The 115343-nt window shown below is 64.4% G+C and carries 67 protein-coding genes (1 of these 67 only partly in view); 53 read left to right on the top strand and 14 right to left on the bottom strand.

All coding sequences use genetic code 11. The features are described 5' to 3' along the window. On the bottom strand, window positions 1-1728 hold the 5' portion of the coding sequence (locus G1C97_RS02755; RefSeq protein ID WP_169240428.1) for a sensor histidine kinase. Its footprint begins 792 nt before the window's first position; only the first 1728 of its 2520 coding nucleotides appear in the window; the start codon lies at window positions 1726-1728; the stop codon falls past the left edge of the window. A gap of 136 nt (window positions 1729-1864) precedes the next feature. On the opposite strand from G1C97_RS02755, the gene G1C97_RS02750 reads away from it, so the two are divergent. The 13 genes from G1C97_RS02750 to G1C97_RS02690 all read left to right on the top strand — a co-directional run bounded on the left by G1C97_RS02750 (window position 1865) and on the right by G1C97_RS02690 (window position 17841). Continuing rightward, complete coding sequence (locus G1C97_RS02750) at window positions 1865-3328, top strand: alpha/beta fold hydrolase (RefSeq protein WP_169240427.1); 1464 nt, start codon at window positions 1865-1867, stop codon at window positions 3326-3328. Between the two features lie 11 nt (window positions 3329-3339). Beyond that, window positions 3340-4158, top strand: coding sequence for a pyrroline-5-carboxylate reductase (gene proC / locus G1C97_RS02745; RefSeq protein WP_169240426.1), 819 nt, complete (start codon window positions 3340-3342; stop codon window positions 4156-4158). A gap of 150 nt (window positions 4159-4308) precedes the next feature. Beyond that, window positions 4309-5766: an L-serine ammonia-lyase gene (locus G1C97_RS02740; RefSeq protein WP_169240425.1), complete on the top strand. Its 1458-nt coding sequence runs from the start codon at window positions 4309-4311 to the stop codon at window positions 5764-5766. A 54-nt stretch (window positions 5767-5820) separates the two neighbouring features. Next, window positions 5821-6915: a redox-regulated ATPase YchF gene (gene ychF, locus G1C97_RS02735; protein ID WP_169240424.1), complete on the top strand. Its 1095-nt coding sequence runs from the start codon at window positions 5821-5823 to the stop codon at window positions 6913-6915. A 453-nt stretch (window positions 6916-7368) separates the two neighbouring features. Further along, window positions 7369-8037 (top strand): COG1361 family protein, encoded by a 669-nt coding sequence (locus tag G1C97_RS02730; protein ID WP_169240423.1) that lies wholly within the window; start codon window positions 7369-7371, stop codon window positions 8035-8037. 280 nt (window positions 8038-8317) lie between these two features. Continuing rightward, entirely contained in the window at window positions 8318-8794 is a 477-nt protein-coding gene (locus G1C97_RS02725) for a hypothetical protein (RefSeq protein ID WP_169240422.1), read from the top strand. 261 nt (window positions 8795-9055) lie between these two features. After that, window positions 9056-9643, top strand: coding sequence for a hypothetical protein (locus G1C97_RS02720; RefSeq protein ID WP_169240421.1), 588 nt, complete (start codon window positions 9056-9058; stop codon window positions 9641-9643). Window positions 9644-10009: 366 nt separating this feature from the next. Further along, a complete protein-coding gene (locus tag G1C97_RS02715) occupies window positions 10010-11242 on the top strand; it encodes a hypothetical protein (RefSeq protein ID WP_169240420.1) in 1233 nt (410 codons plus the stop codon). Beyond that, on the top strand, window positions 11199-11513 hold the full coding sequence (locus G1C97_RS02710; protein ID WP_169240419.1) for a hypothetical protein: 315 nt from the start codon (window positions 11199-11201) through the stop codon (window positions 11511-11513). The genes G1C97_RS02715 and G1C97_RS02710 overlap by 44 nt, the downstream gene beginning before the upstream one ends. Window positions 11514-11721: 208 nt before the next feature. Continuing rightward, window positions 11722-13134: a hypothetical protein gene (locus tag G1C97_RS02705; protein WP_169240418.1), complete on the top strand. Its 1413-nt coding sequence runs from the start codon at window positions 11722-11724 to the stop codon at window positions 13132-13134. 397 nt (window positions 13135-13531) lie between these two features. Continuing rightward, a complete protein-coding gene (locus G1C97_RS02700) occupies window positions 13532-14653 on the top strand; it encodes a hypothetical protein (RefSeq protein ID WP_169240417.1) in 1122 nt (373 codons plus the stop codon). 564 nt (window positions 14654-15217) lie between these two features. Beyond that, a complete protein-coding gene (locus tag G1C97_RS02695; protein WP_169240416.1) occupies window positions 15218-15874 on the top strand; it encodes a hypothetical protein in 657 nt (218 codons plus the stop codon). 512 nt (window positions 15875-16386) lie between these two features. Further along, on the top strand, window positions 16387-17841 hold the full coding sequence (locus G1C97_RS02690) for a hypothetical protein (protein WP_169240415.1): 1455 nt from the start codon (window positions 16387-16389) through the stop codon (window positions 17839-17841). Window positions 17842-17916: 75 nt separating this feature from the next. Here the strand turns inward: G1C97_RS02690 and G1C97_RS02685 are convergent, their stop codons facing one another. The 3 genes from G1C97_RS02685 to G1C97_RS02675 all read right to left on the bottom strand — a co-directional run bounded on the left by G1C97_RS02685 (window position 17917) and on the right by G1C97_RS02675 (window position 24440). After that, complete coding sequence (locus G1C97_RS02685; protein WP_169240414.1) at window positions 17917-18528, bottom strand: hypothetical protein; 612 nt, start codon at window positions 18526-18528, stop codon at window positions 17917-17919. Window positions 18529-18850: 322 nt separating this feature from the next. Then, window positions 18851-21427, bottom strand: coding sequence for a DEAD/DEAH box helicase family protein (locus G1C97_RS02680; RefSeq protein WP_205832497.1), 2577 nt, complete (start codon window positions 21425-21427; stop codon window positions 18851-18853). Window positions 21428-21908: 481 nt separating this feature from the next. Then, window positions 21909-24440 (bottom strand): site-specific DNA-methyltransferase, encoded by a 2532-nt coding sequence (locus G1C97_RS02675; protein WP_205832496.1) that lies wholly within the window; start codon window positions 24438-24440, stop codon window positions 21909-21911. Window positions 24441-24869: 429 nt separating this feature from the next. On the opposite strand from G1C97_RS02675, the gene G1C97_RS02670 reads away from it, so the two are divergent. The 6 genes from G1C97_RS02670 to G1C97_RS02645 all read left to right on the top strand — a co-directional run bounded on the left by G1C97_RS02670 (window position 24870) and on the right by G1C97_RS02645 (window position 34701). Further along, window positions 24870-26327, top strand: a complete 1458-nt coding sequence (locus G1C97_RS02670; protein WP_169240412.1) for a hypothetical protein — start codon at window positions 24870-24872, stop codon at window positions 26325-26327. Between the two features lie 428 nt (window positions 26328-26755). Continuing rightward, window positions 26756-27247 carry a hypothetical protein gene (locus G1C97_RS02665; protein WP_169240411.1) on the top strand — a complete coding sequence of 164 codons (492 nt, stop codon included), beginning with the start codon at window positions 26756-26758 and terminating at the stop codon, window positions 27245-27247. Between the two features lie 454 nt (window positions 27248-27701). Further along, window positions 27702-29255: a hypothetical protein gene (locus G1C97_RS02660; RefSeq protein ID WP_169240410.1), complete on the top strand. Its 1554-nt coding sequence runs from the start codon at window positions 27702-27704 to the stop codon at window positions 29253-29255. 208 nt (window positions 29256-29463) lie between these two features. Beyond that, entirely contained in the window at window positions 29464-30900 is a 1437-nt protein-coding gene (locus G1C97_RS02655) for a hypothetical protein (protein ID WP_169240409.1), read from the top strand. A 356-nt stretch (window positions 30901-31256) separates the two neighbouring features. Next, a complete protein-coding gene (locus tag G1C97_RS02650) occupies window positions 31257-32687 on the top strand; it encodes a hypothetical protein (RefSeq protein ID WP_169240408.1) in 1431 nt (476 codons plus the stop codon). A gap of 796 nt (window positions 32688-33483) precedes the next feature. Beyond that, the gene (locus G1C97_RS02645) at window positions 33484-34701 is read left to right on the top strand and encodes a hypothetical protein (protein WP_169240407.1); all 1218 of its coding nucleotides are present in this window, start codon (window positions 33484-33486) and stop codon (window positions 34699-34701) included. A gap of 231 nt (window positions 34702-34932) precedes the next feature. Here G1C97_RS02645 and G1C97_RS02640 read toward each other — a convergent pair whose 3' ends face one another. From G1C97_RS02640 to G1C97_RS02610, 7 genes are all read right to left on the bottom strand, one after another. Next, complete coding sequence (locus G1C97_RS02640; protein WP_169240406.1) at window positions 34933-36147, bottom strand: hypothetical protein; 1215 nt, start codon at window positions 36145-36147, stop codon at window positions 34933-34935. 318 nt (window positions 36148-36465) lie between these two features. Next, window positions 36466-37965 (bottom strand): hypothetical protein, encoded by a 1500-nt coding sequence (locus G1C97_RS02635; protein ID WP_169240405.1) that lies wholly within the window; start codon window positions 37963-37965, stop codon window positions 36466-36468. A gap of 1 nt (window position 37966) precedes the next feature. After that, window positions 37967-38491, bottom strand: coding sequence for a hypothetical protein (locus G1C97_RS02630; protein ID WP_169240404.1), 525 nt, complete (start codon window positions 38489-38491; stop codon window positions 37967-37969). Further along, the gene (locus G1C97_RS02625) at window positions 38484-38837 is read right to left on the bottom strand and encodes a hypothetical protein (protein ID WP_169240403.1); all 354 of its coding nucleotides are present in this window, start codon (window positions 38835-38837) and stop codon (window positions 38484-38486) included. Before G1C97_RS02625 ends, G1C97_RS02630 begins: the two co-directional genes overlap by 8 nt. Before the next feature lie 645 nt (window positions 38838-39482). Further along, the gene (locus G1C97_RS02620) at window positions 39483-39902 is read right to left on the bottom strand and encodes a hypothetical protein (protein ID WP_150380438.1); all 420 of its coding nucleotides are present in this window, start codon (window positions 39900-39902) and stop codon (window positions 39483-39485) included. Between the two features lie 522 nt (window positions 39903-40424). Next, entirely contained in the window at window positions 40425-41393 is a 969-nt protein-coding gene (locus G1C97_RS02615) for a hypothetical protein (protein WP_169240402.1), read from the bottom strand. Between the two features lie 538 nt (window positions 41394-41931). Further along, window positions 41932-44169, bottom strand: a complete 2238-nt coding sequence (locus G1C97_RS02610; protein WP_169240401.1) for a hypothetical protein — start codon at window positions 44167-44169, stop codon at window positions 41932-41934. 2433 nt (window positions 44170-46602) lie between these two features. Here G1C97_RS02610 and G1C97_RS02605 point away from each other — a divergent pair. The 5 genes from G1C97_RS02605 (at window position 46603) to G1C97_RS02585 (ending at window position 52545) form a co-directional block, all read left to right on the top strand. Beyond that, window positions 46603-47157 (top strand): hypothetical protein, encoded by a 555-nt coding sequence (locus G1C97_RS02605; RefSeq protein ID WP_169240400.1) that lies wholly within the window; start codon window positions 46603-46605, stop codon window positions 47155-47157. A gap of 489 nt (window positions 47158-47646) precedes the next feature. Continuing rightward, entirely contained in the window at window positions 47647-48114 is a 468-nt protein-coding gene (locus tag G1C97_RS02600) for a hypothetical protein (RefSeq protein ID WP_169240399.1), read from the top strand. A 408-nt stretch (window positions 48115-48522) separates the two neighbouring features. After that, on the top strand, window positions 48523-49500 hold the full coding sequence (locus G1C97_RS02595; RefSeq protein WP_169240398.1) for a DNA-methyltransferase: 978 nt from the start codon (window positions 48523-48525) through the stop codon (window positions 49498-49500). Window positions 49501-49981: 481 nt separating this feature from the next. Beyond that, window positions 49982-51622, top strand: a complete 1641-nt coding sequence (locus G1C97_RS02590; RefSeq protein ID WP_169240397.1) for a hypothetical protein — start codon at window positions 49982-49984, stop codon at window positions 51620-51622. 662 nt (window positions 51623-52284) lie between these two features. Beyond that, entirely contained in the window at window positions 52285-52545 is a 261-nt protein-coding gene (locus G1C97_RS02585; RefSeq protein WP_150380432.1) for a hypothetical protein, read from the top strand. Window positions 52546-53153: 608 nt separating this feature from the next. On the opposite strand, the gene G1C97_RS02580 is transcribed toward G1C97_RS02585, so the two are convergent. Beyond that, window positions 53154-53921, bottom strand: coding sequence for a hypothetical protein (locus tag G1C97_RS02580; RefSeq protein WP_169240396.1), 768 nt, complete (start codon window positions 53919-53921; stop codon window positions 53154-53156). Window positions 53922-54600: 679 nt separating this feature from the next. On the opposite strand from G1C97_RS02580, the gene G1C97_RS02575 reads away from it, so the two are divergent. From G1C97_RS02575 to G1C97_RS02545, 7 genes are all read left to right on the top strand, one after another. Beyond that, the gene (locus G1C97_RS02575; RefSeq protein WP_169240395.1) at window positions 54601-55368 is read left to right on the top strand and encodes a hypothetical protein; all 768 of its coding nucleotides are present in this window, start codon (window positions 54601-54603) and stop codon (window positions 55366-55368) included. Window positions 55369-56035: 667 nt separating this feature from the next. Next, window positions 56036-56209 (top strand): hypothetical protein, encoded by a 174-nt coding sequence (locus G1C97_RS02570; RefSeq protein ID WP_169240394.1) that lies wholly within the window; start codon window positions 56036-56038, stop codon window positions 56207-56209. 133 nt (window positions 56210-56342) lie between these two features. Further along, a complete protein-coding gene (locus G1C97_RS02565; protein WP_335341326.1) occupies window positions 56343-57356 on the top strand; it encodes a class C sortase in 1014 nt (337 codons plus the stop codon). A gap of 584 nt (window positions 57357-57940) precedes the next feature. Further along, complete coding sequence (locus G1C97_RS02560) at window positions 57941-59212, top strand: zinc ribbon domain-containing protein (protein WP_169240392.1); 1272 nt, start codon at window positions 57941-57943, stop codon at window positions 59210-59212. A gap of 1102 nt (window positions 59213-60314) precedes the next feature. Continuing rightward, the gene (locus tag G1C97_RS02555; RefSeq protein ID WP_169240391.1) at window positions 60315-61853 is read left to right on the top strand and encodes a hypothetical protein; all 1539 of its coding nucleotides are present in this window, start codon (window positions 60315-60317) and stop codon (window positions 61851-61853) included. A 543-nt stretch (window positions 61854-62396) separates the two neighbouring features. Continuing rightward, a complete protein-coding gene (locus G1C97_RS02550) occupies window positions 62397-64208 on the top strand; it encodes a hypothetical protein (RefSeq protein ID WP_169240390.1) in 1812 nt (603 codons plus the stop codon). A gap of 527 nt (window positions 64209-64735) precedes the next feature. Beyond that, window positions 64736-66016 carry a hypothetical protein gene (locus tag G1C97_RS02545; protein ID WP_169240389.1) on the top strand — a complete coding sequence of 427 codons (1281 nt, stop codon included), beginning with the start codon at window positions 64736-64738 and terminating at the stop codon, window positions 66014-66016. 1472 nt (window positions 66017-67488) lie between these two features. Here the strand turns inward: G1C97_RS02545 and G1C97_RS02540 are convergent. Continuing rightward, window positions 67489-68283 carry a hypothetical protein gene (locus tag G1C97_RS02540; RefSeq protein ID WP_169240388.1) on the bottom strand — a complete coding sequence of 265 codons (795 nt, stop codon included), beginning with the start codon at window positions 68281-68283 and terminating at the stop codon, window positions 67489-67491. 1114 nt (window positions 68284-69397) lie between these two features. On the opposite strand from G1C97_RS02540, the gene G1C97_RS02535 reads away from it, so the two are divergent. From G1C97_RS02535 to G1C97_RS02460, 16 genes are all read left to right on the top strand, one after another. Further along, window positions 69398-71257 carry a zinc ribbon domain-containing protein gene (locus G1C97_RS02535; RefSeq protein ID WP_169240387.1) on the top strand — a complete coding sequence of 620 codons (1860 nt, stop codon included), beginning with the start codon at window positions 69398-69400 and terminating at the stop codon, window positions 71255-71257. 1615 nt (window positions 71258-72872) lie between these two features. Next, a complete protein-coding gene (locus G1C97_RS02530) occupies window positions 72873-73280 on the top strand; it encodes a hypothetical protein (RefSeq protein WP_169240386.1) in 408 nt (135 codons plus the stop codon). Window positions 73281-75311: 2031 nt separating this feature from the next. Then, window positions 75312-77429 (top strand): primase-helicase family protein, encoded by a 2118-nt coding sequence (locus tag G1C97_RS02525; protein ID WP_169240385.1) that lies wholly within the window; start codon window positions 75312-75314, stop codon window positions 77427-77429. 241 nt (window positions 77430-77670) lie between these two features. Continuing rightward, the gene (locus G1C97_RS02520; protein WP_169240384.1) at window positions 77671-78297 is read left to right on the top strand and encodes a hypothetical protein; all 627 of its coding nucleotides are present in this window, start codon (window positions 77671-77673) and stop codon (window positions 78295-78297) included. Further along, window positions 78252-79052 carry a hypothetical protein gene (locus G1C97_RS02515; protein ID WP_169240383.1) on the top strand — a complete coding sequence of 267 codons (801 nt, stop codon included), beginning with the start codon at window positions 78252-78254 and terminating at the stop codon, window positions 79050-79052. The genes G1C97_RS02520 and G1C97_RS02515 overlap by 46 nt, the downstream gene beginning before the upstream one ends. Window positions 79053-79113: 61 nt before the next feature. Then, window positions 79114-79335, top strand: a complete 222-nt coding sequence (locus G1C97_RS02510; protein WP_169240382.1) for a hypothetical protein — start codon at window positions 79114-79116, stop codon at window positions 79333-79335. Window positions 79336-80155: 820 nt separating this feature from the next. Next, on the top strand, window positions 80156-80782 hold the full coding sequence (locus G1C97_RS02505; protein WP_169240381.1) for a hypothetical protein: 627 nt from the start codon (window positions 80156-80158) through the stop codon (window positions 80780-80782). A gap of 561 nt (window positions 80783-81343) precedes the next feature. After that, window positions 81344-81673 (top strand): hypothetical protein, encoded by a 330-nt coding sequence (locus G1C97_RS02500; RefSeq protein WP_169240380.1) that lies wholly within the window; start codon window positions 81344-81346, stop codon window positions 81671-81673. Between the two features lie 304 nt (window positions 81674-81977). After that, on the top strand, window positions 81978-83981 hold the full coding sequence (locus G1C97_RS02495) for a hypothetical protein (RefSeq protein ID WP_169240379.1): 2004 nt from the start codon (window positions 81978-81980) through the stop codon (window positions 83979-83981). A 718-nt stretch (window positions 83982-84699) separates the two neighbouring features. Continuing rightward, the gene (locus G1C97_RS02490; RefSeq protein ID WP_169240378.1) at window positions 84700-85116 is read left to right on the top strand and encodes a hypothetical protein; all 417 of its coding nucleotides are present in this window, start codon (window positions 84700-84702) and stop codon (window positions 85114-85116) included. Window positions 85117-85568: 452 nt separating this feature from the next. After that, window positions 85569-86441 carry a hypothetical protein gene (locus G1C97_RS02485; protein WP_169240377.1) on the top strand — a complete coding sequence of 291 codons (873 nt, stop codon included), beginning with the start codon at window positions 85569-85571 and terminating at the stop codon, window positions 86439-86441. A 665-nt stretch (window positions 86442-87106) separates the two neighbouring features. After that, on the top strand, window positions 87107-88567 hold the full coding sequence (locus G1C97_RS02480) for a hypothetical protein (RefSeq protein WP_169240376.1): 1461 nt from the start codon (window positions 87107-87109) through the stop codon (window positions 88565-88567). A 227-nt stretch (window positions 88568-88794) separates the two neighbouring features. Further along, window positions 88795-90990 (top strand): hypothetical protein, encoded by a 2196-nt coding sequence (locus G1C97_RS02475; protein ID WP_169240375.1) that lies wholly within the window; start codon window positions 88795-88797, stop codon window positions 90988-90990. Between the two features lie 657 nt (window positions 90991-91647). Continuing rightward, the gene (locus tag G1C97_RS02470; protein WP_169240374.1) at window positions 91648-93546 is read left to right on the top strand and encodes a SpaA isopeptide-forming pilin-related protein; all 1899 of its coding nucleotides are present in this window, start codon (window positions 91648-91650) and stop codon (window positions 93544-93546) included. Between the two features lie 584 nt (window positions 93547-94130). Next, window positions 94131-95750 (top strand): hypothetical protein, encoded by a 1620-nt coding sequence (locus G1C97_RS02465; protein ID WP_169240373.1) that lies wholly within the window; start codon window positions 94131-94133, stop codon window positions 95748-95750. A 398-nt stretch (window positions 95751-96148) separates the two neighbouring features. Next, entirely contained in the window at window positions 96149-97801 is a 1653-nt protein-coding gene (locus tag G1C97_RS02460) for a hypothetical protein (RefSeq protein WP_169240372.1), read from the top strand. Window positions 97802-98135: 334 nt separating this feature from the next. Here the strand turns inward: G1C97_RS02460 and G1C97_RS02455 are convergent, their stop codons facing one another. Then, a complete protein-coding gene (locus tag G1C97_RS02455) occupies window positions 98136-99473 on the bottom strand; it encodes a hypothetical protein (protein ID WP_150380405.1) in 1338 nt (445 codons plus the stop codon). 632 nt (window positions 99474-100105) lie between these two features. On the opposite strand from G1C97_RS02455, the gene G1C97_RS02450 reads away from it, so the two are divergent. The 6 genes from G1C97_RS02450 to G1C97_RS02425 all read left to right on the top strand — a co-directional run bounded on the left by G1C97_RS02450 (window position 100106) and on the right by G1C97_RS02425 (window position 115260). Next, on the top strand, window positions 100106-101455 hold the full coding sequence (locus tag G1C97_RS02450; RefSeq protein WP_169240371.1) for a hypothetical protein: 1350 nt from the start codon (window positions 100106-100108) through the stop codon (window positions 101453-101455). A 90-nt stretch (window positions 101456-101545) separates the two neighbouring features. After that, window positions 101546-101824 (top strand): hypothetical protein, encoded by a 279-nt coding sequence (locus G1C97_RS02445; protein ID WP_169240370.1) that lies wholly within the window; start codon window positions 101546-101548, stop codon window positions 101822-101824. A 441-nt stretch (window positions 101825-102265) separates the two neighbouring features. Then, the gene (locus tag G1C97_RS02440; protein WP_169240369.1) at window positions 102266-103456 is read left to right on the top strand and encodes a hypothetical protein; all 1191 of its coding nucleotides are present in this window, start codon (window positions 102266-102268) and stop codon (window positions 103454-103456) included. A 1078-nt stretch (window positions 103457-104534) separates the two neighbouring features. After that, a complete protein-coding gene (locus tag G1C97_RS02435; RefSeq protein ID WP_169240368.1) occupies window positions 104535-110363 on the top strand; it encodes an InlB B-repeat-containing protein in 5829 nt (1942 codons plus the stop codon). Window positions 110364-111266: 903 nt separating this feature from the next. Continuing rightward, window positions 111267-113045, top strand: a complete 1779-nt coding sequence (locus tag G1C97_RS02430; RefSeq protein ID WP_169240367.1) for a hypothetical protein — start codon at window positions 111267-111269, stop codon at window positions 113043-113045. A 403-nt stretch (window positions 113046-113448) separates the two neighbouring features. Beyond that, complete coding sequence (locus tag G1C97_RS02425; RefSeq protein ID WP_169240366.1) at window positions 113449-115260, top strand: SpaA isopeptide-forming pilin-related protein; 1812 nt, start codon at window positions 113449-113451, stop codon at window positions 115258-115260. Window positions 115261-115343 lie beyond the last annotated feature (83 nt).

Raw genomic sequence — 115343 nt, 5'->3', positions numbered from 1 at the left:
CGGTGCAAGCAGCGCGATGGTTAACGCGGTGGTGAACGTCCGATCAGGCAACATCCAATGTATGCCGTCGGCGGCCAGAAGACGCAGATCGTTATAGGTAGTCGAATTGAGCAGCAGCATCAATGCCGCGGCTGTGAGCATATCCATCAATAGATAGTGGCGTTCGGTCCATTGAGCGAGCCGGCCGATCCAATCGAATCGATGTGCTGAACCGCCCTGTTCGAAGTGTTTTGACCGAAACAATGCCGGGAGGCGCGTGACGCAGCATCGAACGACACGACGCGAGGCAACCGTCAAACGTGTCCGTACGCGTGTCCAAATAGGAAGGATGCTCGGAACGACAGTGCGGGATTCGTCGATCTTCGGAAGCGAGGCCGAAATCGGAAGATTGTCTGTGCGTGGGGGAAGTGTGCCATAGACTTCGGCGGGAGCTGGGTCATGCGCTGAGAGCAGAGGAATCGACGCCGATACTTGGAATCCTCGTTCATGCTGCGGTCCGGCCGAAACCGTGCCGCCAAGAGCTGTAATGCGCTCGCGCATACCGATAAGACCGTAACCTGGCCGATGTCCATCCAACGCTGATTTGGCTCCGATTCCATCATCCGTGACGGTTACGGAAAGCGCACTATCCGACCAATGCTCGATGATCGATACCTGAGCCCCGGTACCGGCGTATCTGCGAACGTTCGTCAGAGCCTCCTGCACTAGGCGGAACACCGCTTCGCTGGCCTGGGGCGATAATCTGTCGGGTTGTACGTGGCCTGTTATGGTGCGTGAAACGTTGGTCGTGCTGTTCAATAATGACGGGATATCGTCATATGCGATCGCATTGCCATCGGCAGTGGCGTCTGTCTGCGTGCCGAACACCGAGAATACGCGCTGCATGTCATGCTGCGCACGCACCGCCTCATGACGAATCGTGCCCATCGTGCTGCGCGCCAAATCAACATTTTGTGCGCCGGCGTATCTGCCGCCATCTGCTTGCACGATAATCGTGGACAATGTGTGGGCCACCACATCGTGCATGTCTCGTGCGATGCGGGCCCGCTCGGCGAGCGCGGCGATGCGTGCCTCTTCGACGTCTCTTGCCTCGATGGCGGCATTGCGTTGCCTCATGGCGGCAATTGTGGCACGTCGCGCACGTTGCCATAATGCCATCACCACGATGCTTATCGCGCTGGCCGCGATTGCCGCAGCCATAATCAGCGAGTCCTCAAGTATCTTCATTCCGCAATTACCGGCATCCGGTACGATACCGTTCCCGCCCGGACAGACCGGCAACGTGGCGGCAGTGGGAAGCCAAGCGGTCCAGGTTATGTCGAATCCGGCCGCCGAACCAAACAACGACCCGATATTGAACGTCACTCCCCACACCGCGCCAGCCAGTAGACTCATCGTCAACGACGTAACGACAAACCGCACAGTGTGGCGGGCGTCACCGTATACCAATACGGAATAGAGCATGACCAGCGCGAGGAAATCGCTATAGATGATCGCCGGGCCGACAAACAAATGCACTACGGTAAGACCAACGAACAGCCATGCTGCGATTTCCGGGCGAACTCTACGCAAGGTCAGGGGGAGGGCGTTCGGCAGACTCCACAGCGCAGTCGCTAACTGCGATGAAGGAAACAGGAGTCCGGGATTGGTAGCAGGATCGGTACTTGTGGCCATCAGTGGGCTGAATGATATCAACAGCACAGCCAGCAGCGCATCGAACAACACCATGCGGATCGTTTCGCTGCGAATCCACGGTTTCATGCGTGTACAACAATCCGATATTCCCATAAACCTCAAGGCTAATCCGTTTTCTGGCCGTGCGATGTCACTCTCAGGACTGATTTGTGGACTAAAGTCTTGAGCCATGACACTTCTGAGCAAATATTACGTGCCCGGTCTCGCCATCGAGGACCATTCCATCGATGTGCCGTTGGATTGGGAAGGCCATGTACCCGGACAATCATTCGACGGCGAATCCGTCAAACTGTTCTACCGTGTAGTCACTACGCCGGAGCACGTACATGACGATCTGCCGCTTCTCGTGTTTCTGCAGGGAGGTCCCGGAGGTGCCGGTCCACGTCTGAACAGTCCTACCTCCGACGGTTGGATCGAGGAGGCCACGAAGCATTTCCGTGTGATTCTGCCCGATCAACGTGGCACGGGCCGTTCTTCGCGCGTGGATACGCATACGATGGCTCGTCTGGTTGCCGCCGGCGTGGACGCGCGCGGTCAGGCCGATTTCCTGAAGAAGTTCCTCGCTGATTCGATCGTACGCGACTTCGAGCATCTCAGACTCACCGAATTCGATGGCAGGCGGTGGGTGACGATGGGGCAAAGCTATGGTGGCTTCCTCACGCTGACGTACCTGTCCCTCTTCCCGTCGGGTGTGATCGCCAGCTTCACCACCGGTGGTATTCCTCATGTTCCGGCCGATGCCGCTGAGGTGTACGAGCATACGTTCCCGCGTATGGCGCGCAAGACGGCACAGTTTTATGAGCGCTACCCGCAGGATGAGGAACGGGTGGCGGCGATCGCCGACCAGCTGCCTACCGCGGCTGAAGTGTCGCAGTTTGTCGGCACCCTCACCGATTCGGTCCTGAACTCGGTGGCGGGCAGTGATATCGAGCATCGACTGGGCATTATCGCCGGTATGAAAGCGCACGGTTTCCCGCTACTGCCGAATGGGGACCCTCTTACCATCGAACGGTTCCAATGCCTCGGCTCCGATTTTGGCATGAAACCGAGTTTTGAGCGTGTCCATTGGATTCTCGATGACGCCTTCCTGAATGGTGACGGCTCCGCTTCCCCTGATTCGCCGTTCTCCGATGAGTTCCTCACCAAGGTGATGAACGCCACTTCGTCTCGCCCGCTGTATTGGCCATTGCAGGAGTTCATCTATGCCGACGGCGAGATGAGTGAGCCGATCCGGTGGGCGGCGCAACGTGTACGCGACACCCACCCCGAATTCGGGGCTGAAGTGCGTCCGATGAACTTCACCGGCGAGGCCATGTTCCCGTGGATGTTCGAGCAGGAGGCGGCGTTGCGCCCGTTCAAGCCGGCAATGGATGTGCTCATGGAAGAGACAAGCTTCGGCCGCATATACGACGTCGAGCAGCTGGCCATGAACGAGGTGCCGTTGCAGGCCGCCGTCTACTTCGACGACATGTATGTGGATTCCGGCATGCAACTCGATACCTTGAGCCGTGTGGGTAACAGCCACTACTGGACCACGAATGAATTCGAGCATGACGGGCTGCATGGCTCACTGGTGTTCAAGCATCTTTGGGACGAGGCTCTCAATCGCGGGGACCTTGAGGAACTGTTCTGAAAGGAATTGCCATGAACAATCTCACCATTGGATTCATCGGATACGGCAACATGGCTCAGGCCATCGCACAAGGGCTGGTCGATGCCGGCGTGATGAACGGCGGACAGATGGTGGCCTGCGCCGCCCACTTCGACAAGTTGCAGAAGAACACGGCTGCATTGGGTGTACGCCCCCTGCATAATCCGCTGGAGGTCGTGACGGCTGCGGATGTCATTGTCATTGCCATTAAGCCGTACCAGATTGAGTCCGTAATCGCACCGCTTGCAGACGAACTTGCCAAGCCCGGTAAATTAGTCGTCTCCATCGCGGCCGGCTGGGATCTCAAGAAATATCAGGACCTGTTCACCACCGAAGACGGCGTATCCGTCGACTCTTTGGACATTCATATCCAATGCACTATTCCTAATACGCCGATGGCAGTGGGCAAGGGCGTGCTGGTCACCGAATCCGTGAGCACGCTGACTGATGAGGAGACGGCGACCTTTGAACGTCTGTTCGGGCCGATCAGCCTCATCGAGCGCGTGGACAGCGCACATATGAACATCGCCATGGTGGTGGCCGGCTGCGCGCCCGCGTTCACCGACATGTACATCGAGGCATTGGGCGACGCCGGTGTCAAATACGGGCTGCAACGTGCCACCGCCTATCGTCTGGCCGCAAAAATGGTTGAAGGCGTAGGTGCTCTCTACATGGCCACGGGCATGCATCCCGGTGCCATGAAGGATGCGGTCTGCTCGCCTGGCGGCACCACCATCAAGGGCGTCGCTCAGCTGGAGAAGGATGGATTCCGCGGAACCGTCATCGACGGCGTGGACGCCATCGTCGGGTGACAGCCGGCGAATCGAATACGGGCCATAAAGCTGCAGAAGTTGGTATGGCTGATTTGCGTCGGTCGGCCGGTTTCCGACAGGACCGGCAAGGTCGTCAGCATAACGTTAGCGATTAGTTAGCAATCAGTAGGAAGGGGCGGGCAACCTACCATGTTCAGCATTATCGACATGTTCAAAGTTGGAGTGGGACCAAGCTCCTCGCATACCGTCGGGCCCATGCGAGCCGCACAGGCGTTCGTGACGTCGCTGGGACAGACGGGCAGACTGTCTGCCGTACGGCGCGTGCGTATCGTACTGTATGGTTCTCTGGCGCTGACCGGCATCGGACATGGCACCGACCGCGCGGCCGTGGCCGGACTGGAGGGCAACCTGCCCGCCACGGTCGATACGAAACATGTCATGACCATCAAGCAGGAATGCGAGCGCAACGGCACTCTCACCTTAGCGGGCGGGCATGCCATTCGTTTCGACTACGAGCATGACGTGGTCTTCGAGCTTTGGCAGCGTCTGGCGGCCCATCCCAACGGCATGCGATTCCAAGCGTTCGATGCGGCAGGCAGCTTGGTTGACGAACAAGTGTGGTATTCCATCGGCGGCGGATTCATACGGCAGGGACATCCCGACGATCATATGATTGGTGTTCACGACAAACCGGCAGCGGGGGAGTCCTTCGCGGACGCCGACGAGTCGGCTGCTACGGATTTTGGTCCACAAGCCCCGTATGATTTCGGCTCATGTCGTGAACTTATGGACATCTGCAAAACACATGGTCTGAGCATTGCCGAAGTGGTGTGGGCCAACGAAACGGCATTGCGTCCGCAACAGGCGGTGCGAGACGATCTGCTGAATATCTGGAAAGTCATGCGCGAATGCGTGCATCATGGTTGCACAAGCGACGAAGCCACACTGCCGGGTGGATTGGACGTGCCCCGACGCGCGCCAAAAATGTATCGAAGATTGTCAGGCAACGGCGATGTCCTCAACCGTGCGCGCCGCCTCGACGAAGCACTGGAGGAATCGGATTCGGCATGGGTGAACCTATTTGCGCTCGCAGTCTCCGAAGAGAACGCCGGCGGCGGACGCATCGTTACCGCACCTACCAACGGTTCTGCGGGCATCATTCCGGCGGTGCTGCTGTATTACTGGCATTTCGTGCATGCCGCTGATGAGGAAGGCGTGATCCGATTCCTGTTGACGGCCGGAGCCATCGGATATCTGTTCAAGCGCAACGCTTCGATATCCGGTGCCGAAGTGGGATGCCAAGGCGAAGTGGGATCGGCCTGCTCCATGGCTGCTGCTGGCTTGGCTGCGGTATTGGGCGGAACTCCTGAGCAGGTTGAGAATGCCGCGGAAATCGGCATAGAGCATAATCTGGGCCTGACCTGCGATCCTGTGGGCGGATTGGTGCAGATTCCCTGCATTGAGCGTAATGCCATGGCTGCGAACACTGCGATCAACGCCGTACGCATGGCCATGCTCGGCGACGGTTCTCATATCGTCACGCTGGACCAGGCCATCGCAACGATGAAACAGACCGGAGAAGATATGATGGCCAAATACAAAGAGACCTCCAAAGGAGGCCTGGCCGTCAACGTTGTGGAATGCTGAATATTCTGTAGTTGAGTGTCTCATAACGTCCAGCTGACCTTTAGACTGGAAGTCATGTCTTTAACAATCGGAATCGTCGGACTGCCCAATGTCGGCAAGTCCACCATGTTTAATGCATTGACCCGCAACAATGTGCTGGCCGAGAACTATCCGTTCGCCACCATCGAGCCGAACACCGGTATTGTGCCGCTGCCGGATGATCGACTGCCCGTGTTGGCCAAGTTGGTCAACACCGAGAAGATCGTGCCGGCTACGGTGACCTTCGTGGACATCGCCGGCATCGTCAAGGGCGCATCCGAGGGTGAAGGCTTGGGCAACAAGTTCCTCGCCAACATTCGTGAGGCGGACGCCATCTGCGAGGTCGTGCGCGCATTCGAGGATGACGATATCGTGCACGTCAACGGCAAGGTCGACCCGGCCGACGATATCGACACCATCAACACCGAGCTGATTCTTGCCGATCTGCAGACCATCGAGAACGCGCTGCCGAAGCTGGAGAAGGATCTTCGCGGCAAGAAGATCGAGCCGGCATATATGGAAGCCGTCAAGCAGGCCAAGACGATTCTCGAAGCCGGCGAGACCCTGGACAAGGCTGCTCGCGAAGGCCGATTCGACAAGGATTCCGTCTACGACCTGCACCTGATGACCGCCAAGCCGTTCATCTACGTGTTCAACGTGGACGACAACGAGCTGGCCAACGACGAGCTCAAGAAGAAGCTTGCCGCATCCGTGGCTCCTGCTCCTGCCGTGTTCCTGAACGCCCAGTTCGAGGCTGATCTGACCGAGCTTGATGAGGCTGATGCCCGCGAGATGCTGGCGGACGCTGGTTTGTCCGAATCTGGTCTCGACCAGCTGGCTCGCGTGGGCTTTGACATTCTCGGCCTTCAGACCTTCCTGACCGCAGGCGTCAAGGAAGTGCGCGCGTGGCAGATCCACAAGGGTTGGACCGCTCCCCAGGCCGCCGGCGTGATCCACACCGACTTCGAGAAGGGCTTCATCAAGGCCGACATCGTCTCCTACGATGACTTTGTCGCTGCCGAAGGTTCCATGGCCAAGATCAAGGAGGAGGGCAAGCTCCGCCAGGAAGGCCGCGACTACGTTATGCAGGACGGCGATATCGTCGAGTTCAAGTTCAACGTCTCGAAGTAACTCCGGCCATCGCCCCTCAGCCCTACTCCCGCTTGGGATTCCGGCTCCTCGGCGGCCCACCTCCAATCGACTTCGCAACCGAATCATTCGGTACTAACACATTGGTAATAGGTCGATAGTACCACGGTATGGTACAGCCGTACCGGATTGGTACAGACGCTCGAACGCCCCGCGCGGCACACGCCCGCGGGGCGTTCCCATACCCGCCGAACCCTTGGAATGACTGGGATTCACGTGGTACGAAGGCGGGGCGAGGGGGCGGTCCGGCGTCCATGCCGTGGTGGCGCTCGCGGGCCGCCGTACCGCCGTGGCGCGCCTGTACCAAGCGGTACTAGGCGCGGTACGGGTCCGGGGCGGACGGGACGGGCCGCGCATGCCCGTTAGATAGTAGGCGTGTGAGGGGGAGAAGTGCGGCGACCGACGCCGACCGCCCCCGCCGGAAGGAGAAGCATCATGAGGAACACCATGGGAAGGGCCCTCGCCATAGCAGCCGTCATGGCGAGCGTCATCTGGCTCGCCGCGGGCTGCGGCGCGACCGGCGACCAGACCACCGGGTCGGAGGAGGCGCAGACCAACGTGACCGTCAAGCCCGGCAAGGGCGAGACCGACGCGGATGGCCCCGCCTCGAAGCAGACCGGCGAGCAGGAGCTGCTCTGGCTGGGCCAGGGCTCGTACGACACGAAGGGCGACGAGGACACCGCGACCATCTCCGTGAACATGCAGTGGCGCAACACCGGCGACGGGCCGGCGAAGGCCAGCAAGGTGCTTAGCGTGAAGGCCACCACGCCGAAGGGCGAGGACGCGAAGGTCGCCTGGGACTACCAGCCGTCCGAGAGGGGGGACGCGGTCTCGCTGAAGGCTGCGGACCCGACCCTCAAGCCCGGTGAGACGGGGGACATCACGTTCTTCATCACCATGCCCTTCGACGAGTTCAACGGTGCCGAAGCGCAGAAGAACCCGGTGGTCGTGACCGTCACGGACAACGGCGGCAACTCCTTCCAGTGGAAGAGGTACGCGGTCATCGTCCGTAGCAGCGCCCAGCACGACTCCGGCCCCGGATACACCGCGCCGGACCCGACCAAGCTGGGCATGGAGGTCGGCAAGCAGGAGTGGGTGAACTGACCCCAGCCCAAGCCCCCGAACAAGGGGAATACAGGACCAGCACACGAAGCAACGCGGGTGGTCCGGGATGTTCCAACGGTTATCCCGGACCACCCGCGTTCGTGTTCGTGTTCCTGCTCCGTGTTCCTCCTCTTCTAGGACCACCCGCGCCGCCCCTTCCTCCTTCCTTCTCTTCTTGGCGGTTCCGTGAGCGCGTGGGATATGTGTGTTGGTGATTGGGGCTGGGTGGTTCCACGGGGCGTTCGTCCCGACGCCGGGCCCGTGGAGGGGAGACGATGACATGGGTGGTGCGTTGAGGAAGAAGCCGAAGACGGCGGGCCAGAGGGACGCGATCGACGCGCTCGTGGACCGCATCATGCCGGAGCCCGAGCCGATACCCGAGCTGCCGGACGAGCCGTCCGACTACCGCCGGGTCGTGCTTGCGAGCACGCCGGAGCTGAAGCGGCGCTGGGGCCGGGACGAGTACAAGGCGATGGTGAACGTCCGTACCGGCAACACGGTCACGGTCCTCCACGACGGGAGCGTGTACAACGTCCGGAAGAAGGCGTGCCGCGACCACCTCGTGGCGAACCGCGACGAGCATCTCCTCGCCGAGGGCATGGCGGTGACCCTGCTCCTGCGCATCACGCGCCCCGATCTGTACGAGCACAGCGTCCTGCCCGCCCTGCCGTTCGACCTGAACGAGGCGCGCGAATCCATGAACCTGCCCAAGTGGGAGCCCGGCGACGCGAAGGACGTGAACGAAGCGAAGGCCTGACGGGCGCATGAACGCCGGTCAGGGGAACCGGCCCGAGGAGGCAACCATAAGAAGCGGCGCGGGTGGTCCGGGATAATCATCAGAACATCCCGGACCACCCGCGTTCGTGTTCCTCTTCTTCTTCTTCGTGTTCCTTCCCCTTCGTGTCCGTGCGTGTCTGGTCCGCTGTGCCGCGTGTGTCTGTCCGGCTTGTTGTGGATATGGCGTTACCGGTATTCGCCGGGCGAACCATTCCCGGCATCAGTGCTGGGAGGCAGCGACATGGTCAATGGAACCGACGCCACGCGCGCGGCGGGCCCGCGGGACGGGCGTGGAACCGACGCGAGGCTCGGGGCGTTCAACGCGCTGATGCGCAGGCGGGCGGTCGGGACGGCGGCGGAGTTGAGGCCGTTCCTCGTGGGTCTCGTGAACGCCTCGATGCGCGCGTACCTCCGCACCGGGGCGAAGCTCCCGGACGGGGCGAAGGAACGGTACCGCAGGTGCCTCGTCAAGGCGCGTGACGCGGAGAACAACCGTCAGGTGGCACGCGCGATAGGCAAGCTCACGCCCGGCGTCGTGAGCAACGAATGGTTCGTCCGGCCGAGCATGCCGGGCGGGTATGCGATGAGCGACCTCGTCACGCTCTACCGGCTCGCCGGCGGAATCCTCGACCTGAGGGAGGACCACCTCGACGCGCCCGCGTTCGTCCGCGTGCTCCTTCGCATCAGGTGCCTCGAACCCGACGAGGCCGCCCTCATCACGCTCAGCGGCGTGAACGCCATCAGCGACGACGGCACCATCCCGCCCATCCAAGCCGGACGCGACGACGGGGAGAACCCGCCCGAGGAAGCCCCAGCCGAAGCCCGGTGAAGGGCGACGGGTGACGCGGGGCCTATGAAGGCGCCTGATGGGCAACGCGGGTGGTCCGGGATAATCACTGAATAACCCGGACCACCCGCGTCGGTTCTTGTCCTTCCGATTCCTTGGTTCCGGTCCTGCGTTCCGCTGCTTGTCTTCTTGTTGCGTGTGCTTCTCCTCCTGCTGATTAGTGGTGGCTGGTCGTGCTCGTGGTGCGGGGGATATTCCCTCCGTGATGGTTGGGGCGGTTCCGGCGCGTGGTCGCCGGGCCGTCCCCTTGTTGTTCCGGTGGCGCGGGGCCCGTTCCTGCAGTATGATGGTGTTAGAACACTTGTTCGAATGGTCGTCGCCGCCGGTTCTGATGGATTGGGGGTCGGGATGGCCGGTAGGAGCCTGAAGAAGTACCACGTGAATGATGATGGCGAGGTGAAGGTGTGCACCGCGAAGAGCGAGGGCCGGTGCCGGTACAGGGTCAACGGCCCGCACTTCTATGATCGCGTGGACGGGAACGGCGTGTTCGTCAGCGGCCGGGAGATGTGCGAGGAGTACGTCGCCGGCGTCGAGGCGAAGCTCCACGAGCACGAGGCGAGGGGAGGCCTGCGTAAGGGCGGGTCCGGTGGCGCGGGGAGCGTCGCGGATGATTGGTCGAGCCCGGAGCCGGGGACGTTGCTCGTCACCGCGACCCCGGCCCGGACGCATGACTCGAACGCTTCGTTCTACGGCAAGTTCGCGGGGTTCGACGAGGCCATGCGGGGCGTGGGAGGCGCGTTGCCGGTGCGGAACACGATGGGCATGTGGGACGGCAAGCTGGAGCGCTCCCGCGTGTATGCCGTCCCCGACCCCGGCCCGGATGGAATGACTGAGCTTCGAGGCGAGCTGGACAAGGTGCGGCGCGACTACCTGCAGGACAGCGTCATGGTGATGCGCGCCGACCCGGACGGGAAGTCGAAGCTCCTCACGGTGGACGGCCTCACCGCGAAGCAGGCGCTCGACGCCACCACGTGGATGAAGGCCTGCTACGCGCTGGACATCCCCGAACCCGCGCCGGGCCGCCCGGTGCCGACTGTTCCGGGTATTGTCGGCATCCTCATGGACCCGAACAAGAGGAAGCTGGTCGCCGATTCAAGCGACCACGCGCTCGGCGGGACCTACGCTGACGGCAGGCTCATGGTCGCCGTCATCGACAAGTACCAGGGCGACTCCCCGAATCATGACAAGTACTACCTCGACCTGTTCACGCGGCACGTGCTGAAGCGGCGAGGCGCGAACAACGTCAGCGAGACGCGCGTGACCGTGGATATGGTCGAATCAGACGACGATTACGACGAGTACACGGCGCGGCAGAAGCGCGGGGACGCGGATAACATCCGGTTAGATACGCAACGAGGACTAATACGGGGCAAGCAGTCCGCCTACCCCGCTGGCCGGACCAACAGGTACGGGGACGCTTCCCTGTACTACAGCCCGGCGCAGTCGAACACCATCAACCAAGTGAAGGAGTGGATGAATGATGGAGAGCAATGGGACAAGGACCGTAAGGGTCCTCACGGAAGCGGAGAAGGAAGACTTGCCGAAGTACTACGACGTCACCGTCGAACTCGCGACCGGTGACATTAAGTGCATGCTCCATGACGGGTACGAGTACGACGAGTCAACCAGCGACCTCTGGTTCGGCGAGGAGGACCCGACCCGCGACCGGCGCTTCCACGAGGCCATGGCGATAGCCCTCCTCACGAGGCTCCAGCATCCCGAGTGCTTCGAAGCCGAACGCAACGAGACCGGTGCCCAGGCCACGCAAGACGCACCAGCCGACGACCCGTTCGACGGAGGCAGGAACCTCCTCGTCATGGTGAACGGGCCACGCATCCCCGGTGAGGAATGACCGACCGCGGAACGAAGCGTGTAAGGGCCAACGCGGGCGCCCCATGAAGGGGCCGATAAGCAACGCGGGTGGTCCGGGATTATTGACGAACATCCCGGACCACCCGCGTTCGTGTTCCGTCCCTTCTTCTTCTCGTCGGTTAGATGTCTGGTGTGATGCAGGGTGGCCGGTGATGGTTGCCTGTCGGGTCGTTGATTGGAGGATTGGTATGAGTGGTATGGGTTGCCTTGAGCCGGTGGATGCGGTGAGCATCGGCAGGACGGGTGGCGCTGATGGTGGAATGTGTCTGTTCGCTGAGGGGAGCGAGCCGCCGCGTGGCGGCTTGAAGGTCCGGTTCCGGTCGCGGGTGAATCTTGCGATGTATATGGAGCTCGTCGGGCTGGATGCCGTGCGGTTCCTGCCGGGTGACCTCGCGCGCGGCATCATCGATTCGCCGACCAGCATCGATGCCGCGAAGCACTGGTACGAGCTGGGGGACGCCATCGGGGTCGGTGCCGCGGTGTCTGGCGGGTACGTGGACATGTTCGTTGAGGGGGCTCGACGCGACCCGGACCTCATTCCGGCCGCCCTCACCGGCATCGCCGATTCGGATAGGGGCATGCGCGTCAGGGCGGCGGCCCGCGCGTTCCACCTCGACACGGACGTCCCGGTGGAGCTCATCGAGGAGGACCTGCGGGACGCGCTCCACATGACCGGTGAGCGCATGGGCGAGTGGACGTTGTGGAGCCTCATCGTCGGCGACCCGAACGACGATGACCCCCGCATGCTCATCGGCGCCCGCCCCATGCTGATCGCCGAACCATCGGTGACGCGCGAGGCCGGGGAAGCGCTCGTCGCCGCGCTCCGAGGCGGTGAGGACAGTTGGGCCACGACGCCAAGCGACGATGACGTGGCGGCGTTCAACCGGCGAGTCCAAGCCGAAGCGGTGGAGCGGCTCCACGGGCTACGCGACACGTACCCGACCACCTGGCCGGAACCATACCTCGCCGCCACGGATCCCGACCGGCAGGATGAAGCGGACGAGGCGATGCCCGCCGGTCTGGACGGGCAGACCGCGAACGCCATCAGGGACTGGCGCGCAGCCATGGGCCGTGATGACTGGAACGGGGTCATCGACGCCCACGAACGGTTCAAGTACCACCGGCACGGTAGCCTCCCATCAAGCATCGTCAACGACACGTACCACGCAAGGTGGGGCGCCGAGGCGGCCGTGACCACGCCCACGCTCCTCCCCGCGCGTAGGGTCAACATCATCTCCGGCACCACGCCGATGGCCCCGGGGCTCGCCGACTACCGCGCCTACGGCATCAGCGCCATCACCACGGGCGGGGCCACCGTCACCGGTCGCGAAGCCGCGCTCCGGTACGCCGCGAACATCCTCCGCGACCCCACGAACCTCCGGTACGCCTCGCCCGAGTACACGAACGCCGCGTTCAACACCGACGCGAACGCCCTCATCCAGGAGGCCACCGGAGACGCCGACGACCCGAAGTGGCAGGCGCTCGCCGCCATCCTCGCCGCCATCCTCCGACGCACGGAGGGGCGGCGAAGCCAGGGGTACGACCCCAACCCATACACACGCGAACCACAGCCACGAACCAGCCTGACGCAACAAGCCTGACAGGCCAGCACCACACGCGGCGAACGGTCACGGACACCCGGACGGCGGCGAACCGCCGGGACGCCCAACAGGAGGAGGAAGATCAACGGAGGGGAGGACGGAAGGAGAAGGAACTACGAACGAAGACCAACGCGGGTGGTCCGGGATATCAGAACAACCCGGACCACCCGCGCTTCTTCTTGCCTCCTTCTCCTTGTCTTCTATTCTTCTTGCCCTTCTTCTCCGTGTGCCTGTCCTCCTCGCCTTGCCTTGCCGTTCGTGCTTGGCGTTGTGGCCGCGGGCTCCGGCCCTGTGCGCCCGGGCATGTGCGGGTCCCGAGGGGTGGTATGATCCCCGGATCAACGCGGGCCCCTCGCCGTTGCATCGGGGCGCTCGCCGTGGGAACGGAGGCTGAGTGATGGCTGGCAGGTACGCGAATGGTATGGGCGGGGAGGTGCTCGCCTCGAACGACCTGAAGGCGGGGCACATCCACTTCGATGGCCGTATTGACCCCGTGCAGACCTCGCTGCGCATGGACGCGCACCGGTTCGAGGAACACATGGAGGGGCCGGAGCCGGACAGGCCAGCAGTGGGGCGTGAGACCGGAATCCGCTACGAAGGGGAAGCGGAGCGGGACGGGCGGGTCATCGACCTGCTCCGCTCGGCGGCGGACCACGCGGACGCCGGTGAGGCGGGAGGCTTCATCACCGACATGCGCAGCCTCGCGCAGCTGAACGTGGCGGGGGAGGCCACCGGCGGGTACCTGCGCATCATCGACCTCGTCTCTCTCTCATCCGGAGCCGGGGCCAGCGCCATGGACTGGATGGCACATCACCGTCGTCAGGGCGAATCGCTCGCCCGCGCCATCCTCCCCGCCACCGGGGAACAGCCCGTCCCGGAACGCCTCGCATCGCTCCTCGCCGAGGTGAGACGCATGAACGAGCGTGACGCGCAGGCGAACGACCGCTACACAGGAGCCGACGACGACATCACGCCGGACGAGGCGAACGTCGGCGACGAGGAACGGAGAAGCGCGTTCCTCCGCGCGCTCGCCGGACCCGTGGAGCTCCCCGCCGCGAAGCGCAGGATGCTCGCGGCCATCATCACCGGCAACCCGCTCCTGCGCGGCGTCATCACGGAACCCGAATCCACCGACCAGGCGGCGGGAGCTGTCCGCGTCGCCCGCCGGCTCCTCGACGAACGCCGGGGCGATACGGTCCCCGTTCATGAGACCGGTGACGAACCTCTCCTCGAATACATGTCGGTCCTCGACGTGGCGCGGGAAGCCGGGCCCGGCACAGGCATCGACGTGGACGAGCTCACGGAGCGGGTCGGACGGACCGACTACACGCTCACCGGCATGGACAACGAGCTCATCCACCCGACCCGGCTCATCGCCAGCGGCTACTACGACGAGACCACCATCAGTGACCTGCTCACGCTCCTCGCGGAGACGAACAACAGCCTCGCCAACATCAGACGGTTCCTCCACGAGACCGACCAAGTGGCCCACCCAAGCGGGAACACCATCCGGCCATAGCCGAGCAGGACCATCGGACAGGACCCACACGCCACGGCGCAACGGAGGCGCCCACGGCAAGGAACAATGCGGGGAGGGGAGAAGCGGATAGAAGCGCAGATAGAAGCGGCGCGGGTGGTCCGGGGTATCGCGACGAACAACCCGGACCACCCGCGCCGCTCCTCGTCCCATTCGTTCAGCTAGTCCCTCCGGCCCTTCCGCTCCTGTCCTCGTGGGTTCGTTCGTCTTGCGGCGATTCGCCGGTTAGATAACTGGTCGAGTGACCGATGGCCGGTCGTGATGGGCCGGCCGATACTGGGAAGGATTGGACCGATGATGGTGAAGGGGAGCCGTAGGACCGGTGGCGTGATTCTGCTGATGGTCGGGGTCGTGCTGAGCATCGCGTGCTACGCGAACGTCGCGATGAACGTGGCGGAGGCGCTGCCGGTGGCGGCGAGCGTCATGACGGCGGCGACCGGCAAGCCCGCGCCTGTACGGAGTGACGGGGCGGACTCGACCCGCGAGGACGGGGAACAGGCTTCGAGGGGAGCCGGGGAGTCGGATGCCGATTGCCTGTATGACGGGATGACCGTGAGTCAGGCCGCGCAGTGCGAGAAGCGCGTCGCCGAGCAGGTCCGCAAGCAGCACGAGGAGGAAGCCGCGAAGCAGGCCGAGGCGCAGCGCAATGCCGAGCAGGAGGCGGCGCAGCGCAAGGCCGCCGAGGAAGCGGCTCGGCAGGAGGAAGCCGCACGGCAGGCCGCGGCCCAGGCCGAGGCACAACGTCAGGCCGAAGCCCAAGCGGAGGCGCAGCGTCAAGCCGCCGCCCAAGCCGAAGCGCAGCGTAAGGCGAACGAAGCCGCCCAAGCCGCAGCCGCGCAGGCCGCCGCGATAGGCCACGCCGTGGACCGCACCTGCGCCACGACCCTGCAGCAGGGGCTCGCCGCCTGCCAAGGGGCAATAGACCTCGGCGGCCTCGTGGAGATCACCGTCGAATCGCCCCACGGGCCCGACGACCCGTACACCACCGCATGGCTCGCGCACAACAGCAAGGGCGGGGACTGGATACTCCACACGAACATCGGCGACACCGTACGAATCAACGGCAGGGACTACGTCGTCACCGGCGGCTGGGACCAGGACCAGAGGAAGGGCAAGTACGACAGGCAGCTGCCGCGGTACCTCCTGCAGACCTGCTACTACAACAGCGACTACATGCGCGAACTCATCCTCCAACCCAAGTGACCAACGACCCCTCGCCCAAGCGACAAGACGCCGACCCCCGCCAATCAGCATAACAACCGGCGCGAGTGGCACTGAATGAATGAAGGAGATGGGGAGGAACACCAGTGTCGGGGCGGAACCACCAAGGAGGAACAGTGGAGGGACGTGGCGCGGGTGGTCCGGGATAATCACGAACAACCCGGACCACCCGCGCTTCTTCTTGACTTCTCCTTGGCCCTCCTCATTCCCTGCGTGCTGTGGGCCTCCTCTCCTTCTGCCGCTTGACCTTCGGGTCCCTTCTTCACAGGCTCCGCATATTCGGGGGTTGTGGTCCGCTCGTCGGGTCGTGGATATTCGTGTCATGATCAGGGCGACCCCGCGGTTAGCGGCCGGGGGTCGCCCGTTGTTCGTTCTGGAGGGCTTGTCCCGTGGGAGGTAGTGAAGTGAGGGCGCATCTGAAGAATGGTGTCGGGCCGGAGTACGTGAGGTGCACGGCGGTGAAGCATCCGTGCAGGTACGGGGCGAACGAGCATATGCAGTTCGCTAGCGTGAAGGCGTTGGACCGGTACAACACCATCGTTGACGAGTACGGCGATGAGGCGGCGAGCCTGCGCGCCGAGGGCGAGGCCGGGCGTGACGGGTCCGGTGATTACATCGACCTCGCGAAGGTGATGCGGGGCGAGGAGCTGGACAGGATGGAGTGGATGACCCTCGTGGAGCATCTCAGCGACCCGGATTACCAGGCGAAGGTCGCGCTCGCGAAGCCGCTGACGAAGCATGATGGGTCCACGGCCGCGGGTTCCACTGGGGTGAGCGGAGCCGGGTCGGCTGGTGCCGTTGATGGACCGTCCGCTGACCCGGTCTCGTACGCCCTGTCGATTCGCACGGCCGGTGACATGGCGCGGGAGTACGAGCGGATGGTGGACGTCAGGGCGAGGGACGTGGGCCGTGGGATGGTCGCTGAGGCGGCCGAGGCGGCCGCGGAGCTTGCGGAGTTCCAGTCCCTGAACGTGCCCGCGTCCCATGACCCGCGTCTCGGCGGCGAGTATGACGCGAGAACGAACGCGTACATCGACAGGATCCGCAGGCTCACCGACCCCGAGGTCATCCGGTCGGAGGCGAAGCACCGCACGAACGACGAGCTGTCCGCCATGCAGAGCGAGTATGGGGAGACCGTCGAGGGGCTCCGCGCGACCAAGGCGCTCAACGGGCAGATGGTCGGCGACGCGCAGGTCGCCGCCCTCACCGGTGAGGCGAGCAGGTTCATGACGGGTCCGACGCCCGACGACGCGAAGCGTCTCAACGAGCACGTGCGCCGTGCGGCTCGTGCGGCGTTCCACAGTGACGCCAAGCTGCTCGGCGCGCTCGGCGAGGCCGAGGATTCGTATTGGGAATCCTACGATTACGACGAGGCGACCGGGGCCGTCGTTCCCCGTAACGGCGCCACGATGGAGGAGGCGGAGGCGGCCGCGGACGCGGTCTCCCTGCTGTGCGACGCCGAGAATGGCCCCGAGGCGACTGGCGGCGTCGAGCCGGATTGGGCGGCCGTGCATCGGGCGCTCCTCGATGCTCCGGTGGCAGCCGGCTATAACGACGATGACGACATCGGCGTGGCCATCACACTCAGCGGGTTCCTCGCCGGGTCGGACGACGCGATGGAACTGTTCGAAGGACTCTCGGATGAGGACGCCGGCCTGGTCGGTCTCGATACGGGCCAGGAGCGCGCCATCATGCTCGGCATGTACCACGTCGGCGAGGACTGGAAGGTGGATACGCCGCGCCAGGTCGTTCCCGGCGTCGATTCCGTCCGGTTCACCGATGGCCTCCGCTCCATCGCCCACGTGAACGCCGGGGCCCCGGCCCCCGAGACGTACCGCACGAAGGCCATGAACCGCGCCGCGCAGTGGAACCGGGAATCGGATGCGCGGGACCGCGCACGGTTCGAGCGTATCGACCGCATCGAAGCGGCTCGTCGCGCGGGGAAGTGACCGTATTGCGTGATATTCCAATCCGCCCGCCCGGACCGGCGCACGCCATGACCGCCGGCCCGGTCAACGGGACCATCACCAGCGGTTCCTCCTATCCGGACGCCGCCGCCGGTAGTCGCGCATGTCCTCCAGCTCCCCGAGCTTCGTGGAGATGAGGGACTGCCACTCGCGCATGATGCGGAACGCGGGCGGGCCGAGGAACCGGTGCGAATCATCGACCGGTTCCTGCAGTGCGGCGCAGAGCGCGTCAAGCTCCACCGCCATCGAATAGCGGCAGCCGTTCCACTCGTTCCAGCTGGACGTGATGCTCGCCATGAGCCACGCGCACCAGGAATCCGCGTCAGTGCGCGCCGGGCGGATGGGGACCGAGAGGTCCAGCTCGTTCCAGTCGTGACGGCTCATCAGCAGGATAAGCACGGTCTCGCCATCCGAGCCGATGCCCGCCCGGTTGGCCATCCCGTGCAGCACGGCGAGGAGGGGATTCTCCTCATCCGGCGTGACCAGCCGACACGCCTCCGTCTCATCCATGCAGAACGTCCCCTCAAGGGCAAGCATGAGCTGCGACGTGAGGTCCGCCCTCGCGGCCCCGGCCACGGTGCGAAGCAGCCCGGCCTCCCGCATCAGGATTCCCTGCATATGGGCATACGCGGGACCGCCGATCATCGACCAATACCTAACATCGGACATAGCTGCGCCTCCATTCAACGATGCAATGACAGGCGCCCCCGATGAGGGAAGCTACGTGGCCCCGATCATACAACCACCCGGACACGGACACGCGGGGAATGAGAAGGAGGAATAGACGCGGCGCGGAGGAGGGGAGGGAAGAACGGGCGCGGGTGGTCCTGATTATCAGGGACGCGGCGCGGGTGGTCCGGGATGTTCAGTGATTATCCCGGACCACCCGCGTTGGCGTTCCTCATGATTCATCCCGGACCACCCGGGCTCGCGGTTCTTCCCGCCGTTCATTCAGGACCACCCGCGCTGCTTCGTTCTTCTTCCGGGGCGGTCAGTTCGTGGTGGTGTGTTGGGCGTGACGTCGGAGGATGGCGTCCACCTCGCGGGGGTTCCAGTTGATGTCCTCCTCCCAGTGCCCGTACTCGTTCGTGGCGTTCACGGCGGCGACCCAGTCCTGGAGGGCCTTGCGCTTGCGTTGGACGTCGGCGCTGTTGCGGCCCTTCGTCTCTAGGATGAGCATGGTGCCGTTCGTGAGGCGGATGAGGAAGTCGGGGATGTAGGTGCGGGGTGAGCCGTTCTGGTCGCGGTACTCCAGCGTGAAGCCGATGTGGGCGTCGTTCTTCACCCATGCCTGCACGAGGTCGCTCTGGTCGAGGAACTCGGCGGTGCTTCCCTCCCAGCCGGAGTCGGTGACGCATTGGCTGATGTGGCTGTGGCGGGTGGGGTGGCATTCGCGCTTCGTGTACCAGGTGGCCATGTCCTTGGTGGAGCGGACGCGTTGCGCGTCGTCGATGACGGGGACCCAGTCGCTGGCGTCCTCGTAGGTGAGGGCGTCGTACACGTGCTGGACGATGTCGTTCGCGGCGAGGATGAGGAACGCCTTGTGCAGGTCCTCGTCGCCCCAGTCGGCGAGGGGCGGGTTGAAGGCGATGCTGTCGGAGTCGATGTATTCCTTGATGCAGCGTATGGCCTGGGGGAGGAAGTCGACTTCGGTCATGCTTGCGGGCGCGTGTTCCTTCATCATGCCCATGAGGTTCGTGGCGATGCGGAACACGAGGGTCTGCTCGCGGATGGTCCTGCATTCCTCCTTGAGGTCGACGAGCGTGTAGTTGCCCATGTCGGGGTGGTTCTGCAGGACGCTGGCGAGCTTCATGCGGGATGGCAGGTCGTCGGTGTCGATGAGGAGCGGGGTGATGAGCTTCGGGTCGAGGTTCACGTTGGTGCGTTCGCGGCGGTTCACGCGCACGACGTTCGGCCAGGAGATCTCGTACTCGCCTCGGTCCTGCACGACGTTGACCATGGTTCTCGGTTCGTCGGGGCCACCGTCGTCGCCGTCGCCGCCCTCGTGGGGGAGGAACTGCATGGGGATGCCCATGACGGTGACGTACTCGGGGCGGAAGAGCCCGGTGTCGGGGTCCACGTCGTAGCTGACGCGTCTCAATCCTCGGCCGATGACCTGCTCGCACAGGAGCTGGGAGGTGAACGCGCGGAGGCCCATGATGGAGGTGACGGTGTGGCAGTCCCATCCTTCGCTGAGCATGCCGACGCTGACGATGTGGCGGACGTCCTCGCCGGGCTTGCCGGGTTGGCCGACGGTGGCGACCTTCTCCCTGAGTTCCTCCTCCTGCACGCTCTTCGCGCGGCTGCCGTCCTCAAGGCTGGCGATGAGCTTCGAGTCGATGCGGACCGTGTACCGCTTGTCGGTGAGCTCGTCCGGCAGGGCGGGCGTGGTGCCGTGGTCGAACATGTACTGGACGCGGGCGCTGGTCTCCGTGCGGTTCACGACGCTGATCATGACGGGCGGCACGGGGGAGCCGTTCTCCTCCCACCGGTCGTAGGTGCGCTTCCAGTCGGCGGCGAGGAGGCTGTACGCGGCGACGACGAGGTGGGGCAGCGGCGTCGCCTCCGTTGCGTCGTCCGCGTTCAGGGAGTCGCGCACGCCGTCCTGGGCGTAGATGCGCAGGAGCCTTGACTGGCCGGTGTCGCCGTCCACGTACGTGTCGTCGCCCACGGATAGGCGGGGCGTCTTCACGAGCCCGGACTCGATGCCGTCGTTCAAGGAGAAGTCGCTGACGATCCAGCCGTACAGGGAGTCCGCTCCGGTCCTGTTGCCGGACGGGGAGAACGGGGTGGCGCTGAAGTCGAAGCATGTGTTGATGCCGCACACGCGGTGGATGCGGTCCAGTGCGCCCATCCAGGCGGTGGCCTGCTGCTGCTCGGCGATGTACTCCCGCCGCTCCTCGCCCTTCAGGTTGACCTTCACCTCCGGGTTCGTGCGCCAAGCGTGATGCGCTTCGTCGTTGATGACGAGGAGGTTCCGGTGGTTCGACATGTCGCCGATGACGGAGCGGACGTACGCCGCGTCGGAGAGGGCGCCGCGCTTGTCGACCGTCTTCTTCTTCGCTATCTGCTCCTCCGTCTCCCAGGTCATGGACTGCCAGTTGCGGACGATGACCTTGCCCTGGCGAAGCAGGTGGCGCATGGGGATGGGGACCACGTTGAACTTCATGTAGTAGTTCCCCTCGCCGCCGAGCTCCAGCACGCGCAGGCGGTCGCGCACCGTCAGGCCGGGGGCCATGACGAGGACGTCCTTCGAGAAGCGGCGGTCGCCGGGGTACGTGGCCTTGTTGCACACCATCCACGCGATGAGCATCGACATGACTATCGTCTTGCCGCCGCCCGTGCAGAGCTTCGTGCAGAGCCTGCGGAACAGGGAACCGTCCGACGGGATGTTCACGCCGACCTTCTCCGGGTCCGGCGCCTCCACCAGCCAGATGAGCGTCTCGATCGCGTCAAGCTCGCAGAAGAAGAACGGGTAGTCGCGCGCGTCCGGCGCACGCCACCATTCGATGAGCTTGCGCGTCACGGCGGTGGAGCCGGGGTAGCCGGCCTCACGCCACGCCTTCACGCGCGGGCGGATCAGGTTCACGAGGTCCAACGGGACGAGCTGGCCCTCGCCGCGCGACGAATCATCGCCCTGCGACGCGATCAGGTACGCGGCCCTGCGCCGGCCCGGCACCCGCTTGAACCCCTGCTCCACGGAGTCGTACTCCCAATGCTCCTCGGGCTCCCGGTACGCCGAGCAGATGATGAGCTGTCCGATGCTCTGCTCCACTGCCATGAATCAATCCCTCCTCGGGAAGAACCACCAGCCGCACACCATCACCGCCCCAAGCCGGAGGCCGATGACGGCCGGTCAGGAGGGGGAGGATAGTAGTGGCGCGGGTGGTCTGGGTTGTTCGCCCATCATCCCAGACCACCCGCTCGGCTTCCTCCCTGTGGTTCCGTCGCGTGGTTCCTTGTTGGGTTGCCGTGCTTCGGTGTTGGGGTGCGTGGTGGTCTGGTGTGGTGGGCGTGTTGGTCGTTGTTGCTTGCTGGGTCCCTTGGGGTTAGTCCATGGGGATGGTGAGGACGGCCGTGGATTCGATGCCTCGGTTGTCGATGATCTTGACGGCGCAGCGGGTTCCCTTCGCCGCGGTGAAGGGGAGGCTGGTCGTGCCGCTGTAGGCCTTGATGAGGGTCGGGTCGACTTCGGCGCGGAGGGTCTTGGCGAGGTCCTGCCAGCCGTTCTTGCGGTCGGGGAAGAAGACCTGTTCGGGTTCGAAGACGAGTCCGTCGTAGTCCTCGTCGAGTTCCCACATGGCGATGTCCTTCGCGGATCCGCTGGTGAGTTCGCCCTTCTTGACGTCGTAGTAGTCGAACCCGGCCACGTTGACGCGCCATTGGCCGTTGCGGCTCTTCACGGGTTCGAGCTTGATGTCGGGTTGGCCGATGATGGTGAAGCCCTGGCCGTTGCGTTGCTTCTTGCGTAGGTCGGCGGTGAGTAGGTCGGGGTTCATCTGCACGGCGACGAGTTCCGTTCTGGGCAGGTGGAGGTTCGCGATGAGGTCCGTCGCCTCGGGGTCGAACTGGAACGCGGCGATGATGATGAGGTCGGGGCGCGGCTTGAAGGTCGCGGCCTCGTCGGCGGCGAGGTCCACGACCCTGCGGTCCATGGGCTTCGTGTCGGAGCCGAAGCAGACGACGATGCTGCGTGGGGTCTCCTCGTCCGTCTCTCCTTCGGCGGCGAGGTACGTGGTGCCTTCGAGCATGTCGAGGCGGCTGAGGCGGATGCGGTTGCCGCGCTTGTCGAGGATGCCGTTCGCGCGGAGCTCCTCCATCCATTCGCCCTGCTTCGCGTCGCCGTAGTTGCCGGCCTTCTCGTCCGTGGGGCTGATGACGACGGGGGACGGCGGCGCCTCGACGGTGAACGGTCCGGCGACGCGGATACGGGTCTTGTCGATGTGCGGCCTGTCATACAGGACCTCGGATTCCGGGTCCTCTCCTCGTGCGATGGAGCGGAGTGTGACGTGGTCGGCCGTGTCGAGGACGAGACCGGAGTCGATGCCCTGCGAGGGGTGGAGCAGCTCGTAGTAGTCGAACGTGGAGGTCATGAGCCGCTTCTTCGCGACCTCGATGGCGACGCGGCTCGTGTCGATGGTTATCCATCGGCGTCCCCACTTCTCGGCGGTCCATGCCGTGGTGCCGGAACCGCAGGTCGGGTCGAGCACGAGGTCTCCGGGGTCGGTGGTCATGAGCAGGGCGCGCTCGATGACCTTCGCGGTGGTCTGCACCACGTACAGCTTGTTCGAGGCGAACCCGCTGATGGTCGTGTCCGTCCATACGTTCGTGATGGGGTAGTACGGGTAATCGTCGTAGTAGCGGATGTAGCGGATGGAATCGCCTCCGGCAAGCGCTTCAATGCGCTTCGCGGCGATGAGGCGCTTCATCCCCTCCTCGCTCGTCTTCCAATAGCCGCGACCGGGGTCATAGGTCTGGCCGTTGAACTCGACGGAATAGTTCGTCGCGTTACTCGCGCTCTGGGAACGAAGGTTATCGAGGGAGTAGACGCGGCTGCCCATAGGCCTCGACGAGTAATCGAACACGCGGTGCGTGGACTTCTCCCATTCGCTGATGGTCATTCTCGACCCATCGGCGAGCTCTATGCGGTTGTACGCCTTCGCTCCGTCGCCGCCGAACTCCTTCTCCTTGTAGAGCTGGTGGTACTTCATCTTCTCCTTGTCCGCCGCGTACCAGACAAGGTAGTTCGATACGGATGACAGGCTTGTCAGGGCGTTCGGTGAGCCGGCTCCCGTGGTGGTGACGTAGGCGATCTGGCTGACGAAGTTCTCCGGGCCGAATACCTCGTCGCACAGCTCGCGGACGTGGTGAACGTTCGCGTTGCTGATCTGCACGAACACGCTGCCGGTATCGGCGAGCAGCTCGTGGGCGAGCTTCAGGCGGTCCCGCAGGTACGTGAGGTACGAGTGGATGCCCATCTCCCATGTGTCGCGGAACGCGGTCAGTTGCACGGGGGACGAGTCGATGGAGTCGTCCTTGCCTTCCACGACGTTCGGGGCGTTCACGAGGGGCTGGAAGTTCGACTTGAATCCGATGCCGTATGGCGGGTCGATGTACACCATCTGCACCTGACCGGCCATGCCCTCCTTCTGGATGAGGGAGTTCATCACACCCAACGAGTCGCCGGCGATGAGGCGGTTCGTCCACGCGACGCCATGCTCATAGAACTCGATGGCCTGGTTACGCAGCTCCGTCTCCTCGCGGGCCGTCATGCCGAACAGCGCGGGCTGGAAGGGATAATCCTTGCTCGTGTGCTTCTGCACGCGGCTGATGATCTTCGACGGCTTCACGGATTCGTGAATGTGAATCGAGGTGGTCGGGACCTCCACCTCGTCATGCTCCGCCTTCCCGGACCACACGAGCATCGGGTCGAAGTGCGGGTCATACGCGTAACGCCCCGGCTCCGCCTGCTCCGTATCGAACTGGGCCATGCCGGCGCCCGGATTATTCACCCTCTTGAACTCGTCATGCGTATACGCATCGACCACGCGCTCCGACTCGGAACCAGAACCACGCGCCACAACGCACCTCCCCAATCAGCCAATACCAGTAGCAACCAGTCTAATGGAACCCACCGGGCAACGGACCATACGCCACCCGGCACCACCGAGGAGACAAGACAGGGGAGAAGCAACGAAGCAATGCGGATGGCCCCCCGAATGAATGAAGGAAGAAGAACGCTACGCGGGTGGTCCGGGTTATTCGTCGATCCTCTTCTCCCTGCCCCGCCTTGCCTCGCGATGGTTCCGGACCACCCGCGCCCGTCTTCTTGGGGTTGTTCTTCTTGTGGGTCTCGTGGTTCGGGGGGCGGAACCGGTGTCGCGCGCATATTCATTGGTGTGGGGCGATGGTTGCCCTGTGGTGTCTTCTTCGGCGTTCTGCCGGTTAGACGAATGATGTGTGCGTCGGTTGGCGGCGCATTGGACCAATGCGATGATTGGAGAATAGTCATGGTGAACGATTCCCGGTTCGACCCGCGTGTGGCGGATGAGGATGATTGGAATTGGGCGTACCCGGCCGTCGTGGAGCTACGCGACGGCAAGGGCCCGGATTACGAGAAGTGCTACTACTCCGGGTACCCCTACCCGTGCTGGCTGCCTGAGAACGTGCATCTCGAACTGCCCACGGATGAGGCGGCGGACGCGTTCCTTGCCGGGGCGGAGGAGTGGCGGCACCCCGTGTACGCGCACCCCGCGAAGGACGGGCGTAGCTATGAGGTATGCCATGCGGCATCCCATGTGGATTGCCCGGTGAATGAGCGTCCGCATCGGGTGTTCCGTTCGATGGATGAGTTCCAGCGCGTATGGGGATGGGCGCAGCCGGTGGCGGCCCACTTGCAGAACGGCAAGGGGCCCGCGTTCGTCATGTGTGGGGACGGGTACGCCTGCCGGTACCCCGCGGAGGCTCATCGCGTGTTCCGCACGAGGCTCGCCCTCGCGCAGTTCGATGCGCTCACGCTCCTCAACGCATGGCAGTACCTGCCCGCCGAACTCGTCGCGAAGCTGCGGAGTCAGCAGGTCATCGAACTCGACCCAAGCTCGTACGAGGAACGCAGGAACTACGAGGACGCGGCGAGCCATGGGGAGAGCGACGCCATCGCCCGAACCGTAAGCCAGCTCGACCAGGCGGCGCTCGCGGATTACGCTCCGACGATCGCGGAGCGTGTGGATGGGCTGAGGAACATCGCCGCGTCGGTCGCCTTCGGAGGGGAGACGGATGAGGAGCCGGATGAGGCGCGGCGGATCCTCGAACGATGGCTCGGTTCAGTCTCCAAGCTTGACAGTCTCCACGACCCGCATGACCAGGGGTACCCGCTCATGGCGAAGTACCATGACGAGGCGCTCCGCAGCATCGCGTACGCCCTCGCCTCGAAGCTGGGCATCAGCGTCCCCGAGCCGGAGGCCGCCGCCGTTACGGCCGAGGCGGAGGACCGGTTCCTCGCGAGCATAGCGAAGCACGTCGAGGCGGCCGACGCCCTTGGCGTCCCTGTGAGTAAGGCCCTGCGCAACGCGGACCGCGACAGCCTCAAGTACCACAACCGCGACTGGATGGACGCCGACCTCTGGCGTGCGCTCGGCGAGAAGCAGGCGCGCATGTACAACGTGCATGGCATCAGCATCCTCACGCCCGAGGGAACCATCGACACGAACCCCGCCGCCATCACCGGCAGGTTCATCGCGAACCAGTTCCAAGCGGACCCGAGCGGTTACCTGCCCGGCCTCATACGCGCAATCCCCAGGGAGGACGACGTCCCTGGGGATGATGGACTGTACGACGCGTACTCGCGAGCCATAGGCGCGGACGAACCCGAATCCTCCACGCAACGGAACGCGGCGGCACAAGAACTCGCGACCCTCCTCAGCACGCGGGCCAAGCGGTACGTGAACGCCGACACCGACGCGGAGTGACCAACCATCCCCGCCAAGGGAAGGAACCAACGCGGACGGCCCTCATGAAGGGCTGATGAGTAACGCGGGTGGTCCGGGATAATCATGAACGTTCCGGACCACCCGCGTTCGTGTTCCTGCTCGTCGTTCTCGTTCCGCTGGTCGTTGCGGCGCGTGATTACCGGGCGATTATGGCGCTAACCCAACTTGCCGTACTTCGCAAGGATTATCGTCGCTTGTTGCGTATTCGTGCATGATTGTTGCCGGATCGTTGCGATTATTGGCGTTCCGTTGTTGATTCTTGCCAATCGTCGGTGATTGGCGTGCGGGTATTAGACCTTCCACGATATTGCGCCGTCCGAGCGGGGCGCGTGACCGGACCCGCACTTATATAGCCGACTTGAGCGACGGTCCATGGTGGACCGCCCGTCAGGAGTAAGGAACCTTGAATGAGCGGGAATAATGCACGCCGCGGCGCCGGGAGCGCGGCTGACGGTGGGAAGCGTGGCGGTAAATGGAGCGGCGCGGTGCTCGCGGTGCTTCGCAACGGCGGGGAGGGGCCGGGGTATATGGATGCGCACGCGTCCATCACGACCCGGCCCGAGGACGAGCGGACCGACATCCTCGGCGTTCCGATGGACCGGTTCCTCGAACTGCCGAACAGGCGGGCGCTTCAACGCTTCCTGTCCGGTGCGAGGGAGTGGGAGCATCCGGTCCTCGTGCACTTGCAGGTGAGCAACGATTCGACGTATGGGTATGAGGTGTGCGATGCGAAGGACCCGCGTGAATGCGCGGCCTCGCCGTACCAGCCACACCGCGCGTACCCGGACAGGCAGTCGTTCGACCTTGAGCGTGACTGGTTGACCGGGGACGGTGACCTGTTCGACCATCCGGAGCCGACGCCCGATGACGAGGACCCTGATGAGGAGTGGTTCTTCTGACCCGGTGGCCGCCGGATCATAAGTGAGGGCGGCCGGTAACTCGTACCGTCCGCCCTCATCCCAATGCACTATGGCAGTAGGTTATCCGCCTAACCGGCGGGGCTTGGGCAGCTCACCGCGGCTCACTGCCCGTTGCATTACTCCCAATATCTTCGGGAGCGTTAATCCGGGGCCTCCACGTGGGCGGCCCGTACCGGTGATGCTATCAACCCGCATGGCGGCGCGCGGCGCTTACGGCGAATCAGGGCGGTGCACAGACAATTACGATTCGGTGGCGCATACGGGACTGCTGGGCGGAATCGTTGGAACGACAAGCCTGACGGTGGTCAGGTAACGATTAGCCGGTTAGATGACCGGCAGGAACAAGTTGGAAGACCTCCCCGCGGATTGACCCTCCGTGCCGGTCGAGGTCCCGTGCCGGAGCTCCGGCGCGGTGGTAGTGATTGGAACCTTCATGATTAACGCTGGACTGGATGTCATGGCCGGCGACTGGTACGGCTTCTACTCGGGCATTGGGCGTATAGGCTGGACCATCCGCTCATACGACGTGGCTCGCAGGTGGCGGTACAACCCCACGCTCACGAACCTGCCGAACTACATGTACAACTGCGCGGGCGTCACCGCCGTGTACGCGCGCGCCATCGGCTGCGGCGAACCGGGCGGCCCCATCACCATCGACTACCGTGGCATCTACACGGGCGAGGGGGACTGGGCGAGGCAGGCCGAGCTCGCGTTCGAATGGGCCGAGCGGGACAACGAGTCCTTGTACTGGATCTCCCGCCTGGTGAAGCCGGAACCCGTGAACGGAACATTGGACGACAAGTGGCCCGTGACGATACCCGTCCAGTCACGCGAACCCGCCATGCTCCCGCTCCTCTACGCCGACGAAGCCGCGGCGGACGCCGGGTGCGCCGACGAGGAGCTCCTCATCACCGGCCACGACGGCAGGCCGATGCCCATCCGCCCCGACTGCTGGGCGAACCGGCGCCTTGTCACCAAGCTCGTCACGAAGCCGCTCCTCGAAGCGAACGGTCCGACCGACGGCATCATCGACAAGATGCGCTTCATGCTCTACACGCTCGCCGCGCCCCGCCTGCTCAACCAAGGGCACGACGAGAAGCGGCCGGACCCGCTGTACCGGAGCAGCAAGTACGGATGGCGCGACCGGCTGCCGAATCCCCGCCTGGCCAACAATTACGATTACCGGAACGCGCTCGCGGAACGCACCTCCACGGACCCGGCCATGCGCGGCGTGAACGGGGCGTGGCCGTTCCACGGGTTCCGGGAAGGCGAACTCGAACGGCTCGCATGGGAGATGGCCGAGGCCGGAAGCAGGCAAGCCGCATGGGCGGTGTGGCGCGCGTACTGCAAGACGCGCATCGAGGCGCTCATCCGCGAGGCCGCAGACTACATCGACTGGCCCGACGCGCGGACCTACAGGACGCCCCACGGTCTCGCGCACGGCACGCGCAGCGACTACGGGTACGACCGGACCACCACCACGGCCCGGCTCAAGCCAAGGAAGGGGAGCCGGGACACGAGCGGCCTCGACAGGCGCCGCGGCATGATGAACGTCCTGCTCATGCTTCCCTTCAACACACCGGGCAAGCTCAGGCTCCTCACGCTCAACGGGTTCGCCAGCGTCGAGGACGGCGGCTACTCGGCCAACCCATGGTACGGCACGTACACCGCATTCATCGGAAGCCTCATCGCCAAGATCGAAGCCGAGGAGGGGACCATCATCACCGGCATCCGACCCGGCCCCGGCATGACCCGCACCGAGGAGTACCGGCTCTGGATGACCTGGCTCCTCAACCGCCGCTCCACCGACAACGAGCTGCAGGGCTCCGGAACCACGAGCCCCAGCCGCAAGGACAAGGGAGGGGCCAACGACAAGCGGCCATACCGGGAACGCCTCGCCCCGATGCTCCACGCGTACCTCACACGCCACGCGAACAACTGGACGAAGCACAACACAGACAACCAACAAGAAGAACAACACGGATAACCAACAAGAAGACAAGAAGGAGCAACGGAAGAACGAACGCGGGTGGTCCTGATTCTTCTCGTTAAATCCCGGACCACCCGCGCCACGTGTCATTCCCTTGTTCTTCGGCGGATTGCGGGCCACTGGCCGGCGGCGTCATGCGCGTGCCGGTTCCTTGGGGCCGCTTCGGTTAGATGTGCCGATGATTGGGGATGACGGAAGGGACATCATGTTCAGGAATCATGTCAGACGGTTCAACGTGGGCCGTGGATTGTATACGGACGTTAAGCTGCCGGATGACGTCATGCGTCGCATTGGCAGTGGCGGGGAGGTGCGCGTGGGCGGCATCGATCTCGGCGAGGATAACGTCGCGACGCTCACCACGAACGTCACGGACCCGGTGATGGTGAGCGCCGCGAGCTACTGGGCCATCATCAGTCACGCGGATGAGATGGTCGCGTCCCTCGATTGGACGCGTGAGCAGGCGAGGGAATGGGCGAGGAGGAGCAAGGCGCGGTGGTTGAACCTCATGACCAGCGCCCTCGCCCGAGTGATACTCGACATCCGGCTGGATGTGGTCGTCATCGGCTACAACCCGGATTGGAAGAACGGGACCGGTGGGATGAAGCAGGCGGGCATGGGCGATGACGCGAACGTCACCGGCGCGCACCCCGGCTCGAAGCGGGACAAGGTCCTCTTCCAGCAGATACCGTACCGGCCCATCATCAACCTCCTCGCCTCGAAGCTCATGAAGCACCACGTCACCGTCATCATCACCACGGAGTCCTACACCAGCAAGACGGACTACGCTGGCCTCGAACCGATGGCGGACGAGTACCACGTGAACCGTACGCCGCTGCGCGTCCTCACTAACGCCGACGAGAAGAAGCTCCGCGGCATGCTCAACCACAAGTACGCCTGGGGGACCTTCGACGAGGAACGCCTCGCCTCGAACCCGAGCATCACGCTCCTCAACCGCATCGCCGGGCTCCGCGAGATGAGCCAGTACAGCAACGGCAGGGGGACGTTCGGCAAGGAGCGGTGGCGTGCGCTCCACCAGGCGCTCGCCAAGCAAGCCCAATGGGAGACCGAGACAGGGGCGGACACGCACTGGCACTTCAGGGGCAAGCGCATGAGCGACGAGAAGGAGATCTTCGCCCTCATGAACCAGGCGCTCGCGAAGTGGAACGACGCGCTCAAGTACGACCGGGACAAGAAGCACCATTACGACGGCGGCAGGCTCGCGTACAGGAAGTGCTTCAACGACCGCCAGTACCCCGGCGACGCGAAGATACAACTACGCCAGCTCCGCGACGCGTTCCTCCGACCCGACGGCACCATCGTCAACAGCGACGCGAACGGCGCCGGGAACATCATGCGCATCGGCCTCATCATCGCCTACGCCACCACACTCCACGAATCGGACGACAGCAAGACGAACGGCATCACCATCCACGAGGTCCACGGCAGGGACAAGTACTTCGGCATCGAAGCCGTCCTCCGCCACACCATCCAACCCGACGACCACACCATCAGCCGGCTCACGAACCCCCACAAGCTCACCCGCTTCACCAAGGAAGACACCGACAAGCTCACCCGGATCCTCACACGCCACGACAACACCACCAAGCAAGACAACACGCAAGACGCACCACAACACGAATAAGCACACCAACCACACGACCCAACCGAACCCCAACGCGAGTGGTCTGGGACCAATAGCCGAACGGCAGCGAAGCCGGAACGGCGCAGCACCGGGCACACGCAGCACGAACAGCGCCGGTACCCGCAGGGGAGAAGGAAGGACGACGGACGACGGAGGAAGGAGGAAGACAAGCGGCGCGGGTGGTCCGGGATGTTCGTGATGTCCTTGCGTTAATCCCGGACCACCCGCGCTCCAGTTCCTTCGCCTTCATTCCTTGTGCTTCTGTCTCCGTCAGCCGGTCGTGGCCGGGCCGGTTAGATGCGTTGGTGAAGGTCCGCGGCAACTGCGGACGATCAATACCTGAAGGAGTAACTACTATGAACCGCTTGATTACGACGCGGCGGGGCGGGAAGCCCATGCGCGTCATCGTGGCGCTCGCCGCCGTGCTGGGCCTCGCCACCGGCCCTCTCGCCGTGTCGGCGTACGCGGATGAACCGGCGAACGCGGATGCCGTGAAGGTCGGCGTCGCCTCGACGCATGAGCTCGTCGGAGTCGGGAGCGTCAGGACGTACCGCATCATCGCGAACGTGCCGGGCTCGTACTCGAACTGGCTCACGGACAGCGAGAAGCAGGACGCCGCTCAGGAGAAGACCAGCGGCGATTCGACGCAGCAGGACGCCGCGGAGGAGCAGGCGAGGCAGGGGGGCGGTGCCGTGTTCACCATCACGGATGACGTGACCGGCGGACTCAGCATCGACGCGGATAGCGTGGAGGTCACGGCGAAGGACCCGGACGCCCCCGCGGACGAGAAGCCGACCACGCTCACCCCGCCATCCACGACGCAGAACACACAGACCGGAGCAGATGAGAGCGGGAACGACAATGGCGCGGCGGCGAGCGGCGACGCCAAGCAATCACAACCCACCGTGAACCCGGACTACACACTCCAGTTCACCGGCGAGAGGAACGCCGGGTTCATCCTGAACCTCACAAGACCGGAGGAACAAGCCGGGCGAACCATCACCGTCACGTTTAAGGCATCCGTGTACGACATCACGAAGCACCTCGGCAACGGCGCGAACGTCACCTACACGGACCCGACCCTACAGGACCCGAAGCAGGGAACCGTCATCACCACGAGGAGCGCCATCACACGTCACTACGAGGCGCAGCTCGTCATCCGCAACACGGACGAGGACGGCAAGCCCATCACCGGCGCACGGTACATGCTCATCGACCACGCCACCGGCAAGCAGATCGCGCTCGCCTGCGGCACCGACCCGCACGTGCTCCAAGTCACGGCGGCGAACAGCGTATCAACGACAGGCGATTGCGATGGCACCATCACCATGCCGAAGGACGGCGAGCCCATCACCATCGACGGACTCGCGTCGGACGGCAAGGGGGCCCGCGAGTACGAGCTCAGGGAGAAGCAGCCCGCGGAGGGGCATGACCCTATCGGCGCCAGCATCAGGTTCACCATCACGCCGAAGTACACGAACGACACGTTCAGCGGCGTCGACTACAAGCTCGATGACAACGGGCTCGACATCCGCACCATCAACACGCTCCAACGGAACCGCGGCGACGGCACCGACCTCGCGCTCGGCCTCGACGTGCAGGGCACGGTCATCGACGGGGAATCCTCGCAGCTCAGCCGGACCCTCACCATCACCAGCACCACCACCGGAAGGGACGCGAACAGCGAAGCGCAACGCAGGGCCGCCATCATCGCCATCGGCGTGCTCCTCATCATCACCGGCGCGGCGCTCATCACCATCAGGAAGCTCCTCCAACCCAAGGAGTGACCACAGCGAAGCACACGCGCGGCGGCGCGGCGCGGCAACGAAGCAAGGAACACCACAAGAAGGAGAAGCACAGGGAAGCAACGCGTGGGGCGAACGTAGGAACGAACATAGGGGACGAACGCGGGTGGTCCGGGATAATCAGAACATTCCGGACCACCCGCGTTCGTTGTTGTTCTTCTTCTTGTTCCTGTGTTCCGTTGTTCTTCTGTCGTCCTATTCGTTGTCCTCCTCGTTCGGTTATGCGGTCTTGTTGTGTTGCCTGTTCGTGCGTGTGTGGCGTGTTGCCGCGGGTTGTGCTGAGAGCCGATTCCAGCGGCTGGTTCGGCTTGTGGTGTGTGACCTATGGAGAACTAGAGAATTAGACCTTCCTCGTCATTCTTGCGCATGGGCGCGTAGCAGGTGGTGGGCGTCGGTGGCGAATTGGATTACAGCTCGCCGCGCGCTCCTCGGTTCGGCCATCAATATGGGGCGTATCGGTGCGTTGATGCGTTGGGGTGTGCGTCGGGTCGTCGTTGCCGTGTCGGGAGGGATATTCTCCAGGTGTCGAGCGGGCGGCGTGAGGTGACTCCTTCCTGCGCCGCTACCTCCATGCGGTCATCATGGGGGACCATCCAACGCTCGGCGGAAGTTGCACGGAGGGGCGGCGTCGGCATCACACGGCGTCGCCCCTCATTCATGATCGCGGTGCGGCGCGGTGACTGCTGCGCCGTGTTGGTCGTGCCGCTCGTGCTTGGTCTCGGTTAGATGCCGTGTGTCGTTCGGATATGCGGTTCGGGACCATGGGGAGGATTGGCTGATGAACGTGTTGGAGGTAGTGATGCGTCGATGGGATACCGGCGCCGGCGATGGCCGCGCGCTCATCCGTCGTGACTGGGACCACGTGGTCGAGGAGGGTTCGATGCTCGTCGCGTGGGCGCGCGAGTCGGTTGGGGAGGGATGGCCGGGCGCGTCCATGCCCATGGACCCCGACGCGGTGCTCGCCGCGGCCAACGCGTTCGAGGACTGCACCGGGGATGGTCCGGAGCTGGTCGACGTCGAGGAGGCGTTCCTCGCGTACGGCGTGATGTTCGAAGCCGCGCTCGACGTGTCCTGCAGTTCGGGCGACCATGACAGGGTGCGGGATGACTGGCGCAACATCGTGATGGATGAGCTGCAGCTCGCGGCGCGCGGCTACTCCTCGCTGCCCGGCGAGTCGCAGGAACGGCTAGCGTTCATGGAGGGCGGCGGGTTCGAGACTCGCTACTATCGTCAGCCGGGCTCGGTGCTGGCCCCCGCGGACGCCACGCCCATCATCGAGCTCGTGAACCGGGCCGCCGTCCTTCCCGACCTCGGTGATTGGGCATGGCCGGAGTGCGCGCCCGGCGTCGTCACCGCGATGCGCGACCGTATCGGCGTACTCAGTACGAGGCCAAGCGGAGCGGACCGCAGGAACGCGCGCGCCGAGATAGAGGAACGGTACGAGGCGCAGGCGGACGGGCTCGCGCTGACGCTCATGTCGATACAGTACGAGCGGCTGCCGGTGCAGGCGCGGCCACGCTGGTACCGCACGAACGCCTGCAGGCGCAACTGGTGCGAGGTCACCATCGGGCCCGCCAGCATGGCGCCGACAGCGTCACTGCTCCTGCTCGGCCAATCGCCCAGCACGCAACGCCACGAGAAGCAGAGCGACAACATCGATGAGCAAGTCGCGACGAACGCCCGGCCATGGTCACGCATCAAGTACTCGCTCATTGAGAACAACGCCGCGTACGCCGCATGGGCGAGACGATACCCGGAACCGGAATCATCACGCGCCGCACGGAACGCCGACGACGAGCTCTGCGACGCCGACACGAACGGCATCCTCTGGAAGAGCATCGCCGTCATGCGCCACGACGACCCTGACGACGAGCTCCACGGCCTGCCCATCGAACTCGCCCTTGAGGACGTGCTCGACGAACACGACCCCGAATGGATCCGCAGGCTCGCCACGCACTGCGGCATCCACCACCCCCAGGCGATCACCAACGAGTGACCATCACCGCAACACGGGAATCAAGCAAGGGGGACGCTGGCACGCGGCCCGGCGAAGCGAAGACGAGAACGAACAACGACGAAGAACGAACGAGGAAGGAAGAACGAGGAACGCGGGTGGTCCGGGACATTCATGATAATCCCGGACCACCCGCGTTCGTTCTTCTCCTGTGTTCCTCCCTTCGTGCCGGTTCGTCCGGCGACGGTGCTGTTCTCCTTGTGGCGCTGTGCGTCAGGAGGCGAGGAGCGTGAGGAGGTTCGTTCCCGACCGGTCGTCCGTGCCGGCGTACAGGTTGGTGTGTTCGGGGAGGTCGCGCATGTGCGGCGGTGCGTCGAGCTTCCTGTACTGGGGGAGCGTGGCCACGTTCCCGTCCGGTTCGATGGCGTCGCGGCCGAGGTCGCGTAGCGCCTGCACCTGGCTGGGTGTGAGGACCTGCGCGTGTTCGATGGCGTCGAGGTCCGCGTTGCTTGTGATGTCGAGCGGGCGCGCGCCTATCGCGAGTTCCATGATGGTGAGGTAGTCGTTGAGTGATGCTCCGAACCGTTCGTCCACGTGGGTCGGGTCCGGGGCGTGCCTGATGATGACGCGCATCACCTCCGCCATGTGTTCCGGGTTCGGGTCGAGTGCGCGGATTATGACGCTGCGCGCGGCGGTCGGGCATTCGCGGCGCAGGAACGCGACGTACTCCGGGTCCTGTCGTGCGCCGCCGCTCGGTATTCCGAGCCATGGGTCCACGCCCCCGCTCCTCGCGACGTGGTTCATCATGTACGCTGGGTCCGCCATTGATGAGCCGACGAGCTCGTACACGCAGCGCCCCTCCACGATGCCCTGCAGCTTCACGAGCGGGTCGTCGAGACCCACGTGGTTCTCGGGGTTCTCCGGAGGCATGTACTTCGTCCACACCGCGGCCTCCTCCGGGGTCACGGGGGAGACGGGCGGCTTGCCGACGGGGATGAACGGCGTCCTGCACGCCACGGAATCATCATCCCGCCAACGCTCGGCGCCCTCGTCCGTGATGCCGGCCTCGTCCATCGTCCACTCGGCGATGAGCATCCACGGCGCGCGCGTACCGCGCGTCGAACGGCTCGGCGTGTGCGCGGCCACGGGCGCGGGCTTCGGCTCGGCGACGTCCCCGTCATCCGTCAGGTCGACGTACCCGGCCTCGTCGTCATCGTCATCGACGTCGATGGAGCGGTACCCGTCGAAGGTCTCCTCGTCCTCGTCCTCGTCGGCGTTGGCGTCGAACCGCGCGTCGACCTCGGGGTCGTGCGCTTCGAGCCAACGGTCCGCGTCGTCATCGTCCAGCCGCTCCATCTCATCGAGGTAGCCGCAGCTGAACCCTTCGTAATCGTCACCGAGACCGGTGACGCCGCCATGCTCCTGCTCGTAATCGTCCTGCTGGTAGTACGCGTTATCGGCATCCCAGTCGACGTCCATGTTCCACATGATGTTCCAATCCTTCCCAACACCGCGGTGGTCGGCCGCGCGGGGAACCCGACCTCCGGATTCCCCATTCGCAATACATCTAACCGGCCGGAACGCGCGCGACGCATGATCCGCGAACGAACCCGCAATAATTCCGGGAATCCATCAGGGGCGTGAACCCAACACCGGCGAAGAAGGGGTCACGCGAGCACGAGCAGGACCAGCACCGAAGCAGCAACGGAAGCACATAAGAAGCAACGCGGGTGGTCCGGGATGTTCTTGTGTTTATCCCGGACCACCCGCGTTGGTTCCCTTGTGCTTCTCCTTCTTCGTTCTTCGTCAGGCGGCGTTGCTTGTCGTTGCGGCTTGTGGCGTCGCGTTGTCGTTGGTGCGTTGCGCTTCGATGAGTGCGCCGAGCCGGTGTCGTGTGACTGGTCGTGTGCGTGTGGCCGTCAGTGGGGCTGGTGTGGGTTCCGTATCGGCTTCCCCGCTTGCGCTCGGTTCCAGTGTCGGTTCAAGCGTCGGTAGTTCGAAGGGGTTGGGTTCCCTGCTGGTGGTGCTTGCGGCGGCGGTGTCTTGTGTGTTGGTTGGTGTCCCGTGGTCGTCCTTCGTGGCGCGCGTCTGTTGCGTGTCGTCGTGGTGCTGTGAGTCTGCCGCTTCCGTGGTGTGTGGTTCGTGCGTCGCCGTCGTGGTGTCCGGTTCGGCTTCCTGTGGTTCGTGTGTGTCGTCCGTGTGGATTGCGTCTTCCCCGGCGTCGGCTTCGGTGGTGTCGGCGGCTGGGGTGGGGTCGGTCTCCGTCTCGTCGTCGTTCATGGTGAATGGTGTACCGGGCTTGACGAGTTCGATGTCGTTACTTGTCGCGGGGTCGAGGTCGGCTGCGATGTCGAGCATCTGCTTGTCGTCGTCGGTGAGTCCCGCTTCGCCGGGCTTGGCTGGTTGCTTCCCGTCCTTCGCCGTTGGTGTGTTCGTTGGTTGGACGGGTATGGCCTGGCTGATGGTGCGTACGACGCCGCGTGCGTCGAGCCCGGCGAGGTTGTGCGCTTCGAGGGTCGCGCGTCGCTGCGCCTTCACGCGGTCCACGGTTCGGCTGAGCATGTCGCCGAGCATCGTGAGCCACTTGCCGTAGAGGCGGAGGACGGACTTGCCTCCGAGGACGAACTGGCTGTACTCGCTCTTCAGTATTGGTTCGCGTCCCCAGTGCTTCAGCCACCAGCCCGCCCGGTACGCGGGGTAGGCGATGACGGTGCTGATGATCTGCAGCATGTACCCGTACAGGAGTTCGCCGGTGGTGGTCGCCGCCGTCACGGCGACGCCGGCCTGCGTCTCCCCGAAGTCGCGCACGTAGAAGGAGCGGTCCTGCAGCATGTCGCCGCGGTCCCGGTCCCTGCCCATGCGCGCGCGTTCCAGCAGTGACTGCTTCGGCTTCCGTTCGCGCTTCGACCGTCGGGCGCTTCGCTTCGTGCCGGTGTTCCCAGTTGCTGTGTCGCCCGGCTTCCTGGTGAGGAACATGCCATCGTCCACCTCCGCGGCGAGTGCCTCGAACGGGTCGGCGGGCTGCTCGTACGCTTCACGTGCGGCGTTCTCCGCGTCGCGTTGCGCCTTCGCCTCGTTGGATGCGGCGGCGAGTTCCTCGGGCGTGCGCACCGTCACGTCGTGCGGCTGCGGCGCGTCATCCACGTCGAACGCGTCGAACGCGCCGGTGCGCGCGGCACGGTCAAGCGCGGCGAGCTCCGTCTCGTCGACGTCATCAGTCGTCGCGTCCAGCGCCGCGTCGTCCAGTGTCGGGAACGCGGACTCCCAATCCTCCGGGGCCGTCGTGTTCTCGTTGTCCTTCAACATGTCACTTCTCCTTCCCCGTGACGTCGGGCGCGGATGCATCATCCGCGTCATCCCCGTCATCGGTATCCTCGTCATCGGCACTTACGCCTTCGGCCTCCAGCTTCAGCGTGAGGTACCAGTCGTGGTAGCTCGTAGCGATGTCCTCCACGAGCCGGTCAAGATCGCGTGGCCACCGGTACGCCGCGCCGAGGCTCCGCGCCGCGTACTTCCAGTACACGCACTCGTCGTAGTGGCGCAGGCCAAGCAGCCGGTAGCTATGCACGAACCACCCGACCCAATCGGAATCCACGGCGATGTAGTCGCCCCACTGCTCGGCTACCACAGGCAGGGAGGCGTCCGCCTCATGGGCCTCATCCATAAGCCCGAACAGCACGCCTGCCGTCGGCGTCCCAGGGTCGAGGTCCACGAGCACGCGATGCATCGACTTGAGCGTCTCCTCCTCGATGCCCATCAGCTCATCGACGTCGATGGCGGCGCTGATCGCCTCATCGATACGGTCGTACTCATCGTTCATCGAATCACTCATCGGAACCACCATCCTCACCGACAATCAGGCCGGCTTCACGCAGGCAACGGTCAAGGGACGAACGGACGACGCCCTCAAGCGCGGCGCGCCGCTCCACGTCCGCGTCGTCATACCCATCAGTCGCGAGCAGGCCCATGGACTCCAAGAACCAGCCGGCAACCACGGGCCGCAACGCGACGAGGTCGAACACGCGCATCGCAAGCTCGCCATGACCCGAGGACGCCAGCACGCGCATCAACGCATCGACACGCCCCGCCGCACCCGGGTCGCTCGGGCAACGAACCCAACCGACCTCCCTCAGGTACGAATCAACCAACGACTCCGAAGAGCCTGAACCAACACTCATGAGGAACCCCCAATCAATCCGCGCGACGACAACCGCCGCGCCCCAATGAATCACCACGTATCTAACCGGCGTGAACCCGCACGACGAGCACGCAACACCCCAATATGGCGACCAGCCCAATCACACGAAGCACACGCACAACACGAAGCAGGAGCACAACGAACGAACAAGGCGACAGCACAAGAACGAACATGCGTGATGAGGAACGAAGAGAATCAGAACCAACGCGCGTGATGAGGACGAAGAGAAGCAACGCGGGGGAGAAGCAACATGAAGAGAAGCAACGCGGGTGGTCCGGGTTGTTCGCGTTAATCCCGGACCACCCGCGCCAATCCCCGTGCTGCCCCCATCCTCTTCGCCTCCTTCATTGTCGCGTGCGTGGGCGTGGCGTTGATGATGTGATGTGTGGTTCTTGTTGTGTTGGCGCTGGGGAATAGGGGAGGGGCCGGTGCCTGTGGTCGCCCACCTGCACCGGCCCCTCCAAGGAACCCGGTAAGAGCCTGCGCCGCAACCGGCCCGCCCCGTGGGGCGTCGCTTATGGCCGGGGCGACGCTATTGAACCATGCTTGTCCTTCCTGTGATTGAGTGTCCTGTACGTGCGCTCGCCGCTGGTGCGGCGGGCAAGTCCCAATGTGTTCGCGTGCGTCACGCGAGGGCGAACATGTCCTCGTCGCTGAACAGGTCATCCACGGTCATGCCATGGGCGTCGGACCCGTCGCCCATGTCGAGGAACGAGTCGATGCTGCCATCCGCGTGGACCGCGGGGAGTACCTCGTTCATGTCGAGCAGGTCGCTGATGGATGCGCCCCTACGCGCGCTCACCGGTGCGGCCTGGCGGGGCATGTTGCTCAGCAGCAGGTCGCTCATGCCGAGGTGCTGCCTGTTCGGGGTGATGAGTGCGTTGAAGTCCATCGCGCCATCCTCGCCGCGCAGCGCGTCCATGACGCTACGCGCACCGTGACCGAGCCGTTCACGCGCCTCGCGGAGACGGCTGCCGAACGCGTTGCCGCGCACGCTCATCGAAGCCGAGCCCATCGCATCGCTCACCATCATGCCGTTCATCATCAGTTCCAATCCCCCGACGCGCCCGTCCCGTGGTCTGGGAACGAACCGCCAGGCGTCACCGCGGGACCAACCAGTCCCGCTCGGGTGGCGACCATCACCACCCGGCCTCGCGAACAATCTAACCGGCGAATCCCGCCGACCCATCATCCGCTGCGAATCATCTAACCGGAATCCAACCGGTCGGGAATCATCTAACCGGCTCAACGCCAGTTGCCAATCATCTAACCGGCATAAGCGCCAGTCGGCGATCATCTAACAGGCGGGAAGCCGAACCGCGACTCGCACATCATCTAACCGGTCCAACGCCGGAACAGCATGGGCAAGAAGCGGACGAGTCAAGGAAGGACCATGAAGAAGCAACGCGGGTGGTCCGGAATGTTCGTTGTGATTATCCCGGACCACCCGCGCTCGTTCTTATGCTTCTCCGTCTGGTTCTTCTTGCCCCTTGACCCGCGCGCGTTCCCTCCGTGCTTCTCCGTCATGTCTGGTGTGCTTGTCTTGGTGCGTTGCTGGTCGTGTCGCTTAGTTGCTGGTCGGGTGCCATACCTTCACGAGGAGGTCCTGCATCGTGGGGTGGCGGAACCGTCGTCCGCGTCGCTTCGTGTTGGCTGGCGCGTGTATCTTGCTTGGCGGGATGACGGGTCGCGGTCGCGTGGTGGTCTTGCCGTTGAACGTGGTCCTTGCCGTGGAGCCGCGCACGGGGTCCGTTGATTCACGGGTGCGTCCGAGCGCGACGCCGAGGAGCCGGTTCGCTTCGGCGCGCTTCACCATCATGGACCGGTACGCGTCAATCACCGCAGGTAATCCCCACGCGGGTACCTCGCGCAGGTCCTTCGTGCTTGTGGCGGTGAACACGTCGAAGTCATACACGGTGGTCAGCATGAGGAGTTCGCTCATCGCTATGGCCGGCACGTACCTGGTGCGCGTCTCCACGGGCGTGAGTCCGAGCAGGTAGTACGCGCGTGGCACGGACGTCGCCGTGAGGTCCGCGATCGCCTGCTCATCAAGCGTCACTCTCATCACCGGCAGGTCGTCGCCGCGAAGCCCGGTGAGGTTCGACCACGCGTCACGATGCGCGATGTACGAGCGTGGCTGTATCGCCATGATGACCTGGCTGCTCACTGGGCGGTGATGCTCACGGTCCCAGCGCTCCACCTTAGGGGCGACGCCCGCCACGTTCCGCTCATGCACGTCACGGTTCACTCCATCCCAATCGACCCACGTGGGTTCGCAGCGCGTCGGGTCCGCGTCACCGTAGTACAGGCCGAGTCGCCACGAGCAATCCGGGAACCGGAGCAGGCCCTCGCGACGCGCCCTCCGCTCCGACAACCCGGCGCGCCTCGCCGCCGCACGCGCCTCACGCATCGGCGAATCATCCCAACGCAGGCACAGCAACGCGACACCCGCGCGCGAGCACGCCAAGCCGGGCTCACCATCCGGAACATCCAACGGTGACGACGGCCTCCAACCATGCGACTCCGCGAACTCCACGGGGTCAACCCACCGGTAATCCTCCGGCCGGAACCCCGAATCAACGAGACCCCCAACAACCGACCTCAGCATCATGAACTCCAATCACCCAAGCACCGGGCCAAGCAGAACACCGGCACCGGATTCCCTACACACCATCTAACCGACGAGCCGCCACGCGACCCGACGCGCGGCACCACGCGAAGCACGACCACGCCAGCGGCAACAAGAACAGGAACAAGCACTGACCAGCGCGACAACGAGAACGACGACGGACAACGCGCGGGTGGTCCTGAATATAGGAGGGAACCCGCGGAGGACGAACGGGAAGAAGAACGAATGAGGGGACCGGAGGAACGGACACGGCTGGTCCTGAGTGAAGAAGGAGATGACGCAACGCGGGTGGTCCGGGTTGTTCTTGTGATTAACCCGGACCACCCGCGCCGCTTCCTCACCTCCGTCTTCTCCTGTTCTTCGTCCGTGTCCGTGCCTTGTTGTGCGTTACTTGCTGTTCGTCATCGTGCGGGTTCGTTGTTCGTGTGGACCCGCGTCGTGTCGGTCAGTCGAGGAATGACTCGCCGGGTGCGGGGAGGTGTTCGCCTTCCTGCGCGGCGGCGATGTAGTCGTACCCGTGCTTCTCGTTGTTCGTGCTTGGCGCTTCGCTGCTACCGGCGGCTTGTTGTTGTGGTTGCGGGGCGGGTTGCGCGAACGGGTTCACGGGCGCGGGCTCCTGCGTGTGCACCGCGTCGAGGAACCGTGCGGATGCGGGCCGAGTCGCGGCGGCGTCGGCGCTCGCGTCGTCACGGCCGTTCATGTCGTGAGCCGGTACCGGTGTCGGTGTGCGTCGCACCAGCGGCCGGCGGAACACGGAACCCTCCGCCGGTTCCGGCTGTGACGGTGTTGGTGTCGGTGCCTGTGGTGTGCGCATCCCGCGCCGGAACACGCCGGACCCGTAGCCGTCGCCGCGCGGTGCGGTGCTCGTCGTCGCCGGTCGCGTCGTCGCCCGCTCAGGTGCCTGTACTTGCTCCGGCGCTTGCACTGGTGCTGGTTCCGGCATTGGCGCTTGCCACATGTCGTGCGCCTGCTCCATCACCGGCATCGGCGTCACTGGTGTCGGAGTCACCGGCGTCTGCATCACAGGCGTCGCCACCTGCGGCGTTGTCGCTGCGGGGGATGGCGCCTGCACCTGCGGTGCGTTGCCGTGTTGCGTGTCGTAGGCGTCGATGCGCGGGGCGGGGCGTGGCGCGCGTTGCGTCACCGGGCGTGTGTGTTGCGGCGCGGGCTGCGCATCAAGTTGCGCATCAACTGGTGCGGGTCGCGCGTCGGCTGGCGTCGGCTGCGCTTCGACGGGCATGGGTCCGAGGTCCACTGCGTCGAGACCCGCGCCGGTGCTGCTCGCGCCGGTCGTTACCGGTCGTGCGGCGCGTGTCGCCTCCTCGATGCTTGGCGTGCCGTCGCGGAGCTGCTGCATGAAGAGGATGTGCTTCGCCTTCGCCTCCGCGAGTGCGTTCGCTTCGCGTTCGCGCTTCCTCGCCCGTAGCTCGCGTTGATGCTCCGCGTGCTTCGCGCGTACCTTCCTGAGTCGTTCGTTGACGGTCTTCATCTCGCGTCTCCGCTGTTCGCCGGGTGTGATGAGTTCGCCGATGGTGATGTCCGCTCCGGATTCCATCTTCCTGTTGTTCACCGTCGCGGCGTCGAGGACGATCTGCGGCACCATCATCAGCTCGTCGTCCCCGCGCCAATCCGCCTGCCACTTCGCCACGTTGTTCAGTGCGCGTTCGAGGAGCGTGCGCGTGTGCTTCTGCGTCACGACCCAGAGGCACGCGCGGTACGTCGCGATCGCCTGCGGCGTGCAGAACCCGAGGATGGTGCGCTCGTACGCGAACGGTTCGTCCTTCGGCTTGCGTTCCAGCTCCAATGCGAACGAGCCGCCGGGTCGTGCGATGACCATGTCCGCGCAATGGTCGGTGAGGTGGATGCACGAGTCATTCATGTCCGGGTTCAGCGCGGACTCGTTGCGGAACGAACGCGAATCCAACCAGCGCAGCGACCTTGTGTCGAACACGAGGCCCCTGCCCATGAGCACCCACTTCCAGTACGACGGGTAGTCGCGCTCCGCCTCGACCTCGCCCCAAGCGGCGTACGCGGAACCCGGCTCGTCCGGCTCAGCCGTGGCGCAGTCGTGCAGGAACCGTCCGATGAACCTGTCGCGCTCCGAGGACATCACGTCCTCCGGATCCGCGTACGGGTTCTCGGCCATGGCGTTCTTCACCCGCTGACGAATCGTCGCCATCATCAACGCCCAGACTGAACGGTACTCGTGCTCCGCAACGACGCCCGCGGAACCGGAGCGCATCTCGTCGCGCAGCCGCTCCCACTCGTCCGGCTCCAAGTCCTCCCACTCGTCCAACGTCAGGAAGTCGTTCGACGCCAAGCCGCGGCCCAGCGTGTCCTCCTCCTCGGCGAACGCGCACTGTATGAGCTGCGACGCGATGGACGACAACCCCAGCGTGTGCTCGCGCGCCGAAGCGTCGGAGTAGGAGATGGATGAGTGCAGCAGCTTCGAGGTCTTGCTCGTCGGCGACCAGATGTACGTGCCGACTGACGGACCGCCATACACGCTGAGGAACCCGTCCTGAACATACGTCCATAACCGCGCGACGGTGCGTGACTGGTTCCGCGCGGAGGAACCAGCGAACCGAATAAGGTCCGTGGTGCTGCAGGCCTGGAACCTGTTCACCGCGTCCAACATCAACACGTCATACTCCGTCAGAATGCGACCGCCCCTACGCGTCATGACAACACCCCCAATGAGTCAAGCGCGCCCAACCAACCGATACACGGCACAACCACACGTGAACCGGACCCGCACACCATGCGCGGGAACCGCCATTATCCTGACGTGGCACGCAAGAACCCCATATCCGCCGCGCCCCGCCCGGACCCCGTACCACGTCAGGATTCTGCCCGAATCAGCCGGGAACGGCGGCTAAGCGTGTCGCGTCACCGTCCCCAACACCCCCAAGAACGTTGGAATACCGCCGATACAGGGGCATACAACGTCAAGATTAACCAGCTTCGGACACCCGCTAACCCAGCCCGGATCCAAGCAGTAATCATGACGCGAGGACCCCGCACGGGGAGCCGGCCACGGGGCGGCCGGACACCACGCACAACGAATGGACCCGGACCACCCGCGCCATTCCTCAACGCCATTCCCCAATACACACAAGGACAATCACCAGCAACGAGCAGCGAGCGAGGCGTCGATGCGCGGCACGGCGAACGGCGCAACAATCAAGGAGCGCCGCCGCAAGACACGCGCACGTGAGGAGCGTCATGCAACGCACATGTATGATGCGCACGCAACAACACGAGCACGCGGATGATGTGCACACAACGCACGAGCAACACACAGCACGCACATACGCACGAGCGACAAGACGGAACCAACGCACGCGGCAACAAGCAGCGCGCATCGAGAAGGACATACGTGGCACAGACCGCAACGCGCTACGCAACGCGGGACGCGCAACTGCCACGCAACGCACAGCACAACGCGGATGGTCTTGAATGATTGATGGTCCCGCGCATCAGTGAGCGACAACAAGCCGCACCAACAAGCGGAGCAATCGACAAGCGACAGAACCAACGCGCACGACCAGCGTGCGCAACACCACCACGCACCACAAGGAGGAACGCCGGGCACGACGCGCGCCCCGGCCACGCGCAACCAACAACGGGCATGGCGACGAGCAACAATCACACACGCACCATGAGCGAACACCACGAAGCGGGACGAACAACAAGACGAGGAACAAGCAACAGGACCAACGCGCAGGACCAACGCGGGTGGTCCGGGATTAACGCGATAACCCGGACCACCCGCGCTACTCCTCACCCTCATCAATCACACCGGGGCGACGCACTCGCCCCGTGCCCCGCGTGGTTCCCCTTGACTCGCACGCGACAGCGCTCAAGGGGAACCGGGAAGCGACAGCACCCACTCGCACGCGACCGGGTGCTTGACCGACCATCAGTACCGGGGGAGGAATACGCGCCGCGCCCCCGGTGCCCTCCTGCCAATCCTCGGGTAGCGAGTGACCCCGCGCGAACCGACGCGCGTGGAGCACCGCCCCGGTCATTGGTGGACGAACCCTGCATGCGATCAATGAGCGGCCACGCTCGCGCGTGGCGAGGGAACCACCGCCCGTTACTGGTAGGCAATGCATTGACCATGATTGCCTGAGGTGGCGCGGGTGGTCCGGGTTATTGCTCGTGACCATTATGGTTATTGAGCGGGCTCGCGGCGTCGCGAGCTACTGGTCATGTGGCCTGTGCAGGGTCGTAATGCGTGCGCGTGGCGTGTGCGTGTTGCGTGTCGTGGCTGGTGGTGTGGTGGGGGCGCTCGCCGCGCGGCCATTGGGGCGGTCTTCTTTTTTTTTGGAGCTCCTCGTATCGTGGCGTTCCTGTGGTTCGTGGCGTGGCCGCGCGGCCATGTTGGCGGTGTTGTGCGCGTGCTGCGTGGGGGTCAATGAGCTAAGCGTGCAACGCGGGTAGGCGCGGGTTGTTCGGTGATTATCCCGGACCACCCGCGCTTCTTCTTGCTTCGTTCTTCTCCTGCTTGGTCATGGGAATAACCCGGACCACCCGCGCTTGTTCTTGATTCGTTCTTCCTCTTGTTCTTGTTGTGCTTGTGCTGTGGCTGGCTTGCTTCGTGGTGGGTTGTATCTTGGTGGCCATGGTTAGTGTGGTTAGGGTTCAGGGTGTGCCGGTGCAGTTCCCTCGTGTGTTCTCTGGATGTTCGGGGCATCCGAGTGGGTTCGTGTCGGTGTTGGCGTTGGCTCAGTATGGCGTGTTGGTTGAGCGGCCAGTGAAGGGTTGGGTGAGTGGTTGGGGTGACTTCGATCGGTTCGGTCGTTCGGTGGGGCGTTCTGTGTTCCGTGGCGCGGTGGACTTGAGTGTGTTGGGCTTGAAGGTTGATGCTGTTCTTCCGCCGGTTGTGTTGTTCCCTGACTCGTGGGTTGCTGAGGAGGTTCGTGGTTCCGTTGGTTCTGGCGCGGAGCTTCCTCATGATTATTCGTTGTTCATCGATGACCTTGTTGCGGTGAGTGCGTATAGGGACGCGTTCCGCAGGCGCATGGGGAGCATCATTCCGATGGGCTCGCGCAGCGCACTGCGAATGATGAGAGCGTGTGTTGATGGTTGGTCGCTGAGGCGGGAGTGGTTGTTGGATTCTTGGTCGTATTGGCTGCAGTCCTCGTATGATTATCCGTTGCTGGACTTGGAGGCGTTCGCGTGGTCCTTGTTCTTGCGTCGTCATGCGTTGGTCGAGGATTGGTTCAAGTCGTTACCCTTGAAGAAGAACGCGAGGATTCGGAAGTCGGACGTGCGTGTCACTGAGGATGTGTCGTTGATTCGTGAGGCGGTTCGGCGGTTCGGTGATGCTAATGGGGACCCGTTCTTGTTGCGTGACTTGCTGGGGGATGAGTGGCAGTTGTGCCGTTGGGATTACTTGTTGCGCGCGGCTGGATTGTTGCATTGGATTGACCCGTATAAGGCTGACTACGTCGCGGCTGGGTTGCTGGCTGGCTGGTCGGGGTGGGGTTCGGTTGCGGGGTCTTCTTCGTTCCTTGTTCCTGCATTGCCGGGTGAGTGGATGGAGGCTGGTACGTTGGGTGTGAAGCCGAGCGCGGCGGCTATTGACGCGGCGTTATCGTGGGGTAGGGCGAATGGCGCTCCGCGGGATGAAGTGGCGCTTATCGAGGCATTGCATAACTGGTGATCCGCGCCGCTGTCCTGTGGTGCAGGGGGCTGCGGACCCATCGGCTGGCGCGTTCCTCCGGCGTGGCGGTGTGGGGCGGTGCACGGTGCGGTGCGCCGCTGAGTGGTTCTCGGTGAGTGAATGACCTGCAAGTGAATGATGCTGGTCACGTGGCGCGGGTGGTCCGGGTCAATCACAACGAATAACCCGGACCACCCGCGCAGTGCTTCTTCCTTCTACTCACCTGCCTGTCTTGGATAATCAGGACCACCGCGTTGCTCTTGCTCTTGCTCTTCTGCTTCTTCTTGCTGCTGTTGCTGTTCGTTGTGGTGCGGGTCCGGTTGCGCTGGTGTGTTGTTGCTTCTCCTTGTTGCTGGGTTCTTGCTTGTGGTGCTTGTTCTTCCTGCTGGTGGTGGGGGATATGTGAGTAGCGTGCGGGGCGGTTCGTGACGTTCGTGGCGTCACGGGTGTGTGCGCCTCGCCGGTCCTTGGTAAGGGGAGGAGTCATTGATGTTGGTTCTTGGTGATGCGTACTCGTCGGGGTATGCGGCTGGTCAGGCGGTTGGTGGTGCGCTTGTGAATGGCGTGCTGCTCGTGGTCGCTGTCATGTTGTCCCGTTGGTTGTGGGGTCGTGTGGAGTCGAAGTACGAGTTGGATGATCGCCCGTGGGGTATTGGCTTCGCGGTCGCGGCTGTGCTTGTGACGTTCTACGAGGCGTTGTGCGTCGGCGGCATCATTGCGGCGCTCACGATGATGTGGCTCGGCCGGGTTGTCACCGTGGTTGCGGTTCTTGTTCTCGCGTGGCGTATCCTCACGCGACGCACGGTTCTCCTGTTATGGCTGACTGGTGCTGATTGCCAGTGGGTGGCCGACTCGGCGCGCGCCGGGCTTGGTTCGTTCCTGGATAAGGTGAGCGGGAAGCTCGACGGGGACGGGAAGGATGACGCGGGTCACGGTGACGCGAGCGCGAGCGCGTGATTCGGTGACTGACCGTTGCGGCTGCGGTGCGCTTGCCCCTGACGAGTGGACCTGAATCAGTGGGGCGGGTAGCGGTGGCCGCGTGACGCCTGACGATTAGCGCACTGACGATTAACGCGGGTGGTCCGGGATAAACACAGAACATCCCGGACCACCCGCGTTCTTGTTCTTCTTGTTCTTCTTGTTCTTCTTCTTGTGTGGTTATTCGTTCTCCTCGTTATGGTTCATCCGTCTTCACATCGTCTTCATAATTGGTGGTTCTGGTCTCGTGGATCGTTGGGCTCATTACTGGTTGGCTTGAGGGTAACAGGGGCGGATAACCGTTGTGATTGCTGGCGCATGGAGCGCCGGGCGGCTCGCCTCGTAGTGGAGCCGTGGCCTGGTGGTCATGGTGGGAAGGAGAACCGAGTGGTGGTTCTGGTTGATGGTGAACATGATGATGCGCGTGATGGTGTTGGGGCTTGCGCCGGGTCCGGGGCGCTTGGTGCGTTCCCTCGTTCGGGGTTGTGGGACGAGTGGGATGGCGTGCGCCTGTACTCGGGCGACGCGGCGTCGGTGCTTGCCTCGTTCCCGGAGGGGAGCGTGGATTGTGTGGTGACGTCCCCGCCGTACTTCAATGAGCGCGATTACCATGGCGGCGAGTTGGAGGTCGGTCATGAGGGGACGGTGGCCGAGTACGTTGAGCGTCTCGCGTCCGTGTTCCGTGAGGTAATCCGCGTCCTCGCCGTGGATGGTACGTGCTGGGTGAACATCGCCGATAAGTACGTGCGTGACCGTGGCGGGTCGAGCCTCGCGAACATCCCCGCGCTGTTGTCGGAGGCGTTGAAGAAGGATGGTTGGTTCCTGCGGAACGACATCATCTGGGAGAAGACGCGCGCCATCCCGGACTCCGCGTCGAACCGTTGCGCGAACCGGACGGAGCACGTGTTGTTCCTCACGAAGTCGCCGCGCGGGTACACGTACAACCTCGACGCGGTGCGTGTGCCGCTCGCGGGTTCGAGCGTGAAGCGTCTCGCGGCTGACGTCGAGCATGAGGCCGGTTCGGCGCGCGCTCATGACGGGCGTCACGTCATGCGCGCGGTGGGGGACCCGAACCGTGGCCGTAACCAACGCAGCATCTGGCGGTTCTGCCCGAGCAACGACAAGAACGAGCACTTCGCGATGTTCCCGCCCGAGTTGCCGGGCAAGGCGATAGTCACGGGCTGCAAGCAGGGCGGCGTCGTGCTTGACCCGTTCAACGGCTCCGGCACGACGGGCGTGACGGCTCGCGCGCTCGGCATGAGCTACATCGGCATCGACCTGAACCCGGAGTACCTCGGCATCGCGCGCGACAAGATCACCACGCGTGACTGGGACCCCGCGCTCCTCAGGAACGTGGACTGCTGACCGCGCGTCTCGCTCCCGCATCGCCCCGGTCAGTGATCAGCGGGGCGTGCGGGCCAGTGAGGAACGACCCGCACGCCCGTGGTGAGCCTGGTCCGGTACGGGCGCGAACCACTGGTCCGCGCTCACCACCGGTGTGGGGTTGGCGGTCGAACGGGTGGGACGGAGTGAGTGTGAGCGAGCACCGCTCGGCACGACGCGCGCCGAGCGGTAAGGAACGGCTAGTTGCGACGCGGGGTCGTTGGCGCGGGTGGTCCGCTTGCATGAACGGACGGAGGACGCCGCGCGGGTGGTCCGGGTTGTTCTGTTCATTGATAATCCCGGACCACCAGCGCCGCGCTTCGTGGTTCTTCTGCTTGTTGTGCTTGCTTCCTTGACGGGGTGCGGGCGCGTTGTGGGGATGCCCGTGAGCCTATTCGCGCCGTGCCGGTTATCGGGCCTCGGCGAGTTGGCAAGTTAGATGAATGGATAGGAGTTAGTGATTATGAGAATGAAGGGAGATGCGACCATGGTCAGGGCGCATAAGGTGAATGGCGAGGGACCGTTGTACGCGTTGTGCTTCGCGGGGAGCGTGGATGATTGTCCCCTCGCGAGTGGTGGTGATGATTCGGATGGTCGCTTGCACGTGGAGTTCGACAACGTGGTGGCGCTCGTGCAGTATGACGTTGTTGAGATGACGGGCGCTTGGGGCGAATTGTACTCGCGGTTCGCCGCGGCGCTGCGGGATGGTCACGCCATTGGTGTTGACGAGTTCGCTCACGCCGTGGAGCTTGGCCGGGCGGCTGAGTTCGAGCGGACGCGCGTGGCGGTGGATGACTTGCCGCCGTTCGATGCGGGGAACGTGGAGGACATCCTGCGTGGTCTCGCGGAGCGCGTCCGAGGTGATTGCGTGCTGCGCTTGGCGGATTGCGTCCTGGCCACCGATGCGATTCGCGACATGCCGGGCGAGGTCGTCCGGGAGGATGTCGTTGATGCGGTCTGCTCCGCCGGGGGAGTCACGCGTGAGGATGGCCGGGCGGTTCTCGATGTCGCCGCTGGTGATTCTGGTGATTCGCGAATGGACCTGATGATGGGGGCGTTGGTGCTCTCCCATTCCGCGCCCATGCTCGCCCTCCGTGCTGCTCGTGCGCTCGCCGAGCGTCATGGGCTGGACCTTGACGCGGGAGCGCGGTCCACCGTCACGGCGGAGGATGAGGCCGTCTTCAGGGACGGGATTCGTGAACGTGCGTCGTATGTTGCGGGGAGGCTCGCGTCATTCGCTGACGCTGACGCCGAGGCGTTGCTCAAGGCCGATAATGTCATCGGCTGTTGGGGGAACATCGTGGCGGCTAGTGATGATGGGGATGATGACGCGCTTCGCGCCGCCGTGCGGAATTACGCTGATGCGGTCCACGCGACCTGCGGCACGGGTGGTGGGGCCGGTCTCGTCACCGTTCATGCCGACGGGGGAGCGTGGCGCGAGTACGCGCGGCTCATGCGCGAGGACAGGTACGGTGAGGCGGCGCGTGCGGCGTGGTCTCATTGGGACGAGTGCCACGAGTACTACGAGGCGTGGCACGACTATCATCCATACGCCGGTCTCCTTGCGAGTCAGCTGCCGAGCGACCCGGACCTTGAGGATGCGTACAAGCACATGGCAAGCCAGCCCGGCTTCCCGTCCGTCGAGGACCAAGCGCTTGCGGGCGCGAGCATCCAAGCGATGGACCGCATCAGCACGATGCGGAGCAACGGGCCCCTCATGCGCATCGCCGCCGGCATCGAGCAGCCGATGGATGATTACCGGGAAGCGACGACCGGCGAGCACTACCGCCTGCTCTGCGCCGCGATCGGCGAACCATACAACCCCTCCCAGCCGTCGCCGAACCACAGTTACCTCGTGTTCGGCAGGTACGCGCTGACCCGTAGCGCTGATGGTTCCATCACCGCGGACCCGGACAGGCGCCGATGCTGCGAACGATGGCTCAACGCGAGGACCACGGACCTGCGCGTCGTGAAGCAGGTCCTTAAGGGCGAGGACTGGATGTACGACGAGGACATGGGCGTCACGATGGATGACGAACGAATCCTCAGCGGCACGAGCGGATGGGACTGGGACGTGGCTAGGGCGCTCACCAAGCTCATCTGATGACCGCTGCGCCAAGTCGGGCCAGTGCAGTCCCGGCGCGGCGGCCCGCCACGACCATCATCCCCGAACGACAAGCAGGGAACGAGGGAAGGGACACTGGATTATTGATGGACGACCAACGCGGGTGGTCCGGGATTAACGATGAAGCAATGAACAACCCGGACCACCCGCGTTCGTGTTCCTTCGTTCGTTGTCTCCATGCCAGGCCCCGCGAATGTTCCGGACCACCCGCGCACGTGCTTCTCTTCTCCTCCTGTCGTTCTGACTGGTTCGGCCGCACTCGCGCTTCGACACGTCTTGCTGTCCTCCTGGTGCTCCGACGCGGATGACCCCCGCGACCACACACGTCGCGCTCGCCGTCTTCTCCTTGTTGCCGTGGCGTGTTGCTTCGTTGCGTTGTTCTTCTTCTTGGTTCGGCGACCCGACCGCGCCCGTGTTCTTCTCTTGTTCTTCTTGCTTCGTTGTTGCTTGCTTCGTGCGTATTCGTTGCTGTTCTTGCGTGTGTTGTGCCCATAGTTGCTTGCTTCGTTGCGTTGTCGTTGCGTATTGGGCGTTGCTGGATATTCCCTTCCTGACGACGGGGCCGGGGCGGTCAGAGCAATAACGCACCCGCCCCGCCCGTTGATTGGCGCCACGGTAATCAAGTAGGAAGGGATTGGGTTATGCGCGCGTATGTTCTCGGGTGCTTGAAGGATGAATCCGCAAGCCCCACCATCGAGACGATCTTGATGATCGTCTGCTTCGTGGTCTTCGGTCTCGTGGCTATTGGCATGATTACGAATGCCGCCGGCCAGAAGTCCGCTGACATCGCTAACTGCATCGCGCAGTCCGGTAACATCATCACGAGCCGTTACCAGGGTGACGCGAACAAGGTCTGCAACAACCAGAACCAGCCGAGCTACAAGTGGCAGCAGGGCGAGTGACCCGCTGGCCAGTTGGCCGAGTCACCGGTACCGCCGTCGTGGCGTGTGTCGTGGTGATGGACAGGAGGCCCCGGTACCTAACACAGGTACCGGGGCCTCCTGTTGTTCCACAAGGCAATCCCGAACGGTAACGAGCACGACGCAGCGCGGGTGGGAATGAATGCACGGACGTAGCGACAACGCGGGGGCGGGTAGCAACGGTGCTGGTAGCAAGGTGACGGGTAACAACAGGATGGGAGCAACGGGTATGGAGGGACAACGCGGGTGGTCCGGGTTGTTCGTTGCTTCGTTGCGTTAATCCCGGACCACCCGCGCTTGCCCTCTTGCCTTCCCTTCTCCTCCTTCGGGATGGTTCCGCCCCACCCGCGCCGCCCTTCTTCTTCCTCATGGGGTTCCGGGTGCCCGCGCTCGTGCTTCGTCCCTTCGTTCTTCCGTCCGTTACGCTCGGTGTCACATCGCCACTCGCGCCGCGCGGTGCTCTACGCTATCCTCATCATTCAACGCGCGGGTCCTGGGTTCTCTGCGGGGGGGCTTGTTCCCGCGCCCCTATTCGTCGTCGCGGCGCGTTGTTGCTCCGTGGTGCGTTGTTGCTCCGTGGTGCGTGTGGTTCACTCGCCGGGCTTCATCGCGAGGATGCGTTGGAGGATTGCCTCCTTGTACTGCGGGGTCTCCTGCGGGTGCCTGCCGTAGGTGTTCCAGAAGCGGTCGTATGCCTCGTTGTACGTGGCTTCGAACGTTGGTTCGGGGAGGTTGAGCTTGTCGAGGTAGTCCTCGACGCCGTACCGGGCGAGTTCGCGTCGTGCGGTGGCGGCGCACCATTCGATGCTGGAGTCGAAGTCGTACTCGTCCCCGTTGATTATCTCGGGGCTGTCGCTGCTGTCGACTTGTCCCTCGCCGTGGGCTGCTCGTACCGCATTCGCCACGGTGAGCCATATGAACATGCCGTAGTTCTGCGTGATTGCTTGGAGGAACTCGGCGTCGTCGCTGAATTGGTGACCGCGGATCCTCGCGAGTTCCCGCTGTGAATTGGCCGCGGCGATGAGGATGCTCATGAGGTACTCCTCGCGCACCTCGCTCCAATCCAGGACGTGGCCGCGTACGGAGCGTACGCCGACGGGCCCAAGCTCGTAGTAGGGGTGGGACATGAGGAGGAGGTTCGCCTGGACCACGGCTTCGAGGCTCTCCATGCCGAACGCGTACGGTGAGGCCCCGCCGAGCAGCTCGATGTGCCGTCTACCCGTCAGCTTGCTGAGCTTGCATTGGACCGGTCCCTCCGGGTACCCGTAAGCGAGGAATCCCTCACCCGTGTTGTTGAGTATCTCCTCGATGCGTTCCGCGCGACGCTGCGCCTTCATGCGTGACTTCCTGCCCATCATTGCCTCCTGCTCAATCCGAACTTGCGCGGTCCCCGGTAGCCTCAACAGTGCCGTTCCCGCCTGACAGGAACAATTCAACCGCAATCACGCTCGGGACGGTAGGAGCCGTTCCTGACCGATTGTGTGGAAGATGTGAAGACGGGGCGCACGAGCATGGAGTGAGTGGTGAGCGAAGCACCGGGGCGCCAGTCGGCGCGTGGCGGGGACATGGTGGCCGAATACCCGAGCCGGTGGCCGGTCGGGGGAAGAACAGGGGCGAGCGCGGTGGGCCTGGCGATGCGCCTGAATGAATGTGGTGACGGAGCGTGGCGCGGGTGGTCCGGGTTGTTCAATGCAATTAACCCGGACCACCCGCGCTCGTGCTTCGTTCGTTCCTTCTTCTGTTGCCTCCAGTTCCGCCCCCATGAGTGACCCGGACCACCTGCGCTAGGTTCTTCCTTCCCGTGTTCGTTGCATTGTGTCTGGTCTTGTCGCGTGCTTGTTGTCGTTCCCTGTCGTTGTGGTTCTTGCTCGTTGCGTCTTCACATCTTCTTCATGATTGGTGATTCTGGTCTTGTGGATCGTTGGGCTTGTTGCTGGTTGGTTGGTAGTCAAGCGGTTCGAATCGGGCCCCGCATGGTGTGGGGCCGCCGCGATGGATTCAACCCGCACAATCCGTGCGGGGAAGGAGATGGGTTACATGGGTAAGAAGGCTCAGTTGCGGGAGCAGCGTCAGCAGCGCATGGCGCACAAGTGGACTAGCGTGAGAGTGAAGTTGGACGGGCGAGGCTCGTTCGTCATCACGGGCAACGCGAGCGGCCCTGTGTCGTGCACCGTCAAGTCGGTTCACCCGGATGGTTCCGTTAGGCCGGAGGGCACGACGAACGTGGATAGCGTGGACGCTGTGGTTCAAGCGACCCTTCTGCGGAGAGCCCGACCCCGTGAGTTGGGGCTTGGCCGCGTGGGTGAGGTGGTCATGCACGGGCACGAGGCGGATTGGTGGGACGTTAACCGCGCCTACCGGTTCCTCTGCCTCACGAGCGAGCAGTTGCTCGCAATAAAGGACATGAGGGGCAAGTTGTCGTCGGCGGACACGACGATCGATGAGATAGCGGATTACAGCGGCATCATGCACGGCACGTTCCTCCGCTGGACCCTCCTGAACGCGGCGCGTATGTGCAACGGCGAGGTGCCAATCGACACCGAAGTCACGTTCGACGCGGAGGGCAGCTGCATCAAGCGGGCCGACGAGCTGATGCGCAGTGGACTGGAGAGGCTCGGGCTCGATGAGTACGCGGACATCCTCGACCTGCCGGCGCCGACCATCGAAGCCTCCCGCAGGGATGCTGACCGAACGATACGCCGCGCGAAGGGGGGTGATGACGAGACCGGAGAGTTCCTACGTGCCTACGACAGGGGGCCGGCCTACGCGGAGGAATGGATCCGGGCACATCACCTGTGCGCCTGAGTCACGCCCCGCGCAGCGGCATGATAAGGAGCAGGCATCACCGCCAGCGGCTCATCGCCAATGGGGAGCACGGCACGGGGCTCGACCGTACCGTCCTCCCCGTCTTCCTGTCCGGCCGGTACGGTCGAGCGTTGCCGATGAATGAGAAGCACGAGCACGAGCAGGAGGACCCTGCAGAAGAACCCTAAGGCCAGACGGCGGCGAGCGCGTAGGGCCCGGTGACCCCATGCCAGTGCGGCGGGGGCGCGGAGCGGCGCGGGCGAGGCGTGGCGTGCTGACGTGGAGGTGGAGGAGGAAGTCGCGCGGGTGGTCCGGGTTGTTCTGTGATTATCCCGGACCACCCGCGCTACGTGTCCTTCCTTCTTCCTTCTCTCGGGTTGGGGTTCCTGCGTGTCTCGTGCTTGTCCTGTCCCTGCTGCTTGCTCATCCAAGACCATCCGCGCGGGTTCCCTGTTCTTCTTCATCCGTGTGGTCGTTCGTTGCTGTCTTGGTTCGTGGTTCTTCGATGAGTGTGGGGCAGGGTCGGCTGGTGGTTCCGTTGCGCTTCGGATACTTACTTGTCTGTGGGGAGCGGGGGTCGGTGCCTGGCCGGTTAGATACGTTGCGTAGATTGCTAGTGCGTCGCCGTGCCTCGTAGTGCGTGGCGCTTGATGGGTTGGGGGTTCTTATGGTCATGGTTGTTCCGGTGTTCGGTAGGTTCGTTGCGTTCCTCGTGGTGAACGCCACCCTGTGGGTTCCGAGCGTGTCGGGTGTGCTTGAGCCGCTCCGGTCCGTCCCGGTGAGTGCGGGTGGCGTGTCGGTGGAGCGTGTGGTCGCGCCTTCGAACGCGTTGATGGACTGACCGTGCCGGTAGCGGATCGCCTGCTGGAGATTAGGAGGGGGATTGTTGAATCATGGGTGCTCATGCATTGACGCGTAGGGATGCGCGCGCGGCGTTGTCGCCGGGGGAGCGTCGACGGAGGCGCTTGTGGTTCGTGGCCCACGTGGTCGCGGACCTCATGCTGCTCGTCGCGTTCCTCATGACGGTGAACCTCGTGTACTCGCAGGTCAGGGTGAACCTCGACCTGGCGAGGGAGGCGAACCGGACGGCCGAGCTGACGAACGCGTGGCCGGCGAAGGATAAGGTCGCGGCCTGGAACGAGGCGAACGAGTACAACAAGCGGAACGTCGACATCACCACGACGACGTTCGATGGGACGTACGCGGATTCGGATGCCGCGTACCAGGACGCGTTGAACCTTGACGGTACGGGCGTGATGGCCCAGCTGCTCATCCCGTCCATTAGCGTGAACGTGCCGGTGCGTCACGGCGTGGACCTCACGACGCTCGCGGAGGCGGTGGGTCACGTGTACGGCACGGACCTGCCCACTGGTGAGCCTGGCACGTTCAGCGTGATCGCGGGTCACTCGGGTAGCGTGCGCGGCATGTACTTCACGCGCGTCCCCCAGCTGAGGAAGGGTGACTGGATATACGTGGAGCTGCTCGGCAAGCGCATGGGGTACCGCATCGACAAGATAGAGACGGTGCTGCCGGAGGAGACGGAGAAGCTGCGCGCCCTGTACAACAGGAACAGCGACGAGGCGCGACTCACCTTGTATACATGCACCCCCGTCGGAATCAACACGCACCGGCTCCTCGTGAGCGCGGTCAGGGTTCCGGACGCCCCGGACCCGAAGACGCAGGTGGACCCCGTCTGGCCGAGCGGAGTCATCATCGTCGGCTCCATCATCGCGTTCCTCCTGCTCCTCGCGATAATCGTCCCTAACGTCATGCGCGCGTACCGGCTCCTCAGGAGGAACCGGAGGGCGAAGCACCGCGCCGGCTTGGCCACCGGGTCGGACAAGGTCACGGTGGTATCGGCCCCGCTGGTTCCTGACCCGGGTAGCGAAGCGAACCATGATACTGATGCCGAGGCGCCAGCCGACGTAGGGGACGCGAGAAGGGAACCACCAACCAGCGAACCAGCGACACGGATCGGGGACCACTAACATCACGGAGCCGTCTCCGTCTAGGGGAATAACACCATTGGGGATGATTCCCCGAGAACAAGAAGGTGAGGAGAAGACCGAGAAGCAGCGCGGGTGGTCCTGAACTAACGGAGGACGAGGCACAACGCGGGTGGTCCGGGTTAATCACAACGATAATCCCGGACCACCCGCGCTTGTTCCTTCTTCTCCTTCTTCTTGCCGTTATTCCTGATTCTTGTTCGATTCCTTGCGCTTGTTGATAGCATTCGGTGTACGCGTTATAAGAGTTAGCCCGGTGGGTCGGGCGACGGTAATCCGCGTTGGCGAGCGCGGTCGGTTAGGCAATCCATCCTGCTTGCCGCTCATTGGGGCTGTGTACATTCCCCGGTTGATACGAGTGGCGGCCGGTCGAAGACCGAGGAGCGCCGCAACGGGATTGTTCCCGTTGGAGGTAAGCAACCCACACTTGTGTGCCATTCGGGTGTGACAACGACAGCTTCCATGAGTAATGGGGGCGGGGTTAGGGCCTGGTATTGAATCCGTTGGGGTGCGATGCCGGGCCCTAACTGTATCTCCAGTGTCTTCTGAGTTGGTTGGAGGTTGTTATGGGTATCAAGAATGCCCTTGATGCGGATGCCATCGCGGCAAGGAATAAGAAGATAGGGGATAGCGGAGCGGCTACGCGTATGCGCCGTGAGGGGCAGGATGCCCTGACCGTCATATTGAAGGTGGATGGTTCGAAGCTCACGACTCGTCAGCTGGAGGAGTTGGAGGGGCAGTTCCGTGATGCGCGGCACTTGTATAACGATGCTGTGCTTAGCGGGTTGCCGATGGGCTACGTCATTCCACGGCGTGTGTGGGTTCGATTGCCTGACGGTAGTATGCAGCGGCGGAAGTTGTCATACATAAGCGCGCAGCAGGCGCAGGGGGTTGTGAATCTTGTCCGGTTCGCGTTGCGTAGTCAGCATGTGTTGAAGACGCATGGCGAGGCGACTGGCTGGCTGCGGCCCAAGGATGACGTCTCTTCCATTCCGCTACCTCAGTATGGGGTGACTTATTGGTTCCGTGATTCGACGGGCGGGCGGACGGTGCATATTAGCCGGATAACCGGGGACCTTCATCTCACGGGGTATGGTCAGTTGAACGGCTGGGACGAGATCGGCCCGGCAATGCTGATTCGTAGGAGGCGAGGTGATTACCGTATTGCTGTTCACGTGTTCATTGATCGTGGGAGGCATGAACAGGCAAGGCAGGAGGTCATCGGCGGCGTTCGTGATGGACTGGCGGCGCATTACGCGGTCGGGGGCATCGACGCCGGGATGCTGGACACGATAATCGAATCGGACGGGACGAAGAGCGGCCTTATCGTTGTACCCGAGTCGAACAAGTTGAAGCATTGGCAACGCGTCATGTCGAAGCATGTGGTGAAGGGGAAGCCGCACGATGCCACTTGGTGGAGGGCGAAGGGGTGTCTGGATGATGAATACGAACGCCTGGGCAAGGAACGGGACCGGCTTGCCCGAGAGTGGTTCCATTACCTCCTTGCGAAGTATGACGTGATGTACGTGCAGGATGAGCAGTTCGCTTCCTGGTTCCGCCGGGACGGCTTCATACGAGGGGGCCGGACCCTGCAGTGTGGAATCCTCGGCAGGCTGTGGTCCTTGCTTCGTGAGGAGGCGAAGCGGCATCCCGACCGGGTCATCATCATCGATAAGTGGCAGCCAACTACAAGCTGGTGCGAGGAATGTGGACGCCGTACGAAGCATTCCCCCCGTAGAAGGACGTTCGTCTGCAAGTACTGCGGGCACAAGGCCGATAGGGATGTGCACGCCGCAAGGAACATGGTCATCCTCGGCCAGTGCCCCGATAACACGTGAGGAACTGGCCCAACCACGCGACATACCCATCGGCCCATACGTTCCACCATTAAGCAAGACGAGGTAGGCACACGGCCGGTCGGCGCCGCACCCAGCGCCCTTGCGCGGATGGTCTTGAATGAATGAAGAACGGCGCGGGTGGTCCGGGATGTTCTCATGATTATCCCGGACCACCCGCGTTGCTGTTCTGTTGTTCTTGTTCTTCTTCTTGTTGTTCTTGGGGCGTCGCCTGTTACTGGCGGGTCGCGCTTCGTGCGTCCCCGAATAACCCGGACCACCCGCGTTGCTTCGTTCCTCCGCTTCTTCTTGTTGCCTTGTTGTTGCCTCTTGTTGTTCTTGTCCTGGTGGCGGCGCCCTGCTCGCGTGGGGCGTCGCGTTGTCGCTCCTTGTCAGTGCCAGTGCAAGCGGTGAGGTGAACCACCCCCGTGACGCGTTCATCGGCCCAACCACGCCACCAGCAGGGCTAGGCACGCTGTCGCGGGTGGGTAGGAGTACCTCGCCAGTCGCTCCGGCGCGGATGGCCCCTACGCGGATGGTCTTGAATGAATTGAAGAACAACGCGGGTGGTCCGGGACGAACGAGAACATCCCGGACCACCCGCGCCACTGTCTGTTGTTCTCGTGGCGGCGCTTGTTCCGGTTCGGTGCTTGGTTCCACCCCTCCTGCTTCGCCTTGTTGTTCTGTCTCGTCGTGTTGTGGTTCTTCTTCACATCGTCTTCATAATCGGGGGTCGGGCCCTTGTGGTGGGGCGTTCGGGTTCTTGGTTGTATGTGTGGTGTCGGGGTTCGTGGCCTCGGGCATGGGCCCGGGCGCCCCGGCAGCTGGCCCCTGTGAGTGGGGTGGATTGGAGTTGGTTGGATTGGTGATGGCGCACTTGAGGAATGGGGTTGGTCCTTGCTATGAGGCTTGCCGGGCGTGGCGTTCGGGGTCCTGCGGGTATGGGAAGCATAAGCGGTTCAGTGGGTCCGCGTCCCTCCTGCAGTCCAACATCCTGACCGCGTGCTTGAGTCATGATCGTGGCGTCGGCCCGTTACGCGGTCCAGGTATCCCCTCGAATCACGGTGTCATGGCCTCTGTATGTGATAAGTGGGGGAATCGCAGGGTGTCCATCAGGACGTTCTGGCGTGTGCTGCTCATTCAGGAGGCAGAGCAGTATGTGGCCGAGAACCGTGGTTCCCTGATGGGATGGGGCGGTGATGGCGGTGTGGTTCTGAAGCGTGCCGGGGAGCAGGTGACTCGGCAGTTGCTCCTTGATGTGTACACCGGGCTTGGTGGTTCCGAGGACCTGAGTGGTCTGCCCACGGAGATCATCGCGGAGGAAGTGCTGGATGGACTCGGCTCGGAGCCGCGTTGCATTGGCGGCGCGCCGGACCTCGCCGAGGAAGTGGCCGCGCTGCTTAAGCCCGAGGAGGGGGAGTGCCTCGGTGCGGTCGGTCGTGAGGTGGCGGACGTGATACGGCGTGACTGGTGCCTCTCATGGAACATGGTCGTCAACATCCTGCGTGGTCTCAAGTCGGTTCCCAAGCCGAGTGAAGCGGTGATGCCGGACGTGTCCATCGCCTTGTTCGACGAACGCATCCGCGCGTACGCCCGGAGGGAACTGCGCATCATGGTCGCGAGGCTCGGTGAGGGGATGGACGCGCTGGCCAATGGGCTGATCGGCTCCGTCGATGGCGCGCCGGGATCGGGGCACCAACGCAGGTGCGCGGTCCTTCATAAGCGGGTCGTGAAGTTGACGGCCAATCTCGAACAGGCCATCGGTGCCGGGGACTACTTGACCGTGGCCGAGCTGAGCATGGAGGCGGGCAAGGTATGGCAGTACGCCTACAAGGCTCTACTGGCCCTGCTGGAGAGCGATGAAGACGATGTGATGAAGTGGCTGCGGTCCCAGGCGGAGGACGTGCGGCAATGGGTGAAGTTCATGACCGCTGAATCGGGACTATCCGTCAGCGCTATGCTGACCCTGCTGTGGAGCGCGGAAGACGATGGGGTGAAGCGGCTGTGGTCCCAGGCGGAGGACGTGCGGCAACTGGTGATTACCGTGAGCGCCTACTCACGGCTCTCCTTCGGCCTGCGCGGGTACTACTGCCAACCCGTGCCGGGCACGCGACGCATCACCGACGGGGACGACGCGGACGAGGAGGATGCGCTGACCCTGCTGAGGGACACGTATGCCTTGGCTGGAACGGAGCCGTTGTATGGGCTTGAAGCGTCGGATTCGATTCTCTGCCCCAGCAAGGAGATCGAGTTCCTCATCCAATTCCCCGATTCGCCCGGCTCCCGGCCGTTCATACGCCCCACCACGATGGGCTTCTGCGACGAGCGCCGCCGGGGAACGCAGCACTCCGGCGGCCTGTCCGCGCTACGCCCGGACGGAAGCATCGAGCCGGCCCCCCTCATGGCGGACAGGCTCGCCATCGCGAGGGCCATGTACCTACCCGACATCGTCTCCCTCGACACGGGCGTTCAGACCGGTGAGAATAATCTGCCCAGCGGGAACTACGAGAAGGAGTGGCTGACTGGCGACGTGCAAGCCTCCATCCTCACGCGGCTCGCCTTCATCCGCGAGCGGCTCGGTAGCCTCGGCTGCGATGACTTGACGATGGAGGTACTGGAGCTCCTCACCTGCGGTGACAGGTGAGTCCCCTCCCGTCCCCGAGACGCCACGCCACAGGCTGGCGCAGGCCGGGCGGGACAATGTTGGTCGGTGCGCCGATGGCCGGTAGGAGGCCACAACGAGCACACCGACCAACAGCACCGCCGATGAGACGGGAGGGCAGGGATAGGGGCGAGGCGAGGCAGGGGGGAACGGAACCAGCGGCAACGCGGTCGGGGAAGGACGAGACGCAACGCGGGTGGTCCTGAATTAAGGAATGATGAAGCACGACGCGGGTGGTCCGGGACTAACGAGAACATCCCGGACCACCCGCGTTGCTGTTCTGTTGTTCTTGTTCTTCTTCTTGTTGTCTTGTTGTTCCTGCGCCGGTCGCGTGGGTTCGACTGGTGGGGTTCGTGGTGGTGCTCGTGCGGGGTGTGGTGTGGCTTGCTTGGCCTTGTTGCTTGCGATATGCGCTTCGTGTTGGGCGGGTGGTCCGCTCGTGCGTGGTGCCGGGTCGTGTGCAACCGGCTTGGTGCCGTGCTTCTTGTTGCTCGTTGAATGCGGGCGTGTTGGAAGGAGTCCGTGATGGTTGAGCTTGATTGGGAGTGGTCCTCGGGGCGTGGGTGCTGGTTGCCGTCCGGTGATGTGTCCGGCTTGGTGGATGGGTCCCGGTTCGGTTCGATGTACGCGTGCCTTGTGTTGAGGGCGCTCGCGTTGAACGCGCTTGAGGCTGGCGCCCGGTTGGAGTTGGATCCGGGTCTGCCGGTGGAGCTGGCGTTCGAGGATGTGATGGATGCCCTGGAGGATGCGGGCGTCATCGGGGCCCTGCCCGCGCGCGTGGCGGGGCAGGGGTTCTCCGTTCTGGATTGGAGGCGGTCGCCGCGCGTGCTGAATGAGGATGAGACGTACCGTTCCGGGTCAGGTTCGGTGGTGGATACTGGGGACCCGGCGTCGGATGCGGATTGCCTGAGGGCCGCGGGCGGGGCCGTTCTACAGGACCTGTGGGAGCTTGAACCGTGGTTCGCCGGTGATGATGCGGGTCTCGCGGATTCACCGTGCAACCTCATCCTCGCCCGTAGGGGCGAGCTCGTCGCGAGGCTCCTGGAGGGGAACCACGTGTCGGACGTGCCCATCGTGTCGCCTGGCCATGAGCGTATGGGTCTCATGCCGGGCGAGTGGACGCCGTCGGTTCGTCGGTTCATCGCGAGGTGCGCGATGCGTGACCTCGTGACGCGGGTCGCGTACTCCGTCACGGACCTGTGGTTGAACGGCGTCGCGGCGGTGGACTTCGGCGCGGGGATGTTCGGCATGGGCGGCGTGCCCTGGCCGGACTTCTCGTGGGAGGACGTGCCGGGTGGGCTCGACGTCCTTGCCGAGCCCTGGGCCGATGAGCGGCGGCTTGAGGAGGAGCTGGCGAGGAAGTGGCCGGAGTATGAGCCGGGTTGGCTTGACTCGGTGGAGGACCGGTTCGACTGGATGGCGGAGGACTGGACACCGGGACCTGATGGTCCGGTGGACGTCGCGGCCGTGATTCAGGAGCAATGCCCCGGCGAGCCGACGCGGTACCAGCGGTTCATCCTCGCGTGGCTCCACATGCGCCACTGCCTGGCGGGGACCAGGCTCGTCGATCATATGCGCGTGCTGCCTGACGATGGACCGCTCGGGCGCAATGACCCCTCGCACCTGGTGGCGCGCATGGCCCCGAGGGACCTGAACCCCGTGGACCATGGCGCGTACCCGCCTGACGCCGATCTCGGCGCGGTGGATTGGGCGAGCGAGGAGCTGCGCGCTCAGGTCCGGCCCGTGAGGGACGCGTACCTGCAGGTCCTCAAGTACCAGCCGGATGACGATTGGAATGGCGCGATGGCCCCGTGGCTCCTCGCCCGGCTCATGTGCCTCGCCCTTGACGACTACGAGGTGGATGGGGACGGCTACCCAATCCTGCCAGCCCCGCCGCTCGGGGATGACGAGGACGATGACCGGGACGGGGATGCCGGTGATGACGCGGTGCCGGGGGACGGGGGACTGGCCTGGTTCAACTACAACGACCCGGACCTCGCCATGCTCGCCCTCATCGGCCCCGGCATGCTCGACCCCGCGACCGGGAACCCGCTCCCCGAGTACCGGCGCTGGGGCGAACCCGCCCTCGCCCAGGCGAACCATACCCTCACCGCCGCGTGGTTCGACGGGGCGACGGGGAGCGTGACGGACCCCGAATCATTCCACATGCCCAGCTTCTCCATCATCGCAACCAGCATCCTCTACTACGGGCATAGCAACGACGAGGACATGGACAAGCGCACCGAGGACTGGCTGAACCGCATCAACTACGCTTACGGCATCGCCACCACACACGCCCCATACCCCACCGATGAATGGCCGGAGCCGGGTGTCTGAGCAGCAGGCCGATCAAGCAGGACGGACGGCCGGGCCCCATGAATCAGGAACCACGCTCCGCCCGAGGCGGACACCACGAGGGGGCGCGACGCGACGCGGGGACGGAACCAAGGGGTCGCGAGCCGGTGCGCCGCCAACCGACCGACAGCGAGCGCGGTTCACGAGGACCGAAGAAGCGAGGAGAAGACAACGACCAACGCGGGTGGTCCTGATTGTTGGGGGAAGCGGCACGGGTGGTCTGGGACTGACGAGAACATCCCGGACCACCCGCGTTGCGTCCGTCCTTCTCCTTGTCTGCTGTGCTTGTGGTGGGGCACTCCGTGCTTGGTTCGCGTCGTTGTTGGTTCCTCCCTGTTGGAGAAGATTCAGGACCACCCGCGTTGCGTCCGTCCTTCTCCTTGTCGGGGTGTTGTGTGGGTCTGGTCGTGGTTCGTTGTTGTTCCTCATGGATTGCGTGTCGTGCTTGTTGGTGGCGGTACGATCTGCGTGCTTGGTGTCCGTGGTTGTTGGTGAATGGTGGTGGTTCCTTGGTTCTGGCTGTGCTCGTGAGTGATGGCGGGCGTGCGGAGTGGCGCGTGCGCCGTGATGGGGCGGGTGCTGGTGTTGATGCTGGTGCGTGTTCGTCCGTGGTGGAGTTCGGTTCCGTGGTGGCGTTGTCTGAGCGGAACGTGTTGATTCGCGCTGGCGTCCCCGAGTCTGATTGGCCGGTGGGGATGGCGGGGTCGACGGCGATTGTCGATGCCCGGCTGGTGGTGATGGCCGCCATGCCTCGCGTGATGGGGTCGGTGATGCGGGATGCTCCATCCACCATGCTTCGTGCCGGTGATGATGGTGATGATGCGGAGTGCCTGCGCCTGTTCATGAAGGAGTGCGTGCGTCGCTTGGCCGCTCCCATGATGGAGGCCCTCACGCCTGGCCTTGATGGTGATCATTGCGAGACGAGGTTCGATGCTGCCGTCTCGGCCATGGAGGAGTTGGATTGGGGAGTGGAGTACCTCACGGCGGAGGGCATCCTCGACCCCGAGGCTCCGATGGATGTGGATGACGGGGCGTGGGCCGATTGGGTTGTCCCGCTGCGTGTTGCCGTCTCGGCCTTGGCCTCGACCATCGCCGCCGCTGGTTCAATCACATCCAACGGCGTGACTGGCGATGACGGTGCCGATGACGATGGCGCTGGTGATGACGCCGTGCCCGGTGAATCATCAATGCGGCTCGCTGCCCGACTGTGCCTGTACGTTGATGCGACCCGAGCCGGGGATTGTCTGTCGGACATCTCGGCTGGTCTCATCTCGGCGGAGGCGTGGCCGGGAGCCGAATCGGCCAGCATGACCTTCGATGAGGTGGTCCGCTCACAGCTCCACTACGCGGATGTGCTCTACCGCATGGACGACCACGGGGGAGCGCCGGCACCGGGTAGTCCTGAGCTGAGGCGAACAATCAACGCTGCGAGGCTCGGGTATGAGGAGGCGATGAGCGAGGCACGGTACGCGGACGCCATCCGCATCATCACCGACCTGCCCCACGCACAAGGCGCGTCGGTGCAGATAGACGATTGGCTTGCCGGTTCAGGACCCACGCCTCCGCTATCCGTCGATGACGTCGAGACCGACATCCTGCGAGGCGCATACCCATACCAGCAGCACGAGGAGATAGTCGGGAAGTGCCGCGAAGCGATTGCCGAACTGGAGCAGTGCGGGATCGACGCGGCCCTCCTCGCGGGGTTCCTCACAGGGACCACCACGGGGACGACAACCGCACGAAGCGCGTGGACCACTGAAGCGCACAATCCCCGAAGCGGCAATCGCTGAAGCACGAACCAGTGAAGCATCACGATTGACGCATGAACGATGGGGAAGTGGTGCGGGTGGTCCGGGTTCTTCAAGTAGAAGCGGCGCGGCAATGAGCCGAGAACAGAAGGACCTCGGCCCGACCCAGCAAGGAGCAAGACCATGGATGAAGAATGATGAAGGGCGCGGGTGGTCCTGAATCTTCTGCTCCTGAATCTCGAACGGCGGCGCAGGCGATGAGCCGAGGAACAGATGATGCGGCCCAACCCCAAGCAAGGACTGCCACGGACGGAGGAATGAAGCAAGGGCGCGGGTGGTCCGGGTTGTTCGTGAGTGAGCGGATCGCATGATGGTCCCGAATACTCCGGACCACCCGCGCGGCTCTCTCGTTCTTCTCCTGACCCTCAAGCGTTGGTTCCGCGGCTGGTCGTAGGGATGCTGCTGGAATCGGCTCTCAACGATTCCTTCACTGGGCCGTACCGTGTGCTTGCCGCTGGTGGGTAGTGGTGATGCTTGGTGCTCGGAATCCGGGGTTCCGTAGTGCGGGTCGGCTCGGTTCACGGGGCTCTGGAATCGCTTCACAGCGGCGCGTCGGCGGGTATCGGTGGCGCTCGCCGGTGTGGGTTCTGTCCGGTGGTCTGCGGTGTGTTGGTCGCGTATGAGCGTGTGCCGAACCGGCGGGGTGTGCGTCGAACAGGTGGGGTGGTGTGCGTCGAACCGGTGGCGGCGCCTTGCTGGTGCTTGTGGTTCCGGTCCGGGCGTGGGGGAGCGAAGAAGCGCCGACGAACAACCCGGACCACCCGCGCTGCTTCATCTTCATCCTTCGTCCTTCATTCCTTCTCCCCGCCTCGCCTGTTCGGCCTTCGGTCTCGCCTTGTGTGCCCCGTCTGTGCTTGTTGTTGTTCCTTGGGTTCTTCTTGGTATTGTTCCTGTGCTTGCTTGTGATGTTGTACTGGTGGGGCTTCTTGATATTCGTTGCTATTGTGTCTCCGGCGCCGCGCCCGTCGAGGGTCGTGATTGGCCATGTGTGCTTCGCCGTGAGCGCGACCGGGCCCTGGGCTCCACGGGTCGGTTCCGCGGACCGTCCGCTTCCCCGGCTTGGCCTGTGGGCGGCTGTGCGTGTACCCCGAGTGGTTGCGGTCCTGAGCGGGGCTGTGGTGATGCCTTGGTGCGGTGCGTCGTTGGAGGGACGGTCACGGTGCGTATGGGTATGGCGGTGACTTGCCCCAATCCGGCTCCGTGATGGGGCGTTGATTGGCCTTCCTGCGTCTTCCCACTGTTCCTGTCGGCCTTCTGGCTGGTGGTCTTCTGGTTGGTGATTGGGCTGTTGCTGGAATCGCTTCTCAGCGATTCCTCCACCCAGCCGTAGCGTGTGCTTGCCGCTGGTGGATAGTGGTGATGCCTCGTGCCCGGATTCGGCTGTTCCGTAGTGCGGGTCGGCCCCGGTTCTCGGGGCGCTGGAATCGCTCCTCAGGCGCGTCCGCATCAATCGCTCAGCCGAAGTAGTCGCGGTTCAACCTGTCGAGCGTGATGGTCTCGTCCGTGGCGTGTATGAATTGGACGGGCGGTTCGCCGTCCCGCTTCCAGACGAGGAGAGTGAGGTGCCTCCACACATCATCGCCCCATAGGTAGCGCTGTCGCCTGTACCATCCTGCGATGAGCCTCAAGTCCGCATCGGTGGAGCCGCGCACCGCGTCGAGGCCGGTGAGGAGCGTGAGTCGCCGTAGGTCTCGTGCCTCGCGTGTCTGGGCTCCGTCCGGCAACGCTTCGGACCAGCGGGCGGCGTCCTCCTTCGAGTAGCGGTGCCTCGCGTCGATGATCAACTCGCGTCGCTCCTCGAACGCCTGCTCCATCCAGTCATCAGCGCCGCTGACGAGCATGAAGGGTTGTGACTCCGCCCTCGGGGCGATGCACAGCTCGTCACTCGTGGTGTACACGCGCCACGGGTACGCCACGCGGGTCCGCTCGGCCTGACCGTTCCGGTGTATCGTCGCCGGGTCGAGCATCGGGTCAACGGCGGTGACGAGTCGGACATCCGCGTCGGGCCAGTACGCCCAGTGGTACGCGCAGCGGGTCCGGTCGTCCGGCATCACGGTGGAGCGGGCGACGCCGAACGTGAACGGGGCCGATTCATCCTCAGCCTCCGCCCGGAGCGCGTCATCCCCGCGAATCACGCCCTCGTCCTGCAGGAGGCGGAACAGTCGCGCCTGCGCCTCCATCCCGGAGAGGGCCGCGTTCCCCCTGGCCTGCCTGCCCCGTTGCTCCATGCTCCTCGGTCTCCTCGCCATTCGTATCCCTTCCATTCCCTGGGTTCGCTCACCGTCAGCCGGCCAATCATCCCGACCAGCAACGGTCATCCGCATCGGACACCAGCCCTTCATCCCGGCGCCCTCATCATTCAAGGTATCCCGCATCCAGCTTCACCGACGAACGGGCCCGATGAGAAGAACGAGGCGCGACATGACGGAGCGATGGGAGAGCGATGATGGACGGCGAGCGCCATGTGAACCACACCATGAAGGAGCGGGACGGTTCACGGACCGTGTTGAGTGGTCCACACCGAGCAATGGGAGAAGAAGACGAGAAGTAGCGCGGGTGGTCCTGAACCAACGCGGGGCCGATGTCACCAACGGAGAAGGGGGAGAAGCGCGGCGCGGGTGGTCCGGGTTCTTCTTCGAAGGTTCGTCGTCAGAGGTTCTTGGTGAGGACGAGAAGTGGAGGGCGCGGGGTGTGAACCAACGCCGGGTCGATGCCGCCAGTGGAAGGGGAAGGGGAGAAGCGCGGCGCGGGTGGCCCGGGTTGTTCTTCTGGTTATCCCGGACCACCCACGTTGTTCTTCTTGTTCTTCTGTCTTCTTCTGTTCCTTCTCGCCTCGTCCTTGTGCGTTCGTTCCATAACCGGTGTTAAGCCGCGTAACCGGTTCGGTAAAGCGCGTGCCAGCCGGGGGGCGTCGGTGCGGGTTCGTGGTGCTTGTCCGGCACTGCTTGGTGCCTTGTTCCTCGTGTGCGCGTGATGTTGTTGGGGGCTTGGGATCGTTGGTATTCCGGGGATTCTGGGGTGTTGCTCGGGGTTCCCGTGGTGCTTGTTGCTCCTTCGTGGCGTGTGCTTCTCCTTGTCATATGTGACTACCCGGAACGGCGTTGTTCCGGCGTTCTTGGGGGTCTGGGCGATATCGCCAGCCCTAACGGTCCGGCATCGGGCTGGACCGATGACTCCAAGGAGCGATTCCTATGGGCATGATTAGTGATGGGCGCGGTGTGAATGGCGCCCCGTGGTGCGAATGGCGTCAGTGATGGGTCCGCCGATGCGGCGCGTGGGCATTGGTGGTGGACGCGTGGCGAGACGGAAGCGGAGGCCGAGGCCGAGGCGGTGTGCCCCGGTGACCGGTTCGGTGATCGGTGGATGGGCGAGTTCTACTACAAGGAGGGGAGCCCGGCGAGCTGCAACCCGAGGCGGAACGGTGACGAGCCGGGGTTCCTCGACGTGCTGGACGAGCATGGCGCGAGGTACGTGTCGGGTCTGCGCAGGCCCCCGTCCAAGTCGCCGGTGAGGAGCGGCACGTTCCGGTTCGAGGTGTACATCGAGACGGAGGAGTGGATGAGCGCGTTGACGCTGCGCGGCTGGTTCGCCGTCGCGGGGTTCCCCGAGGTGACTATCCGCCGTGCGAGCGCGGATGAGCGGACGAGGCTGAAGTGCATCAGCAAGGACGGGCTGGCGCCGGGCGCAGAGCTGGACTGCAACGACGCGACCCTGCTTGACCCGGCGAGCAAGCGCCTCCTCCATAAGACGAACCTATTCGATAACCCGAGCGACCGGTGGGCCGTCACGGTGAACGGGAGCGCGTACGTCCCGCCGCTCACCGTGGATGGGCGCAAGCAATACGGTCGCTCCGTCGAGGACCTGCTGGGAAGCCGCCTCGCGTCCCTCGACGGGTGTGAGTACAGCATGGCGCGGGTGACCCTGCCGGATGGCCGGAGCGTGGTGCGGGCGAACGTCTGGACGGGAAGGCTCGTGCACGCCTCCGTACTGCTCGCCGCCCTGACGGGCAAGGTGGGGGATGACGCCGGGTTCAACCATTCCTCCATCGAGATAGAACGGGTCTCACGCCTGGATGTCATGCCCGACCTCGATTCGGATGGGACCATCAAGGACTACCGCCTCATCACGGAGTACCCGGACGCGGACTCGCTCCGGCCGCCCACAACACCGGCCGCCCCCATGCCGGAGGGCGGCGTGGACCCCGGCGTGAGCGACACCATCGTGGAGTCGGACGGGTCGAGCAGCGGCCTCATCCGCCCGTTCGGCACGCTGGAGTACCTGCACTGGCAGGACGTGGCGAACGAGTACGACCGGTTCGAGGCCACGACCAGCATCCCGCTCCTATGCTGGAGAGACAATCCGCTGCCCCACAGCGCGAATCAGCCGGAGTGGAGGCGGAATGACGGGCTCGTGTGGGACGACGAGATAGCCGCGTGGCGTCCGGAGGGTTCCTCCCCGGTCAGTTACGGCGAGCTGCGCGCGAAGTGGCCCACGGATGAATCGGGCGCCGGTGCGTGGGATGGCGACGAGGAGAAGTGGATAGACCCGGAGGACGCGGCCAGGCTCGTGCAGGAGCAATACGATCAGGCGTTCGCGCGCCTTCTGAAGGACCTGATTCGCCTCGCCGACGAATGGTGCAGGTACCTGCACGGGAAGTACAAGCACCTGTACGTCCAAGACGAGGACGCGGACCAGTGGTCCTGGCATGGGAAGTACCCGTGCGATGACGCGACGGAGCACTACTGCATCACGTCGCTGCGCAGCGGCATCATCCCCATCCTGTGGGACAGGCTCCGGCGCGAGTCGCCCATGCCGGGAGACGGGTTCGACTTCCCGGACCCACGCAGCATGAGGAACGGGAAGAAGCCGTGGGTCACGATGCTCGACCGGGACCAGCCAACCACCGCGTGGTGCCCCAAGTGCGGGCGACGCACGAAGCACGACACGAGCGAGCGCACGTTCCACTGCCAGTGGTGCGGGTACGAGGCGCAACGCGACAAGCACGCCGCACGGAACATGATCATCCTCGGCAAGAACCCCATCCCAAGGACCGCCCTCAAGCACGGGTACGGCAGGCCGATGGGCAACTACCAGTACAAGCCCGAGGACCAGCAGGGACGAGCCACCGGGCCCAGCTTGTCCGACCTCGGCTCACTCGTCGCCCTGCATATTGGCAATGGCGATGACGATGGCAATGGCGATGACGAGGACTGGGACTTCTGACCACGGCGCGGCGGTCGGTAGGTAGTGGGGCGGCGGCCGAGTGGAGCGGCGCCCCCCACACTAGCCGCGCCCCGCACCAAGCACCAACAAGCACCGGGCGCCGACGAGCCGAGGCACCGGCCCGAGGCAACAGCCCCGGTGAGTCCCGACACGAACCGCGACGAACCAGCCGGGCCACGCCCCACATACACGAGGGGAGCGTGGCCCGGCCCCGTTCAACGCCCCCGGAACAGGCGACCGGTGATTGAGGATACGCGGCGCGGGTGGTCTGAGTTCTTACTGAAGAAGAATGAAGGGACGAGCGCGGGTGGTCCTGAATCTTCGAGAAGCGGCGAGCGCGGTATGAGCCGAGGAGCAGATGATGTGACCCACACCCAAGCATGAGCACGACCACGGATGAAGATGAGGGGCTACGCGGGTGGTCCGGGATTATCGCTGGAGCTGGTTCCTCATCGGACCACTGCCGGGAAGTACGAGCCACTATCCTTCCTTATTGGTGCCTTAAACATTCGGCGGGGTTCACGCGGAACCATAGCCTGTACGGATCCGCGTCTTCACGACCCGCTTGTGATATAGAAGATGTGCATACCGCCTATCCGCTATTCCCCGCCTATGACACGGGAACACAGCTATAATCCGCCCCTTAAGGAATATGCGTCGCAATAGCTAAATACAGTATGACCCCCTAAATTAGCTGTGTTACTGTGTCACTTCCCCTTAAAGCCAATCAGGAGTAGGGCTGACGGCCAACACGCCTCGTTCAGATTGGGTGTGGTATCCCCGTGACACATACCCCATGCGCGTGTCAGGCGCGCTAACTCGGGCTGGAGGAGGCCCCAATACGCCGCAAGAACGTCACAATGGCACAATTACGGCACAACCACGAGCAACGAACGACACGGCCCGTAGCACAACTTCGTGATATTGAAGTATAGTGAATCGCCCGTTCGCCGGCACGCCCCTAATTCAAGGCTTAGCCTGACCAGAAGCAATCCCCCAATAAGGCGAGAAGACAACCAGCCCTTGGCGAAGGCTCGATGAGGAACCAACGCCGGGAACCTGAGCAACAATCCACAGCTTGAATGGGGAAGCAAGCCCCAACCCGCACGGCGCATCGAGACAAGGCGGTACAGAACCAATCAGGAACCAAGACAGAGGAACGACAAGCGGAGAAGCAGCCGGAGAAGGGGAAGAAGAACATCCCGGACCACCCGCGCAGCTCTTCCTCATCCTCTTGGTGCCTGTTCTGTCCCGAGGAGTTCTCTTCGGCTGATGCCGTACTCGTTCGTGACGGCGCCTTCTTGGTTCGTGCAGGTCCTGGTAGGCAGTGTTGTGGGGTAGCTGGGGCAGGTGCGGTAGTGCGATCTGTAACCGCGGCCGATATTATTATTCCTGACTCCTTGAAGGAGTTGAAGGCGTCCTTCTGTTCGTCTTGTTCCTGAGGCCCGCTCTCTGTCACCCGCCGTAAGGCGGTTGAGCGGGCTTCTCCTGTTCTTGCCCCGGACCACCCGCGCAGCCCGTTCATTCATTCTTCATCAGTGTCTTGCTTCTTGCCGTGGGGCCGTCCGTCTCCTCGCTCTCCTTGGCTCGTGTCTTGCGCGTATCGTTGGTGGGTATGAGTGATGATGGGCTGAGCGGTGCCAGTGCCGCTGATGAGCGTGGTGGTTCGAGCGAGGGGGAGGGGACCGGCGTCCCGGAGGTGGGGCGTGGTCGTTCGACGTTGCTCGCGATGATCATCGTGGTCGCGCTCCGCAAGTGGCTTGAGCAGAACCGTGGCGTTCGTCTCACGGATGATGATGTGGACGAGCTGCTGGGGGAGGTCGATGGCCTGCCCGAGTCGCTGGGCGTCATCGGGTCGCTGCGCGGGGCGGCTGCGGCTTCTATTCCCGCCTTGTCGTGGCCGCGTACGGGTATGAGTCGAGCGTGGAGCGCCGGGCCATGGCAATGCACCTTGATGCGGATGATGGCGCCCTGTACGGGCGCGAGGTCCTGCTCCAGGTGCTCATCGACATACGGGGACTAGTGGGTCTACAGCATGAGATGGAGGAGAAGCGTAGGAGCGGCGGAGCGGATTGAGGAATGCGCGGCGCGTATCGTGCCGTCGCTTGCCAATCCGGATCCGCGTAGGTACGAACCCCGCTGGAATCCGATTCGCCACGGGCGCGTAGCAGGTGGTTCCCCGTCATGGGCATCATCACCGCCCGATGCCGGATTCCGGCTGTTCCGATGTGCGGCACACGGCAACGCGGAACCGCCATGGAATCGTCCCTCATAGTCACTATCCATACGACCGTCTCGCTACCCGCTCGATGATTCGGCAATGACCGGCGCTTGAGCATCATCGTTCGATTGTCCGTTGAACAGCATTGCATGATGCATTCGTCCTGGGGCAGACTCGAACACGACCCGCATCAAGGAGGCCTCCTCACCGGGACATGTCCTGAAGCGTGGCGAGCGCCGGAGCGGGGATGACAATGATTGAGGATGAGCGGCGCGGGTGGTCCGGGTTGTTCTTCATCAGCAGCTTCGCTTCTGCCTGCCGCTTCTGTTCTTCCTGTGCCGTGTCTCGCGTGCCTGTTGTTCCGTGTTGTTCCTCGGTCTTGTTCTTGATCCGTCATCGGCTCGCCTTGTCTCGATGCATCAGCGGGTTGGGTCTTGCTTCCCCATTCAAGCTGTGGATTGTTGCTCAGGTTCCCGGCGTTGGTTCCTCATCGAGCCTTCGCCAAGGGCTGGTTGTCTTCTCGCCTTATTGGGGGATTGCTTCTGGTCAGGCTAAGCCCTGAATCAGGGGCGTGACGGTGAACGGGCGATTCACTATACTTGTATATCAGCGACTTGGAACAGCATCGAGCCAAGCACGAATAATACGCGTCCCACAACTGTTCCAGTGTTCCTCATTCCCCCTCCAATATGGCCTTGAATGAGCCTCGCAGACCGGCTTGGAACAGTAGAACGGCCTCCGGAACGGGGGTAGAACACTATTCTTGTATATCACGTTCCAGCGTTAGCCCTACTGTGGATTGGGATTCCGGACTCTGGAACAATGGAACAAGGAATTTACTGGAGCAACTATTGAATTAGCAGAATTCGCCCCTAGCCTTTAGTAGGCCGAGAACCGTGTTCCATTGTTCCAGTCGCCGAATAGTCAGATACCCTGTTACTCATTATGAATATCACGATTGAGATCGGACGACGCGGCATCGTACAGGCTATGGTTCCGCGTGGAACCCGCCGAATGTCCAAGACGCCAATAAGAAGGAAGACTGGCTCGCGGTTCCTGGCAGTGGTTCGAGGAGGAACCAACGCCGGACCGGAACACCGGCTCCGATTGAATGTGGACCCCGACCCGCACGGCGCATTGAGGCAAGGCGAGCCGAGAACGGCAAGAACAAGACCAAGGAACAACAAGCGAAGAACCGGGAAGAGAGGGGAACATCCCGGACCATCCGCGCTGCGTTCTCCTATCCTTCTGCTCCCTTGAAGATCTATGTGCTGTGTACTCCCCGCTACTGGATTCGCCGCTATACCTATGCCGCAGAATCAGTGCCGGTCCTCACTCACTCGTCTGCTCGATATGATTATGGCGTCCTTACTTGGACCTTGCTGGGGGTCGGTCCTCGCAACCCCGTCTATGACGGGTGGGCCGGCTCCCGTTCTATTCGTGCCGGGTCTAGTTGTTGGTTGGTTCCGGCTTCTCAACGATATTATGTTCCTGTTCGCCTAGTGCGAGCAGCCTTACTAATCAGGTGCATAGCCCGCGTTCTCAAGGGGCACCCCGAAGGGGGTGGGGGACGCGGGCTTCTTCGTTCTTCCCTCCTTGCATTCCCGGCGCTTCAAGGGCCCGCCCTGAGCATCCTCGGTTCATTCGTGGAGCACGTTCACGAATTGTTCTGGTCGGTGGCTCTGCTCGATAACATCCTCCGCGATATTGCCCTCGCAGTCGTGATTCTTCCCCGATTTAACCGTCTCGAAGATATTGCGCGAGTGAAGCAAGCAATGCGCGGTTCAGGCCTCCCCAGGTCTGTACGGCGTCGATTAGTAAGGAGACCCTATCATGGGTATGTCTGTTAAGACCGTCATTGAAGACGGCGTCGAAGTCCGTTACATCGATGGCATCACGGATGAGCTTATTGACTCGCTAGTCCCACGTTGGATGATGACGTGGCCATGGCGCAGGGCCCGGAACCTTATGAGGGGTCTCAAGATTGCGAGAACCCTCAACGAGGAAGGAACGTGGGGAGCCATCAAGGACGAGGAAGGCAATACTTGGCAGTTGCTGCCGTCGAAGGGCGTCCGTGAAGGATGGAGCCCGACCGTGATGGACATCAATGGGAACAGGCCCCGTCCTGACGAGTACTTCGACCCCGCGTCGATCATCGGGTATCTGATTCTTGGATTGGATTCCATCCTCTGCCAGGAATGGGAACGGAACGCGAACATCAAGGATGAGAAGAAGCGTAACAGCCAGTACCGGCTGTACGAGGCTCCAGTGTCCTCACGTGGCCCGGTTGAGATTCAGGTTGAACAGACCGCATCGAGCCTTCACCTCCAGCCGAAGGAACTCCAGTGCATTCTTATGCTTATGCGTCACGTGGATGGCGTGAAGACCGCTCGTGACGTGCTGCGCATCAATGGGACGAGCTACGAGTGGCGCCGCCGCAGAATGTGCGAGGTACAGCTTCGCGAGGACGAGGTCCCGTTATTCAGCGTCAATGTCAATACCGACGAGGATGCCATCCGTAACATCATGCCCCTTGTCGGGCAGCAAGGATTCGACCTATACACCACGAGTATGCCGTACTCGATAATCGCCACGGTCGAACACTACTTCCTGTTCAGCGACGATGGCGGCGCGGGTAAGTCCACGCTCATCGGCGCGTTCATGAGCGTGTTCAATAGCATCTCGGCCACCGTGACGAACCTCAGTAGTATGGCGCAGAAGCCCGGCTTCGACCAAGGGTACGCCATCAAGGCACTGTTGGGAACGAGGATGGCCTTCATCGACGAGGCTGGCGCAATCGACAAGTCCGTGGTCGGCATCCTCAACAGCGTGTCCACCGGTTCGCCGCAACAGGCGCGCTGGCACAACGGCGGCGAGGACTTCTGGTGCCACGACAGCCTCTACATCGGAACGAACTGTCCGGACCGGCTGGACGACCTCGATGCCAACACACGACGTAGGATAACCATCTCGTTCAAGAAGTCGGAGACCGAGGAATGGGGCGCCTGCGCAACCCGAACGGACGGCTCGCTGATTCTGGATGAGACCGGCAATGAGATGAACAAGCGTGACTACGCCATGAGCGAGGAATGCGTCGCCGAGATGTTGTTCCACGGTGTGAAGCTCATACTGAAGCGTCAGGAAGAGCTCGACCCGGACGCGGACATCCTCAAGGGCCTGTCCATGGATGACGTGGCGACTTCCGAGAACGCAATCCTCAACAGGGACGAGGAGCTTATGCAACTCGCCGAGCGTCTCCACGCCGACGAGGCGGTGCGCGCGTACATGAACGGTGAGAGCGAGGACGGTCGCTCCTACATACCCGTCGTTGCGAAGGAGATAATCCCGAGCATGCGTAACCGTGGAACCTTCTTGGAGGAACACGGCATCAAGATTCGTGGACCCAAGCGCATGTTCAAGGCCGAAGGCAAGCAGAAGCCGGTAATCGCCATCGTCGACCGCGACGCATTCCGCCCCGTGTGGGACCTCGTGCAGGACGACAAGGCGACCGAGCAGGTGCCGGAACCGAAGTGGTCCCTCGTGCCGAACGATTACACGGATAACGGCCACGCGATCATCCCGGATTGCGTCAACACGCTCGCCGCAGGAGTGAACGACTACCTCGGCGACGAGTACGACATGCACTACGAGGGTGGTGAGGACGAGACCAAGGACTACGCCGTCATCACCTACGACGACGGGAACGGGACGACCGAAGTCAGCCGGCTCGCCGTCGCTATCGGAAGCGCCGACGAGAAGACCGCGAACACCGACAGCCTCATCATCACGAGGGACACGGCAACCGTCAGGCTCGCGGACACCGGCAAGATCTACACGCTCAAGAAGTACGCCCACCTCGTGAAGCAGCACCACGGACAGCCAATCGGACAAGCCGCGCGCCGGAACGCGTCACAAGCCAGTACAACCGGCACCACCAAGACCCGCAAGTAACCACCACAGTAGACCCCGAGGAGGAACGCGGGTGGTCCGGGATTAACCGGAACCGATACCCGGAACCGAAGAACCCGGACCACCCGCGCCATCTTCATCCTTCCTTCCTCGGGTTCGGCTGACGGGGCGTGGCGCTTGCTTGGGTTCGCCGGTTAGATGACTTGCGTGGCACGGGTTGGTCGTGCGCGCTGTAGGGAAGCGATGGATTGGTTCCGTCGCCGTCTTGAAGGGATTGGTTATCATGAGGATTGAACGCGTCAGTGGCGAGGATGGCGTCACCACGATTCGCATCGTCGGCGTCGAGGCCGGTAAGGAGATATTCGACCGTATAGATGAGGCCACGGGTGACTTCGACTTCGGTGTCAGGAGCGCCTACATGGAGACGTTCCAGGGAATCAGCGTCGTCGGGCCGCTCAAGCCCGGCGCGCCGGAGCGGAAGGACGCTCTCGCGCTGATAGGGCCGGATGACGCCACGTATGGTGTGATGTTCGATGGTGGCCGGGCCGCGTGGCCGGGGTACTGGCGTCCGATACGCAGGACCGGGCCCAACGGCGAGACGTTCGACAGGAAGGCGTACTACGAGGTCGCCGAGCTTATCGGCCGCGTCATGACCGGCGAGTACGCGGTGATGGACGACGAGAAGGAGCCGGGACTGCCACTCACGCAGCACGACCGCTTCCGGCTCTTCGAGTCACGGTTCGAGCCCGGCAGCTACGCGCTGCGCGAGGTCCACTCCGACGTGTTCGGGTTGGGCAGGATGTCTTCGAATCCATACTGTCCATCCTGCACATCATCGATGGCGTACGGCACGCGAGGCGCTACGTGGACTTCGGCGACGGCACACTCATCAGGTGCCGCACGGAGCTGAGGAACTACTACGAGCCGGGCTCGACGTTCAAGTTCGAACTTGGTGAGGGGGACGTCCCGCTGTACCGCGTGAAGTCGGGCACGGATGGTTCCCCGATACAGGCGGTCGCGGACCTCATCGGGAAGACCGCGTTCGACAAGCTGAGCCGAGCCCTCCTCGCCGGCGTCCTCGACGTAGGCTGGGGAAGCTTCACCATCATCCGCGACCACACGGGGGAGGAGAACACCATCTCCAACGCCATCGTCAACGCCTACGAGCGCATGTACCGCAACGCGTCAGTGCGCGACATACGCCTCGCAAGCCTCGGGAACGGAGGAACCAACCGCGAGGGCAAGGCACTACGCGGCAAGCAGCTCGCGTTCGTGGACGGCGCCAAGGTGAAGCTCAGCGGATACACCGTCGAAGCGGGCCTGAAGCTCAGCACAGACAGGGTACTCCACATCGGGTACGGTGTGAGGGGATGGGGCGATGACTGCTTCTACACAGCACGCGCATGGATATACATCCCCACGAACAACCCCGACAAGCTCACGCGGAAGACCTACATGGACGCCCGCAAGATCAACGTGAACTTCAAGAAGACCACGCCACAGGACTGGAACAAGGAAGTCACCACCGCCACGGGCGAACGGATGCCCCTCGCCCAGTACATCACCACGGACGAGTTCATCAGCGCGACCATACGGCACGCCCTCAACACCTGCCTCGACAAGCACATCAGCGAACCCACGAACGGAATCTGCGCCGAGAACTGATTGATAAGGCAAGGAAGCGGCGCGGGTAGGACGGGCTAACCGACGTGCTCGGGCGGGACGGATGAAGGATGATGAAGCAACGCGGGTGGTCCGGGATTATCTCAAGAACATTCCGGACCACCCGCGCCACGTGTCCTCGGCGCCTTCAATCAAGCGATTCATCATCACGCCCATGCGCCCGTTCTTCGGCCCTATTCATACCCGGCACTGGTACCGTGCGGGGCTCCGGACCGCGGGTCTGCTCGATATTATGAGTTCCGTGGGGATGCTGATTGATTCGTGAAGGTTCCAATCCTCCCAATCCCCACGGCGCGTGATTAACCGAGCACGCGCGTCAAGTGGTCAGGAAGCGGCGCTCGCTGGTGGTCAGTCCACCACGGGCGCCGCTTCTTATTCCGGCTCCGCTTCTATTCCGTTCCTCCAGTCCTCGGGTCTGCGCTTACCTGCTCCGGCCCTGCTTCCTTCCCGTCCGTGCCCGGCGGTCGTCGATGGCCTCCAGCCGGGGCTCCTCGGCTTCTACCGGCTGGTTCCCGCATGGTATCGGGGCGTATCGGCTTGTTGGTATTGGGGATTGGTGCACTCCGGTGTTGTTGCGTGAGTGCGGCTGGATATTAACTAGTGACAGCAACTTGATATACATCATGCATCAATCGCACATCGCATCAGTCGCACATCATTCAGCGCGCATCACCGGATGGTGCGGCCGAATCACCAGGCCCCGGTAGGTGCGACGCAGGGGTGACGCAGGAAGGAGGCGCATCATGGCGCGGAACGGTGCAGGCGTGACCGTCGTGAATGGAGCGGATGGAACTGGCATGCCAAGCGCCACGCGGACGGACGGGGGGAACGGCAACGGGAGTGATGGGAACGGCGCGAATGGCGCGATCACTGGGCAGGGGAACAGTGCTACCGACACGGCGCCGTCGAAGCCCATGATTGACGGCGACGACTCGGTGCTGTGCATGCCGGACCGTATAGCGTCGACGCGCTGGGTCCTCACGTTCCCTTACCCGAGCCCCGTCACTTGGCTCACGCTCCGTGCGCATGAAGCGAGGTACGTGGGGTCCGCGCACGCGATGGGGGACGGGTCGCTGAGGTGCATCGTGTACCTGGAGACGGACTGGATGAGGGGCGACCAGCTCGATGCCTGGTTCCACGGCCCGGGGTCCCGTCTCGTCACCATCCGCCGCGCCACGGGCCGCACCGCATCAATCCCCTACGTCAGGGGTGCGGAGCGGAACGGCGACGTGACCGGGCCGTGGGCGAACGACCCGGAGCTTCTCCAGCCGTCATGGCTCCTCCGTGACGAACCTGCGCCGCCCGTCCCGATTGGCCTCGCGGTACCAGCCGACACGGCGAAGCGCGGCCCAGTCGAGTCAGGAGGCTGGCTCATCACCATCAGCGCGGCCGCCCTCACCGACGAACCACACGCGGCTGGAACCACACACGCGGGGGAAGACGTCAAGCATTGGACCGAACCGGCCACACCTACACCCATGCCCGGCCTCAGCCATGACGGCGACATCACGACCATCCTCGAATCCATCCGTGGCGTAAGCATCACGAGACACCGGTTCACGATGCTCCACGGCGACCCCACTTACGAGTACCACGTGAAGACCAACGAGACGCGCAACGCTAAGTACATCCGCAGCCGCCTCACCAAGGGCCTCACCACGCTCCCCGGCACCACGCTCACCGACGCGCTCCGCATCACGCCCACCGAGTGACCACGCCCCAGCGAGGATCCGCTCCGAACCAGCGGCCCCCAACAGTAGGAGGGAAGACAACACCCAACTTGAAGGGAAGGGCGCGCCCGGCCGACACGGCCCAACACCATGGCAAGACGCACGAGCCCGACAGGGATAGCGGCAGGGGAGAAGAGTGCGGGCGAGGGCAAGTATAGAAGTGGCGGCCGTAGCTCCTTGGGGGATGGCCACGGCCGCCGTTATGCATTGCCCCTGATGGGACGTTCTAATCATACGAGCCCATTCGATTCCTCGCCAACATGGGTCGGGAATCGGATGATAGCGAATCAGCGGTAGGTAGCGGCCGGCGGTTATTAGGAAGACCGACGAGCCGGCCGCCACGTCGCCCGAGCTCGACCTAATAGCCTCGGACGCACCACCATCGTACCCGCATCGAGGCGGGGAACCCAACCACACGTCCACATGACCCATAGCGTCACGGCGCCCAACGGGTCCGCCGACCGGCCGGTTAGATACTCAGCGCAACAGTGAAGCGGGGGCCGGCGGCCGGCGCCGCCCCGCGGGTCGGAAGGAGAACCAGCAATGCTACGGTCAATCGTCATCCTCATCCTCGCCATCATGGCGTTCGTCATCACGGGCAGCCTCGCCGCGTGGCTCGACGAGAAGCACCACACGGGCATCGCCCGCATCCTCATGCTCCTCAGCGTCACCAGCGGCGGGTACGTCGCATGGCGCGTCCTCAGCCTCGCCCTCGGGTTCCTCGGACCCGGCGTGAGCCGCATCATCCTCGCCGTCATGGTCCTCGCCCTCGCCGCCGTGATCGGCATCGTCTACCTCCGCATCGACGCCCAGCGCAAGGCCGCGCGCCGAGCACCACGGAACCTCGACGGGGAACGCATCATCAAGCAGTAACGGACTCAACCAGCGGCACGACCCCACGAGCCGAAGGAGAAGCGAAGGGAATGAAGGCGGCGCGGGTGGTCCGGGTTACTCCGCAAGGCCGAGGAACAGGAGAAGAAGGCCGGTGAAGGAAGCAGCGCGGGTGGCCGGGTTAATTATGGGAACGACCCGCGTCCGTGTTCTTGCTCCTCCGCCTCCTTGGTCCTGCTTGCCTCCGGGCGGTTAGATATGTGGCGAATAGGTTGTTGGGGCGGCTCGCCTATGGCCCTCACCGGCGTGGTTAAGCGGTGTGGGGATTGTTGGGAAGGAACTTGGAATGATTACTATGAGTGGATTAGCGCGTAGGGGAGGGCGTAGGCTGATCGCCTCCGTGGCGGTGCTCGCGTCCCTCGCCGCAATGGCGGTAGGGACCGCAGGCATCGCTAACGCCGATGCGACAGACGCCGCGTCCATCACCCTGAGCTCGATCGCGGGCCCCAGCCTGAAGGGGCGCGACTTCACCGCGTATAAGCTCGGGAGCTACACGGACGTGAAGCTCACGTCTGATGGGAACTCGGTGGATTCGTTCTCCATTAGTCCTGAGGCCGGGGTGGTGGCGCTCGCCGCGCAGGCCGCGACCGACGCGGGTATCGACACGAGCGGGATGGGCGGCTTGGACGCGCTGAACTACGTGCTCAGCGGGTCCGAGTCCGGTACCATCACCACCGCGCAGCTCAGCGCGTTCTCCCGCTCTCTCGCGAAGCTGCTCGTTGGCGCGGATGGTGCGGTCGGTGGGGATGACCCGGTGAAGGCCAGCGTCTCGACGTCGCCGACTAGTGGCTGGGAACTCACATTGGGTCTCACGGAGGGGTACTACCTCATCGTGGAGAACCTTGAAGGCGGTAAGGTCATCGCGGATGATGGTTCGTTCGCTTCGGGCCAGCCGATCATGGTGGGCACGAAGTTCGTCGTGGACGGAGCTAAACTGGAGCTCTCGAAGAAGTATAAGGGACTGTTCCTTGGGCAGGCCGTCGTGAAGAGCAACGTGTTCCATCTGGGCAAGTGGGCGTATCAGGGAAGGTCGTCCATCACCGGTGCCGAGGGGCTTAACCCTCCGCTCGTCGGCTCCGCGGGGAGCCCCGACGCGCCGCTGAATACGGAATTCACTATAGAATTCACGATACCGAATCGTATGACGTACGGGAAGTGGTTCATCAGCGACACCGCCGCGAACGGGTACTCGGCCCCGACCGACAAGTCCGTATTCACGGTCTCTGGTGATGATGAGGTGAATGCGGCGCTCCGTTCGAAGATACGCCTCGGTTATAAGGCGGAGGCGAACGCCGACCATACGGATGTCGTGCTCACGCCGGACCCGAATAGCTGGGCGCTCGTGGGGGACACATCCGATTCGGACGCGTTCACGCGGTACTTATACGAGTTGTACAATGACTACCATACAGAGGCAGATATCCAGTATACCGCGAAGAAGACCGGCGGTAATGACCGGGATGGGAACATCTCACGGAACACTATCAGTGGCGGGGAGTTCCTTCTTGGCGGCGGGTACGTCCCCGGTGCAGCCACCGCCGAGATCGGCTCGTACGACGTCATCATCCGTAAGACCGGCGTGGACGGGACCCCCATCTTCGGTACCGGGTTCGCCGTATCCAACAACTTCGAGAACTACTGCGCCTCCACGGACACGCACGAACTCTTCCGGGACGATAAGCTCTGCAACATGGACTACGCCAACGCGCGTAACGGGTACGTTCCACAGGGGGACCCCGTGAGTGCGGATGGGAAGTACCGCACCGAGCTCCTCACGGGCGACGCCAACCTCGACGGAACGGTAAGCCCGGACGAGGCGAAGGCGAACACGGCGGACATCCGCCTCAGGCTCTGGAGCTGGGATAGCCAATTGGGTGACAACAAGTTCTCCTTCACGGAGACGAGCGCCTCACGGGGTTACATGAACCCGCTCAGGGGCAAGCACTTCGCCATCACCATTGGGAGTAACGACTCAGTTGAAGACGACTATGGTCGTGTTGGTCGGGCCACGTCCTTCTCCCAGTACACCGACGAGAATGGGAACAAGGGCGGTATCGGCTTCAGCACCGACGCGCCCGCGTGGGTCACGTTCGAAGGCTACAGCGAAGCCGACCACGCGTACATCATCAACGTGAAGGACCCGAAGAACCTCAGCGAGCTTGCACAGACCGGCGGGTACGGCATCATCATCGCCAGCATCCTCGCCGCCCTCGTCCTCACCGGCGCCGTCATCACCATCCGGCACGGCATCCGGGACGCGAAGCGCGAAGCACGAGCCCTCGCCGCCTAACCCACCGAAGGCACAAGAAGCAAGGGGCAGGACCAGAACGCCAGGCCAGCGGCGAACGGACAGAATGGCCCCCACTGATGGCCCGGTAGTGGCGAATGAAGCAACGCGGGTGGTCCGGGATAATCATGAACATCCCGGACCGCCCGCGTTCTTATTCTCCCATAGTTGCTATTCCCACGTGCTATCCACGGCTGCTATTCCAACGCATCTCCCTGCTTCTCTTGCCCCCCGGTTATTCAGGACCACCCGCGCTGCCTACCTCTTCTTCCTTCTCTTCCTTCGCTTCGTTCGGCCCGGCAGGTTCAGGACCACCCGCGTTAATGCTCGTCATCCTTCTCACCAACACACACGGCGTTGCGTGGCGTGATTGGCGTGTGCTGGCTGGGGATTGGGGAAGTTCCCGACTTGGCATATTGGCACCTTCCCACAATGCCACTCAGCCCTACTCCCGCTTGGGATTCGTGGATATTGGGCAGGCCGCCGGGCGGTCCGTCCCAAGGGGTTCCGGCCGGCTGTAGTGGAAGCACCAGTGCCGCTGGCGTTCGCGCCGCTGAACGGGTATGGACCCGTACCAGCGGGATGACGAGGCGACTGGCGGTCGATGAAGGGAGAATGTCCAATGCTCAGCAACGTGCTCGGAATGGCGAGCGTACTAGGAATGGCGAACGCACCGGCAGACGTACCAATGCCGTGCTCGTTCGGCGCGTGGAGGTGTCTTGTGGCAGTCGTGTGCGTCGCGATCATCATCCTCGCCATGATGGCGCAGGCGCTGTCGTGGAACCGCCGCATGGAGCTGCGTGGGGCGGGCCGGTGCGAGGAATCCGAACGGTACCGGCGACGCGCATGGGCGGCGCGCATCATCATGTTCCTCGTCACCATCATCCTCGGCCTTGTTGCGGTGTTCCCGACACCGGATCCGGTCCTCGCGGCAACGTTCCTCCTCACCGGTGCGGGCGTCGACATCCTCGTGATGAGGAGCTGCATGGTGGCGATACGGGCCCGCTGCGACGAAGCGTACGACGCCGGGTACGAGGACGGCTCGCGAGAAGCGGGCAGGAACCAGACGCCGGTCCCGACCGACGCTCAGGCAGGCAACGAACCGGCAGCAGAACCAACGGACACGTTCAACGAATGACCACACGCTCAGGGCCGAGACCAGGCATGAGCGCCGCCGTGATGGCGATGACCCAACCGCACCTGACCCATCACGCCCACGGAGGAGCGATGGGTCGATGGTGAGACCGAACCGACCGGGAACGGGACCGGTAGGCGGATGAAGAATGGAGAACTGGCGCGGGTGGTCCGGGATAACCGTTAGAACAACCCGGACCACCCGCGCTTCTTCAATCTTCTTCTTCATTCTCCGTGGTCGTCCTATTGTTCCTTCGCCGTCACCGGTCGATGGGTCCCGCCGCGTCGTGTTCCTCCTCGTTCTTCTTCCCGGTCTTCCAGATGCGGTTCTCGTCGTCCTGCGGCTCCTCGCCGGTTAGATGCATGGCGAGTAGCTGATGGCCACCGTTCCGCGCCCCACCATCCGTGACGGGGCGGGGCGTGTGGCTGGTGAACCGTGAGAAGAAGGAGCAAGTGATGAGCAGATTGGGATGGACCAGCGACCGGCTTCGTGGGCGGCGCGTGACGATGAGCGCCGCGAGGAGATTCGGTGCCGCCATGCTGGGCGTGGCGATGCTGATTGGTTGCGGCGCCGCCGCGTGGGGCACCGTGGAGAACGGCGCCGCGTGGGGCGTGGATGAGCCGTCGAGCGGCGTGGTGCAGCGGACGGTGGGGGTGGCCGCCAAGCAGGGCGACGCCACCACCAAGGCGAAGGTGCGGGTAGCCGCGCGACAGTCCGAGGAGAAGCGGATAGCGGATGAGGCCGCCGAGTTGAAGGCCGGGCTGGAGCAGGCGAACGCACAGGCCGAGGCGAACCACCAGGCACGGCAGGCGCAGGCACGCGAGAGCGCCGAGAAGGCGAAGCTCGAACAGGCGAAGGTCCCGGCGCAGGCGCAAGCACAGGAGAAGCAGGAGCAGGCGCAGCCGCAGGCTCAGGTACAGCAGGCGCAGGCCCAGCCGCAGGCGCAACCCGCACCGGCCCCCGCTCCCGCGCCGAGCGGCCCGGTGGACCACCCGATAGCCCGCGTATGCGGCCCCGTGTCTCAACCAGCGGATTGCCAGGGCGCCATCGACCAGGGTGGCCTCGTGCAGAGCAACTACTACCCGTTCGGGTACCAGTCGCTCGGCCTCCATACCATCTTCGCGGCGCACAACAACAGGGGCGGCGCGTGGATACTCAACGTGAATGTCGGTGACGTCATCAGCATCGGTGGTGTGAGGTACCGCGCCACGAACCGCCAGACCGTCATGAGCGGCGGGTACGCGGATGTCATCTCGTCGATGATATTGCTCCAGACATGCGACTGGAGCGGCGGCACCGCCCAACTCATCACGCTCGAACGCATCTGAGCGGCATGGGAGCGTCACCAGCAGGGAATAGCGGGGACCCAACGCGATGACGCGGCACCGAATGGCAGGAACGGCGAACCGGGCAGGAGCGCCGCGAGTAGCCCTCCACAACACGACGAGGCACGGCCGACCCGCGTGCGGCCGCGAGTGGTCAGGAACCAACACGGGTCGATGACCAATAGGGAGAAGGGAAGAACAACGGCAGCGCGGGTGGTCCGGGTTGTTCATGATTAACCCGGACCACCCGCGCCGCCTTCCCCCTTGCTTCCTTCGGCTGTCGGTATCGGCTTGGGGAATCCCCTCGGAGATCAGCCGCATACGAGCTGGTCCTCGCCTTCTTCTCACCGCGGGGTGTGTGGCGTTCCTGCTCCGTGGTGCTTGCCGTCCTTGTGCCTCGCCGTGGTCTCGGCCTCGTCGGGCTCCTGCGTCGGTTCTTGCTCGTCGGGTTCATGTGGATATTGGGTTCTCGTCATGCGGGTCGTCACCAGCGTTGCTGGTGGTGGCCCGTTCGTGTTGCTGGTGCTCGTCATTCGTGGTGCTGGCTGTGGTGCTGATTGGAGGGGCTGGTGATGGGGCTGAGGGCTCACTTGAGGAACGGGTCGGGGCCGGGGTACGTGCCGTGCCAGGCTGAGCGGAGGGCGTGCCCGTATGGTGCGGCGGCCCACATGATGTTCGAGGACGTCGTGGCCCTCGCCCAGTATGACGAGGTGACGGACTCGGGGTCGTGGGACCTGCTCCGCCCCGATTCGAGGGAATCGCTGGAATCCGGGTACCGGGCGGACCCGACGTTCGTGCGTCACGCGGTGGAGGCCGGGTACGCCCGTCAGGTCACGCGTGAGGATGAGGCGGCTGCCGGTCCGAGCCGCGGCGTGGATTGGGGGAACCCGTCAACGGACGTGGAACGCGAGCTCGCCGCGCTCGACGCTCGCGTGGCGGGTAGGCGCGCCGACTGCATCATCCGCTCCATAGGCATGGGCGACAGGCTCGAAGGCCTCCCGCGCGAGCTCATCCGGGAGGAGCTGCTGGACCTCGCGCAGGATGGGACCATTCCACCGGACGGGGCGGTCATGCTCATTCGCCTCGGCGGCTTCGAGCACTCCGCGCCGTCGAGCGCCAAGCCGGCCGCCCCAGGCGTGCCCCTCATGGGAGCCAACCTACGGGCGGACGAGGCCGGGGCCGCGCGCGGGGCGAGGAGCCTGAGGGCCGCCGACCCGGCAGCCGCCCACGAGGCGCAGGTGAACCTCGCCAGTCGACTCGGCGTGTACCTCGGCCCGGAACCACTCGCCGCCGGCCCCGACGTCATCCGCGCGTACCGGGACAGCCTGCCCGGCCTCGCCGAGCAGCAGCTCAGGAGCAACGCGGAGCGGGCGGGGCAGGACGTCGCCACCGCCATGGCGTACCTCGACCCTCTCGGCGGCTGGATGCCGCGCATCGCCCCGTCCCTGCCGACACCACCATCGTGGGACGAGCTCGCCGACGACCCCGACACGCTCGCCTCCAGCCTCGCCGGGTTCGACGGGGGAAGGGCGGGCGACTCCAGTCCCGCGTCGAAGAAGCAGCTCCTCACCGCGTGCGTCGACTACTACCGGGCCATGCGCGACGGTGATTGGGATGAAGCGTCAATGGCCGCCGAGGACATCGCCATCACCACCCGGTACGAGGAACCATCGCCATACTGGGGCAACAACAGCCACAACGTGAGGATCAACGGCGTGCGCGGCACCGGCATCGAAGCCGCCCCGTTCCTCGCTTGGTGCGCGAAGCACGGTGCCGGGATGAGCAAGCCGAGCGACGTCCCGCGCCATCTCCACGGAGCATCCGAGCCCTACCCCGACCATTACCCGGTCACGTACCTGCCCGCCATCACCAACTACGCGAGGTATGGCGGCACCGCGCTCACACCGGACGGGCACGTCATACAGGACGGGAAGGAATGCGCGAAGCGCGCCCTCACGAACCTCATTAACGGGAACATACCCCAGGCGCAAGGCGAGCCCGCCACCGGGAAGGCCAAGCGGCAACAAGCCGCACAAGTCACACGAACCGTCCTCACGCACGCCCTCGACGCAGGCCTCGACCCGCATCAGGCAGACATCCTCGCGAACCTCACGCCAATCCCCGATTAACGCAAGAACAACCCGGACCACCCGCGCCCGCCTTCACCTTCTTCCCTTGCCGAGGCGCTTCGGTTATTCCGGACCACCCGCGCCGTCTCCCATCTGCTCCTTCTCCAATCAATCAGTCCGTCGCGTCTGCGCTCGTGTTCCCCTGTTCGGATATTCGCTTGTCATCGTCGGGTCGTCGCCCAGCCTGTGGTGCTGGCGGCGGCCCATCCTGTTGCTGGAGGAGGGTAATGATGAGAGCGCACCTGACGAGGAACAAGGCCGGCGAGTCCGTGTGGAGGGTCTGTCGCGCGACGCAACGCGCGTGCCCGCTGGGGGAGGCGGCGCACCGCGAGTTCGACTCGATGAGGGCGGTGCGCCAATGGTCCGTCCTCCAGCACTACCAGGATGACCTCGGCGTGACCCTGCCGGCCAGCCTCACCGGGATAGGCGTCGGCCACGAGGTGCCGGACGGGGCATGGCTCGACGCCCTCGCTGAGATGCAACCCGCCATCGAAGCCGCCGAGCAACAGGCCTACGAGGCCGAGCAAGCCGACCCCACAAGCAACGAGCCCGCCACGAGGGGCCTCCGCAAGACCGCCAAGCGCCAAGGCCTCCGCAAGACCACGGAACCCCCAAGCGGCGACAAGCCAAGCGACCCGCAATCAGGGGAGAAGGAAGGGGAGAAGAACGGGCGCGGGTGGTCCGGGATTACCGATGGGTCGGGTACCGATGGGCCGGGTCCTGATGTGGGGGAGCCGAGCGAGGAGGAGCGGGCGGCGGGGGAGGCGCGTTCCGAGCGCATCACGACGCTACTCACTGACCGTATCCCGCTCATGGATGACAGGCATGGTAAGGTCCCGGAGCTGAGGTCCACGGATGACGTGGCGAAGGCGAACGGCCGCCTCGCCACGTACCTCGACAGGAACTTCGACGGTGACCGGGAGGCGGCGACGCTCGACGCGCTTCGGTCCCTGTACCCCGGAGCGGACATCCAGCCCTTCGACGTGTACGCTCCCGAGGCGGAGCAGCCCACGAGCCAGCGCTTCCCGAGCAGGGCCGCGCGCGAGGACTTCCTGAAGCGCCGCGTCGAGGAGGTCCGCCGCTTCAGGGCGAACCGCATCATGGAGACGGGGGACAGGGAATCGACCAGCACGTACTATGACGCGACGAACGACCGGGTCATCTTCGTGACGCGCGGCAAGAGGGTCGCGAAGAACATGTACCCGAACGCGTACTTCCGTGGCACGGGGCAGAACCTCAGGAGCTTGAACTTCGGCTCCGTGCTCGCGGCCTCCGCCGTCGCGAGGGAGATGGACAGGGAACCCGGACTCGCCCCATCCGCGCGCGCCGACACGGTGCAGGTCATGCTCCAGCCCGGCAGGGACAGCCGATGGGCGGCCGCGAACCACGCATGGGCGTGGGGTCCCGGCAGCATCAGCAGCGACAACACGGACTGGTACCTCGATGACGTGAGGGACCGCCTCCGCCGCTCCGGTGTGGACCCCACCGGGTTCCCGACCCTCACGAGGAACCCGGACGGCTCCATCCCCGACCCCGGCACCGCCGTCGATTACCGGAGGCGCGTGGACGAGTGGTGCGACGCGAGAATCAGCGAGGTGCGTGACCCCAGCGGGAAGCCCACGAACCAAGTGGCGTACCTCGAACGGATACAACGCGACACGAAGCGCTGGGCCGCGCCCGCCACGCTCGCCACCGAGGACGCGCACGGCAGGTACCGCCGCGCCATCGGCAACATCCTCGACGACGAATCCAACGGGCAGATGAACAGGATGTACGCGAAGCGGGCCAACAGCGCCTCAAGGGCGAAGGTCTTCGAGTACAAGAAGAACAGGGACGAGGAGCACGACATGGCGGTACGCTCCAGCAGCTTCGCCCGCATCTTCGGGGGACGCCACATGGAGCTCGACGACAGCGCCGACCTCGACAAGTTCCACCGGCTCGACCGTGAGTTCGACGGATGGAGCCGCGCACTCCCCGAGCAGGTGGACCACGACACGAACTTCCGGTTCCGCTTCACCGGCAACCACAACGCCACCGGCCTCTACTTCCCCGGCATGAAGGAGGTCATCGTGGACCCGCGCCATCCCGACAGCCTCACGCACGAGTACTTCCACAACCTCGACTACACGAAGGCGAGAGACGGTCAGCTCAGCATGGACCCCACGTTCCGCGGCATCGTGCGCGACTACAAGAACAACATCGACCGTAAGGCCATGGGCGGCACGAACCCGGAACGCTACCTCGCCCCCACGGAGGTGTTCGCCCGCGCCGGCGAGCTCTACATGAGGTGGAAGCACCCCGACAGCGGCTCCAGCTTCCTCAAGACCAAGGAGACCTACGAGACCCGGTTCGACTACGCGCCGCTGCTGAAGCACAAGCAGGAGATCATCCAGCTGTTCGACAGCATGTTCAACAAGCAGTGAGCCCGACCAGACACAGGGCGGCCAACACGGCCAAGCCCCAGCCAACAGAGAAGAAGACGCGCACCGGGCGAAGACCAACCCGACGAACGAGGGGGAGGAGAAGGCGAGCGCGGGTGGTCCGGGTTCTTCAGGACCTGGAGCGGCAGGCGAAGAAGAAGGAAGGGTGTGGCGCGGGTGGTCCGGGATTACCGCAAGAACATCCCGGACCACCCGCGTTGCTTCTCAATCGCGTTGCTCCCCAACGCGTGCCTCAGTCGCGTTGCTCCTCATCAATCCATCGTTCCGCCAGCGTGCTCATTCGCCCTTATTCGGGTGGCCATTCGTACCGCTTCTCGGCTGCTTGTTCGTGCCGTGGCGTTCGGCCGGTTAGATACACGGTGGTTCGCCGGGGTGCCGCCCGGTGGTTCGCCGGTTAGATGCGTTGTGGTTCACAGGCGTCCGGCTGGTGATTGCCGGTTAGATGCATGGTGAGCCGCGCGGGGGATGGCCTGCGGGTCCGGGTACGGGTCCTGTCAGATATGTTCCTTGCGCTTGGGTGCCTGGCCCCCTGCCGGGGTTGGTGCCTGTCGGTTCATAGGGGTCGGCCGTTGGGGTCGGCCTGGGGTTCCGTGGCTGGTTGTTGGGACTGGTCATGGTTGTATGGAAGGGATACCTCTTATGTCGAGGACCGTTGTTACCCGGAAGCTCGCCGCGATCGCCGCTGCTTCCGCTACGCTGCTCGCGGGCGCCGCTCTTGGTGTGAGCGCCGCGAACGCGGCCGCTGCCCCTACTCAGGACAGCAATGACATCGTCGTGACGAGTTCCACCGGCGCGACGCTGAAGAACCGCTCGCTGAAGGCGTACAAGATAGCCTCCTACAGCGACGTGACGTATGACAAGGATGGTCAGGTCGAGGGCTTCGACCTGCACTCCAGCATCAGCGACGACGCCCTGAAGGCGGCGCTGCAGACCGTCACCGGTAAGACCTGGGATGAGCTGCATGTCGGCGCTGACGCGAACTCCAGCCCGATCCAGTACGTGGCCGACCACTTCCAGGGCACCACGGTGGATGATAAGGGCAACACCGTCCTCGCGAAGGATGACGTGTACGGCAACAAGCGCGCCGGTTCCGAGCTGATGCGCCAGTTCGTCGACGCGCTGCGTAAGCAGGACCCGTCCGCGTTCGCGGCCGGTGACGCGGTCACCGGTACCGTGAGCGTCGTGACCCCGGATGACCCGAACACCCCGGAGAACGAGGAGAAGGACGCCGTCACGTTCGACGTGCCGACGGACGGCGAGGGCATCTACGTGATTCAGGACGAGACGAAGGCGCAGGAGCCCGGTGAGACCGAGTCCCTCGCCATGCTGCTCGGCTCCCCGTTCAAGGCGGACGGCTTCGACGCCAACGCCCCGAAGTACGTCGTGAACCTCGCGAACGGCCAGACGGTCGGCTCCCTGTTCCTGAAGGCCGATAAGGTCGTCATCAGCAAGACCACCGACGAGTCCCCGGTCACGCTTGACTCGAAGCGCACGTTCACCGTCACCGCGAACGTCCCGCTGGACTACGCGTACTACACGAAGAACATCTCCTACGTCATCACCGATAACCCGACCGACAACATCCTCGGCCGCGACAACCTGACGGTCACCACGGACGGCGGCAAGACCACCCTCGCGGAGGGCACGGATTACGAGGTCGCCGACGTCCCGGCCGGCCAGGACGGTGCGGATGACCCGAACGACTTCACCGTCACGCTGAAGGACCCGAAGGCCCTCGCCGGCAAGACGATCGTCGTCACCTACGACTCCACCGTCGATTCCCTCGTGGATAAGATGGGCAACGACGTGAAGGTCGACTACACGAACTCCTCCTACACGGACGGCACCGGTGAGACCACCGAGACCCACCAGAACGTCTACCAGGCCGACCTGGCCCTGAAGAAGACCGACATCGCCGACGCCACGAAGAACCTCGCGGGCGCCCAGTTCACCGTCACGAAGGGCGACAACAACGACGCCGTCAGCTGGGCCAAGGACGGCGACACCTACACCGAGTCGAACCGCGCCAACAGCGGCCGCGCCTCGGTCGTCACCACCGGCGCCGATGGTTCCCTGAACCTGAAGGGCCTCGCCGCGGACGCGGACGCCGCCGTCACCTACCACTTCGAGGAGACCGCCGCCCCGGCCGGCTACCGTCTCGGCGACCACGTGAAGTTCGACGTCACCCTCACCCCGGTGTTCGACGCGAACGGCCGCCTCACGAAGATCCAGTACAAGCTCGTGTCCGCCAACAACGGCCAGTTCAACAACTTCCTCGACCTCAACAAGGGCGCCGAGGGTGAGCTCAGCCTCGACAACACCGTCGAGGTGAACGCCCCGGAGCAGGGCGCCGCGAGCACCATCCTCGCGAAGAGCATGACCGTCGAGAACACGAAGAACCCAAGCGACTTCGCCCCGACCGGCGCCGCGCTCCTGCAGTACGTCGCCGCGATCATCGTCCTCAGCGCCGCCGGCGGCACCATGCTCTACGCCGCGAAGCGCCACGGCAAGGACAAGGGCCAGGCCATCGCCGCCTGACCAAGCCGCGCGGGCAGGTAACCGCGCACCGGTAGGGGCACCCACGCAGCGGTAACCAACGCGGGAACCCCACCCAACACAAGAAGCGGGGCCCCGGCCACCAACCCGATAGGGAACGGTGACCGGGGCCCCGCCATGATCCCACACCACAACAAGCATCAAGCAACCCAACAAGCGACGAGCACGACCACGCGAGGCGCGCCGGAACGAGAACCCCAACGGAGGGGAATGATGAAGGAACGAGGGGACGGAGCGGGCGGCTGAACCACCACAAGTACACGCGCCAGTATGAATGAAGGAGAAGCGAACACCAACGCGGGTGGTCCGGGATTAACGCAAGAACAACCCGGACCACCCGCGTTGCTTCACTATGCCCTTCACAGGTCCACCAGCGCCGCGTTCCTGATAATCCGCTCCACGCCAGTGCTTGCCTCCGCGGTGGTGCGGGCCGGTGGTGCCCCTTCAGGGGAATCTCAATCCCGTTCGTCGGTTCGCGGATATTCGTGTGATGATCTTGGGCGGACCCACGGCTTGGTGCTGGTGGGGCCGCCCATTCTTGTTCCATGAGATTGAGGAGGCTAGTGATGAGGGCGCATAGGAAGAACGGCACGGGCGAGTACGTGCCGTGCAGGGCGAAGAGCGCGGACGCCTGCCCATACGGGGCGTACCAGCATCGGGAGTTCGAGAACGGCACGGCCCTGATGCAGTACAACACTATCGAGGGGACCGGGCATGATTGGGGCGAGCTGCAGGCCCGGTACCCATCCCTGTTCGAGCCCCTGCAACTGCCCGAGAATGTCAAGGCCGTGGCGTCCTGGAACCCGCGCTTGGTCGAGGCAGCGTACCCGCCTGACCATTCCGAGCAGCTGGAGGCCCTGATGATGGGTTCCTCGGTTGACCAGCGCGTGATCAACCTGGCGGTCGAGAAGATAGTGGCGGATGATTCGGTCGCGGCCGAGCGGGACGTCATCGCGTCGATGGACTGGACCGACCCCGACGCGACGTTCAGCGCCATCGCCGGGAGGATGGAGGAACGTTCCATCCACGCGTACGCGTATGGCGCTGGTGTGAATGCGACGGGCATACCGGTTGAGATGGTCAAGGAGGACCTGCCGGTCGCATACAAGAACGCCAAGGCCGCTCAATACGTGAAGGATTACCTGGGTAGGGACCGCGACTACTACGCCGGTGCGGTGCAGGACACCATAGCCGCCGACCCCGGCTTGGCTCGTAGCGTCGCCCTCGCCATTGGTCGTGCGAGCGGGGACCTCGTACCGCCCGAGGACGCGGAACTACCCGCCGCTTCCGTCCGAGTGTTCGATGGGCAGGTCCGGGCCGAGGCGGTGCGGGAGTACCCGGGCGCGGCCGCCCAGTACGCCGACTCCCTACGGAGCATCGCCGATGGTCTTGAGACCGCGATGAAGCGCAGCAAGGGACTACGTAGGTACTCGCGGGGTACCGTCATCACCACTGCCGTTGGGCGCCTCCTCACATGGCGGGATGTCCCCGACGACGTTAAGGCGCGTATCGAGCAGACGATACAGGGACTGCGGAGCGCCGCTGACGAGGTGCAGGGGAACGCGGCCCTCGACATGAGTGACGCGGGGAACGCCGCCAAGACCGCCACCACGCTGCGCAACGCTGATAGGCTCGCGTGGGACGCTGGTAAGTACCGAAGCGACATAGGACGCGACGGCGGGGCGAATGACGAGGCCTTCAGTACCGCCACCAGCCGGAGCGAATCCGCCAGGAGCGTCCTCGGCTCGACCATCCGCCGCACGCAGGGGCTACGCGGGTACTACGCGGCTCCCGTCCCCGGCACGGACCCCATCACCACGGAGAACGAGGCAGCCTGTCTGGAAGCGCTGTCGAAGGTACCGCAGCAGGACCACGGGCGGTACGACGCCCCGCCACGCACGAGAACCGAGGCAAGCGCGTTCCTCCAGGATTACGGCGTCACCGCGCTCAGGCCGGACGGGACCATCGAGACGGACCCCCTCACTGCGGTACGCCGTTCCGTCACTCGACGCCTCACGAGCGACAAGTACGAGGGCATGCTAGGCCGGTCCCGGGGAACCGAAGCAGAATCACTCCATGACAGGCTCGGGGACCTGCCCCGCACACCCGCGAAGCAGGCTGGTCAGGAGCCCAGCGGTGAAGCCCTATCACGAGCGAGCGTACTCAGCAGGATCATCACCGACTAACGAGGAACGCGGACGCGAATGGGCGTCCTCGTGACGACCGCCCCAAGCCGACACGACGGGAGGAACAGACGGGCGCGGGTGGGGCCGGACCACCCAAGGCGGCGCCCGCAGGAGAAGAAGAGAAGAACGATGCGAGCGCGGGTGGTCCGGGATTAACGAGAAGGGAAGCGGGCGGAAGAAGAAGCGAAGACATGGCGCGGGTGGTCCGGGATTACCACAATGGAGCGAATAACCCGGACCACCCGCGCCGCTTCTCTCCTCGCCTCACGGGTTCCTGTGCGGGGCCTGCTCGTCGGCCCGTGGATATTCGTGTGGTGATTCATGGGGCGGACCCACTGGCTTGGTGCTGGCGGGGTCGCCCCATTGTCGTGCCTTGGTTGGTCGTTGATTGGAGGAGCATGATGAGGGCGCACTTGGTGAATGGCGTGGGGCCGGGTTACGCGGAGTGCAGGGCGAGGGAGCGTTCCTGCCCGTATGGTGCGGAGGCTCATCGTGAGTTCGAGAACGGCTTGGCGATGCTGCAGTTCAACGTCGTGAGTGAGGAGGGCGGGTTCGATCTCGCGGAGGGCATGGACCCGGACCGGCCGGGGAGCGCGCTTGATTGGGATAACTACCGGAGGCTTGCGGAGCTGCGCGACTTGGGGCACGCGCTTCCGGATGATGAGTATGCGTCGCTCGTCGGGGCGGTCGCGGCGGCCGCCGCTGGTGATGGGGACAGGGCGCTGGTCGGCGGAGTGGATTGGACGGACCCGTCAGCCGCGCTGGAGAAGCTCGGGGACCGGTCCACGAGGCGCCTGGTGGAGGCGACGGCGAGGAGCCTGAACCTTGACCCTGACGCGTACTCGGAGTTGCCGGGGGAGATGCTGATCGAAGACATGCACGACGCGGTACGCGCCACCGGCGTCCGTGACGGTTCCCCGGCCAGTACGCCGGGTGGAGTGAAGCAGCGGAGCGTGGACGGCATCATGGGGGCCATCGACGTGCTGCGCGGGACCGATGGGGGCATCACGCTGCCGGGTAGCGGCACTCCACTATCTGGGTCCGCCCTGCTGGCCTTCGCGCGGATACGCGGCGACGAGGAGCTGGCCACCGAGGTCTCGAACCGCATCATGCAGGAGAACCGCATGCTCCTCGGCGACGAGGAATCGGCGCTACCCTCCGAGGCGGTCCGGGCGTTCGACAAGCGTGTGCGCGCCGCCGCGAGGAGGGAGCTGCCAGCCTGCGCGAAGGAGCTCGCCGACACGCTCGCGGTGCTGCACGGCGCGGTTATCAACAGCTGGCCGGAATCACAGGAGGGGTACCGGCGCTCGGCGGAACGGCTACGCGGCGACGTGGACGGGTTCCGGGGCAAGCTCGCCGAGGCGGCGGGGAACGGCGACGCGCTCCGGCTCGCCGAGCTCGACAAGGAGTCGGAGGACCTCATGGACCGGCTCATGGAAGCCTCCCCATACCAGGGGGACGATGACGAGGCGCAGCAGGAACCGTACCTCTCATACCGCAACGCGATCGACTGGGTGTGGTACGAGCAGATGAAGCTCGGCACGCTCACGCGCCTGGCCCACGGGCTACGCGGCTACTACGGCGGGCCGGTCCCCGGAACCGAACCCATCACCGGCCCCGGCACGGATGACGGCGAAGCACTGGGCAGGCTGCGCATGGCGCCTGCGATGCCCGACCACATGGTGAACGCGACCAGTGAAGCGGGCAACTGGCCCGACGAGCAGACCATGTTCGAGGACAGGGACATCAGGTTCCTCGCCGGTGGGGCCGCGAGAACGAACCTGCCACCGGGGTCCACGGAGGTCGCCGGCGGCGTCACCGCGCTACGGCCGGACGGGACCATCGAACCCGACGCCCGCCGAGCGAACCTCCTCGCGATGACCCGCATGGCGAACCACCCCGAGTGGCGCGAAGTCGAGACCCGAGCCGGAGGCACGCTATACAAGGCCAACCCAAGGGACATGATGAAGGCCCGGCTGGATGACCTCCAATACCCCGATGATGAGGACAAGGCCACGCAGCTCCGCGCGATACTCCAACTCCTCCTATGACCCTCCCATGACAAGAAGCCGGGCCGAGGGAAGGCGCGGAAGCGGCGCGTCACGGCACGGCGCTCCCACAGCGCAACGACAACAAGCAGGAGGAGGGGAAGGGCAGAGAAGAACCGGCGCGGGTGGTCCGGGATAATCATTAGAACAACCCGGACCACCCGCGTCGCCCTCAATAATCAGGACCACCCGCGCTGCTTCCTCAGTGGTTCCTCAAGCTGATTCCTCATCGGTGGTTCCTCAAGCTGATTCCTCATCGGTGGTTCCTCAGGTTGCGTCTTCGGTACCGCTCGTTCCCGCCCGTGTGTGGTCTTCGGGCGTTCGTGGGTTGGTGGGGTCAGGCGCCGGTGGGCTTGCCTCGTCGTGGTGGGCGTCGCGGCTTGTGCCTCATTCCCTCCGGCGTGTCCTTGTATGCGCTTCCGCTGCCGGTGCTGGTCCTGCGTGACCGGCGCGGCTTGCCGCTGTGCTCGTGCTCCTGTCTGAGCCTGTCGACCTCGCTCATTGGCGTGCCGCCCGGCAGGTCCTGCAGGTAGCTCGGCAGGCCTTCGCGGATCCGGATGTACGGCTGGTGCGTCTTGTAGTGCTGGAGCTGGATGTACTCGTGGAGCGTGAATGGCGCCTGTCGTTCGAGGTACGCCTCGTACCGTTGCTCCAGCCTTCTACGTATCACGTCGTACAGCCGGAGATGGTCCCTGAACGTTCCGCCCTCGATGACGCCGAACGCCTGTATCGCCTGCGTTCCCCTCAGCATGAGGTTCGCGTACTGTCCTCCGGGGACCATACCGTCCGTCTTCAGCTGCTCCAATGGAGGGATGGATGGCTCCACGCCCTGCATTATCGCCTCATCAAGCTCGTACAGCATCTGCATGGTGAGGGGCCGGATGTAATCGTCCTCGGGAAGCAGCCGGTACTCCTCCGGCGTGTATCGGAGATACCCGGCATCGTCGTTCAACGCGTCGGCGTAGTAGAGGATGCGCCGCAGGTACGAGACGCTGGGGTTCGTCCTGATGCCGCCATGACCCTTCTGGTAGAAGCGCTCATCGAGGATTGGGCGGAGAACTGGATGGTCGTCCGTGACGCGGTAGAAGTGCTCGTCCAGCCATTCGGCCCGCTCGCACGCCCCAGCGGGTTCCTCGATTCTCCCTTGGAGCAGGTCTTCGGCGGACTCGTCCATGTCGCGGATGAGACCAACCCAAGCCGCCCTGTCCCCGTCCTCAAGGTTCAACACCACGACCCTTGCGGGCGAATGGCCATCGGGCGGCACGACGAGCCGGATGGGGGCCTGCGCATCAAGCCGGTGCAACATGCCCCGGATGGCGTCCACCACGAAGAACCACGAACCCGCCTTGAGGTCGGCATTGAACGAGCGAAGGTCCTCCGCCGCCGTTGGGGTGGGCATGAGCCTCGGGTACGTGTTGCTCCGCAGGCTCTTCGCCGCGAGGGAACGTATACGGCTATTCGCGTCGGAGAACGCCTGAAGGTCCCTGTTCGCGCCGCGAATCTCCGCAAGGTCCGAGGCATCAACCGCCTCACCCTCATCAACGAACAAGTCAGACACATCCACTCGCTCGCCGGCATGACTCCGCCACCACGCGTCCCGCGCGCCACGACGATGGAAGCCGAACGGCAAGTACTTCGGGGCCACCTCGCGCCACTCATCACGAACCTCACTCATGGCAACATGATCGGACGCAATCGGGACTAACGCACCAAGCATGAAGCGAGACGCCAGCGGGAACCGGAGAAGGGGACCAGCACGGATGGCCATCGATAGGGGAGGAAGAAGAACGGATGGACCAACGTAGTGGTCCGGAATGAAGGGTAAGTGGCGCGGGTGGTCCGGGTTCTTCAGGACGACTTGGCAGACGAAGAAGAAGGAAGAACGGACGAACGCTGCGCGGGTGGTCCGGGATTAACGCAACGACGGCGAGAACAACCCGGACCACCCGCGTCCGTTCTTCTCGTGCTTCGTGTCTCCCTTCTGGTCTGGCTGGTACTGGGACCACCCGCGTTCGTGTTCGGGCTCTCATGCTTCTTGGTGCTTGTGGTGATGGGCGCTGCTGATATTCCCTGATTGTTGCCGGGGCGGTTCCTGCGCGTGCGCGTGGGCGCCGCCCCTTGTTGTTCCCGCGCTACCCGCGTTGTCCTCGCCTCACGCCTCGTGGCGGTGATGGCGGTCTGGTTGGGGGTGCGGGGGTCTGCTTGGATTGGGGGATTGGCATGAGGGCGCATAGGTTGAACGGGACCGGTCCGTACGTGGAGTGCAGGGCCGTTGATAGGCCGTGCAGGTACGGGGCGGACGTGCATATGAGCTTCGATTCGAAGACGGCCATGGCCCAGTATGACCAGGTCGAGGACTCGGGCGCCTGGGACGGGTTGCCGGAGGATGACGCCGCCGCGCTCCGTGCCGGGCATGAGGTGAACGCGTCGAGGGTGCAGCTGGCGGTGGAGGATGGTTACGCGCGTCAGGCGATGAGCGGCGAGCTCGCCCGTGACTGGGGTGATGACGGCATCGACCAGACGGAGGCGTGCGCCCGCCTCGGGAAGCGGGTCCGTGCCGGTCGCCGGGACGCGGTCCTCCGTTCCCTCGGCCTCGGCGACATGATCGGGGAGTTCCCGGATGAGATGCTGCGTGAGGAGGTGGCGGACGCCTCATACGTCACGGAGCGTGACCGGGACCGTGTGCTCGACATGAGCGGCCTCGATGACGTGGAGGTGGATTACGACCGGGAACGCGCCCTGTACCGTCGTGAGGCGAACGCCGCCGCGCTCCAAGCGACGCGGGACTGGTGGCATGAGCAGGGGACCGTATCCACACGCACCACGGTGAGCCTCGCGCAGGAGGGGGCCACGTACCTGCGCCGCGTCGACCCGGCCGCCGCGCGCGCCGCGGGAGCCGCCATGATGAGGCAGGAACTCGCCATTGAGGGCGACGACAGGCTCCTCGTCCCCGCGAAGAGCGCTGAGAGGGAGTTCTCGAAGAACCTGAAGTGGCGCGCCGTGGACCAGCTCAACGGCATCGCGAACGACGCGTGGGAGGACATGGACCTCGTCATGCGCGAAGCGGATGACAAGGGCGCCCTCCAATGGGACGGCGAGGACGGATCCGTGGACTGGGACGAGCTGGACAATAACGACGAGGCGTACCGGCGAGCCCAAGCCCGGCTCCAGGAGAAGTACGGCGAGGACTGCGAGCAGCTCCAGACACTTGAGGACTGCATCAACTACTACCACCACGCGCACGCCGGGGACTGGGAGGCCGCGGGCATCGCCGCGCAGGACATCCTCGCAAGCGGCATCGACCCCTACTACGACCCCGGCGACGACCTTGAGACGATGCGCGGCCTCGCCCCCATAGCGGTGAAGGGCATCGAGGGAGCCGACTCGGGCGACTCCGACCCGGCCCTCATCAACGACGAGGACGGCAGCCTCGCGAACTACCTCAAGTACGGCCGCTCCGCCATCGACCCAGACACGGGCGGCGTCATCCCGAACGAGCGGACCTGCGCGAAGCGCTACATCGCGAACCGGCTCACACACCCCGACGAACGCTCCAAGTACGAACCCCCGACCACGAGTCATAGCCTCCCCGAAGCCTGCTCCGCCGCGGGCCTCAACGACGAGCAGGCCAAGGCACTCGCCATACTCATCGCCTGACCCGACCGCCCCCACCGGAGCGACGCCCCAACGGGGATATGGGGAAGCCGGGACGCGCCCGCCGTGACGGGCCAGGCGAACCAACGACCAATGAGAACAAGAGCCGGGCAGCCGGGTCGGCTGACCGGTAAGGGAGGGGAGGACCACATGGACGGTGTCCTGTACTGGTTGAAGCGCATCGCCGCATTCATCCTCATCGCTGGGCTCTGCGTAGCCCTGCTCAGCATCTTCGGCAGCCCCGTGGAGGTGATCAAGGCCGGCTGGAACTGGCTCGTCTGGGCCATCGGTCAGGTAGCCGACCTCCTCACCGGCAACAAGCAGTTCGTGGACACCATCACGACGGACCCCGCGAGCATCCCCACGAAGTGACGAACGCCCCCGAACTCGCCGAAGGGATAGAAGAACCAACGCGGGTGGTCCGGGATTAACGTGAACATTCCGGACCACCCGCGCCGCGTCATTCCTTCTTCCCCTTCGGGAGATTCCGCCCCACCCGCGCCCCTGTCCCATTGGTTCGGGCCTGTCGGGCCGGGCGTCACCTTCTCCAGTTGCTCCTCCTGCCCGATTGCGAGTGGTTCAAGACCATCCGCGTTGGCCCCTCCCCGCCTTGTCGCCTTGCCTTCCCATCCATCCCGCCATTCTCCGCCTGCGTCGCGTAGCATTCCCTTCTCCCATGCCGCGCGTGCAGGCCGGCTCCGTTGTGGCCGGATATGTCCGTCGTGTTGTGAGTGCCGTCGCCGGTGGTTCAGGGGCGGCGGCCTTCCTATTCACCCGCGCACCGATCGGCGTGGGTATCGGGGGATGGAATCAATGGGCAGGGCAAGGATGATTGGGAGTGGGGCGCGTCGCGTTCGTACCCTCATTGCCGGTGGAGTTGGTGCGGTGCTCACGGTCGCGTGCGTGACCGGTGGCGCCTCGGCGCTGGACATGCACGACGCTGATGCGCGGCTTGACGCATCCATCGCATCGGCTCAGGCCTGGCATGGCCAACTCGCTAGGCAGGCGATGAAGAGTCACGACGCGGGCCGGTACACGAAGGACCAAGTACTGGAGCAGGACGCTCAGCTCGTATCGAGCATGGATGGTGTGGAGCAGGCCACGCGGGAGCAGCTCAGCATGAACGTGCTGCGGCCCGACACGACCGGCTACACGGCTGATGCGAAGCGCGCCCTCGCCGAGAAGCTGGACGAGCAGTCCGACGCGAACCGACGGGACGTCGAACAGTTGAAGGACCTCACGCCGAAGCTGGAGAAGAGCAAGGCGGAGCGTGACATTCTCAACGCGCGTGAAGCGGTGAAGGCCGCGCTCGACAAGGGCGACGCGCTCCTCAAGTCGAGTGACGGGAACGTGGACGACAATAAGACGCGCGAGGACCTGCGGAACGCGATCAACGCGGCGAACGGGTATGAGGAGGACCGTGACGTGAACGGCCTCAACGCGAAGGCGAAGACCATCACCGACAAGCTCCAGCCGGTGAACGACGCCGTGAAGGCTCGTCAGGACCGCATCGCCCGTGAACAAGCGGAAGCGGCGGCGCGAGCAGCAGCGCAAGCGACGGCAGCTCGCCAGACGTCGGGCAGCGGCAGCTACAGCGGCTCCTCATACGGTTCAGGCTACGGCGGCGGCTCCTACGGGTCCGGCGCACGCTCATACACGGGCACCGGCAGCGGCTACTCGGCCCGCCGCTCCAACGGCTACACCGTTGGCGGGAACTGCTACTCGGTAGGACAGTGCCAGGGCGCGATAGACAGCAGCGGTACCGACGTGATGCAGGCGTACCACACGGCGGGCGGATCCACGTACTACGGGATACACAACGGCAACGGCGGCGCCGCGATGTGGGGCCAGTCCAGCGCCACCATCAACGGCCAGCAGCACAGCCTCGGGGCTTGGCAGCAGGCACAGTACATCGACGGCAAGCCCTACGGCGTGGATGACGGCGGCTCATACGTCCAGACCTGCGGACCCGACGGGAAGGTGTACTACGCGAAGGTCAACTGACCGGCTCGGCCCCACGCCAGCGGCAATGAGCGTCGCCGGTGCATAGGTGCAACGCGGAACGGCGAACATACACGACGAAGCCCCTCCAGACCACACAACGGTCGGAGGGGCTTCGCCATGCCAGGGAACCGACGACGAGAACCCGCCCCCACCAAGGAGGAACATTGAGGGGACGCGGCGCGGGTGGTCCTGAACCTCGCGGGTCGGGGAACAGGAGGGGAAGGCCCAAGGAGAGCAACGCGGGTGGTCCGGGATTACCGCGAGAACAACCCGGACCACCCGCGCTAGTCCCCTGCGCCTCCCCTCCCGTTGGGCGTGGTCAGTGCCCAATGCGTGATATTCGATTGGCACGCGTAACAAGTAGTTGGTTCGGTGACCCGGACCATGGTAGCGCGGCGAGGCGTCGCCGCCCGGCCAGGCATGTGCAGTATCGTCCGACCGCCCCACCGAGGTGGGGAACGGAGGACAGCCGGTCGAAGCCCAGGAAGCGCCCTGAGGACGTGGCGGTCCCAATGAGGGAACCCCGCCAATCAGGAGGACGCAGGTCACGCGAAGGCCCACGGACCATTCGCCGGCATGAGGCCCCTCCGGTCAGCAGAAGACCGGAGGGGCCTCATCATGCCAAGGACCGAACCGACGAGAACCAAGCCCCGATAGGGAGCAATGAAGCGGCGCGGGCGGGGATGATCATCCCGGTCGCCGAGCAGGACCACGGCACAGACGGAACCCGACCCAACGGTCAGGGAGCGAAGAACGAGCGCGGAATGAATGAAGAAGAATGACGTGGCGCGGGTGGTCCGGGATTAACGCGAGAGCAACCCGGACCACCCGCGTTCGTGCTTCTTCGTTCCTCCCGCTGGTTCTTGCCGGTCTCCAGCCGTGGTTCCTCCCTCCGCTTGCCCTCGGGCGGCGCTTCGCCGGTTAGATACATGGTGCTGGTGGGGGATTGGCTCATCGTGGCGTGCGCCACGGGGGCCGGGATATTCCCTACTTGGTTGTTGGGTTGGCGGTCCGTTGGCCTTCGCCCCGTATCGGCGGGCGTTGGGCATCGTTGGGCCGCTTGGATTGTTGGAAGGACATGGCTATGTGGTCTCGATTGACCATGGGTCGCCGCCGGTTCGTCGGCTGGTGGCTCATCCTGCTCCTCGTCGCGGCGGTCGCCGGCGGCGGGGCTATGACGATGGCGCTCCTGCGTAACGCGAGCGCCGATGGCGTTACCGCCGATGATTGCTATGTGGTGACCGCGGATGGAACGCTTACGGGCGTGAAGAATTGGCTTACGGATGATAACGGCAAGGACCATCAATGCGCTGATTACTGGCTGAACAGCCCAGACGTGTTCAAGGTCCCGAGGACCGTGAAGGGCGTCGCGATCCGGAAGGTCTCGATCGCCACGCCGCACAATTGGACCTACTACGGGGCGAAGGTGGATACGAGCGAGGTGGGGGACCAGCTGGTCTCGTTCCGCTACGGCCCGTACCAGGTGGGGGATTACACCCCGACGAACACGAAGTTCGACTTCTCGAAGAACCCGAACCTTGAGGAGCTGGTGGTGCACTTCGACACCTGGTACGACAAGGACCCGGCGACGATCGACTTGTCTCATAACCCGAAGCTGAAGTACCTCGACCTGAGCGAGTCGAGGCAGTTGAACTCGTCGCATAGCGGGGAGATGCCGTTCAAGCTGTCCGACCTGTCGGCGAACCCGCTGCTGGAGACGCTTGACGTTACCGGCGTGGATAACCTCCACTCCGTGGGTGGTCCGGGCAGTGACATCGTCATCTCCGGGCTGAAGAACCTGAAGACCCTGTACGTCGGGTCGAACAGAGAGCTCACCACGCTCGACGTGTCGAACAACCCGGCGCTGCAGTGGCTCGGCGCCTCGAACGGCGGCCACTACAAGTGGGATGACGAGAACTGGGACGGCGAGAACGCGAGCGGCGACATCAGCATGGATGGTTCCGGCAACAGCGTCTCGGATCTTGCTTCGCTGGACGTGACGCATAACCCGGAGCTCGTGCATCTGAACATCAGCGGCAACAGCGACCTGCATAGCATCGACCTGACGAAGAACCCGAAGCTGGAGTTCTTCGACGCGTCGATGAACCTCGTGAACGGTTGCGCCGGCCTGAACACGAAGCTCGACACGTCGCAGAACCCGGAGTTGAAGGTGCTTAGTCTGCATCAGACTTGCGTCGGCACGGACACGTCCACCAAGCCGTGGACGAACCTGTGGGACACTTCGAAGAACACGAAGCTGGAGCGGCTCGCCGTGGGGCGCACCGGCACGAGGATCTTCGACCTGTCGAAGAACCCCGCGTTGACGAGGGCCGACATCGAGCGGAACTGGAACGGCTCCAATAATGTCGCCCAGTACGACTTCACGAACAACCCGAACCTTGAGGTGCTCCTCGCGAACGACTCGGGCCCGTGGCCGGACAACTACATCGACGTGACCAAGCTCCCGAAGCTGAAGTACCTCGACGTCTCCGGCAACGACCTGACGAAGATAGACTTCTCGCAGAACCCGCTCCTGAAGGGCGCGTACCCGCAGCAGGGCAACATGTCCCCGCACGGCTTCATCGAGGCGAACGACCTCCGCGACTTCGTCGTGGGCGGCGCCGGTTCGAAGACCTGGCAGGTTCGGGGCGGCCTGCAGCTGCAGTACCCGAGCAAGACCATCGACCCCGGCCTGAAGGACGTGGACGAGAACGGCTTCTACACGCTGAAGCTGGAGGACCTCATCACCTACCGGAACCATGACGGGTCCGGCACGAACGCCTCCATCCTCGGCGACGAGAACACGCAGTGGGTGCTCGGCAACTACTCCTGCTCCAGCAACAACGGCGGTTCCTGGATGTGCGACGACTGGTCGGGTACGAGGACGGACCTCTCCACCAGTGGTGAGAGCACCATCACGTTCGACCCGAAGACCGCCACGTTCAAGGTCCCCGCGGGCTCCACCGGATTCAAGTTCATCCCGATGAACCTCGACCCGGCTGGCGCCAGCGGCTGGCCGAAGCCCGCCACCACGCCTGCGGAGTGCAACGACCCCTCCACCGCCACGAAGCCGCACAGCATCCTGTGCACCGTGAACCAGATCACGTACACCGTCACCATCGCGAACCCGCTCGTCAGGGTCCGGTTCGTGGATGACGACGGCACGAACTTCGAAGGCAAGAACGGCAACCCGACCATCAAGGACCAGGTGCTCGACCCGCAGGACGCCGACCACGACACGGCGAAGCGCCCGACCACGGACCCGGTGAACCCGAACGACGGGCGTACCGGCAAGGTGTTCGACGGCTGGTGGACGAAGGCGAGCGGCGGCTCGAAGTACGACTTCACCACGCCCGTCAAGCAGAACCTCACGCTCTACGCCCACTGGGTCGACGCCATCAACGACGCCCCCTCGGACTGCGCGCCCGTCATCATCGACGGGGCCGCCAACAGCCCGCTCGGGGACGGCACCGGCAGCGTCGTGGCCTCGAAGAACCGCGTCTGGCTCGTGAACGGCGACGGCACCCTCGCGCACGAGGTGACCGGGTTCAAGGGCACCGTGGAGAACGTCATCGGCCACAACCCGCTGAACAGCGGCGGCGTCCTCGTCATCACCGACAAGGGCGTGTGGTCCGCCAGCGGCCTGTACGGCGCGGAGAAGCAGTACGAGAAGACCAGCGCGGAGGTGACCGTGGACGGCAAGTCCATCACCGGCGTGAAGGGCGTCGCGGGCGACAACCCGCTCGACTACGGCGTGCTCCTCTACACGGACGCGAACAAGGCGTACGTCCTGAAGAGCGCGGACGGCGGCATGACCATCGGCGACCCCATCGAGGTGACCGGATACACCGGCACCATCACGAACGTCACCGGCGGCAACGACATGCACAACGTGAGCGACGACTACGAACACTACGCGCACGGCTACATGCTCACCACCACGACCGGCGTCTGGCTCGTGGACGCGAACGGCAAGGAGACGAAGGTCACCGGCACCACCGGTTCGATAACCGGCGCGGGCGACTTCCCGCTGACCAGCGACGCCATCAGCATCGCCTACGGTCCGGACGGCGTGTGGCTCATCGACGCGAAGGGCAACGCCACGAAGACCAACGTGCCCGGCAACGGGGACTACAAGGTCACCGGCAGCGGCTACGTGAACGCGCATGACTACGGGTTCCTCGTGTACGACGACACGGACGCCTACATCATCGACCCGGAGGCGAACACCACGGCGAAGGTCCAGAAGCTCCAGGGCGAGCTCACCGGCGCGACCGGCACCAGCCCGCTCGCAGCCTCGCTCATCTACGGCAAGGACGGCGCGTGGATCATCGACGGCAACGACAACACCGCGTACCGCGTGAACGGCACGAAGGGCCCCATCACCAGCGCCGAGGGCAGCCTGCCCGGCGAGGAGGGCACCTCCCCGGCCGGCGTCAAGTACGGCGGCAGCATCATCACCGGCCCCGCGGGTTCGTGGGTCGTGGACGGCTCCTGGAACGTGACCGCGCCCAACAACGGCCAGGCGCGCCCCATCACCACCACCGAGGGACGCCTCACCGTCGCGCGCGGCATCTCGGCCCCGAGGGCCGAGGGCCGGGGCGGCCTCGTCTACTCCACGAGGGGCGCCTGGCTCGTCAAGCCGGACGCGACCACCATCCGCATCCAGTTCCCCAGCGAGTGCGCCACAGTCAAGTACCGCTGGCACGAGGACTCCACGGACAAGGACCTGAAGACCTACAACACGAAGGACAAGGTCACCTCCGAGATACCCGACGAGCTCGTCAAGAAGGGCGCCACCGCCACGCAGCCGAACCCGGACCCGAACGTCCCGACCGGCTACGAGGACAAGCTCGACAAGTTCCTCTACTGGTCCCTCGACAAGGACGGCAAGGACCCGAAGACCGGCAAGGAGTCCAGGTACGACTTCACCACGCCAGTCACCGGCGACACCACGCTCTACGCCCAGTACAGCGAGGGCACGTACCGCGTGAGGTTCTTCGATGACGACGGCAAGAAGTTCGACGGCACGAACGGCAAGGAGAACATCCCCGACCAGGTCGTCCCGTGGAACACGCCCGCCACCCAGCCCGACCCGGACCCGAAGCGCGACGACACCTACGAGTTCCTCGGCTGGTACACCTGCCGGAGCGGCTGCCGCAAGTGGGACTTCAACACGAAGGTCACCGATGACACGGACCTGTACGCGAACTGGCAGACCGTCATCCCCGACGAGCCGAAGGACTGCTCGCCCATCGTCACGAGCGCCTACGGCGACTCGCCGCTCGGTGACGGCGGCAGCATCATCGCCACGATGAACCGCGTCTGGCTCGCACACAAGGACGGAAGCGTCGACGAGGTCACCGGCATCACCGGCACCGTCAGGCAGGTCATCGGCTCCGAACCACTCAAGGACAGCGGCAGCGTCATCGTCACCGACGAAGGCGTATGGACCGTCACGAAGGACGCGAAGGCCACACGAATCAAGGCCAACGGCACCGACATCCAGAACGCCACGCGCGTCAGCGGCGAGCGCCCGCTCACCGACGGGGTTCTCGTCGCCACGAAGAGCGACGCCTACCTCATCAAGGGCGGCAAGGCCACGAAGGTCAGCGGTCCGACCGGTGACATCACGAACGTGAACGGCACCGACTACAGCGACAACCTGTACAGCCTCCTGACGAACTCCTACCCGGCCGACATCACCACCAGCGGCTGGGTCGTCAGCACCACGAAGGGCGCGTGGCTCGTCGCGGGGGATGGCACCGTGACCCAGGCCAAGGGCACCACGGGCGCCATCCGCGGCTCGGGCCCGTACCCGCTCAGCAAGGCGGGCATCAGCCTCGTCTACGGTGACGACGGGGTATGGACGATGGACGCGACCGGCGCCACCACGAAGGTCAACGGCATGGACGGCGGCGACTACCTCACCGCCGGGGCCGGCTACATCGATGACGACCACAACTACGGCATCGCCCTCGCGAAGGACAAGACCCTCTGGTACGTCAACACGAAGAACGGGGCGACCAGCAACGTCAGCTCCGACGGCTTCCCGTACTGGTCCACCATCACCGGCCTGTACGGCGTGTACCCGCGCTACGACATGGGCGTGAACACCGTTTATGGAGGCTACTTCGTCAGCGGCCTGCCGTACAACGACACGAACCTCATGGGCAGCGTCAGGGGCATCAGCGGCCTCAGCGGCGAGCTCACCAGCGGTGAGGGCGACATGCCGTGGGACAACGGCACCACCAGCGACGGCAAGACCATCGCGGGCGCCATCGTCACCGGCAAGAGCGGCGCATGGGTGCTGCGGAGCGACACCCGCGGCACCGCCATCACCGGCACGAGCGGACGGCTCACCGTCGCGGGCGGGGTCAGCAGCCCCAACGCCAGCGACCGGGGCGGCCTCGTCTACTCGAAGCAGGGCGCATGGCTCGTCAACCCGGACGGAAGCACCGTGAAGGTCAACCTGCCCGACGAGTGCCTCGTCCTCCACACCGTCAAGCACCGCCAGGTGAACGACGATGACGAGAACAAGACGGAGCACGAGGTCACGAACGCGAACGGCACCATCCCCGACCAGAGCGTCATCGACGGCCACCGGGCGACCCAGCCCGACCCCGACCCCACGGCCGAGGAGAACAACAAGGCCGGCTACACGTTCGACGGCTGGTACACCGACACCACGTACACCACCAAGTACGACTACACGAAGCCCGTCACGAAGGACGTCACCATCTACGCCCACTGGGTCAAGGCACCGACCGCGACACCGATCCGCGTGCTCGCCCAGACCGGCGGCGTCATCCTCCTCCTGCTCGCGGGAGCGGCGGTGACCACGACGATGCTCTACCGGGCCGCGAACAAGCTCAGCAAGCCCACCACAACCAACAGCGGCAAGTAACACACAGACACAATCCACAAGGGAAGCCCCCGGACCGGCAACGCCGGCACCGGGGGCTTCCCCATTCCAAGACGATAATCCCGGACCACCCGCGCCACTTCATCTCCTTCCTCCGCCCCGCCCGCGGCACTCCGGAGATTCAGGACCACCCGCGCCATCCCTCGTCTTCTTCTTCGGGTTCCCCTTCCAGCCCTCCTCGGTGTCCGTGGTTCCCAGCCGCTTATCAGGTTCGGCCGTGACCGCCTGGCCGTGGTGATGATCGGGGTGCCGGTTCCTGAGTGTGGGCTGAACGGGTTGGTTCCCGGCTGGAGATATTCGCTGGTCAGCGGCCAAGCGGTGAACCCCACGCGGGACCACGGCCGCAGGTTCCTTCCCACCAAGCCCATCCTCCCAACACCCCAGCGGGGCCGGTGCCACTGGCCAACCACCAGCAGGCACCGGCCCCGCTCGCGATCCGGGCAGGATTGAACGGCGACGCGGAAGCATGAGGGGAGACGCGCGGGTGGTCCTGATTCTTCCGATGACAGGAAGTACCAGGCGGAGAAGACCGAGGCGGGCGCGGGTGGTCTGGAACCCTGATGAAGAGAATGAGGGAACGGGCGCGGGTGGTCCGGGTTATTCCGTGAGGCCGAGGAACAGGGGGAGAAGGCCGGTGAGGACGCGCGCGGGTGGTCCGGGATTATCGTAGCGCTGGCGTGTTCTGCGCGTATCGGCGTTGGCTGTGCTTGGTCATGCGGCGGGGCCTGGTGGGGATATGCCCGTTGGTAGTGTCCGGCTGTTCGTGGCCGGTGGTTCCTGATGCGGGGCGGGAGGTGCCTGATGTCTGGTAGGGGTAAGGGGTGGCATGTGAACCCCAGGACTGGCGGGGTGGGCCGGTGCACGGCGTCCGAGCGGAGGTGCCCCGTGGGCGGCCCGCACTTCAGGACGGAGCGTGAGGCGCAGCGGTACGGCGAGGAGCTGATGGCCCGTGCGAACGCGGCGGCGTCGTCTCCTCGCGCCTCACTGCGTAAGTCCTCCGTCACCGCTTCCGCCGTTCCCTCCGTTCCCGCGGCTCCAGCCGTCCCGGCTCCGGCGCGTGGCGCATCCCCGTCTGGCCCGTCTGATGGTTCGTCCTCGCTTGAGGGGCTGGCGGCTGAGCGTCGCGTGGGGTTCCTGCAGCGCATCCGCGCCGCGCGTGCGGGTCGCAGGGCCGGGGCTCCGGCTGCGCCTGACGCGCATGGCGTGGTGATTGACTCGCCGTCCGCGTTGTGCCGGTACGCGTTGGACGTGATGGACGGGTATGACAGGGAGTTCCTCGTCAGGACCGGTGACTGGAAGCGGGAGGACCTTGAATCATACGCCCCGGAGCTCGTGCATCAGCTCGCCCTCGGCTATGAGCCGCGTTACCGGGAGCTTGACCTGCAGGCGAGCCGCGCCGCTCTCGTGTATGGTGCCGAGGATAGGTGGTCGGGCGAGCGTGTGACGGACGAGGACCGGGCGAGGTTCGGTCAGCTGATGCGTCTCGCGGTCGTGACCCGCGCTTCCGTCCCCGCCGCCGTGTGGCTGAGGCTGAACGACCGGTGGAACGACAAGTGGTCGGACCCCGAGGAGAACAGCGAGCAGATAGCGCGTGACCTGGCGAGGGTCGGCATCGAGGCGCGCGTGAACGGCCTCGCGAAGCGGTACGGGCGTGGAAGGTTCGACCATCCGTTCGACAGCATCCTCGGCGAGGCGCAGCGTGGCTCGCGGGCCGTGCTCAGCGACGAGCAGCGTGAGGCGGACCCGCTCGTGGATGATTCGCCTGTGGCCCGTGACATCGCCGGGGAGCTGGGCGGGCTGCGCCGCGTGGACCTTGAGGACCGGTTCCCGCTCGCCGTGCCGGAGGGTACGGACCCGGACATGATGGGCGTGACGCGGGCCGCGTACGACATCATCCTCAACAAGCTGGACGAGTCGCGCGTGCGCATGGACTGGAACAGGTTCTCCGACCAGGTGCTCATGCTCAGGAGGATCGCCGGCGTGACGGACGAGGATGACTGCTCGCCGCTCGACCTGCGGGACGACTACTCATGCCTCGCGTACGCGGCTGCCGTGGCGGGAGGCTCCGTCCAGCCGTCCGCGAGCGCCGTTCCGAGTCTCCTTGACTGGCAGGACCGGGAGGATGGGCGCGCCGATGCGACCCGCGCCGTGCTCGGCGACGCCGGTGATGATGGTGCGGGGGACCGTGTGGTGCTCGGGTTCGGTGATGATTCCGGTTCCCTCCTGCCGGTCGGGGTGACGGACCCCATGGATGACGAACCGTTCGACGGTCCGGTCGGCCCGTGGTCGTTCGATGGGCCGGATGAACATGGTGTGGACGCCGACTCGGCGTTCCCCGACGTGGCGGCGGGGGATGACCCGCTCATGCGCGTGGAGGCCATGCTCGGCCGGCACGAGGGGCGGGGGCGGCCTCGCCGCCGCGGCGCGGGGGCGAGGCACGCGGATACGGATGGCTGGTGGTACTCCGACGAGCCGCTCAGTGAACCCGAGGAGCCGGTCATCGACCATCCGTACCGGCCCATCCGGTTCACCGGGAAGCGCCAAGCGGAGCGCATCCGCGCCGTACCCGGCCTCGCCATGAAGTACCTCCGGCTCGGCGAGAACGGACTCACGGGCGGGTCCACGAGCGGGATGACGCGGAGACGCCCCGGCCGTGGACGCTAACGCCCGAGGAGCGAATCCAGCGGCGAGACGCGACTGGGCCGATGGACGGCGCGGAACCGGTGTGAATCAGAGGCCGGCGACCCCCATACCCACTACCACCAAGCACCTGCTCGTTCCCCACGGCGAATCCGAATACAGCGACAGGGGAGAACCCCAAGAAGCCGCCTAACCATCCCAGTCCGGCTCAGGGTACCCCACCCTTCAGGGTGGGGAGGAATGAGCCGCGTCTGGTTCCGCGTCTTCTCCTTCCTGCTGCGGTTCCGGGGCCATTGTTCCTGTCTTGCTCGTGGTGCGGCTTACGGCCGGTTAGATATAGGTCACATGGGTATGGGGGACTGGTGTTGGGCTGGTCCCGCCTGTGCATCCGCCGGGCCCGACCGGGTGCCGGCGTTGGTTGGAAGGAATGACCCTTATGAAGAACATCGTTGTGACCCGCAAGCTCGCCGCACTGGCCCTTGCCTCCGCGTCCATCCTCGGCGCTGGCGCCCTCGCCGGCACCGCCGTCGCCGCCCCGACGGACGCCGCGTCCATCACGCTGAGCCCCATCGCCGGCTCCAGCCTGAAGGGGCGCGACTTCACCGCGTATAAGCTGGGCGATTACGCGAACGTCGTGAAGAACGCCGACGGCACGGCCGTCAACTCGTTCAGCGTGACCACCGCCACGGGCGTCGAGGCGCTCGCCGCGCAGGCCGCGACCGACGCTGGTATTGACGTGAGCGCGAAGAACGCCTCCCAGGACACGCTGAACTTCGTGCTCAGCGGCTCCGAGTCCGGCTCCGTGACCGCCGCGCAGTTCCGCGCGTTCGCGAACGCCCTCGCGAAGGGCCTCGTCGGCGCTGATGCGACCGTGGGCGGGGATGACCCCGTCGTGGCCGCGAAGACCGTGAAGGCGGACGACACCACCATCGCGAAGGACGGCACCCTGAACCTCGACCTGACTGAGGGCTACTACCTCATCGTCGAGAACCAGGACGGCGGGAAGGTGCTGAATGACGACGGCACGTTCGCCTCCGGCCTGCCCATCGCGCTGGGCACCACGTTCCAGGACAACGGCAAGGGGCTCCAGCTGTCGAAGGACTACAAGGGCTACGCGCTCGGCTCGGCCGTCGTGAAGAGCAACACCATCCCCGTCGTGAAGACCGCGAACGCGGACTCCGCGAAGGTCGGCGACGACGTGACGTTCACCGCCAGGACCGCGTTCCCGAACCTGCTGGACACGAAGACCTTCTACATCTCCGATACCGCGTCGAACGGCTTCACCGCCCCCGCGGACACGGACTCCTTCACCGTGAGTATCGACGGCAAGGCCGTGAGCGACGACGTGAAGGCCACCGTCCTCGGCAAGGTCCAGCTCGGCAAGAAGGCCGCCCTGAACGCCGCGAAGGACGGCGTCGACATCACCGACGACGCGAACAGCTGGGCCATGGTCCTGAACGCCGCCGACTTCAAGACGGACGGGACGGACGCCCTGTTCAACGCCGCGAACGCGGGCAAGAGCCTGGAGATCAGCTACACGGTCCAGAAGACCGGTGGCGATGATCAGGACGCCACCGTCGCGAAGAACAGCGTCGACGCCGGCAACATCTACAACGAGGGGCAGGTCCCCAGCGAGGGCCACGGCGAGAAGAAGGTCAACTCCTTCGACTTCGACGTGGATAAGACCGCCGTCGACGGCACCACGCCCGTCTTCGGGGCTGCCTTCAAGATCGCCAGTCACGACACCACCGACACCAGCACCGCACCCACCGACACCTGGCTCGTCCGCGCCGCGGACGGCAAGTGGAGCAACGCGGCCGACGAGGCGGGCGCGACCACGTTCCTCAGCGGTGACACTGATTACGACGGCACCGTCAGCGACGCCGAGGCGAAGGCCAAGAAGGCCAGCATCGACTTCGCCGGCCTCGCCGCCGGCACCTACACCGTGAAGGAGGAGACGCCTGCAGCCGGGTACTCCAACGCGGCGCTGCCGACCTTCACCGTCACCATCGCGGATGACGGTACCGTCACCATCGCGAACGGCGGGACCCTCGTCTCGAACAAGAACGACGTCGTCACCGTGAAGAACATCCGCAACCTCGGCGAACTCGCCCAGACCGGCGGCATCGGCGTCATCATCGCCACGCTCATCGCCGCCATCATCGCCACCGGCGCGGTCGTCGTCATCCGCCGCGGAGTCAAGAACGCCAAGGCCGAAGCCGCAGCGCTCCGCGCCTGACCGCGAACCACGTGAGCGCCACGGACCGGTAACAACCAGTTCGTCAGTGACCACGCGGCCAGCACAACACAACGGAGCCCCGG

The organism is Bifidobacterium olomucense (assembly GCF_012932375.1).
GTDB lineage: Bacteria > Actinomycetota > Actinomycetes > Actinomycetales > Bifidobacteriaceae > Bifidobacterium > Bifidobacterium olomucense.
The sequence above is the reverse complement of the archived record's forward strand: the minus strand, read 5'-3'. Positions and strand labels throughout refer to the sequence as shown.

Excerpts from the sequence above, each read along its gene's own strand:
- G1C97_RS02750 (WP_169240427.1), top strand. The coding sequence starts at position 1,865 with ATGACACTTCTGAGCAAATATTACGTGCCCGGTCTCGCCATCGAGGAC.
- proC (WP_169240426.1), top strand. The coding sequence starts at position 3,340 with ATGAACAATCTCACCATTGGATTCATCGGATACGGCAACATGGCTCAG.
- G1C97_RS02740 (WP_169240425.1), top strand. The coding sequence starts at position 4,309 with ATGTTCAGCATTATCGACATGTTCAAAGTTGGAGTGGGACCAAGCTCC.
- ychF (WP_169240424.1), top strand. The coding sequence starts at position 5,821 with ATGTCTTTAACAATCGGAATCGTCGGACTGCCCAATGTCGGCAAGTCC.
- G1C97_RS02730 (WP_169240423.1), top strand. The coding sequence starts at position 7,369 with ATGAGGAACACCATGGGAAGGGCCCTCGCCATAGCAGCCGTCATGGCG.
- G1C97_RS02725 (WP_169240422.1), top strand. The coding sequence starts at position 8,318 with ATGGGTGGTGCGTTGAGGAAGAAGCCGAAGACGGCGGGCCAGAGGGAC.
- G1C97_RS02720 (WP_169240421.1), top strand. The coding sequence starts at position 9,056 with ATGGTCAATGGAACCGACGCCACGCGCGCGGCGGGCCCGCGGGACGGG.
- G1C97_RS02715 (WP_169240420.1), top strand. The coding sequence starts at position 10,010 with ATGGCCGGTAGGAGCCTGAAGAAGTACCACGTGAATGATGATGGCGAG.
- G1C97_RS02705 (WP_169240418.1), top strand. The coding sequence starts at position 11,722 with ATGAGTGGTATGGGTTGCCTTGAGCCGGTGGATGCGGTGAGCATCGGC.
- G1C97_RS02700 (WP_169240417.1), top strand. The coding sequence starts at position 13,532 with ATGGCTGGCAGGTACGCGAATGGTATGGGCGGGGAGGTGCTCGCCTCG.
- G1C97_RS02695 (WP_169240416.1), top strand. The coding sequence starts at position 15,218 with ATGACCGTGAGTCAGGCCGCGCAGTGCGAGAAGCGCGTCGCCGAGCAG.
- G1C97_RS02690 (WP_169240415.1), top strand. The coding sequence starts at position 16,387 with ATGCAGTTCGCTAGCGTGAAGGCGTTGGACCGGTACAACACCATCGTT.
- G1C97_RS02685 (WP_169240414.1), bottom strand. The coding sequence starts at position 18,528 with ATGTCCGATGTTAGGTATTGGTCGATGATCGGCGGTCCCGCGTATGCC.
- G1C97_RS02670 (WP_169240412.1), top strand. The coding sequence starts at position 24,870 with ATGGTGAACGATTCCCGGTTCGACCCGCGTGTGGCGGATGAGGATGAT.
- G1C97_RS02665 (WP_169240411.1), top strand. The coding sequence starts at position 26,756 with ATGAGCGGGAATAATGCACGCCGCGGCGCCGGGAGCGCGGCTGACGGT.
- G1C97_RS02660 (WP_169240410.1), top strand. The coding sequence starts at position 27,702 with ATGATTAACGCTGGACTGGATGTCATGGCCGGCGACTGGTACGGCTTC.
- G1C97_RS02655 (WP_169240409.1), top strand. The coding sequence starts at position 29,464 with ATGTTCAGGAATCATGTCAGACGGTTCAACGTGGGCCGTGGATTGTAT.
- G1C97_RS02650 (WP_169240408.1), top strand. The coding sequence starts at position 31,257 with ATGAACCGCTTGATTACGACGCGGCGGGGCGGGAAGCCCATGCGCGTC.
- G1C97_RS02645 (WP_169240407.1), top strand. The coding sequence starts at position 33,484 with ATGAACGTGTTGGAGGTAGTGATGCGTCGATGGGATACCGGCGCCGGC.
- G1C97_RS02640 (WP_169240406.1), bottom strand. The coding sequence starts at position 36,147 with ATGTGGAACATGGACGTCGACTGGGATGCCGATAACGCGTACTACCAG.
- G1C97_RS02635 (WP_169240405.1), bottom strand. The coding sequence starts at position 37,965 with ATGTTGAAGGACAACGAGAACACGACGGCCCCGGAGGATTGGGAGTCC.
- G1C97_RS02630 (WP_169240404.1), bottom strand. The coding sequence starts at position 38,491 with ATGAGTGATTCGATGAACGATGAGTACGACCGTATCGATGAGGCGATC.
- G1C97_RS02625 (WP_169240403.1), bottom strand. The coding sequence starts at position 38,837 with ATGAGTGTTGGTTCAGGCTCTTCGGAGTCGTTGGTTGATTCGTACCTG.
- G1C97_RS02620 (WP_150380438.1), bottom strand. The coding sequence starts at position 39,902 with ATGATGAACGGCATGATGGTGAGCGATGCGATGGGCTCGGCTTCGATG.
- G1C97_RS02610 (WP_169240401.1), bottom strand. The coding sequence starts at position 44,169 with ATGACGCGTAGGGGCGGTCGCATTCTGACGGAGTATGACGTGTTGATG.
- G1C97_RS02600 (WP_169240399.1), top strand. The coding sequence starts at position 47,647 with ATGTTGGTTCTTGGTGATGCGTACTCGTCGGGGTATGCGGCTGGTCAG.
- G1C97_RS02590 (WP_169240397.1), top strand. The coding sequence starts at position 49,982 with ATGAGAATGAAGGGAGATGCGACCATGGTCAGGGCGCATAAGGTGAAT.
- G1C97_RS02585 (WP_150380432.1), top strand. The coding sequence starts at position 52,285 with ATGCGCGCGTATGTTCTCGGGTGCTTGAAGGATGAATCCGCAAGCCCC.
- G1C97_RS02580 (WP_169240396.1), bottom strand. The coding sequence starts at position 53,921 with ATGATGGGCAGGAAGTCACGCATGAAGGCGCAGCGTCGCGCGGAACGC.
- G1C97_RS02575 (WP_169240395.1), top strand. The coding sequence starts at position 54,601 with ATGGGTAAGAAGGCTCAGTTGCGGGAGCAGCGTCAGCAGCGCATGGCG.
- G1C97_RS02570 (WP_169240394.1), top strand. The coding sequence starts at position 56,036 with ATGGTCATGGTTGTTCCGGTGTTCGGTAGGTTCGTTGCGTTCCTCGTG.
- G1C97_RS02560 (WP_169240392.1), top strand. The coding sequence starts at position 57,941 with ATGGGTATCAAGAATGCCCTTGATGCGGATGCCATCGCGGCAAGGAAT.
- G1C97_RS02550 (WP_169240390.1), top strand. The coding sequence starts at position 62,397 with ATGGTTGAGCTTGATTGGGAGTGGTCCTCGGGGCGTGGGTGCTGGTTG.
- G1C97_RS02540 (WP_169240388.1), bottom strand. The coding sequence starts at position 68,283 with ATGGCGAGGAGACCGAGGAGCATGGAGCAACGGGGCAGGCAGGCCAGG.
- G1C97_RS02535 (WP_169240387.1), top strand. The coding sequence starts at position 69,398 with ATGGGCGAGTTCTACTACAAGGAGGGGAGCCCGGCGAGCTGCAACCCG.
- G1C97_RS02530 (WP_169240386.1), top strand. The coding sequence starts at position 72,873 with ATGAGTGATGATGGGCTGAGCGGTGCCAGTGCCGCTGATGAGCGTGGT.
- G1C97_RS02525 (WP_169240385.1), top strand. The coding sequence starts at position 75,312 with ATGGGTATGTCTGTTAAGACCGTCATTGAAGACGGCGTCGAAGTCCGT.
- G1C97_RS02520 (WP_169240384.1), top strand. The coding sequence starts at position 77,671 with ATGAGGATTGAACGCGTCAGTGGCGAGGATGGCGTCACCACGATTCGC.
- G1C97_RS02510 (WP_169240382.1), top strand. The coding sequence starts at position 79,114 with ATGAAGGATGATGAAGCAACGCGGGTGGTCCGGGATTATCTCAAGAAC.
- G1C97_RS02500 (WP_169240380.1), top strand. The coding sequence starts at position 81,344 with ATGCTACGGTCAATCGTCATCCTCATCCTCGCCATCATGGCGTTCGTC.
- G1C97_RS02495 (WP_169240379.1), top strand. The coding sequence starts at position 81,978 with ATGATTACTATGAGTGGATTAGCGCGTAGGGGAGGGCGTAGGCTGATC.
- G1C97_RS02485 (WP_169240377.1), top strand. The coding sequence starts at position 85,569 with ATGAGCAGATTGGGATGGACCAGCGACCGGCTTCGTGGGCGGCGCGTG.
- G1C97_RS02480 (WP_169240376.1), top strand. The coding sequence starts at position 87,107 with ATGATGTTCGAGGACGTCGTGGCCCTCGCCCAGTATGACGAGGTGACG.
- G1C97_RS02475 (WP_169240375.1), top strand. The coding sequence starts at position 88,795 with ATGATGAGAGCGCACCTGACGAGGAACAAGGCCGGCGAGTCCGTGTGG.
- G1C97_RS02470 (WP_169240374.1), top strand. The coding sequence starts at position 91,648 with ATGTCGAGGACCGTTGTTACCCGGAAGCTCGCCGCGATCGCCGCTGCT.
- G1C97_RS02465 (WP_169240373.1), top strand. The coding sequence starts at position 94,131 with ATGAGGGCGCATAGGAAGAACGGCACGGGCGAGTACGTGCCGTGCAGG.
- G1C97_RS02460 (WP_169240372.1), top strand. The coding sequence starts at position 96,149 with ATGATGAGGGCGCACTTGGTGAATGGCGTGGGGCCGGGTTACGCGGAG.
- G1C97_RS02455 (WP_150380405.1), bottom strand. The coding sequence starts at position 99,473 with ATGAGTGAGGTTCGTGATGAGTGGCGCGAGGTGGCCCCGAAGTACTTG.
- G1C97_RS02450 (WP_169240371.1), top strand. The coding sequence starts at position 100,106 with ATGAGCTTCGATTCGAAGACGGCCATGGCCCAGTATGACCAGGTCGAG.
- G1C97_RS02445 (WP_169240370.1), top strand. The coding sequence starts at position 101,546 with ATGAGAACAAGAGCCGGGCAGCCGGGTCGGCTGACCGGTAAGGGAGGG.
- G1C97_RS02440 (WP_169240369.1), top strand. The coding sequence starts at position 102,266 with ATGGGCAGGGCAAGGATGATTGGGAGTGGGGCGCGTCGCGTTCGTACC.
- G1C97_RS02435 (WP_169240368.1), top strand. The coding sequence starts at position 104,535 with ATGGCTATGTGGTCTCGATTGACCATGGGTCGCCGCCGGTTCGTCGGC.
- G1C97_RS02425 (WP_169240366.1), top strand. The coding sequence starts at position 113,449 with ATGACCCTTATGAAGAACATCGTTGTGACCCGCAAGCTCGCCGCACTG.